This is a genomic window from Pseudomonas sp. P116 (assembly GCF_020149425.1).
Taxonomy (GTDB): Bacteria; Pseudomonadota; Gammaproteobacteria; order Pseudomonadales; family Pseudomonadaceae; genus Aquipseudomonas; species Aquipseudomonas anatoliensis.
This window is the reverse complement of sequence record NZ_JACVHB010000001.1, coordinates 861,699-973,953: the sequence shown is the minus strand read 5'-3', so window position 1 is coordinate 973,953 and position 112,255 is coordinate 861,699. Positions and strand designations below refer to the sequence as shown.

General features: G+C 58.9%; 105 protein-coding genes, 1 tRNA gene and 1 pseudogene (2 of these 107 only partly in view). 59 read left to right on the top strand and 48 right to left on the bottom strand.

All coding sequences use genetic code 11. The annotated features are described in order from the left end of the window. The 3 genes from ICA15_RS04755 to ICA15_RS04745 form a co-directional block, all read right to left on the bottom strand. Window positions 1-34 carry the 5' portion of a tripartite tricarboxylate transporter TctB family protein gene (locus ICA15_RS04755; protein ID WP_210553766.1) on the bottom strand. Its footprint begins 425 nt before the window's first position, so only the first 34 of its 459 coding nucleotides appear in the window; the start codon lies at window positions 32-34; the stop codon falls past the left edge of the window. 58 nt (window positions 35-92) lie between these two features. Then, entirely contained in the window at window positions 93-1,070 is a 978-nt protein-coding gene (locus ICA15_RS04750; RefSeq protein ID WP_150594383.1) for a Bug family tripartite tricarboxylate transporter substrate binding protein, read from the bottom strand. A 100-nt stretch (window positions 1,071-1,170) separates the two neighbouring features. Then, a complete protein-coding gene (locus tag ICA15_RS04745; RefSeq protein ID WP_210553765.1) occupies window positions 1,171-2,463 on the bottom strand; it encodes an OprD family porin in 1,293 nt (430 codons plus the stop codon). A 236-nt stretch (window positions 2,464-2,699) separates the two neighbouring features. On the opposite strand from ICA15_RS04745, the gene ICA15_RS04740 reads away from it, so the two are divergent. Together ICA15_RS04740 and ICA15_RS04735 are read left to right on the top strand one after the other, a co-directional pair. After that, window positions 2,700-3,371 (top strand): response regulator, encoded by a 672-nt coding sequence (locus tag ICA15_RS04740; RefSeq protein ID WP_042558060.1) that lies wholly within the window; start codon window positions 2,700-2,702, stop codon window positions 3,369-3,371. Beyond that, window positions 3,364-4,749, top strand: coding sequence for a sensor histidine kinase (locus ICA15_RS04735; RefSeq protein ID WP_210553764.1), 1,386 nt, complete (start codon window positions 3,364-3,366; stop codon window positions 4,747-4,749). Before ICA15_RS04740 ends, ICA15_RS04735 begins: the two co-directional genes overlap by 8 nt. 118 nt (window positions 4,750-4,867) lie before the next feature. On the opposite strand, the gene ICA15_RS04730 is transcribed toward ICA15_RS04735, so the two are convergent. Both ICA15_RS04730 and ICA15_RS04725 read right to left on the bottom strand, forming a co-directional pair. After that, on the bottom strand, window positions 4,868-5,689 hold the full coding sequence (locus tag ICA15_RS04730; protein ID WP_210553763.1) for an HDOD domain-containing protein: 822 nt from the start codon (window positions 5,687-5,689) through the stop codon (window positions 4,868-4,870). A gap of 35 nt (window positions 5,690-5,724) precedes the next feature. After that, the gene (locus ICA15_RS04725) at window positions 5,725-6,666 is read right to left on the bottom strand and encodes a YgfZ/GcvT domain-containing protein (RefSeq protein WP_210553762.1); all 942 of its coding nucleotides are present in this window, start codon (window positions 6,664-6,666) and stop codon (window positions 5,725-5,727) included. Window positions 6,667-6,816: 150 nt separating this feature from the next. On the opposite strand from ICA15_RS04725, the gene ICA15_RS04720 reads away from it, so the two are divergent. Together ICA15_RS04720 and ICA15_RS04715 are read left to right on the top strand one after the other, a co-directional pair. Continuing rightward, window positions 6,817-7,071, top strand: a complete 255-nt coding sequence (locus ICA15_RS04720) for a succinate dehydrogenase assembly factor 2 (protein WP_042558064.1) — start codon at window positions 6,817-6,819, stop codon at window positions 7,069-7,071. Then, window positions 7,055-7,507 (top strand): protein YgfX, encoded by a 453-nt coding sequence (locus tag ICA15_RS04715; protein ID WP_210553761.1) that lies wholly within the window; start codon window positions 7,055-7,057, stop codon window positions 7,505-7,507. The genes ICA15_RS04720 and ICA15_RS04715 overlap by 17 nt, the downstream gene beginning before the upstream one ends. On the opposite strand, the pseudogene ICA15_RS04710 reads toward ICA15_RS04715, so the two are convergent. Further along, a pseudogene (locus ICA15_RS04710) lies at window positions 7,476-7,667 on the bottom strand (L-aspartate oxidase); the annotation flags it as partial. The gene ICA15_RS04715 and the pseudogene ICA15_RS04710 overlap by 32 nt on opposite strands. Before the next feature lie 43 nt (window positions 7,668-7,710). Between ICA15_RS04710 and ICA15_RS04705 the strand changes: the two are divergent. The 6 genes from ICA15_RS04705 to ICA15_RS04680 all read left to right on the top strand — a co-directional run bounded on the left by ICA15_RS04705 (window position 7,711) and on the right by ICA15_RS04680 (window position 13,394). Continuing rightward, a complete protein-coding gene (locus ICA15_RS04705) occupies window positions 7,711-9,195 on the top strand; it encodes a tyrosine-type recombinase/integrase (protein WP_210553760.1) in 1,485 nt (494 codons plus the stop codon). A 328-nt stretch (window positions 9,196-9,523) separates the two neighbouring features. Next, complete coding sequence (locus tag ICA15_RS04700) at window positions 9,524-10,138, top strand: Bro-N domain-containing protein (protein ID WP_126360729.1); 615 nt, start codon at window positions 9,524-9,526, stop codon at window positions 10,136-10,138. A 587-nt stretch (window positions 10,139-10,725) separates the two neighbouring features. Continuing rightward, entirely contained in the window at window positions 10,726-11,007 is a 282-nt protein-coding gene (locus tag ICA15_RS04695; protein ID WP_060519988.1) for a hypothetical protein, read from the top strand. A gap of 176 nt (window positions 11,008-11,183) precedes the next feature. After that, a complete protein-coding gene (locus ICA15_RS04690; protein WP_060520003.1) occupies window positions 11,184-11,570 on the top strand; it encodes a hypothetical protein in 387 nt (128 codons plus the stop codon). A 41-nt stretch (window positions 11,571-11,611) separates the two neighbouring features. Next, window positions 11,612-12,622 carry a hypothetical protein gene (locus tag ICA15_RS04685; protein ID WP_060519990.1) on the top strand — a complete coding sequence of 337 codons (1,011 nt, stop codon included), beginning with the start codon at window positions 11,612-11,614 and terminating at the stop codon, window positions 12,620-12,622. A gap of 226 nt (window positions 12,623-12,848) precedes the next feature. Further along, window positions 12,849-13,394, top strand: a complete 546-nt coding sequence (locus ICA15_RS04680) for a hypothetical protein (protein ID WP_082422076.1) — start codon at window positions 12,849-12,851, stop codon at window positions 13,392-13,394. Between the two features lie 580 nt (window positions 13,395-13,974). On the opposite strand, the gene nadB is transcribed toward ICA15_RS04680, so the two are convergent. Beyond that, window positions 13,975-15,582, bottom strand: a complete 1,608-nt coding sequence (gene nadB, locus ICA15_RS04675) for an L-aspartate oxidase (RefSeq protein ID WP_210553759.1) — start codon at window positions 15,580-15,582, stop codon at window positions 13,975-13,977. A 559-nt stretch (window positions 15,583-16,141) separates the two neighbouring features. Between nadB and rpoE the strand changes: the two genes are divergently transcribed. From rpoE to ICA15_RS04655, 4 genes are all read left to right on the top strand, one after another. Next, window positions 16,142-16,723 (top strand): RNA polymerase sigma factor RpoE, encoded by a 582-nt coding sequence (gene rpoE, locus ICA15_RS04670; protein WP_003172477.1) that lies wholly within the window; start codon window positions 16,142-16,144, stop codon window positions 16,721-16,723. 30 nt (window positions 16,724-16,753) lie between these two features. Continuing rightward, window positions 16,754-17,341 carry a sigma-E factor negative regulatory protein gene (locus tag ICA15_RS04665; RefSeq protein ID WP_210553758.1) on the top strand — a complete coding sequence of 196 codons (588 nt, stop codon included), beginning with the start codon at window positions 16,754-16,756 and terminating at the stop codon, window positions 17,339-17,341. A gap of 8 nt (window positions 17,342-17,349) precedes the next feature. After that, the gene (locus ICA15_RS04660; protein WP_210553757.1) at window positions 17,350-18,315 is read left to right on the top strand and encodes a MucB/RseB C-terminal domain-containing protein; all 966 of its coding nucleotides are present in this window, start codon (window positions 17,350-17,352) and stop codon (window positions 18,313-18,315) included. 207 nt (window positions 18,316-18,522) lie between these two features. Beyond that, window positions 18,523-19,953 (top strand): DegQ family serine endoprotease, encoded by a 1,431-nt coding sequence (locus ICA15_RS04655; RefSeq protein WP_042558069.1) that lies wholly within the window; start codon window positions 18,523-18,525, stop codon window positions 19,951-19,953. 80 nt (window positions 19,954-20,033) lie between these two features. Here the strand turns inward: ICA15_RS04655 and ICA15_RS04650 are convergent, their stop codons facing one another. After that, window positions 20,034-21,467 carry a M48 family metalloprotease gene (locus ICA15_RS04650; RefSeq protein WP_210553756.1) on the bottom strand — a complete coding sequence of 478 codons (1,434 nt, stop codon included), beginning with the start codon at window positions 21,465-21,467 and terminating at the stop codon, window positions 20,034-20,036. Window positions 21,468-21,566: 99 nt separating this feature from the next. Here ICA15_RS04650 and ICA15_RS04645 point away from each other — a divergent pair, with 99 nt between their 5' ends. Further along, window positions 21,567-21,806 (top strand): sulfurtransferase TusA family protein, encoded by a 240-nt coding sequence (locus tag ICA15_RS04645; protein ID WP_150603040.1) that lies wholly within the window; start codon window positions 21,567-21,569, stop codon window positions 21,804-21,806. Window positions 21,807-21,963: 157 nt separating this feature from the next. Here the strand turns inward: ICA15_RS04645 and ICA15_RS04640 are convergent, their stop codons facing one another. Continuing rightward, complete coding sequence (locus tag ICA15_RS04640) at window positions 21,964-22,437, bottom strand: peroxiredoxin (protein ID WP_210553755.1); 474 nt, start codon at window positions 22,435-22,437, stop codon at window positions 21,964-21,966. A 10-nt stretch (window positions 22,438-22,447) separates the two neighbouring features. Continuing rightward, a complete protein-coding gene (locus tag ICA15_RS04635) occupies window positions 22,448-23,008 on the bottom strand; it encodes a glycine cleavage system protein R (protein WP_150603039.1) in 561 nt (186 codons plus the stop codon). Window positions 23,009-23,345: 337 nt separating this feature from the next. On the opposite strand from ICA15_RS04635, the gene dapA reads away from it, so the two are divergent. The 5 genes from dapA (at window position 23,346) to ICA15_RS04610 (ending at window position 27,038) form a co-directional block, all read left to right on the top strand. After that, window positions 23,346-24,224 (top strand): 4-hydroxy-tetrahydrodipicolinate synthase, encoded by an 879-nt coding sequence (gene dapA / locus ICA15_RS04630; RefSeq protein WP_042558075.1) that lies wholly within the window; start codon window positions 23,346-23,348, stop codon window positions 24,222-24,224. Between the two features lie 17 nt (window positions 24,225-24,241). Beyond that, complete coding sequence (gene bamC, locus ICA15_RS04625) at window positions 24,242-25,357, top strand: outer membrane protein assembly factor BamC (RefSeq protein ID WP_047300077.1); 1,116 nt, start codon at window positions 24,242-24,244, stop codon at window positions 25,355-25,357. 4 nt (window positions 25,358-25,361) lie between these two features. Further along, window positions 25,362-26,123 carry an MBL fold metallo-hydrolase gene (locus ICA15_RS04620; protein WP_042558077.1) on the top strand — a complete coding sequence of 254 codons (762 nt, stop codon included), beginning with the start codon at window positions 25,362-25,364 and terminating at the stop codon, window positions 26,121-26,123. Window positions 26,124-26,151: 28 nt separating this feature from the next. Further along, window positions 26,152-26,865 carry a phosphoribosylaminoimidazolesuccinocarboxamide synthase gene (gene purC / locus ICA15_RS04615; RefSeq protein WP_210553754.1) on the top strand — a complete coding sequence of 238 codons (714 nt, stop codon included), beginning with the start codon at window positions 26,152-26,154 and terminating at the stop codon, window positions 26,863-26,865. 83 nt (window positions 26,866-26,948) lie between these two features. Beyond that, a tRNA-Ser gene (locus ICA15_RS04610) sits at window positions 26,949-27,038 on the top strand. Between the two features lie 181 nt (window positions 27,039-27,219). On the opposite strand, the gene ICA15_RS04605 is transcribed toward ICA15_RS04610, so the two are convergent. Together ICA15_RS04605 and ICA15_RS04600 are read right to left on the bottom strand one after the other, a co-directional pair. Beyond that, on the bottom strand, window positions 27,220-27,426 hold the full coding sequence (locus ICA15_RS04605; protein WP_150617662.1) for a hypothetical protein: 207 nt from the start codon (window positions 27,424-27,426) through the stop codon (window positions 27,220-27,222). A 151-nt stretch (window positions 27,427-27,577) separates the two neighbouring features. Then, a complete protein-coding gene (locus ICA15_RS04600; protein WP_150617663.1) occupies window positions 27,578-27,769 on the bottom strand; it encodes a YegP family protein in 192 nt (63 codons plus the stop codon). Between the two features lie 350 nt (window positions 27,770-28,119). Here ICA15_RS04600 and ICA15_RS04595 point away from each other — a divergent pair, with 350 nt between their 5' ends. Both ICA15_RS04595 and ICA15_RS04590 read left to right on the top strand, forming a co-directional pair. Further along, complete coding sequence (locus ICA15_RS04595; protein ID WP_150603036.1) at window positions 28,120-29,040, top strand: LysR substrate-binding domain-containing protein; 921 nt, start codon at window positions 28,120-28,122, stop codon at window positions 29,038-29,040. A gap of 199 nt (window positions 29,041-29,239) precedes the next feature. Further along, window positions 29,240-29,605, top strand: coding sequence for a 5-carboxymethyl-2-hydroxymuconate Delta-isomerase (locus tag ICA15_RS04590; protein ID WP_150603035.1), 366 nt, complete (start codon window positions 29,240-29,242; stop codon window positions 29,603-29,605). Here the strand turns inward: ICA15_RS04590 and ICA15_RS04585 are convergent, their stop codons facing one another. Next, entirely contained in the window at window positions 29,606-30,541 is a 936-nt protein-coding gene (locus ICA15_RS04585; RefSeq protein ID WP_210553753.1) for a LysR family transcriptional regulator, read from the bottom strand. A gap of 184 nt (window positions 30,542-30,725) precedes the next feature. Beyond that, complete coding sequence (locus ICA15_RS04580; RefSeq protein WP_210553752.1) at window positions 30,726-31,910, bottom strand: cyanate transporter; 1,185 nt, start codon at window positions 31,908-31,910, stop codon at window positions 30,726-30,728. 393 nt (window positions 31,911-32,303) lie between these two features. Here ICA15_RS04580 and ICA15_RS04575 point away from each other — a divergent pair, with 393 nt between their 5' ends. The 4 genes from ICA15_RS04575 to ICA15_RS04560 all read left to right on the top strand — a co-directional run bounded on the left by ICA15_RS04575 (window position 32,304) and on the right by ICA15_RS04560 (window position 36,543). Beyond that, entirely contained in the window at window positions 32,304-33,953 is a 1,650-nt protein-coding gene (locus ICA15_RS04575) for a phosphoethanolamine transferase (protein ID WP_210553751.1), read from the top strand. 129 nt (window positions 33,954-34,082) lie between these two features. Next, window positions 34,083-35,216: a ribonuclease D gene (rnd, locus tag ICA15_RS04570; protein WP_150603031.1), complete on the top strand. Its 1,134-nt coding sequence runs from the start codon at window positions 34,083-34,085 to the stop codon at window positions 35,214-35,216. Continuing rightward, window positions 35,213-35,506 (top strand): YcgL domain-containing protein, encoded by a 294-nt coding sequence (locus ICA15_RS04565; protein ID WP_042558092.1) that lies wholly within the window; start codon window positions 35,213-35,215, stop codon window positions 35,504-35,506. The genes rnd and ICA15_RS04565 overlap by 4 nt, the downstream gene beginning before the upstream one ends. Before the next feature lie 104 nt (window positions 35,507-35,610). Beyond that, window positions 35,611-36,543, top strand: coding sequence for a D-2-hydroxyacid dehydrogenase (locus ICA15_RS04560; RefSeq protein ID WP_150603030.1), 933 nt, complete (start codon window positions 35,611-35,613; stop codon window positions 36,541-36,543). Window positions 36,544-36,631: 88 nt separating this feature from the next. Here ICA15_RS04560 and ICA15_RS04555 read toward each other — a convergent pair whose 3' ends face one another. Continuing rightward, a complete protein-coding gene (locus ICA15_RS04555; RefSeq protein WP_210553750.1) occupies window positions 36,632-37,225 on the bottom strand; it encodes a nitroreductase family protein in 594 nt (197 codons plus the stop codon). A gap of 278 nt (window positions 37,226-37,503) precedes the next feature. Here ICA15_RS04555 and ICA15_RS04550 point away from each other — a divergent pair, with 278 nt between their 5' ends. After that, entirely contained in the window at window positions 37,504-37,953 is a 450-nt protein-coding gene (locus tag ICA15_RS04550; protein ID WP_150617670.1) for a YcgN family cysteine cluster protein, read from the top strand. Window positions 37,954-38,070: 117 nt separating this feature from the next. Here the strand turns inward: ICA15_RS04550 and ICA15_RS04545 are convergent, their stop codons facing one another. From ICA15_RS04545 to ICA15_RS04530, 4 genes are all read right to left on the bottom strand, one after another. Continuing rightward, window positions 38,071-38,448: a DUF2892 domain-containing protein gene (locus ICA15_RS04545; protein WP_150617671.1), complete on the bottom strand. Its 378-nt coding sequence runs from the start codon at window positions 38,446-38,448 to the stop codon at window positions 38,071-38,073. An 81-nt stretch (window positions 38,449-38,529) separates the two neighbouring features. Then, window positions 38,530-39,000 carry an RNA methyltransferase gene (locus tag ICA15_RS04540; protein ID WP_007911337.1) on the bottom strand — a complete coding sequence of 157 codons (471 nt, stop codon included), beginning with the start codon at window positions 38,998-39,000 and terminating at the stop codon, window positions 38,530-38,532. Window positions 39,001-39,130: 130 nt separating this feature from the next. Then, window positions 39,131-39,502, bottom strand: a complete 372-nt coding sequence (locus ICA15_RS04535) for a YajD family HNH nuclease (protein ID WP_007911336.1) — start codon at window positions 39,500-39,502, stop codon at window positions 39,131-39,133. 48 nt (window positions 39,503-39,550) lie between these two features. Beyond that, on the bottom strand, window positions 39,551-40,237 hold the full coding sequence (locus ICA15_RS04530; RefSeq protein WP_042558095.1) for a spermidine synthase: 687 nt from the start codon (window positions 40,235-40,237) through the stop codon (window positions 39,551-39,553). A 79-nt stretch (window positions 40,238-40,316) separates the two neighbouring features. Between ICA15_RS04530 and ICA15_RS04525 the strand changes: the two genes are divergently transcribed. After that, on the top strand, window positions 40,317-40,601 hold the full coding sequence (locus ICA15_RS04525) for a hypothetical protein (RefSeq protein ID WP_210553749.1): 285 nt from the start codon (window positions 40,317-40,319) through the stop codon (window positions 40,599-40,601). On the opposite strand, the gene ICA15_RS04520 is transcribed toward ICA15_RS04525, so the two are convergent. Continuing rightward, entirely contained in the window at window positions 40,598-41,071 is a 474-nt protein-coding gene (locus ICA15_RS04520; RefSeq protein WP_150603026.1) for a cyclic nucleotide-binding domain-containing protein, read from the bottom strand. The genes ICA15_RS04525 and ICA15_RS04520 overlap by 4 nt on opposite strands. 199 nt (window positions 41,072-41,270) lie before the next feature. Continuing rightward, the gene (locus tag ICA15_RS04515) at window positions 41,271-43,325 is read right to left on the bottom strand and encodes a S9 family peptidase (RefSeq protein WP_210553748.1); all 2,055 of its coding nucleotides are present in this window, start codon (window positions 43,323-43,325) and stop codon (window positions 41,271-41,273) included. Window positions 43,326-43,562: 237 nt separating this feature from the next. Between ICA15_RS04515 and ICA15_RS04510 the strand changes: the two genes are divergently transcribed. From ICA15_RS04510 to ICA15_RS04500, 3 genes are read left to right on the top strand one after another with little or no spacing between them, the layout of a single operon-like run. After that, window positions 43,563-44,060 carry an MFS transporter gene (locus ICA15_RS04510; RefSeq protein WP_210553747.1) on the top strand — a complete coding sequence of 166 codons (498 nt, stop codon included), beginning with the start codon at window positions 43,563-43,565 and terminating at the stop codon, window positions 44,058-44,060. A gap of 16 nt (window positions 44,061-44,076) precedes the next feature. Further along, window positions 44,077-44,853: a class II glutamine amidotransferase gene (locus ICA15_RS04505; protein ID WP_042558101.1), complete on the top strand. Its 777-nt coding sequence runs from the start codon at window positions 44,077-44,079 to the stop codon at window positions 44,851-44,853. 13 nt (window positions 44,854-44,866) lie between these two features. Next, window positions 44,867-45,409 carry a DUF2937 family protein gene (locus ICA15_RS04500; RefSeq protein WP_115147718.1) on the top strand — a complete coding sequence of 181 codons (543 nt, stop codon included), beginning with the start codon at window positions 44,867-44,869 and terminating at the stop codon, window positions 45,407-45,409. A gap of 93 nt (window positions 45,410-45,502) precedes the next feature. Here ICA15_RS04500 and ICA15_RS04495 read toward each other — a convergent pair whose 3' ends face one another. Then, window positions 45,503-46,417 carry a LysR family transcriptional regulator gene (locus ICA15_RS04495; RefSeq protein ID WP_210553746.1) on the bottom strand — a complete coding sequence of 305 codons (915 nt, stop codon included), beginning with the start codon at window positions 46,415-46,417 and terminating at the stop codon, window positions 45,503-45,505. A 159-nt stretch (window positions 46,418-46,576) separates the two neighbouring features. On the opposite strand from ICA15_RS04495, the gene ICA15_RS04490 reads away from it, so the two are divergent. The 4 genes from ICA15_RS04490 (at window position 46,577) to ICA15_RS04475 (ending at window position 50,306) form a co-directional block, all read left to right on the top strand. Next, the gene (locus ICA15_RS04490) at window positions 46,577-47,863 is read left to right on the top strand and encodes an MFS transporter (protein WP_150617676.1); all 1,287 of its coding nucleotides are present in this window, start codon (window positions 46,577-46,579) and stop codon (window positions 47,861-47,863) included. A 75-nt stretch (window positions 47,864-47,938) separates the two neighbouring features. Next, window positions 47,939-48,691 (top strand): 5-oxoprolinase subunit PxpA, encoded by a 753-nt coding sequence (locus ICA15_RS04485; protein ID WP_210553745.1) that lies wholly within the window; start codon window positions 47,939-47,941, stop codon window positions 48,689-48,691. Further along, complete coding sequence (gene pxpB / locus ICA15_RS04480) at window positions 48,688-49,392, top strand: 5-oxoprolinase subunit PxpB (RefSeq protein WP_150603019.1); 705 nt, start codon at window positions 48,688-48,690, stop codon at window positions 49,390-49,392. Before ICA15_RS04485 ends, pxpB begins: the two co-directional genes overlap by 4 nt. Beyond that, a complete protein-coding gene (locus tag ICA15_RS04475; protein ID WP_210553744.1) occupies window positions 49,389-50,306 on the top strand; it encodes a biotin-dependent carboxyltransferase family protein in 918 nt (305 codons plus the stop codon). Before pxpB ends, ICA15_RS04475 begins: the two co-directional genes overlap by 4 nt. 88 nt (window positions 50,307-50,394) lie before the next feature. On the opposite strand, the gene ICA15_RS04470 is transcribed toward ICA15_RS04475, so the two are convergent. Beyond that, window positions 50,395-51,573: a vWA domain-containing protein gene (locus tag ICA15_RS04470; protein WP_042558108.1), complete on the bottom strand. Its 1,179-nt coding sequence runs from the start codon at window positions 51,571-51,573 to the stop codon at window positions 50,395-50,397. 12 nt (window positions 51,574-51,585) lie between these two features. Next, window positions 51,586-52,431: an AAA family ATPase gene (locus tag ICA15_RS04465; protein WP_042558109.1), complete on the bottom strand. Its 846-nt coding sequence runs from the start codon at window positions 52,429-52,431 to the stop codon at window positions 51,586-51,588. A gap of 242 nt (window positions 52,432-52,673) precedes the next feature. Here ICA15_RS04465 and ICA15_RS04460 point away from each other — a divergent pair, with 242 nt between their 5' ends. Further along, the gene (locus ICA15_RS04460) at window positions 52,674-53,171 is read left to right on the top strand and encodes a helix-turn-helix domain-containing protein (protein ID WP_150617679.1); all 498 of its coding nucleotides are present in this window, start codon (window positions 52,674-52,676) and stop codon (window positions 53,169-53,171) included. Here the strand turns inward: ICA15_RS04460 and ICA15_RS04455 are convergent. After that, window positions 53,168-54,244, bottom strand: a complete 1,077-nt coding sequence (locus ICA15_RS04455; RefSeq protein ID WP_150617680.1) for a DUF748 domain-containing protein — start codon at window positions 54,242-54,244, stop codon at window positions 53,168-53,170. The genes ICA15_RS04460 and ICA15_RS04455 overlap by 4 nt on opposite strands. A gap of 128 nt (window positions 54,245-54,372) precedes the next feature. Between ICA15_RS04455 and cysK the strand changes: the two genes are divergently transcribed. After that, the gene (gene cysK / locus ICA15_RS04450; protein ID WP_042558111.1) at window positions 54,373-55,347 is read left to right on the top strand and encodes a cysteine synthase A; all 975 of its coding nucleotides are present in this window, start codon (window positions 54,373-54,375) and stop codon (window positions 55,345-55,347) included. 249 nt (window positions 55,348-55,596) lie between these two features. After that, window positions 55,597-56,535, top strand: coding sequence for an aspartyl/asparaginyl beta-hydroxylase domain-containing protein (locus tag ICA15_RS04445; protein WP_150617681.1), 939 nt, complete (start codon window positions 55,597-55,599; stop codon window positions 56,533-56,535). A gap of 62 nt (window positions 56,536-56,597) precedes the next feature. Here the strand turns inward: ICA15_RS04445 and ICA15_RS04440 are convergent, their stop codons facing one another. Beyond that, the gene (locus ICA15_RS04440; RefSeq protein WP_224450849.1) at window positions 56,598-56,762 is read right to left on the bottom strand and encodes a hypothetical protein; all 165 of its coding nucleotides are present in this window, start codon (window positions 56,760-56,762) and stop codon (window positions 56,598-56,600) included. 157 nt (window positions 56,763-56,919) lie between these two features. Here ICA15_RS04440 and ICA15_RS04435 point away from each other — a divergent pair, with 157 nt between their 5' ends. After that, entirely contained in the window at window positions 56,920-57,087 is a 168-nt protein-coding gene (locus tag ICA15_RS04435; protein ID WP_210553743.1) for a hypothetical protein, read from the top strand. A 96-nt stretch (window positions 57,088-57,183) separates the two neighbouring features. After that, the gene (locus ICA15_RS04430; RefSeq protein WP_210553742.1) at window positions 57,184-58,047 is read left to right on the top strand and encodes a DMT family transporter; all 864 of its coding nucleotides are present in this window, start codon (window positions 57,184-57,186) and stop codon (window positions 58,045-58,047) included. Window positions 58,048-58,130: 83 nt separating this feature from the next. On the opposite strand, the gene ICA15_RS04425 is transcribed toward ICA15_RS04430, so the two are convergent. Then, window positions 58,131-59,024, bottom strand: coding sequence for a DMT family transporter (locus ICA15_RS04425; protein WP_150594348.1), 894 nt, complete (start codon window positions 59,022-59,024; stop codon window positions 58,131-58,133). A gap of 214 nt (window positions 59,025-59,238) precedes the next feature. Here ICA15_RS04425 and aceK point away from each other — a divergent pair, with 214 nt between their 5' ends. The 5 genes from aceK (at window position 59,239) to ICA15_RS04400 (ending at window position 67,452) form a co-directional block, all read left to right on the top strand. Continuing rightward, complete coding sequence (gene aceK / locus ICA15_RS04420; protein ID WP_150617683.1) at window positions 59,239-60,960, top strand: bifunctional isocitrate dehydrogenase kinase/phosphatase; 1,722 nt, start codon at window positions 59,239-59,241, stop codon at window positions 60,958-60,960. Between the two features lie 172 nt (window positions 60,961-61,132). Then, window positions 61,133-65,044, top strand: a complete 3,912-nt coding sequence (gene hrpA, locus ICA15_RS04415; RefSeq protein WP_150603011.1) for an ATP-dependent RNA helicase HrpA — start codon at window positions 61,133-61,135, stop codon at window positions 65,042-65,044. Window positions 65,045-65,362: 318 nt separating this feature from the next. After that, window positions 65,363-66,484 (top strand): beta-ketoacyl-ACP synthase III, encoded by a 1,122-nt coding sequence (locus ICA15_RS04410; RefSeq protein ID WP_042558117.1) that lies wholly within the window; start codon window positions 65,363-65,365, stop codon window positions 66,482-66,484. Window positions 66,485-66,604: 120 nt separating this feature from the next. Continuing rightward, a complete protein-coding gene (locus ICA15_RS04405) occupies window positions 66,605-67,219 on the top strand; it encodes an RNA polymerase sigma factor (RefSeq protein WP_150603010.1) in 615 nt (204 codons plus the stop codon). After that, window positions 67,213-67,452, top strand: coding sequence for an anti-sigma factor family protein (locus ICA15_RS04400; protein ID WP_150617685.1), 240 nt, complete (start codon window positions 67,213-67,215; stop codon window positions 67,450-67,452). Before ICA15_RS04405 ends, ICA15_RS04400 begins: the two co-directional genes overlap by 7 nt. 166 nt (window positions 67,453-67,618) lie before the next feature. Here the strand turns inward: ICA15_RS04400 and ICA15_RS04395 are convergent, their stop codons facing one another. Further along, window positions 67,619-68,941: a putative porin gene (locus tag ICA15_RS04395; protein ID WP_150603008.1), complete on the bottom strand. Its 1,323-nt coding sequence runs from the start codon at window positions 68,939-68,941 to the stop codon at window positions 67,619-67,621. Between the two features lie 281 nt (window positions 68,942-69,222). Here ICA15_RS04395 and ICA15_RS04390 point away from each other — a divergent pair, with 281 nt between their 5' ends. Then, window positions 69,223-70,347, top strand: coding sequence for a GNAT family N-acetyltransferase (locus tag ICA15_RS04390; RefSeq protein ID WP_210553741.1), 1,125 nt, complete (start codon window positions 69,223-69,225; stop codon window positions 70,345-70,347). Between the two features lie 117 nt (window positions 70,348-70,464). On the opposite strand, the gene ICA15_RS04385 is transcribed toward ICA15_RS04390, so the two are convergent. The 4 genes from ICA15_RS04385 to ICA15_RS04370 all read right to left on the bottom strand — a co-directional run bounded on the left by ICA15_RS04385 (window position 70,465) and on the right by ICA15_RS04370 (window position 74,693). Further along, window positions 70,465-72,297: an ABC transporter ATP-binding protein gene (locus ICA15_RS04385; RefSeq protein ID WP_150603006.1), complete on the bottom strand. Its 1,833-nt coding sequence runs from the start codon at window positions 72,295-72,297 to the stop codon at window positions 70,465-70,467. A gap of 87 nt (window positions 72,298-72,384) precedes the next feature. After that, entirely contained in the window at window positions 72,385-72,948 is a 564-nt protein-coding gene (locus ICA15_RS04380) for a peptidylprolyl isomerase (protein ID WP_042558122.1), read from the bottom strand. Window positions 72,949-72,951: 3 nt separating this feature from the next. Continuing rightward, window positions 72,952-73,755: an alpha/beta fold hydrolase gene (locus tag ICA15_RS04375; protein ID WP_210553740.1), complete on the bottom strand. Its 804-nt coding sequence runs from the start codon at window positions 73,753-73,755 to the stop codon at window positions 72,952-72,954. 14 nt (window positions 73,756-73,769) lie between these two features. Further along, window positions 73,770-74,693, bottom strand: a complete 924-nt coding sequence (locus tag ICA15_RS04370; RefSeq protein ID WP_150594336.1) for a LysR family transcriptional regulator — start codon at window positions 74,691-74,693, stop codon at window positions 73,770-73,772. Between the two features lie 49 nt (window positions 74,694-74,742). Here ICA15_RS04370 and ICA15_RS04365 point away from each other — a divergent pair, with 49 nt between their 5' ends. The 3 genes from ICA15_RS04365 to ICA15_RS04355 all read left to right on the top strand — a co-directional run bounded on the left by ICA15_RS04365 (window position 74,743) and on the right by ICA15_RS04355 (window position 77,059). Then, window positions 74,743-75,057 carry a 3-phosphoglycerate kinase gene (locus ICA15_RS04365; RefSeq protein WP_210553739.1) on the top strand — a complete coding sequence of 105 codons (315 nt, stop codon included), beginning with the start codon at window positions 74,743-74,745 and terminating at the stop codon, window positions 75,055-75,057. A 229-nt stretch (window positions 75,058-75,286) separates the two neighbouring features. Then, window positions 75,287-75,886 carry an FMN-dependent NADH-azoreductase gene (locus tag ICA15_RS04360; protein WP_210553738.1) on the top strand — a complete coding sequence of 200 codons (600 nt, stop codon included), beginning with the start codon at window positions 75,287-75,289 and terminating at the stop codon, window positions 75,884-75,886. A 315-nt stretch (window positions 75,887-76,201) separates the two neighbouring features. Continuing rightward, the gene (locus ICA15_RS04355; protein WP_042561980.1) at window positions 76,202-77,059 is read left to right on the top strand and encodes a carboxylate/amino acid/amine transporter; all 858 of its coding nucleotides are present in this window, start codon (window positions 76,202-76,204) and stop codon (window positions 77,057-77,059) included. Between the two features lie 114 nt (window positions 77,060-77,173). Here the strand turns inward: ICA15_RS04355 and ICA15_RS04350 are convergent, their stop codons facing one another. Further along, window positions 77,174-78,472: a mechanosensitive ion channel family protein gene (locus ICA15_RS04350; protein ID WP_210553737.1), complete on the bottom strand. Its 1,299-nt coding sequence runs from the start codon at window positions 78,470-78,472 to the stop codon at window positions 77,174-77,176. Window positions 78,473-78,663: 191 nt separating this feature from the next. Here ICA15_RS04350 and ICA15_RS04345 point away from each other — a divergent pair, with 191 nt between their 5' ends. Beyond that, entirely contained in the window at window positions 78,664-80,004 is a 1,341-nt protein-coding gene (locus ICA15_RS04345) for a DEAD/DEAH box helicase (RefSeq protein WP_150603001.1), read from the top strand. 60 nt (window positions 80,005-80,064) lie between these two features. Here ICA15_RS04345 and ICA15_RS04340 read toward each other — a convergent pair whose 3' ends face one another. The 4 genes from ICA15_RS04340 to ICA15_RS04325 form a co-directional block, all read right to left on the bottom strand. Next, entirely contained in the window at window positions 80,065-80,664 is a 600-nt protein-coding gene (locus tag ICA15_RS04340) for a hypothetical protein (RefSeq protein WP_210553736.1), read from the bottom strand. A gap of 12 nt (window positions 80,665-80,676) precedes the next feature. Then, complete coding sequence (locus ICA15_RS04335; protein ID WP_210553735.1) at window positions 80,677-81,261, bottom strand: papain-like cysteine protease family protein; 585 nt, start codon at window positions 81,259-81,261, stop codon at window positions 80,677-80,679. Window positions 81,262-81,527: 266 nt separating this feature from the next. Next, window positions 81,528-81,803 carry a hypothetical protein gene (locus ICA15_RS04330; RefSeq protein WP_150602999.1) on the bottom strand — a complete coding sequence of 92 codons (276 nt, stop codon included), beginning with the start codon at window positions 81,801-81,803 and terminating at the stop codon, window positions 81,528-81,530. A 140-nt stretch (window positions 81,804-81,943) separates the two neighbouring features. Next, on the bottom strand, window positions 81,944-82,678 hold the full coding sequence (locus ICA15_RS04325; RefSeq protein ID WP_210553734.1) for a DUF899 domain-containing protein: 735 nt from the start codon (window positions 82,676-82,678) through the stop codon (window positions 81,944-81,946). Between the two features lie 175 nt (window positions 82,679-82,853). On the opposite strand from ICA15_RS04325, the gene ICA15_RS04320 reads away from it, so the two are divergent. Further along, window positions 82,854-83,246 (top strand): transcriptional regulator, encoded by a 393-nt coding sequence (locus ICA15_RS04320; protein ID WP_150602997.1) that lies wholly within the window; start codon window positions 82,854-82,856, stop codon window positions 83,244-83,246. A 75-nt stretch (window positions 83,247-83,321) separates the two neighbouring features. Here the strand turns inward: ICA15_RS04320 and ICA15_RS04315 are convergent, their stop codons facing one another. From ICA15_RS04315 to ICA15_RS04305, 3 genes are all read right to left on the bottom strand, one after another. Then, the gene (locus ICA15_RS04315; protein ID WP_210553733.1) at window positions 83,322-84,191 is read right to left on the bottom strand and encodes a DUF6279 family lipoprotein; all 870 of its coding nucleotides are present in this window, start codon (window positions 84,189-84,191) and stop codon (window positions 83,322-83,324) included. 76 nt (window positions 84,192-84,267) lie between these two features. Beyond that, window positions 84,268-84,984, bottom strand: coding sequence for a TorF family putative porin (locus ICA15_RS04310; RefSeq protein WP_150617696.1), 717 nt, complete (start codon window positions 84,982-84,984; stop codon window positions 84,268-84,270). Between the two features lie 217 nt (window positions 84,985-85,201). Then, window positions 85,202-85,390, bottom strand: coding sequence for a hypothetical protein (locus tag ICA15_RS04305; protein ID WP_181818528.1), 189 nt, complete (start codon window positions 85,388-85,390; stop codon window positions 85,202-85,204). A 340-nt stretch (window positions 85,391-85,730) separates the two neighbouring features. Here ICA15_RS04305 and ICA15_RS04300 point away from each other — a divergent pair, with 340 nt between their 5' ends. The 3 genes from ICA15_RS04300 to ICA15_RS04290 all read left to right on the top strand — a co-directional run bounded on the left by ICA15_RS04300 (window position 85,731) and on the right by ICA15_RS04290 (window position 88,300). Continuing rightward, window positions 85,731-86,567: a S1 RNA-binding domain-containing protein gene (locus tag ICA15_RS04300; protein WP_150602994.1), complete on the top strand. Its 837-nt coding sequence runs from the start codon at window positions 85,731-85,733 to the stop codon at window positions 86,565-86,567. A gap of 103 nt (window positions 86,568-86,670) precedes the next feature. Next, window positions 86,671-87,075 (top strand): DUF2177 family protein, encoded by a 405-nt coding sequence (locus ICA15_RS04295; protein ID WP_210553732.1) that lies wholly within the window; start codon window positions 86,671-86,673, stop codon window positions 87,073-87,075. A gap of 256 nt (window positions 87,076-87,331) precedes the next feature. Beyond that, the gene (locus ICA15_RS04290; RefSeq protein WP_215729181.1) at window positions 87,332-88,300 is read left to right on the top strand and encodes a DMT family transporter; all 969 of its coding nucleotides are present in this window, start codon (window positions 87,332-87,334) and stop codon (window positions 88,298-88,300) included. Here the strand turns inward: ICA15_RS04290 and ICA15_RS04285 are convergent. Beyond that, window positions 88,248-89,429, bottom strand: coding sequence for an MFS transporter (locus ICA15_RS04285; protein ID WP_210553731.1), 1,182 nt, complete (start codon window positions 89,427-89,429; stop codon window positions 88,248-88,250). The genes ICA15_RS04290 and ICA15_RS04285 overlap by 53 nt on opposite strands. Before the next feature lie 105 nt (window positions 89,430-89,534). On the opposite strand from ICA15_RS04285, the gene ptrR reads away from it, so the two are divergent. Together ptrR and ICA15_RS28495 are read left to right on the top strand one after the other, a co-directional pair. Beyond that, entirely contained in the window at window positions 89,535-90,428 is an 894-nt protein-coding gene (ptrR, locus tag ICA15_RS04280) for a putrescine utilization regulator PtrR (RefSeq protein WP_210553730.1), read from the top strand. A gap of 142 nt (window positions 90,429-90,570) precedes the next feature. Continuing rightward, window positions 90,571-90,699: a PA1414 family protein gene (locus tag ICA15_RS28495; protein WP_003184145.1), complete on the top strand. Its 129-nt coding sequence runs from the start codon at window positions 90,571-90,573 to the stop codon at window positions 90,697-90,699. A gap of 239 nt (window positions 90,700-90,938) precedes the next feature. Here ICA15_RS28495 and ICA15_RS04275 read toward each other — a convergent pair whose 3' ends face one another. From ICA15_RS04275 to speB, 4 genes are all read right to left on the bottom strand, one after another. Further along, on the bottom strand, window positions 90,939-92,318 hold the full coding sequence (locus tag ICA15_RS04275) for a sodium:solute symporter (RefSeq protein WP_210553729.1): 1,380 nt from the start codon (window positions 92,316-92,318) through the stop codon (window positions 90,939-90,941). A gap of 152 nt (window positions 92,319-92,470) precedes the next feature. Then, window positions 92,471-93,973, bottom strand: coding sequence for a purine-cytosine permease family protein (locus ICA15_RS04270; protein WP_210553728.1), 1,503 nt, complete (start codon window positions 93,971-93,973; stop codon window positions 92,471-92,473). A 55-nt stretch (window positions 93,974-94,028) separates the two neighbouring features. Then, a complete protein-coding gene (locus ICA15_RS04265) occupies window positions 94,029-94,451 on the bottom strand; it encodes a YybH family protein (RefSeq protein WP_150617702.1) in 423 nt (140 codons plus the stop codon). Between the two features lie 10 nt (window positions 94,452-94,461). Further along, window positions 94,462-95,412: an agmatinase gene (speB, locus tag ICA15_RS04260; RefSeq protein WP_047300226.1), complete on the bottom strand. Its 951-nt coding sequence runs from the start codon at window positions 95,410-95,412 to the stop codon at window positions 94,462-94,464. 325 nt (window positions 95,413-95,737) lie between these two features. Between speB and ICA15_RS04255 the strand changes: the two genes are divergently transcribed. After that, window positions 95,738-96,631: a LysR family transcriptional regulator gene (locus tag ICA15_RS04255; protein ID WP_007914510.1), complete on the top strand. Its 894-nt coding sequence runs from the start codon at window positions 95,738-95,740 to the stop codon at window positions 96,629-96,631. A 5-nt stretch (window positions 96,632-96,636) separates the two neighbouring features. Next, window positions 96,637-97,233 (top strand): tRNA-uridine aminocarboxypropyltransferase, encoded by a 597-nt coding sequence (locus ICA15_RS04250; protein ID WP_150617703.1) that lies wholly within the window; start codon window positions 96,637-96,639, stop codon window positions 97,231-97,233. 232 nt (window positions 97,234-97,465) lie between these two features. On the opposite strand, the gene ICA15_RS04245 is transcribed toward ICA15_RS04250, so the two are convergent. The 3 genes from ICA15_RS04245 to ICA15_RS04235 form a co-directional block, all read right to left on the bottom strand. After that, window positions 97,466-98,827, bottom strand: coding sequence for an HlyD family type I secretion periplasmic adaptor subunit (locus ICA15_RS04245; protein ID WP_150617704.1), 1,362 nt, complete (start codon window positions 98,825-98,827; stop codon window positions 97,466-97,468). 10 nt (window positions 98,828-98,837) lie between these two features. After that, the gene (locus ICA15_RS04240) at window positions 98,838-101,000 is read right to left on the bottom strand and encodes a type I secretion system permease/ATPase (protein WP_210553727.1); all 2,163 of its coding nucleotides are present in this window, start codon (window positions 100,998-101,000) and stop codon (window positions 98,838-98,840) included. Between the two features lie 120 nt (window positions 101,001-101,120). Beyond that, the gene (locus tag ICA15_RS04235) at window positions 101,121-102,479 is read right to left on the bottom strand and encodes a TolC family outer membrane protein (RefSeq protein ID WP_150602983.1); all 1,359 of its coding nucleotides are present in this window, start codon (window positions 102,477-102,479) and stop codon (window positions 101,121-101,123) included. 533 nt (window positions 102,480-103,012) lie between these two features. On the opposite strand from ICA15_RS04235, the gene ICA15_RS04230 reads away from it, so the two are divergent. Then, a protein-coding gene (locus ICA15_RS04230; protein ID WP_210553726.1) for a retention module-containing protein crosses the window boundary here: on the top strand, window positions 103,013-112,255 show its 5' portion. 114 nt of this gene lie beyond the right edge of the window; 9,243 of the gene's 9,357 nt are visible here — the first part of the coding sequence; its start codon is at window positions 103,013-103,015; its stop codon lies off the right edge, out of view.

The window sequence follows — 112,255 nt, the reverse complement described above, 5'->3', positions numbered from 1 at the left end:
ATAGCACCGAAGCGAAAATGCGTTGTAAGAGCATGGGAAACTCCTGTGCCGCCGCCCCGCGAACGGGGGCCGCAGCCGCTAGACAGAGACGATCACTGAATCAGGCCGAACTCTTTGGCCAGCACTTTGTAGTCCGCAACCTGCTTCTTCACGTAGGTGTCCAGTTCCGGGCCGGTCATGGCAAATGGGAACAATTCACGCTGATCGCGCAGCTTGGCGAACTCATCGGAGGCCAGCAGTTTGTCGAACGAATCCTTCCACCAGGCGTAGTCTTCATCGCTGACTTTTGGCCCCAGGTAGAAGCCGCGAACCACCGGCCAGACGATGTCGTAGCCCTGCTCGCGAGCGGTCGGGATGTCTTTCATTTCCGGTTCGTCGAGACGCTTGTCGGAGAAGACTGCGAGCAGGCGCATGTCCCCGCTCTGGATGTGCGGCATGGAGTCGGAAATATCGGTGCTGCCGACCTGAATGTGGCCGCCGAGCAGCGCGGTGGCGATTTCGCCGCCACCTTCGAGGGCGACGTAACGCAGTTCGCGCGGGTTGATCCCGGCAGCCTTGGCGATCAGTGCGGTTTGCATCCAGTCCTGGCTGCCGACGGTGCCGCCGGAACCGATGACCACGGAGCCGGGATCTTTCTTCAAGGCCTGAACGAGATCGTCGAGGGTCTTGTAGGGCGAATCGCTTTTCACTGCGATGGCACCGTAGCTGGTGCCGACTGCCGCGAGCCAGCGCACGTTGGTCTCATCGAAGCGTCCGAACTTGCCTTGCGCCAGGTTCAGCAGCGAACCGCTCGACCACGCCACCAGCGTGCCGGCATCGGCTGGCCGCTGCGCAACCACTGCGTTGTAAGCCACCGCGCCAACACCGCCGGGCATGTAGGTCACGCGCATCGGTTTGGACAGCAGTTTTTCGTTGACCAGCGCGCTCTGCACCAGTTTGCAGGTCAGGTCGAAACCACCGCCGGGCGACGCCGGAGCGATACATTCCGGACGCTTCGGTTCGGCCATGAGTTGGCCAGCGAACAGCACGCAACTGGCGGCGAGTGCAACTTTACGCAGTGACAGGTTCATTCGATTCTCCACGGTTTCTTGTTGTAAGGCTTTATGTAGGAGCTGCCGCAGGCTGCGATCTTTTGATCTTCCGATCACAGCACCCCGGCGTTTCAATCAATTACCAAAGGGCAACGCTATAGCTCACCAGCAGACGCACTTCATCGGCATCGCGAGCGGAGTAGTTGGAGCGGTAGGTGGCATTGCGCAGGCGCACAGCGACGTCCTTCAAGGCGCCGCTTTGTACTACATATTTGATCTCGGTGTTGCGCTCCCACTCTTTGCCTTCTTCGCCGCTTTTGAGCTTGATGTTGTCACCGCTCAAGTAACGGCTCATGAAGCTCAGGCCGGGAATGCCAAGTTTGCTGAAGTCAAAGTCGTAGCGCGCTTGCCACGAGCGTTCTTCGGCGCCGGCGAAGTCGTTGATCTGCACGAAGTTGACCAGATACGGGTCGCTGCCATCGACATAGGGGAAAGCGCTGTCGCCGGACATGTGCTGATAACCGGCGCTGAACTTGTGGCCGCTCAGGGCATAGCTGACCAGGCCGTTGAGCGAGCGGTTGTCGATCTCGCCGCCACGGGCCGCACCTTGATCGTCACTGACGGCAAAACGCAGGTCGGTGGCAAACGTGCCGGGACCCATCGGGCGCGAGGCAACCAGGCCGAAGAAGTGCTGGTTGTAAACTTCGTCGAGTTGCGCGAAGTGGTAACTGCCGGTGATCTTGTCGGTGAACTTGTAATCAACGCCGCCAAAATCGAAGTGCTTGCCGGCAGCGGTGCCAGCAAAGCGGCTGTTCTTGTTGTTGAGCGCAATGTCCTCGAAATCGGTGCTGTCGCGATCCTTGGCTTTCTCCAGACGCCCGCCCGTGAACGTCAGATTCTTGATCTCTTTGGAGGTCAGCAAGCCGCCTTCAAAGGTCTGCGGCAGGATGCGTCCGTCGTTGGGCTTGAGGATCGGCAGTTCGGGAATCAGGCTGCCGATTTTCAGTTCCGTGGCAGAGATTTTCACTTTGCCGGTCAGGCCGAGTTTCGAGTATTCGTCCGCCGCGCGCCCGTCGTCGTGGGTCGGCAACAGGCCGGTGCCGGTGCGGTCCGGACTCGAATCAAGTTTCACACCGAGCATGCCCAACGCATCGACACCGAACCCCACGGTGCCGTCGGTGTAGCCCGATTGCAGATTGAGCATGAAGCCCTGAGCCCATTCATCGCGTTTGGATTGCTGGGCGCTGGTGCCATCGCGAAAGTCTCGGTTGAAATACATGTTGCGGGTTTCGAAGGTGGCGCTGCTGTCTTCAATGAAGTCGGCAAAACTCAACGGCGAAAAACCCGCGAGGGCGGTTGCACTGGCGAGGGCGGTGTGGCGGAGACGGGAAGGGCGAACAGGCACAAGGACCTGGGACTGCATGGACGGCATGCGGGTGTACTCCGATTATTGTTCTTATTGGTCGAAAACGCTTCGTGGCGTTTTTCGTAGCGCTGTGTGGCAGCAGCGACGGCAGTCGAAACTGTCCGTAGGCCGACTCTAACGGCCTAACCTTTCGCTAACCTTTCAGCTGACTTTCAATGTTTTCGGGCTTCACAGTGGCGGTTGCGGCTGTAAACTCCGCGGCAAAGAGTGGCGTCGGCCATCCCTGAACGAGGTAAAAATCCATGCGTGTTCTGCTCGTCGAAGACCATCTGCAACTGGCCGAAAGCGTCGCCCAGGCGCTCAAGAGCACCGGTCTGACCGTGGATGTGTTGCACGATGGCGTGGCTGCCGATCTGGCGCTGGGCAGTGAGGAATACGCCGTGGCGATCCTCGATGTCGGCCTGCCGCGCATGGACGGCTTTGAAGTGTTGGCGCGGTTGCGGGCTCGCGGAAAAAATCTGCCGGTGCTGATGCTGACGGCGCGCAGCGATGTGAAAGATCGGGTGCATGGCCTCAATCTTGGCGCCGACGACTACCTCGCCAAGCCGTTCGAACTGACCGAACTGGAAGCCCGGGTCAAAGCGCTGTTGCGACGCAGTGTGTTGGGCGGTGAACGCCAGCAGCGCTGCGGGGTGCTGGCCTATGATCTCGACACCCGACGTTTCTCCCTCGGTGAGGAACTGCTCACGCTGACGTCCCGCGAGCAAGCCGTGCTTGAAGCGCTGATCGCCCGGCCGGGGCGAGTCATGAGCAAAGAGCAACTGGCCGCGCAAGTGTTCGGTCTGGACGAAGAGGCCAGCCCCGATGCCATCGAAATCTACGTGCATCGCTTGCGCAAGAAACTCGACGGTCAACCGGTAGCGATCGTGACCTTCCGCGGCCTCGGCTATCTGCTGGAAAGCCGCGATGCATAAGCCCAGCAGCCTGCGCTGGCGATTGCTGTGGAACCTTGCGTCGTTGCTGGTGGTGTTGATGCTCGCCAGCGGCTTGAGTGCTTACTGGAATGGTCGCGAGGCGGCCGACACCGCGTATGACCGCACATTGCTGGCTTCGGCGCGAACCATTGCCGCCGGCCTTTCGCAACGTGATGGCAGCCTGAGTGCCGACGTGCCTTACGTGGCCCTCGATACCTTCGCTTACGATAGCGCCGGACGCATTTACTACCAGGTCAACGACATCCATCAAAAGCTGATTTCCGGCTACGAAAATCTCCCCGGGCCACCACCCGGTACGCCAAGAACTGACAGCTATCCGGCGCTGGCGCGTTTTTACAATGCCACCTACAAGGGGCAGAACGTGCGCGTGGTCAGCCTGCTCAAGGCAGTGAGCGAGCCGAACATGAACGGCATGGCGGAAATCCGCGTGGCCGAAACCGACGAAGCCCGGGTCAGCATGGCGCGCAGTCTGGCGGCCGATACGTTGTTGCGATTGGGCATGTTGGCGATTGGCGCCTTGCTGTTGGTCTGGTTTGCCGTCAGCGCCGCACTGCGTCCGCTGGAGCGCCTGCGCACGGCAGTCGAGGAACGCCAACCCGATGACTTGCGGCCATTGCCACTGGTGGAAGTGCAGCATGAGCTCTGGCCGCTGGTGCGCGGGCTCAACCATTTCACCGAGCGCCTGCGTGGCCAGTTCGAGCGCCAGGCGCAGTTCATCGCCGACGCGGCGCATGAGTTGCGCACACCACTGGCGGCGTTGAAGGCGCGGCTGGAATTGGGGCTGCGTTCAAATGACCCGCAGCTCTGGCGGACGACGCTGGAATCTTCGGCGCAAGGCACCGATCGCCTGACCCATCTGGCCAATCAATTGCTGTCGCTGGCGCGCGTCGAAAATGGCGCCCGAGCGATTGCCGAGGGCGGTGCGCAGTTGCTCGATCTGAGTCAGTTGGCCCGCGAGTTGGGCATGGCCATGGCGCCACTGGCGCACAAACGCGGGGTGGCGCTGGCGCTGGAGGCCGATGAACCGGTGTGGCTGCGCGGCGAGCCGACGCTGCTGAATGAGTTGTTGAGCAATCTGGTGGATAACGCCTTGGCGCACACGCCGCCGGGCGGCAATGTGATCTTGCGCGTGCTGACCCCGGCAGTGCTTGAGGTTGAGGACGACGGGCCGGGGATTCCGCTGCAAGAGCGCGATCGCGTGTTCGAGCGCTTCTACCGACGTAATCAGCAGGTGGCGGGATCGGGATTGGGTCTGGCGATTGTCGGCGAGATCTGCCGGGCGCATCTGGCGCAGATCACGCTGCATGATGGTGAGCAGGCGGGGCTGAAGGTGCGGGTGAGTTTTATTGCCGGGTGAATTGTGTTGATTGCGTTGGCCTCATCGCCAGCAGGCTGGCTCCCACAGCGGATTTGTCTCAATCACAGATCCAGTGTGGGAGCTAGCCTGCTAGCGATGGCAGCACCAAGGTCTTGGATCAGTAAAACATCGAGCGCGATTCTTCCAGATCCGCACAAAGCGCCTTGTTATCCGGATCAATCCCAAGCTTCCTGAACGCCGGAACACTCAGCGGATCAATCCGCGCAAACGGATGGTCAGTGCCCTTGTGGCAATACAGGCTCGCCACCTGCACCAGATCGACGTAATCGATCTGCGCCGAGTCGCGTTTGAGATCCTGATACAGCCCCGGCAGCTCCACCAGTCGTTCCGGAAAGTCCCAGACGCGTAGCAGCTTGTCGCCCAGCAACGGATGAAGCTGGTCGATTACATGGTTGAGGCTGACCGGGTCCGACAGCAGTTCATAGTGGTCTTCGGCGTAGGTCAGAATCGGCAGCACGCCGATCTGATGCACCAGCCCGCCCAGCGCCGCCTGATCCGGCTTGAGCTGGGTGTAACGACGACACAACGCATAACTGACCCCGGCGATTTCCAGGCTCTTGCGCCAGACTTCGCGCATTTTCTGTTCCACCACCTCGGAACTGGCGTGGAAAATCTGCTCCATCACCAGACCGATCGCCAGGTTACTGCTGTAGTTGATGCCCAGGCGGGTGATGGCGGTGTGCAGGTCGGTGACTTCCTGCGCCGCGCGCAGCAGAGGGCTGTTGACCACTTTGATCAGGCGCGCGGACAGCGCCGTGTCACGGCCAATAACTTTGCTCAGCTCGCTGACGCTGATTTCCGGATCTTCCGCAGCCTTGCGAATTTGCAAGGCTACTTCCGGCAGTGTTGGCAGAACCAGGTCATCTTTATCGATGGCCTCAACCAAATCCTGTTGGATCTTATCCGCCAGTTCGTTCATTTAGGCTCTCTAGGGTGTTGCAACAAATGCTGCGATCAGCGCTGGATTTCGCGGTCGCGATCCAGTTCGTAGGGCAAATCGAGCAGATGCAGCGCAGGCCCTTCGAGGGTGCCCAGATGCAGATCACCCGCTTCTGCAGCTTCGGCCTGCAACACTGCCAGTAGTTCAATGTTTTGCCCGGCGTTGGCAGCCAGTACGACTTCGCCGATCGAGCTGTTGTGGCTCGGCGCGAACAATGGCGTGCCGGGTTCCGGCAATTGTGCGGCGTCGAGGCTCAAGCGATACAGGCGGCGCTTGAGTTTGCCCAGGTACTGCATGCGCGCGACGATTTCCTGGCCGGTGTAGCAACCCTTCTTGAAACTCACGCCGCCGACGGCTTGCAGGTTGAGCATCTGCGGGATGAACAGCTCGCGGGTGGTCGGCATGACCTGACCGATACCGGCGCGGATCTGGCCGAGCAACCACTGGTTCAGTTCACCTTCAGGCAGGGTGATCGACAACTTGCGGCGGATGGTTTCAGCTTGATCGGCGGGTACCCACAGTTCGGCACGATCCGGCGAGACGCGAATTGCAATCAGGCCGTCGTTGCGTACCACGCTGTCGGTCTCAATCGGCAGATCCAGGCCGAGACTGCTCAGCGCTGCATCGCCCGACCTCAGTCCGAAACGCACCCAGGCGGCGCTTTCGTCGGTCAGTTTCGACTTGGAGAACACCGCGTACTTTTTCAGGTCCGCCAGTTGCGGCTCGAGCAATTCGCTGGCCATCGCCAGCAGCACACCGTCACCTTCGAGCAGAATGCGGAAACTCGACTGCATCCGGCCTTTTTGCGTGCAGCGAGCACCCAGGCTGGACGCTGTTTCGCTCAGGTAATTGATATTGCAGGTCAACTGGCCTTGCAGGAATTTTCCGGCATCCGCGCCGCGGACCGCGAGAACGCCTTCATGAGACAGGGTGCAGAAAAAAGCAGAATCGGCCATGGGTCTTCGCAGGGTAAATAGACTGGGGCACATCATAAGGGCGCGTTGTTGAAATGGGTAGTTGATAAAGGATCGGTGGTGCCCGACCAAAGCCGACTGTGCGAGCGGCATCGGGGCTGTATACTTGCCGCCAAATTTGAGGAGGGCCCCATGGTCGAACAAGTTGAACTGAATCGCCTCTTTTGGCACAGCCGTCGCGGCATGCTTGAGCTTGACGTGTTGCTGGTGCCATTTGTGCAGGAGGTTTACGCAAACCTGAATCAAGTTGATCGCGATCTGTATGTCCGTCTGTTGACTTGCGAAGATCAGGACATGTTCGGCTGGTTCATGGAGCGCAACGAGTCCGAAGATCCGGAGCTGCAACGCATGGTTCGCATGATCCTGGATCGTGTTCAGCCCAAGTAATACGTTCGAATGCCGCTGGCATGCCTCACGGCAGTTGCTGGCGGCGTATCTGTTGGCCCAGGCATTCGCTCTGGGTGCCTTGTTTGTGCTTTCAATTCCCTTGTGGGCGAGCTTGCTCGGGGCTTTCGGTTGCCTGCTTCACGGGTTTTGGGTGTTGCCGCGGCAGATTCTGCTCAGTCATCCCAAGGCAATGCGCGGATTGCGTCGAGACGGCGACGGCTGGCAATTGTGGAATCAGGCGGATGGCTGGCAAGCGGTGCAGTTGCGGCCGGACAGCCTTGCACTGCCGCTGATCGTGGTGCTGCGTTTTCGTTTGCGCGGTGAGTGGCGCGTCAGATCGATCTGCGTGCCACGGGACTCGCAGGCGACGGATTTGCATCGACGCCTGCGAGTGCGGCTCAAGTTCAGCCGACGTAGGTGGGCGGCACCAGAATAGTGTCGAGCGCTTCGGGCAGCAGGTCCGGGTAGTCGAGGGTGTAATGCAGGCCGCGACTTTCCTTGCGTTCCATGGCGGAGCTGATCATCAGTTCCGCCACTTGCGCGAGATTTCGCAGCTCGATCAAATCGCGACTGACTTTATAGTTGCTGTAGAACTCGACCCAATGAGGCTAAACCCAATGGATACAGGGGTTTCAGCCGATGAGCGTCCTCAAGAGTCCCCAAAATGGGACAAACCTGTTACAAACCGCCCTTGCCAAGCCGTACCACTATCGTCGGTCTGGCCGCTATTACCTTCGCCTTCGCCCGCAAGGCGCCACTCAAGGCTTCTTTACGTTATCGCTTAGGACCACCGATAAGGCCACCGCAATGCAAATCTCGAAGGACATCCTCAAGACCCTCTCTCTTTTCCACTTGGATAACCCAAAGGCCTCCTGGAGGGAGCTTAAAGAGCGCCTGATTACCATCGCTGAGGAGTGCCTTACGATGGCCCACGGAGACGACTCCTTGGTGGCCTATGAGATGATCTATGACGAGCTTCGGTTGTCCTTACGTGAGGCCTCGGCTAAAGAACCGTTGACCGTTGACCAACAAAGGGCTGCCGGTAAGTACGTGGAGGTCCTTGAGGCTGCTCAGGAGCGTTTGAAGGGCAGACCTCAGAAGCTGGTAGAGATCATAAGAGAGCTGAAGGGTGAGTCTTGTGGCACGTCAATGGCCCCATATCTGCCCCTATCTGTATTGCCGTCCACACCAGTGGCGCTCAGCACACCGATGACCTTCAAGACCCTCTCGGGGCTCTACATGGACGAGCGCAAAGACAGCATTCAGGCCAGCACCATGAGGGACGTGAAGTCCTCGTGTGAGGCTATCGGTTCGATCCTTGGGGACCTGAACTTGAGGACCCACACAAGGGAGGACATGAGGAATCTGAGGGATAAACTCTTGGAGGACCGCAAAGCTTCGACGGTGAAGAAGCTGCTCACCAGATTCTCGACTGTAATGGACTGGGCTGTGAACAATGGCTATCTCGAAAAGAGCCTTGATAAGGGCTTGAAGCCAACTAAGGGAGCCGATAGCTCTCGTGAGCCGTTCTCTCGGGATCAGGTGAAAGCCCTGATGGATCACGCGAAGACCCTTCCAGTAGACGCATGGCAGCGCTGGGCGTTGTCCCTTGGGGTCATCACTGGGGCTCGCATCGAGGAAATCAGGCAGTTGACCAAGGCGGACATCAAGGAGGTCCCAGGTGTCAGTGGTGCGAACCGCACTTGGGTCATCGACATAAGCAGGAACGATGGGAAGTCAGTTAAGACCAATAGCTCAGTGAGGGTCATTCCGTTGACCGATGGGGCCTATGGGTTTGATCTTCAAGCGTTCCTTGAGTTTGTCGCAAAGGCCGACTCTCGGTTGTTCACGTTGGGCGCTGGGCAGTTCTCCGGGGTGCTCAATGGGACCCTTAGGGAAGTCCTGGGCCTCAAGACTGATAGAACACAAACCTTCCACTCACTGCGTCACTCTCTCGCGGGAGCCTTGAAGGCCGCTGAGGTCCCTGTGGGCACCGCCGAGTCGATCTTGGGGCATTCCTCGGGGTCGATCAGTTACGACCTTTATGGGGCCGGGAGTGCCGTAGAGGTGGGGCGGATGGCTGAGGCATTGAGGGCAGCCTTCAAGATGGAGGCCGCACAATGAGCAAAGTGACCATCACTAACAATCCACTGGTCGCGCTTCGCTTGGGTCTACCTTTCCGGCTATGCCGTCTGCCTGACAAAGGGCCTCAATTCGGCCACGGTGTTTATATACCGCCAGGGCACCTACAGCGATTCATGACAATGCACGCTATGTCTCTAATTGAGGACTTGGAGGCCTTGGCGATACGCGATGAGATGATGCAAGAAGAAGTTGATAGGCTTCGGCTCAGTATCGACACTCGACGGGCTACTTGTGGACTTTCTCCAAGGGCACTGGTGGGGCATACCGAGCAATCGGACATAGTGGGGCGCGTGGAGGTCGCACTGTAATGACGATGAAATTCGTTAAGCAGAACTTTATGGGCATCGAACTGGATGTCCTAATTGGGCATCCTGAACATAGACTTCTGTTTATCGCTACGCAGGTCGCTAAGGCTGCTGGGTTGAAGAACCCGGCTGTAGCTATCAACGTGGCACGCCGCAACCACGGTTCTGGCGGGGCTTTGGAGACACTAATACTGCCAGATAGTATTAGTCTCCCGGTGGACTCTAAGGGCGCAGTGAATAAGGCTCGGCGCTATCGGGGTGCGGGGATGCAGCTTCTTGAGGCACTGGTGGCGGAAAACGCCACTTGTGAACTACCACTCGACCAGGGAGGGAAGAAGTACCGCATCACCACCACGCTTTTCACTGAGGCTGAGACCTATCAGATGCTCCTTCGGGGTCACGCCCCAGCCTCTGAACCATTCCGCAAGTGGGTCACTGAGGAGGTTCTCCCTTCGATCCGCAAGACTGGCACCTACAACATCCACGAAAGCGAAACTAAGGAAGCCCAGCAGTTCGCGGGGGAGTTCGCACAGCTCCACTCGGCAATCTCTGAGCTGACCAGTGAGGTCCTCAGTCTCAAGGAGATCATCGCGGGCTTCCAAAAACCCTCACTATAAGGGGAACCCAAGGATGGGACCCCGAGTGTGTGCGTGTGAGGTGAGGCCTGAATTAAAAACCCTCACTATAAGGGGGACAGGAGGATAAGCCCGCTTGGTTAAACCAAGTGGCACCTTCTGCCCACCTACTGCCAGTCCTTTGGGCTGGTCACTGCTGACCCATTGCCTGTGTCTCTGGGTCGCCTTCTTGTCTATCGCCAGTCGCTGCCCCTCGGGGTCATGCCAAGGTGGGCAACGGGAGGACAATCGGGAGCTATGAGCCCGAGCCTAAGGCAGACAGGCGTATCGTGGTGTTCGCTCAATGTGACCTGGTGTTCACTTTGGGCCTTTTCGAGAACTGGGGGCGCTCGAACTGACCACGAGAACAGGGGGGGCTTAAAGAACTTAAAGATTAACTAAGAGGTTCTCTTGGAGATCATTAATTATCTTGTGTAAACAAGTAATTAAATCTTTAGGTTTATCTTTGGGTCTTAGTGATTAACTTTAAGTTTCTCTCTTGGTGTCTTAAGGTTAGGACGGGTCTTGTCAGACCACGAACCTGGGAACTTCGAGGTAGCTCAAAGAGCAAACAAAAGGAGCCTGTATACATGACCAAAAAGATAGTCCCGAGACCTGATGCCTCAGAGGAGCACTTGGCGATTATAGGGTCTCTCCGTGAGGCCATCGACGTGCCCGCTAAGTTGCACCTGCTAATTGACCTGAGGTCTTCCTATAAGCCCCACCGTGAGTGGAGCCGGGAGGAGCAGTACCTCATTGACCACCATAGGTCGCCACTGCTGCCCAAGCTGATAGCGTCCCTTGGAGCTGCTGGTGTCTCACTTCGGGACGCCCTGAGCGTGCCACTGTTATTCAAGATGAACGCGAAGTAATTACACCGGTTGTCCTCACAGCGTTAGCCGCACTAACCAAGGGCACTTAATAGAAATCAAGAATCCATAGAGCAACTTTCAGGGTAGGCGTATCGTCCGTCTTCTCCGTGTCTTGTCGTGCGCTCTACGTGCGGACTGAAAGTTGCTCTATGGGTAGGTCGGAGAAATATACCCAAATGAACATCAACATCACCGCTGTAACTCCCTCTAAGGCCACCGTGAACGGTCAGCCAATGGCCCGAGAGTATGTCGAGACTTTGTTGTTGCCCCTATTGGTGGCAGCACACGGCAAGAACTACTCGGGAATCCTTCAGGTTGCTCAAGTATTTGCCGCTGCTGGTCTGTCCCTGAGTGCATCCCCTGAGGCCGCTCGTAGTTATCGAGAGCATATGGCCGAGAAGGCAGCACTTGAAGCTCGTCAGATTGCTGAGGCTAAGGCCAACGCTGAGCGGTGCCGTGTGCCGACCCCACAGGAAATCGCAGAGAAGAAGGCCGAGCGTGCGCGTCAGGCTCAAGCCATCCGTGAGCGCGGTGAGCGTCTCCGTGCCCAGCTTGGCCGCTGATAGCAACCACACCCATTCATAACCTTTAGGAGTTACAAGCAATGAAGCCTTTTCAATACAAGACCCCTGAGCGGGTCTACACCCAATCCGTGAAGTCCCTCGGGCTTACCCAAGCGACATTCCACAGTTCGGACATTCGGGCCGAAGAGGTGGCTGCAAGCGACCCAGCAGTCTACGCCTTGGCAATGCAGGAAGCCGCCGATGAGCACCTGAATGGCGAAGAGTGGCGGGAGGACATGAACAATGCTTTCCCGTCCGAAGTGCGCCCTTATGGTTCAATCCCAACGTGCCCCCAAGTTGCCCTGATGGCTGATCGGTCAGTGACCTTCGATCCCCGGCAGACCTACGATGGTCGCACAGTGACCAAGGGTGTAGCTCTGGCAGGCTCGCTTGTGTCCATGGAGGCCCCTGAGGTCGGCGTGTTGGTGTCGGCTCGAATCTCTATCCTCGACCACACCGTCCAGTTTGGTTTCACTGAGCGGAGCATGGAGCAGACCGCCAATAAGGTCCTAAATGACCTTGAGCTGACCATGGCTGGTAAGATCGCTGAGAGCCTGGAGAGCCAACCCTCGGTCTCTAAGGTCTACGTTGGGCCACTCACTGGCACACCGGCTGCCCAGGCTGAGGACTTCCTTGACCTCATCGCCACCCACCTGGACACCTACTGGGGCCGTGACATCTCAGAGTTTGGCGTTCTGATTCCCGTGAGTCTTCGCCCTGTTCTTAATCGTGCCGCCCAAAGGGCAGGCTTGGAGGACATCGACGAATTGGTGGGCACTCGTGTGCAGGTCTACAGCGGACCAGATCGAGGCATCTTCTTGGCACCCAAAGCGTTCGCTCTGTTGTCCTTTCGTGAGAACCGTGAAGGCGACGTGTGGCGCATTGAGCTGAGCCGCAATAGTGCCTCGCTGAGCTGGGAGCTGGAGGTCAGCGCAGTGGTAGACGTAATGGCTACCGCTATGGTCGAGGTGAAGGTAAACGGTTCTGACTGGGAGACCACCCCAGTGGCCTTGCCTCTCATCAAGCAGATCGTCCTTTCGGATGCGCCTTGAGGGACCCGCAAGTAGGGCCTAAAGGGTCCCCTCAAGTCTGAGGGGGCCTCGCTGGATTCCATCAATCAACGAGTCCAAATCTGGACCGGTTAACGCCCGTCGCTGGGCATTCATCAAACACAGTCTTTCTGTTTGCTCTCTGTGCCATCGATCAGAGCCCGTCATGGGGCCTGTGTGCTGGTCTGTGGGAGCGAACTCAGAGAGCAAACAAAAGGAAAACATGAACATGATCGATATCAAACACAAGCACGCGGCCCACGTAATCATCATTGAGGGTAAACCTTTCAAGGCTAATGACTCGGGTATGTGGGACCTGACTGACATCTGGCGGACCCTGAAGCTACCCAAAGGCAAACAACCGGGTAAGTGGGTAGACACCAAGAAGGCCAAGACCTTGGAACAAACCGGAAATATCGGTTCGTTAAACAAGGGGCGAGCAGGCTCCGTGACTCAGGCCACCAAGCGGGCCACTCTGGCATATGCCGGATGGGTCTCAGATGAGTTCGAGGCAATGGTCTATGACGCCTTCGAGGCGATCCTTGAGATGCCTGAGGTCGCCTTACTGGTGGCCGACAAGATGCGCAACATGGGCAATGACCATAGTGCTGCAATCCTTGAGCGGTCCGCCTTCAATGATCGCTGTGACTGGAGGGCTCTCAAAGCTCCCCACAAGAACACCCAAAAGGGGCTGAGGGCTGCTGTAGCCAAGGGCAACCTGTCCCTTGAGCGAGCCATTGGTTTAGGCCTCAATAGGTCCCCGCTTAGAGCGTGAAGTTGCTATGCTCAGCCGCTAAACACTCCAACGTAAGGTCAGCCATGAGCTTCACGCTGTGTTTCACTTACAACAATAAACGAGTGGTCACGAAGGTGTCAGTCGATCATCTGACCCCATATGCGGCTGTTTGTTTTGCCCTGCTTCAGTCGGGAGCCACCAACGACTCAAGCCGTGGAGGCTGGCCTGACTCCTATGAGGGCATCCTTGAGGTTGCCAAGCATTACGGCCTTACAAACTTCAGCTTCCACCACTCCCTGAAATCATAGGTGACCTCATGGACCGCTTGCAGGCCCTTTACTGGGTCTGTGTGGCTGTGCATATGGCCTTATGGTGCGTCAACGCGTGCCGTTGGCTATACGGACACCTCAAAGACCCTTGATGAAAAACTGACAGAAAAATCTGAGACCCCATTCCACACAATGTCTTCCCAGGCTTTCCCCCGTATGCCCCTCCCTGGAGACCCCGGACGAATGAGCCGAGGACTGGGACAAAGGTGGAACAAAGGTGGGACAAAGGTGGGACAAACCTGTTGCAAAACGGGGTCTCTCCTCGCTAACCTGAAGGCTCCTAACGTGCCTCAAAAGGTCGGTGTGAGGATCGTATCCTTCGCCTCTGGCAGCATCTCCGGGTAGTCCAAAGTGTAGTGCAGGCCCCGAGATTCCTTGCGTTCCATGGCAGACCGGATCATCAGTTCCGCTACCTGAGCAAGGTTCCTCAATTCGATCAGGTCTCTGCTTACTCGGTAATTGCTGTAGAACTCGTCGATCTCGTCCAGCAGCAGATGCACCCGATGTTGAGCCCGTTGCAGGCGCTTGTTGGTCCGCACGATGCCAACGTAGTCCCACATGAATCGCCGCAGTTCATCCCAGTTGTGCGCGATGATTACGTCTTCATCAGAGTCGGTCACCTGGCTGGCATCCCAGACGGGTAGGGTGCTTGGCGCTGTGACGTCATCCAGTTGCGCCAGAATATCTGCCGCCGCCGACCGGGCGTAGACGAAACATTCCAGCAACGAGTTGCTGGCCATGCGGTTGGCACCGTGCAGGCCGGTGAAGCTGGTTTCGCCGATGGCGTACAAACACGGCACATCGGTGCGGCCATGCTGATCGACCATTACGCCGCCGCAGGTGTAGTGCGCCGCGGGTACGACTGGAATCGGTTGTTTGGTGATGTCGATGCCAAAACCCAGGCAGCGCTCATAAACAGTCGGGAAGTGAGTCTTGATGAACGCTTCGGGTTTGTGGCTGATGTCGAGATAGACGCAGTCGACGCCCAGACGCTTCATTTCATGGTCGATGGCCCGGGCGACGATGTCACGCGGTGCCAGTTCGGCGCGCTTGTCGAAGCGATACATGAAGCGTTCGCCGTTCGGCAGCTTCAAATGCGCGCCTTCACCACGCAGGGCTTCAGTGATCAGGAAACTCTTGGCCTGCGGGTGATACAGGCAGGTAGGGTGAAACTGATTGAATTCCAGGTTCGCCACCCGGCAGCCCGAGCGCCAGGCCATAGCGATGCCATCACCGCAGGCGCCGTCGGGATTGCTGGTATAGAGGTAAACCTTGGCCGCGCCACCTGAGGCCAGAATCACGAAGCGCGCACCGTAGGTGTCGACTTCACCGGTCGCGCGGTTGAGCACATAGGCGCCGAGGCAGCGATCGCCGTCCATGCCCAAACGTCGTTCGGTAATCAGATCGACCGCTACCCGCTGCTCCAGCAGTTCGATGTTCGAGCGCTCTTTGGCTTGGGCCAGCAAGGTTTTGAAGATCGCAGCGCCGGTAGCATCGGCTGCATGGATGATGCGCCGGTGACTGTGGCCGCCCTCGCGGGTCAGATGGAATTCGAAACCGCCGTCCTCAGTGCCGGACTGTTCGTCGCGGGTGAACGGCACGCCTTGGTCGATCAGCCACTGGATGGCTTCGCGGCTGTGCTCGACGGTGAAACGTACGGCGTCCTCATGACACAGGCCGCCGCCAGCATTCAGGGTGTCGTCGACGTGGGATTCGACAGTATCGGTGTCGTCCAGCACGGCAGCGACTCCGCCCTGGGCCCAGAAAGTCGAGCCGTTGGCGAGATCGCCCTTGCTCAATACGGCAATGCGCAAATGACCTGGCAGGGTCAGCGCAAGACTCAAACCGGCAGCACCGCTGCCAATGACCAGAACATCGTGTTGGAACTGTTGGCTCATTTCAGCATTCCGCTCAAAGCGACCCGGATCGGGGGTGGCGCATGACACCTGGATCGGCGAGTCAAGTCAGCCACACAGCCCACTAGTATATAGAGGGGTGGGGCGGCACAATAGCCGGGCTCAGATGGCATTGTGAAACTACTGTGACGGAAAAATCCGGGTGCTTCGTCGGAAGTTTTTTCCTGCGGTTTTGGGAAAAGACGACTGTATCGGCGTTGAAACAGTCTTTTTCCATCCAGAGTCGCCCAATGTCGGGTGGGTGCGGCTATAAATAATTGGAACTTTTGCCAAAAGTCCAAGATCAATAGACGGTGCCAGAAATAGGGACAGTGTCGGTTTCAGTGAGGAATCTGCGATCCGGGGTTCCTGCCGGCGAAACCGATGACAAGATTATTCGCGCAGCCGGTTTATCCCGCGCTGCGTTTTTCGTGCGTGCCAAATCAGAGCCCGCAGGAAACTTGCTTGGAGGGGGAGAACTTTTGCGAAAAGCCCGAGTCTATGTTTGCAAGTCTGGTCGTTTAGTTATGCAAGTCTCCTTCGGGCCTATCGAGGAGTGTTCATGCTAACCCAGGAAGAGGATCAGCAGCTGGTCGAGCGCGTTCAACGTGGCGACAAGCGAGCTTTCGATCTGCTGGTGCTGAAATATCAGCACAAAATTCTCGGGTTGATCGTGCGTTTTGTGCACGACACCCATGAAGCCCAGGACGTAGCTCAGGAAGCCTTTATCAAGGCGTATCGAGCACTTGGAAACTTTCGCGGTGACAGTGCGTTTTATACGTGGCTGTATCGTATTGCCATCAACACGGCAAAGAATTACCTCGTTTCCCGTGGCCGCCGGCCGCCGGATAGCGATGTAAGTTCTGAGGATGCGGAGTTCTACGACGGCGATCATGGCCTCAAGGATCTCGAGTCACCAGAACGAGCACTGTTGCGGGATGAGATCGAAGGCACCGTCCATCGAACCATTCAGCAACTTCCAGAGGATTTGCGTACGGCTTTAACTTTACGTGAATTCGATGGTCTGAGTTACGAGGACATTGCGAGCGTCATGCAGTGTCCGGTGGGTACCGTGCGCTCCCGGATTTTCCGCGCTCGGGAAGCCATCGATAAAGCCCTGCAGCCGTTGTTGCAGGAAAACTGAGACAGCGGCGACAGCCAAGAGAGGAACGCCATGAGTCGTGAAGCCCTGCAGGAATCGCTGTCCGCAGTGATGGATAACGAAGCGGACGAACTGGAATTGCGTCGAGTGATCAATGCACTGGACGACGTCGAAACCCGTGAAACCTGGGCTCGTTACCAGATCGCTCGGGCAGCCATGCACAAGGATCTGCTGCTGCCACGTCTGGATATCGCTGCGGCAGTGTCTGCTGCGCTGGAAGACGAAACGGCTCCGGCCAAAGTATCTCGCAGCCCATGGCGCAACCTTGGCCGTCTGGCCGTTGCAGCCTCGGTGACTGTTGCCGTTCTGGCCGGTGTTCGCCTGTACAACCAGGACGAAATCGCCGGTGTTGAACTGGCTCAGCAATCCAATCAGCCAACCCTGGCCACTCCACAGGTCAAAGGCCCGGCTGTGCTGGCAGGCTACAGTGAGAGTTCCGAAGCCACTGGTCCTATGGCCAACGGCGTTTTGCAAGGTCAACCGGGCTGGCATGATCAGCGTTTGCCAGGCTACCTGCGCCAGCATGCTCAAGAAGCTGCGCTCAAAGGTACTGAAAGCGCGTTGCCTTATGCACGTGCAGCAAGCCTGGAAAACCAATAAGGAGGATCATGCGCGCCATACCTCTACTTTCGCTTCTGCTCAGTGGCTGGTTTGTTGTTCCAGCCCACGCTGACGAGGCCCAGGACTGGTTGACCCGTCTGGGCCAGGCCGAGCAGCAGCAAAGCTTTCACGGTACTTTCGTTTACGAGCGTAACGGTAGTTTTTCTACCCATAACATCTGGCATCGTGTCCAGAATGGTCAGGTCCGCGAGCGTTTGCTTCAGCTCGACGGTTCGGCACAGGAAGTCGTGCGCATTGATGGACATACTCAATGCGTCAGCGGCACCCTGATTGCAGGGCTGGGAGATACTCCGAACACTGCCGCTCGTCCTCTCGATCCCAAAAAGCTGAAAAGCTGGTATGAGCTTGCCGTCGTTGGCAAGTCGCGCGTGGCTGGTCGAGACGCAGTGATCGTATCGCTGACGCCTCGTGACCAGCATCGTTACGGTTTTGAGTTGCACCTGGACAAGCAGACCGGTTTGCCGCTGAAGTCGTTGCTGTTGAACGACAAGGGGCAACTGCTCGAACGTTTCCAGTTCACCAGCCTTGATACTGACGATGTTCCGACGGATAAAGACTTGCTGGCAGATACCGACTGCAAGGTTGTTACCCTCGACAGTGATAAGGCCTCTGCCGCCAAGACCGCTCAGATGTGGCATTCGGACTGGCTGCCGCCGGGTTTCGAACTGACCAGCAGCACGTCCCACAAAGATCCGCAGACCAAGGCTCAGGTTAACAGCCTGATGTACGACGATGGTCTGGCGCGTTTTTCGGTTTTTCTCGAGCCTTTGAACGGCGCGACTGTTACCGACACCCGGACCCAGTTAGGTCCGACTGTAGCGGTTTCCCGACGCCTGACTACACCCGAAGGCGAGATAATGGTGACGGTTGTCGGAGAGATTCCGATGGGCACTGCCGAACGAATCGCGCTGTCGATGCGTAATCAAGATGTCTCTGCAACCAGCAAGCAGTGAGCTGATTTCATTCATTTCCACTTCGTCGTCGAGACCTGGAAATGTTTGCTGAGCATTTTCATTTGCAAATACCCCAAAAGTTTTTTATAGGTCAGAGCCTCACGGCTCTGGCCTTGTTTGTTGTTCCCGGAACAAAAATGCCGGACTGTGGTTTCCGGTGTTCCTTGCTCCATATCGCTTAACCCTGCTCGTCGTAACGGGAGCTGTATGTCGATACCTAGCTTGAAGTCTTATCTGTCCATTTTCGCCACCGTGCTGTTGCTCGGTCAGGCGATCCCTGCTGCGCAAGCGGCCGATCTGCCTGATTTCACCCAACTGGTCGAACAGGCTTCGCCGGCCGTGGTGAACATCAGTACCACGCAGAAACTGCCGGATCGCAAAGTTAACCAGCAGATGCCTGATCTTGAAGGCTTGCCGCCAATGCTGCGCGAGTTCTTCGAACGCGGCATGCCACCTCAGCAGCGTTCGCCGCGTGGCGATCGTCAGCGTGAAGCGCAGTCGCTGGGTTCGGGATTCATCATTTCTCCGGATGGCTACATCCTGACCAATAACCACGTGATTGCCGATGCCGATGAAATTCTCGTCCGTCTGGCTGATCGCAGCGAAATGAAAGCCAAACTGGTCGGCACCGATCCGCGTTCCGACGTGGCCCTGCTGAAAATCGAAGGGAAGGATCTGCCGGTACTCAAACTCGGCAAGTCTCAGGATTTGAAAGCTGGCCAGTGGGTGGTGGCAATCGGTTCGCCATTCGGCTTTGACCACACCGTTACTCAAGGCATCGTCAGCGCCGTTGGCCGCAGCCTGCCGAACGAAAACTACGTGCCGTTCATTCAGACCGACGTGCCGATCAACCCGGGCAACTCCGGTGGCCCGCTGTTCAACCTGAACGGTGAAGTGGTCGGGATCAACTCGCAGATCTACACCCGTTCCGGCGGCTTCATGGGTGTGTCGTTCGCGATCCCTATCGATGTGGCGATGGACGTTTCCAATCAACTGAAGAGCGGTGGCAAGGTCAGCCGCGGCTGGCTGGGTGTGGTCATCCAGGAAGTGAACAAGGATCTGGCCGAATCGTTCGGTCTGGATAAACCGGCCGGTGCGCTGGTTGCACAGATTCAGGATGACGGTCCGGCTGCCAAGGGCGGTCTGCAAGTGGGCGACGTGATCCTGAGCATGAACGGTCAACCGATCGTCATGTCTGCCGATTTGCCGCATCTGGTTGGCGCACTGAAGTCTGGCGCCAAAGCCAATCTGGAAGTGATTCGTGAAGGCAAGCGCAAAAACGTCGAGCTGACGGTAGGCGCGATCCCGGATGAAGAAAAAGAGCTGGATGCGCTGCCGAAGTCTGGTGCTGAAACCAGCAGCAACCGTCTCGGCGTTGCCGTGGCCGAGCTGACTGCTGAACAGAAGAAAACCTACGACCTCAAAGGTGGTGTGGTGATCAAGGAAGTTCAGGACGGTCCTGCTGCCCTGATCGGTCTGCAACCAGGTGATGTCATCACTCACCTGAACAACCAGGCCATCGGCTCCAGCAAGGAGTTCGCCGAGATCGCCAAGGCGCTGCCGAAGAACCGTTCGGTGTCGATGCGCGTTCTGCGTCAAGGCCGTGCGAGCTTCATCACCTTCAAGCTGGCTGAATAATCCGGATTGAGCGGTAAATAAAAACCGCCTCGAAAGAGGCGGTTTTTTTATGCCTGAAACATTTCAATCGCGAAGAAGCGTCAGCCCATCATGTCCTTGACCATGCGCTCCTGCTCCATCAGTTCGCGCTGGCGGGCATCGATCCGCGAGGACAGCGGGAAGTTGCTGCCAGCCTTGCGCTTGGCGAAATCCAGTTGCTGGATCGCCTGACGGTAATCGCCGACCAAGGCAAAGTATTCGGCGCGCGCCTGGTGCAGGCCAATGATGTTGCCAGACAAGCCACGGGTTTCGGCAACCTGATACCAGACATCCGGATCATCCGGGCGAGTCTTGAGCAATCCCTCCAGCGCTTTTTCGGCATCGGCCGCGCGGTTCTGCTTGAGCAGAAGATCGACGCGAACCTGATTCAGTGGGTAGTTGCCGGGGTATTGCGTGAGCATTCGGTCGACACGCGACTGGGCATCGGGCAGGCGATTGTTGGTGATGTCCAGATCGACCTGAGCGAGGTTGTAGATGATCTCGTTCGGCGCTTTGGTCAGCAACTGTTTGAGGTTCTCCCGCGCCTCGTTCAACTGACCGCCCTTGATCTGCGCGATGGCCAGACCATAGCGGGCCACGTCGTTTTGAGGGTTCTCGTCCAGTTGCGCACGGAAACGCTTGGCGCCCAGTCCTGGTGTCTCTTCGTAGATCAACTGCACGCGGGCGCGGATCAACTGATAACGCTTGGTATCTTCGATGCCGCCGGGCCTGGCCTGTTCGGCGCGGTTGCGGGTGTCGGCGATACGCGATTCGGTCACCGGGTGAGTCAGCAGGAATTCCGGTGGTTTGGCATCGAAGCGATATTGACGCATCAAGCGCTCGAACATGGTTGGCATCGAACGTGGGTCGTATCCGGCCTTTTCCAGGTTGAGGATGCCGATACGGTCGGCCTCCTGCTCGTTCTGGCGGGAGAACCGCCGCTGCTCCTGAAGCGCCGCTGCCTGAGTACCGGCAATGGTCGCGATCCCGGCGTCACCGCCACCGGCCGCTGCAATCACAATACCGGCCAGCAGCGCCGCCATCATCGGCACCTGCATGCGTTGCGAAGCTTCGACGCCGCGCGCAAAGTGGCGCTGCGACAAGTGAGCCAATTCGTGAGCCAGCACCGAAGCGTATTCGCCCTCGGTCTGTGCGTTGAGGAACAAGCCACCGTTGATCCCGACCACGCCACCCGGTGCCGCGAAGGCGTTGAGCTGCGGGCTGTTGATCAGGATGAACTCCAGGCGTCGGTCGCTGACCTGGCTGGTCTCCACCAGCTTGTAAACGCTGGATTCGACGTAGTCTTTGAGTTGCGGATCATTGAGCTGTGAAACCTGGCTGCGCAACATGGCCAACCAGGCGCGACCGAGCTGGTATTCCTGTTGTGGCGAGACAATGGCAGAACTGGCGTCGCCGAGTGACGGCAGATCGTCGGCAAAGCCTGGTGAGGCGAGCAGGCAAGCGAGCGTCAGCAGGGTAGGGCGCAGAAAAGTCATGCACAAAGCCTTAGAAGACAAAGACCTTACTGTAGCCGGACACCGGGCTTGCGACCAGATATTCTAGGCTGCTCGACTGACCTGATCCGGAGTGACGCAATGACTGACGCTGTAGCCCATGACGCAGAGCTGGACGCCAGCGGCCTGAATTGTCCGTTGCCGTTGCTCAAGGCAAAAATGGAACTCAACAAGCTTGCAAGCGGCGCGGTGCTGAAGGTGATCGCCACCGATGCGGGCTCCCAGCGCGACTTTCGCACCTTTGCCAAGTTGGCCGGGCATACGCTGCTGCGCGAAGAAGACGAAGCAGGCGTCTACCGTTACTGGTTGAAAAAAGCCTGAAGGCAATAGCGTCGCGCAAGGAGCGGGTGGTGGCGCCGGTGCTTTAAAGCAAAAGATCGCAGCCTGCGGCAGCTCCTACAGTTCTCGGTGTCGCCGCAAAATATGCGATCTAACATCGAAAATGTAGGAGCTGCCGCAGGCTGCGATCTTTTGATCTTCAGGCCTTACTCAGCGCTTGAGCAGCAGCCAAAACAGCATCAACATGCCCCGGCACTTTCACGCCCCGCCATTCCTGGCGCAGCACGCCGTCCTTATCAATCAGGAAAGTGCTGCGATCAACGCCCAGGTATTCCTTGCCGTACAGCTTCTTGAGCTTGATCACGTCGAACAACTGACAGACAGCCTCGTCCTTGTCGCTGATCAGCTCGAACGGGAACTCCTGCTTGCCCTTGAAGTTCTCGTGGGACTTCAGGCTATCGCGGGAGATGCCGAAGATTTCCGTGTTGGCAGCCTTGAACGCCGCGTACTGGTCACGAAAGCCCTGGCCTTCGGTGGTGCAGCCCGGGGTGCTGTCCTTCGGATAGAAGTAGATCACCACTTGCTTGCCCTTCAGGGCAGACAGGCTGACGGTTTGCCCACTGGTGGCAGGTGCTTCGAAATCTGCAACCGGTTGGTCGATGACAACAGCCATGAAAACTTCCTTACATTGGGTTCTGTGGACGCCAAGGTTCGATCAGCGCATCCAGGTTCATCGCATCGGAGAAATCCAGGAACTGATCACGCAGCCAACTGATCTGGGTGCCGGCCGGCAGGGTCACGGTGAAGGTGGCGTTGAGCATGGTGCCGCCGGTCTGTGGTGCCTGATACGTGTCGCACGTCAGGTTTTCCAGTTCGACGTTGTGATCCATGAAGAACTGGCACAGCTCATTGATGATGTCCGGACGATACGCCGAGCTGACGTAAGCCACGTATGGCAGCGCCTGCGGACGGTTCTCCAGTGGTGCGCTGCGCACCACGTTGACGGTAAAGGCGTGCTTCTTGGCAAGACCTGACAGGCTGCCTTCCAGGCGCGCGAGGGCGTCCCAGCTGCCAGAGACTTCGAGAATCAGTGCGCTGCACTCGCCATGGCGGGTCAAACGGGATGTAACCACGGCGCAGCGATTTTCATGGCTGGCGCGGCACAGGACGTTAGTCAGCTCCATGGGGTTGGCGCCGAGGGCACTGATGACAAGGAATTGTTCGCGAACTGTGGGGGTGGACATGCAGCATTCCTAAAGCGATGAGCGGTCGGTAGGTTTACGGGCGTTGATCGCCGCAGAGTGCCCGTGTGCCCATTAAGGCTGTCCGTTCAGAAAGCCCCGGCAAGCGCTCGCGGCTCGCTCCACTCAACGGGAGCGCGTCGATGCGACGCTGGAACGGGGCCTGGGAGGCCGAAAAGGGAGGCTGAAACCCGGCGTACAAGCTGATCAGTACCGATCAAAGTCTGAAGGGTAGCGAAAAGCGACGCCAAGGGGAATGGCGGCAGCGCAGTACTTTGCTTGTGCAAGCATCTTGGCGCCAGTACCATTACCGCTCTCTTTTTCCGGCAGGAGCGGTTTCATGATTGCGGGCAGTATGGTGGCACTGGTCACTCCCATGGATGCACAAGGGCGTCTTGACTGGGACAGCCTCAGCAAACTCGTGGACTTCCACCTCAAGAACGGCACCCATGCCATTGTCGCGGTCGGTACTACCGGCGAGTCGGCAACCCTTGATGTAGAAGAACACATCGCCGTCATCAAAGCCGTGGTCAAACAGGTTGCAGGCCGTATTCCGGTCATCGCCGGCACTGGCGCCAACTCGACTCGCGAAGCCGTCGAGCTGACCCGCAACGCCAAAGAAGCCGGTGCCGATGCCTGCCTGCTGGTCGTTCCGTACTACAACAAGCCGACTCAGGAAGGCTTGTATCAGCATTTCAAACACATCGCCGAATCGGTCGACATCCCACAGATTCTCTACAACGTTCCTGGCCGCACGTCTTGCGACATGCAGGCCGAGACCGTGATTCGCCTGTCCACCGTGCCGAACATCATCGGCATCAAGGAAGCCACCGGCGACCTGGTTCGTGCCAAAGCGATCATCGATGGCGTGAGCAAGGACTTCATCGTGCTGTCCGGCGATGACCCGACCGCCGTCGAACTGATCCTGCTGGGCGGCAAGGGCAATATCTCGGTTACTGCCAACGTCGCTCCGCGCGAAATGGCTGATCTGTGCGAGGCCGCGCTCAAGGGCGACGCCGAGACCGCACGGGCCATCAACGAAAAACTGATGCCGCTGCACAAAGACCTGTTCATCGAAGCCAACCCGATTCCGGTGAAATGGGCTTTGGTTGAAATGGGCCTGATGCACGAAGGCATCCGCCTGCCACTCACCTGGCTGAGCACTCCTTGTCATGAAACGCTTCGCTCGGCCCTGCGCCAGTGCAGCGTCCTGGTTTAATTGAGGAAGTACAACGCATGAAGCGAATGGCCGGACTTTCCGCACTTGCCTTGATTATCTCCAGCACCAGCGGCTGCGGATGGGTCTGGGGGCCGGAAGGTTATTTCCGCGACCGTGGTAGCGATTACCTGCAAGCGCAACAGACTGCACCGATGCAACTGCCAGCGGATGTCAGCACATCCAAGCGTCTGGATCCGCTGTTGCCGATCCCGCGCAACGTCGCTGACGACACCGCCAAGGGCGAGTACGTGGTTCCGCGTCCTCAGCCGTTGTCGGCCGTTGCCGATGCCAGCGACTACTCGCTGCAGAAGAGTGGCGATACCCGTTGGGTCGTGGCCCAGCATCCACCGGCCGAAGTCTGGCCAGTGGCTGTGCAGTTCTTCCAGGACAACGGTTTCCGTCTGGATGAACAGCGTCCGCAAACCGGCGAATTCACCACCACCTGGCAGCATTCCGACGAGCTGTCGGCAGCAATGGCCAAGCGCCTGAGCGCAGCGGGCGTCAGCACCGACAGCGAAACCCGCGTTCGTGTGCGGATCGAGCCAGGCGTGCAGCGCAATACCAGTGAAATCTACGTGGTCAGCGCCGAGCGTCCTGCCGGCAGCAGCGCCGATGTGGCCTTCACCAACCGTTCGGTCAACACGGGGCTGGACGCCGCTCTGGTCGACGACATGCTCGCGAGCATGAGCCGTATCTCCGAGAAGGGCGGTTCGGTGTCGATGTTGGCGTCCCGTGATTTCGATACCCCGAGCCGCGTCAGTCTCAACGAAGACGGCAGCGGTAACCCGGTGTTGAACGTCGGTACCGACCTTGACCGTGCCTGGTCGAGCGTTGGTCGCGCACTGGAACAAGGCGAATGGCGCGTTGAAGACATCAACCGCAGCCTGGGCCTGTACTACATCAACCTGGCCGAAAAAGCCGAGAAGAAAGACGACAAGCCTGGTTTCTTCAGCAGCCTGTTCGGCAGCGCGCCGAGCAAGGAAGAAGTTGAAGCCCGTGCCGAGCGTTATCAGGTTCGCCTGAGCAAGGTTGGCGAGAACATTCAGGTCACCGTCGAGAAAAACATCAACACCGTTGCGCCTGCCGATGTGGCGCGCAAAGTGTTGAGCGTCATTCAGGACAACCTGGGCTGATCACATGCGTTTTGCCGTTCTCGGCAGCGGTAGCCAAGGGAACGGCACGCTGATCGCCAGTGCTGATACGTATGTGCTGGTGGATTGTGGTTTTTCCCTGCGGGAAACCGAAAAACGCCTGTTGCGCCTGGGTGTAAACCCGGCGCAACTGAGCGCGATACTCGTAACCCACGAACATGCCGACCACGTGCATGGCGTGGGTTTACTGTCTCGGCGTTACAATCTGCCGGTCTACCTCAGTCGCGGCACACTGCGCGGGATGCGCAAACCGATTGAACCCGCAGGCTTTCTGGCCGGCGGCGAGCAACTGCAGATCGGTGCACTGAACATCGGGGTCATTGCCGTGGCCCATGATGCGCAGGAACCGACCCAGTATGTATTCAGTGACATCGAGCAGCGGCGCTTCGGCCTGCTGACCGACCTGGGTTCCTACTGCGAGCGGGTGCTGGAGGGTTATCGGGATCTCGATGCGTTGATGATCGAATCCAACCATTGCCGTGACATGCTGGCCCGTGGTCATTACCCGTACTTTCTCAAGCAGCGGGTGGGCGGCGAGCTGGGACATTTGAACAACCATCAGGCGGCATTCCTGGTGTCCGAGCTGGGCTGGCAGGGGCTGCAACATCTGGTCCTGGCTCATCTGAGCAGCAAGAACAACTTGCCGCAGCTGGCCCGACAATGTTTTGTCGACACCCTTGGGTGCGACCCGGACTGGCTGCAACTGGCCGATCAAGATTCAGGGCTCGACTGGCGCCACATCGCCTAGCCCACCTACTTAGCAAGCGGAGCCCATCATGGAAAAACGTGAAGAACTCTACCGCGGCAAAGCCAAATCGGTTTACAAGACCGACGACGCTGACCGCTTGATCCTGCTGTTTCGCAACGACACTTCGGCGTTCGACGGCAAGCGTATCGAACAGCTCGACCGCAAAGGCATGGTGAACAACAAGTTCAACGCCTTCATCATGCAGAAGCTCGAAGCGGCCGGCATTCCGACCCAATTCGACAAACTGCTGGGCGCCAACGAGTGCCTGGTGAAGAAGCTGGACATGATCCCGGTCGAATGCGTCGTGCGTAACTACGCTGCGGGCAGCCTGGTCAAGCGCTTGGGTGTGGAGGAGGGCATCAAGCTCAATCCGTACACCTTCGAACTGTTCCTGAAGGACGACGCCAAGGGCGACCCGTTCATCAACGAATCCCACGTCGTGGCATTCGGCTGGGGCACCGCCGAGCAACTGGTTCGCATGAAAGAACTGTCGCTCAAGGTCAACGAAGTCCTGAGCAAACTGTTCGACGACGCCGGCCTGCTGCTGGTCGACTTCAAGCTTGAATTCGGCGTATTCAGCGACGGCTCCATCGTCCTAGGCGACGAGTTCAGCCCGGACGGCTGCCGTCTGTGGGACAAGGACACCAAGAAGAAGATGGACAAAGACCGCTTCCGCCAGGGCCTCGGTGACGTTATCGAAGCCTACGAAGAAGTCGCCAATCGTCTGGGCGTACCGCTTTAATCGACGCAAGCATCTGATAGCACGCAGATTTTTTCGAAAGAGGGTTTGCTTTCGGTAAAAGTGTTGTTATGATGCGCGCCGTTGGAGAGATGCCAGAGTGGCCGAATGGGACGGATTCGAAATCCGTTGTACCTTCACCGGTACCTAGGGTTCGAATCCCTATCTCTCCGCCATACATAGAAAAAGCCCCGTAGATGAAAATCTACGGGGCTTTTTCGTTTTTGGTACAGGCCATCAAGACCTGCTCCTGCATCTGCCGACGCCGTTTTATCAAACGCAGAAAAAGCCCCTCAGGACGAACCTGTGGGGCTTTGCATTTCAGCAGGGTCTACATCAGACCCTTCGGCGGTCCAATCACGGCTGCGAGTGCCCCAGCTTCAATTCGATCAGCTCATAAACTTCCTTATGCGTCGAGTTATGCAGCGACTTGTCCTTACACGCCGAGGCGAGGAGGTTTCTGACTTCCTCCTGGGCGTGTGGGTACAGGCCGGCGACGTAGTCGGTTTCATGTGGTTGGGTGCAGTTGAAGTGCTTGTCGTCTTTTGCTTTATCTCTAGCCATTGTGTAGCTCCTTTTGAGTTTGAATGATCAGGTGAAACAGGACCAAATTGCCCCATCCGCCGCAGAGCGTAGGAGAGGAAAGGAGGCCCGCCAGTCGTTCAAGCAAAAAAGGAAAGGGCTGTAGGACGGTGTCGCGCGGTGACTCTCGCGGTTAAATTTCCTTGACCGGTGTATCCCCCTGCGCACCCTTGATCAACTCGATCACGTGTAAACAATCCGCCTTGTTCACATACGACTCGCCGCTGGCGATGGTCTCGTGATTGCCTGCGCGCAGCCTCCAGCGCCATTGGCCTTTGCCTGTAGTGGGGGTGCCTCTGGATTGCCTGTAAATCTCGAAATACATTCAGTTCGCTCCATGCGATTAATACGTGCGACAGCCTGTGTGGCGCATCGACGCAAGCCTAGCGCAGGCGGTTTTTTTGGCCATCGGACATTTGTTTCCAATCGTTCACGGATGTTTCTGAAGGGCTTGAGCCAGAGCGTCTGGTGTGTTCGGTTGATCGGCTGTATGGCGTCGTTTTTCCACAGACTTTTCCGCGCACCCATGAGGTTTTTTCGTCAGTTGCTCGATCTTGAGTTGGTCATCTGGCCGGGTTTGAATCGCCTGCCGGTGGACCGACGCATCATGGCGATGGACGCCGCCCCCCAGGCCTTTCTACACTGCCTGCCAGTTTGGGGAGCAGGGGGCAATGGATGAACCGCAATGAACTACGCAAGGCCGACATCAACCTGATGGTGGTGTTCGAAACCTTGATGCTCGAACGCAACGTGACCCGCGCGGCGGAAAAGCTGTTTCTCGGCCAGCCGACCATCAGCTCGGCGCTCAATCGCTTGCGCACGATGCTCAACGATCCGTTGTTTATTCGCGTCGGCCACCGTATGGAGCCGACGGCCCGCGCCGAAGACATCTTTCGCCACCTCAAGCCTGCGCTGGATTCGCTGTCAGTGGCGCTGAGCCTGACCCGCGATTTCGATCCGGCGGTGAGCACCATGACCTTCCGCATCGGCCTGTCTGATGACGTCGAGTTCGGTCTGCTGCCGCCGCTGTTGCGCGCGCTGCGTCAGGAAGCGCCGAACGTGGTGTTCGTTGTGCAGCACGTCGATTACTGGCGGATTCCCGATTTGCTCGCTGCCGGCGACATCACCGTTGGCATCAGCCAGACCCGTGGCCTGCCGGCCAATGCCAAACGCAAACTGCTGCGGCACATTCAGCCGAGCATCCTGCGTGCCGACGCCTCCGATACACCGCTGACCCTCGATGAGTACTGCGCGCGCCCGCATGTGCTGGTGTCCCACACGGCCAACGTCAGCGGCTTCGCCGATGAGTGGCTGGCAGAACTTGGCCGTACCCGTCAGGTGGTGCTGTCGGTGCCGCAATACAGCGCGTTGCCGGCGCTGTTGGCCGGTACTGACCTGATCGCCAGCCTGCCGGATTACACCGCCGCAGCCATGGCGACCTCCGGGTTGCTGTTCAAGGAACCGTTCCCGTTCAAGACGCCGACACTGGACCTGTCGATGGTCTGGCTCAGCCACGTCGACAGCGACCCGGCCGAGCGCTGGTTGCGCTCGCGGCTTGAAGCGTTCATGAGTGAGCGCCCCCTGACCCCGGCGTGACAAAAAATCTCTGCCCTTCGTTATCGCGCGGTCACTGCGCGGTACCCCTGTAGGAGCTGCGGCACGCTGCGATCTTTTGATCTTGATATTTGAAAAGCAGAATCAAAAGATCGCAGCGTGCCGCAGCTCCTACAAGGATTTGCATTAAGCCGTCTGTGTTATATGTACGAACTTTCACCCCACTGACTGGAGCATCCCCATGCCACACCTGCACATGGAATACACCGCCAACCTGCCGCAGTTGAACGCCGACCTCGCGTTGATCCGGCTAAACAACACGTTGGTGGGTTCCGGTCAGTTCGCCGCGGAGTTCGATATCAAGAGCCGTGCGGTAAAGGTTGAAACCTTCAAGGTCGGCACGGCCATGGGCGAGCGGGCGTTTGTGCATGTGAAGCTGGCGCTGCTCAGCGGTCGTTCGGCCGAGACCAAGAAGCAGCTGTCGCAAAGTCTGCTGGCGGTGTTGCAGGAACTTTGCGAATGGCCGGCCGGCGTCGAGGTGCAGTTGTGTGTGGAGCTGTTGGATATCGACCGCGAGTCCTACAGTAAAACCGCCATCGGTGTTTAGTTAGCCTGCTTCCAGCTCGCTGCACACCTTGATCACTTGCTCGCGTAGCCACACGTTGGCGCTGTCCTGATCGGCGTTTTGGCTCCATTGCATATCGAGGGTGAATCCCGGCAGGCCATTGGGCGCCTCACAGTGATTAAACACCGCGTCGTTGGTGAGTAAACGCTGGATGCGCCGGGGCAGGGTGAGGATGAAGTCGGTGCCGGTGATCATCTTCAATGCGGCGCTGTAACTGTTGGAACGCGCGACGATCTGGCGTTTTTGTGCCTGCCGCGCCAGCCAGCCGTCGACCATATTGGTGGTGGACATCCAGGGTGTCGGGAACACATGCCGCCGCTCGGTGAACGCTTGCAGGCTCAGGCGCGGCTCCAGTGGCGTGGCGCGTTTGTCGAAGACGCAGACCAGGTCATCCTCCAGCAGCATTCGCGATTTCAGGTCAGTGTGGTGGCGGTGAAAGTTGGGGCCGAAACTGATCACCAGATCGAGGCTGCCGTCGCGCAATTCGTCGGCCGGGACGTCAGTTTCGAACTTGTGCATGTTGACCATTACCGGCAAGTCATCGAAGTCGAAACGTTTCAACAGGCGCGGCAGAATCAATTGCTCGAAGTATTCCGGGGCGCAGATGTTGAACGTGACCGCTTGCTGGGTCGGGTTGAACACCGGGGCGCCGGCGTGGCACAGGTTGATACTTTCAAGAATCTTCTGCACATGGCCGTACATGCTGCAGGCCTTGTAGGTGGGGCGCATGCCCGTGCGAGTGTTGATGAATAGCTCGTCTTCGAAACTGGTGCGCAGTTTTTTCAGGCAATAACTGACGGTGGACTGACTGACAAACAGCGTTTCCGAAACATTGGTGACGCTGCTCTGCTCGTACACGGCGACAAACACCATGAGATCCTGCATGTCGAGTTTTCGAAGCAAGTTACTGTTCAGCATCCGTACTGTCTCGCTGTGCTCCTTGCGCTGAATACGCGCAAACGTGTGCGAACGATCCTAACGGAACGATGGTGCCAGGACAAAGCCTTGTAGGACATTTCACGGACAGTTGTGGGACAGAAAGTTTTAGCAACACGACGTCATCAATCAAACCGCTGAAACATGGCCAGAAGCCTCTAGCCGATCAATGAAACTGTCGTGCGTAATGCCGGGGATCGAAACGCCGCACCATGACAAGCATGACCACCATCACTGCGGTCAGTGACCACCACGCCCATTCGAAGCTGCCCAGATGATCGCGGATCATCCCGGCCAGCAGTGGCGAGAGCCCGGCAATCAGATAGCCGATTCCCTGGACGAAGGCGGTCAGACCTCCGGCACGCTGCGGGTTGTCGAGATGGTCGAGCGAGACGATCAGACTCATCGGAAACAAACCGCCAATCCCCAGCCCCAGCAGGCACGGCCACAACAGGCTGAGGTATTGCGGGCTGAGGATCAGTCCATAGAAGCCGCCGATGATCAGCCCGAGAAGCGCCATCAGCACCACACGACGATCACGGCTGCGATTGGCGATGGCGGGCACTACCAGACCGGAAATCACCTCCATGGCGGTCAGAAAACCTAACAACAGCCCGGCGTTTTGTTCGCTCCAGCCTTTTTCGACGTAGTACGGCGCGAGCCAGGCGAGAACGCACGTGTAGGACGCTGTCCCCAGGCCGAAGAAGATCGCGAGTAACCAGGCGCGGGAATGTGTGACGAAGGATTGTTTTCTTACAAATGGCGCCGGGGCCCGAGGCGTATTCGCGCGCTGTGCCCACCAGAACAACAATGCCAGCAATGCCAGCCCTGCCCATATCGCCAGACCGACGCGCCAACTGCCCGTGCGTGACATGACCAGTGGTGCAAACGAGGCGGCGATGGCCGCGCCGCCCATGATCGAGGTCACATACAGGCCCATGCACAGCGCTACGTTGTTGGGAAAACGCGATTTGATGAACGCTGGCATCAAGGCCTGAATCAGTGCGATTCCGAACCCGGCGAGCACGGCACTGACAATCAGCTCGGCGGCCGAATCAACAAACAGGCGTGCCACGGTCGCCAGGCCAATGATGACCAGCGACATCAGTACCGTGCGTTGCTCGCCGAGGCGCTGGCTGATGCCCATTGCGAAAAACATCGCCAATCCCATGGCCATGACAGGGAGCATCGTCAGCAGCGAGGCGACGCTGAAACTCAACGCAATATCGCCACGTATCGCCGATAACAACGGACCGACTGCCGCCATCGATGGGCGCAGGTTAAGGCCGACCAAGACGATGCCGAGCATCAGCCAGGTTGCGGGGCGCGCGGTGATGCGGACGTTTTCCATTTTCAGACCTTAAAACCGAAGGCTGATGATTAGGCGCGCACTCACCTGACTGGGGCAAACCAGAAAATCCACGGCCCCACCTAAAAATCCAATAACCCCGCAATCCCCTGTAGGAGCTGCCGAAGGCTGCGATCTTTTGATCTTGATCTTGCAAAAAAAGATCAAAAGATCGCAGCCTTCGGCAGCCCCTACAGGAAGATCCTGCGATTCGCTGAACCAGACCTGAATCATTCCCAAATACTTCGCAAGTTTTGGCGTATAGCCATCAACCAACTATTCGTTGGCTTCTTTTTCACAAAAAATTGATGGTTGCCTGCTTAAAGTTTGTGCTGTCTGAGTCAATGAACTTTTCACAATTGGCGATGGCACTTCTCTTCAGGAATATCCCTAACCATGTTGAAGTTAAAAGCCGTGCGCCCGGAATGGGTGACGTTGTGTGCCAGTGCGTTTTTTTTAGCTGGATTCAACTTTGTGCTTTGGCAGCACCTGTTCGCGATTACCTCGGCGGATGGCAAGGGCATTGCCATGCGCGTTGCTTTCGGGGTGATGATCTTCGCGGCCTTCAACATTGTGCTGACCTTCCTGGCGTTTCGCCGAGTATTGAAACCCGTACTGACGTTGATGTTCCTGATCAGCGCAGGCGTGGCTTATTTCATGAGCCAATACGGTGTATTGATCGATGCAGGAATGTTACGTAACTTCGCTGAAACCAATGTCACCGAAGTTCGCGACCTGCTCTCTTTAAAGTTGCTCGCTTACATAGTCTTTTTGGGTGTGCTGCCGTCCTGGTTGTTGTGGAAAGTTCCGGTCGACTACCGCCGTTGGCACCGCGAGTTGTTCAGCAAGGTTATTGTGAGTTTCGCCTCAGTGGCGGTCATCGGTGGGGTGGCGCTGGCCAACTACCAGGGTTTGTCATCCTTGTTTCGCAATCACCACGAATTGCGCCTGATGCTGGTGCCGAGCAACTACATCGGCGCGGCGGCCGGCTATCTGCGTGAACAAGTCGCTTCTGCGCAGCAGCCATTCGTCAAGATCGGCGAGGACGCCCAGCGTGATGTTGCCTTGCAGAATCATCCGCGCAAATCCTTGACCGTATTGGTAGTGGGTGAAAGTGCGCGGGCGGAGAACTTTGGCATTCTGGGGTACGACCGCGACACCACGCCAACACTCGACAAGGAAGCAGGGCTGATTGCATTTACCGATGTGCATTCCTGCGGCACGGAAACGGCAGTCTCCGTGCCGTGCATGTTCTCCAACATGGGCCGCAAGAACTACGACGCCAGTAAGGCGAAGAATGAAGAAGGTTTGCTGGATGTACTCAAGCGCGCCGGGATCGACGTGATCTGGCGCGATAATCAGTCGGGCTGCAAAGACACCTGTAATCGCGTCACTGTGCAAGACGTCAGCAACTTGAAAGACCCGACGCTGTGCGCCAACAGCGAGTGCCGCGACGAGATTCTCCTGCAAGGCCTGCAAGGTTTTATCGATCATCTGGACAAGGACACCGTGCTGGTATTGCACCAGATGGGCAGCCACGGCCCGGAGTACTTCAAGCGTTACCCGAAGGAGTACGAGCACTTCACCCCGGTCTGTGAAAGTAATGCGCTGAACAATTGCAGTCGCGAAAGTATCGTCAACGGTTACGACAACACGCTGGTGTACACCGACCATGTGCTGTCGAGTCTGATAGATGTGTTGCGCAGCAATCAGGACAAGGTCGATACCGCCATGCTGTATCTGTCTGATCACGGTGAGTCGCTGGGCGAGTACAACCTGTTCCTTCACGGCACGCCTTACATGCTGGCGCCGGAGCAGCAGAAACATGTCGCCATGCTGGCGTGGTTCTCCGACAGCTATCAGAAGTCCTACTCGGTCGATACGCATTGCCTGCAAATGAGTCGCGACAAGCCATTGAGCCAGGACAATCTGTTTCATTCGATGCTGGGCCTGCTGGAAGTGCACAGCTCGGTGTATCAGCAGGATCTGGACATGTTCGCGGGCTGCCGTGGCGCGGTGATCGACGGGGTGTTGGCCAAAGAGTGAGCCAGCAGACTCACCCTGTAAGACTATTCTTCCTTCAGGCGGGAGATTTCATCAAGCTCTTGTCCAGTTGAGGCGCGGAAAACGCCAGTGGCGATATATACTGCGCGCCATTCTTCAAGGGAGAGCCGTGTGGCCATCGATATTCACTGGATTCGCGACAACGAAAGCCTCGCGCAATTTTGCGCCGAGTGGCAGCAGCTGCCTTTCGTGGCCATCGACACCGAATTCATGCGGGTCGACACCTTCTACCCGATTGCCGGCCTGTTACAGGTTGGCGACGGCAAACGCGCCTACCTGATTGACCCGCTGAGCATCAATGCCTGGCAACCACTGGCCGCACTGCTGGAAAACCCGGCGGTGCTCAAAGTCCTGCACGCCTGCAGTGAAGACCTCGAAGTCCTGTTACGCCTGACAGGCAGCCTGCCAGCGCCGATGTTCGACACGCAATTGGCCGCCGCTTATCTGAATCTCGGGTTCTCGATGGGTTATTCGCGGCTCGTGCAGTCAGTGCTCGGTATCGAACTGCCGAAGGGCGAGACTCGCTCCGACTGGTTGCAGCGTCCGTTGTCCGACACGCAAATCAGCTACGCCGCCGAAGATGCCGTGCATCTGGCGGAGGTTTTCGTACAGTTGCGCCCGAAACTGTCTGACGACAAGTTCGCCTGGGTACTGGAGGACGGCGCCGAACTGGTCGCCAACCTGCGTCGCGAAACCGATCCGTACGAGGTTTACCGTGACGCCAAACTGGCGTGGAAACTGTCCCGTGCGCAGTTGGCCGTGCTGCGCGAACTGTGCGCCTGGCGCGAACGCGAGGCCCGTGCCCGCGACCTGCCGCGCAACCGTATCGTGCGTGAGCATTCGCTATGGCCGCTGGCCCGCACGCAACCGGATTCCCTTGGTGCGCTGGGCAAGATCGAAGACATGCACCCGCGTACCGTGCGTCAGGACGGCGAATTTCTGCTTGATCTGATCAAGCGCTCTGGCAGTGTGGGCCCTGATCAGTGGCCTCCCGCTGTTCCGGAGCCGTTGCCGATCGAAGCGGCTGCGCTGATCAAGCAACTGCGCGCCCTCGGTCAGGCCGAGGCTGAGCGCCTGGATATCGCCCCGGAACTGATGCTGCGCAAGAAAACCCTCGAAGCCCTGGTCAAAAGCGGCTACCCCGAGGGTCCTTACCAATTGCCTGAGTCGCTGCGTGGCTGGCGCCGCGAACTCATGGGCCAGAAGCTGCTCGACAGCCTGGCCACCGCCGGAGAACAGCCTTGAAACGTATTTGCTCCATTTACCAAAGCTCGAAACGCAGCGGCATGTACCTTTATGTGCTCAAGAGCGATGAGCTTGAGCGTGTGCCGGAAGCCCTGATGCTGGCGTTCGGCAAGCCGAAACACTCGTTCAATCTGGTGCTGTCGCCCGAGCGCAAACTGGCCAGCGAAGACATCGTCGTGGTGCTGGAAAACCTCGACAAGCAGGGCTATCACCTGCAAATGCCACCCGCCGAGGACGAGTACATCGAGCACTTGCCCGAAGAGTTGTTGCGCCGCAACGACCCAATGTGATCGGCGAGGCCCTGTCCTGGGCCTCGTTAACCCTGGAACTGTTTTTAACGCGATGGCCGCGATGAATGTGGTGGCCGTCTGCACGATTTGCGAAAGGTTTGAAGATGCGCGTTCTGATTGCTGAACACGACCACGCGATATACGCCCGGCTGCTGCAACAGGCAGCGCCGGAGCTCGAAGTGCTGACCAGTGGCGACTCCGCTGAACTGGCTCAACTGGCTGCCGACTGCCCGGTGTGGCTGGGACAGCCGGATTTGCTCGCGACCTTGTTGCGCCAAGGGCATCAACCGCAATGGCTGCAATCGACCTGGGCCGGCATCACACCGCTGCTCGCCGACGGCCTCTGCCGGGATTATCGCTTGACCCGCGCGGTGGGGATTTTTGGCCAGGTGATGGCTGAATACGTGCTGACCTACATGCTCGGCCACGAACGCGAAGTGCTGGCACGGCTGGTCAGCCAGGTCGAGCGTAAGTGGGACAACCGCACCGGTCAGAGTCTGGTCGGGCGCAAGGTGCTGATCGTCGGTACCGGCGACATCGGCCAGAGCGTGGCGCAGTTTCTGCTGCCGTTCGGCGTTGAGCTGTACGGCATCGCCAGCAGTGCCCGCGAGCAGGCGCCGTTTGTCGAGGTCGGCTCAATGGCGGATCTGCCGCGACTGGTGGGCGAAGTGGATTACGTGGTCAACCTGCTGCCCAATACTGAACACACCCACGATATCTACGACGCGGCGCTGTTCAAGCAATTCAAGCCGACCGGGTTGTTCATCAACGTCGGACGTGGCGTGGCAGTGGTCGATGCGGATCTGGTGGAAGCCCTGAAGGAAGGTCATCTGGCGGGCGCGGTGATCGACGTCTGCCGTCAGGAGCCACTGCCGCAACGTCACCCGTTCTGGACAGCGTGGGGCTTGCTGCTCACCGGCCACAGCTCGGCACCGACTTCGCCGGCGTTGATGGTGCAGTTGTTCGTCGACAATTTGAAGGCGTATCAGGCAGGTGAAGCGTTGCGTGGTGAAGTGGATTTCACCCGCGGCTACTGAGTTGACATCAAAAGATCGCAGCCTGCGGCAGCTCCTACAGGGGAATATGTACACCGTAGGAGCTGCCGCAGGCTGCGATCTTTTGCTTTTAGAGGGTGAAATCGCCTTCAGCCGCCAATTCACTCAGCGGGCGACGCGGGCTCGGCTCTTCGCGCGCTTGCAGGTAATCCGCGAGGGTTGCCTTGTCACCCAGTTTGCCAACGGCAACCGCCGCGTGCAGCGCGTAACCTTCAGGAATGTTCAGCTCCTTGCGGGTCAGCTCCTGATCGAAGCCAGCCATGCCGTGGGTGTGCCAGCCGCTGATGCTCGCTTGCAGCGCCAGATGGCCCCACGCCGAACCCGTGTCGAAGGTGTGCCACAGCGCCGGAGTTTCTTCAGTGGCGCCCGGAGCGGTGAAGGTGGTCTTCGAAATCACGATCACCAGTGCCGAGGCGTGCTGCGCCCAGCTACGGTTGAACTCATTCAGCAGGCCCAGATAACGTTCCCAGTTCGGCGTGTCGCGGCGCGCATAGAGAAAGCGCCACGGCTGCGAGTTGTAAGCCGAAGGCGCCCAGCGCGCGGCTTCGAAGAAACTCAGCAGGGTTTCTTTCGGGATCGCTTCGCCGGTGAAGGCGCGAGGCGACCAGCGATCGGTGAACTGTGGGTGAATGGCGTAATCGGCAACGCGAGTGTTGGCACTCATCAAGAGATTCCTTGCGACGTTTGAGTAAGAAATTCGAATGAAAACCCGGCGGGATCAGTTGCGCTGAACGATGGGGTTTCCCGAGCCATGGCAGTTCACCGGGATGCAACGCGGTCGAGCATTAATGGCTCCCGGGCAAGGTTCCTGCGACTGGCAAAGCTACGCGCTGCCACAAAAACTGACAAGTGCAGTGCAACCGGCAGTCGCCAGCGCTTGGCCCGCAGGGCCTTGGGCACTAGACTGGCGCCTTTTCACCACCTGATGTTGATGCTTGAGCCATGGCCGCCAAAGTCGAACCGTTCTGGATACGCAAAACCCTCGATCAACTGGATCCGGAGGAGTGGGAATCGCTGTGCGACGGCTGTGGTCTGTGCTGCCTGCAAAAACTCGAGGATGAGGAAGACAACAGCGTTTATTACACGCGCATTGCCTGCAAACTGCTGGACCTGAAAACCTGTCAGTGCAGCGATTATCCGAACCGCATCAAGTTTGTCCCGGACTGTATCCAGCTAACTCCCGGCCAGGCTGAAGAGTTCAAATGGCTGCCGCCGACCTGCGGTTATCGACTGGTCAGCGAAGGCAAGGATCTGCCGTTATGGCATCACCTGGTGTGCGGCGACCGAGATGCGGTGCACCACGAAAGGATTTCCCAGTCCGGGCGCATGCTCGCCGAAGGCAGCGTGGCGGAGGATGACTGGGAAGATCATCTGATTTTCCGCGCGGGTTGAGTTTTCACATTTCGAGACCGCTATCGCGAGCAGGCTCACTCCTACATGGGAACGCATTCCAATTGTAGGAGTGAGCCTGCTCGCGATAGGGCCATTTGCCTCACCGAAAATCCCGGATCAAACCCCGGCTTTCGGCGATTTTACCGAATCATTACCAGTAACAGTTGCAGTGCTGGTCGCGGCCTCGGCATTGGCCTTCAGCTTGCTCAGCTCTTCACCGGCGCGCTCGATCTTGGCCCGCACGTTGTTCATGTCCTGACGGCTTTTCTCGAACAGACTTTTCACTGAACTGTGCCCGGTAATGCCGCGGGCCATGGCCACACCGCCAATCGCCACCTGAATCAACCCGAACACACCGCCACGGCGCAAGCCCTTGCCGACCATCACTACGCCGCCGGCCAGTGAGCCAATGCGCTCCCAGCCCTGAACATTCTGGTCGGACGAGGACTGAAACGGTGTGGATTCGATACGCTCGACGCGTTTGAGCTCGGTCATGATCTTTCTCCAGGCAATGAATAATGGTTAAACAAGCTGACTGCCGGAGCGGTCAGCTTGTTCCATCGGATGTGCGACGCTTCAGCGGAATTTTGGCCCGGAGCGGGTGTTCAGGCCCTTGGCCATGCGGTCGTAGAGCACAACGTTGACTGTTGCGGCGAGGTTCATACAGCCGGTGGTCGGGATGTACACGACGTCTTCGCACCAGTCGCGAATCTCTTTGTCCAGCGAGCCGTCTTCCGGGCCGAAGATGTACAGCGCGCGGTCCGGGTGAGTGTATTCCGGCAGCGGGCGGGCGCCTTCGACCAGTTCAACGGCAACCGGCACGCAGTTGAGCGGGAGGATCTTTTTCAGATCGTCGATGCCGATCAGCGGGATGTCGTAATGCACGCGTTTGGTGTCGGTGACGAAATCGGCGGCGCGTTCATAACGCTTGCCGGTATAGAACACCGACGCCACGCCGTAACAGCCTGCGGCGCGCATCACCGAACCGACGTTCTCAGGTGATTTGGGGTTGTACAAACCAATGCAGCTGTAACGTTTGTCTGCCACGAGCGGGGAGCCTTCGGGAAAAAGAGGGCGATTATACGGGGATAAGATCTAAAGATCGCAGCCTTCGGCAGCTCCTACAGTTGGATGGCGTACACCCTGTAGGAGCTGCCGAAGGCTGCGATCTTTTGCTTTAATCTTCTTTCTTCATCAACCCGGCCAGCGCGGCAAACGGGTTATGCGTCGCCTTGGCGATTTTCGGCGTGCTCAGCGAGCCCTCGCTGAAGTATTGCTGGTCGGTATAACGCGAGTGCTCGTTGTCGTGGCAATACAAGCACAGCAACTCCCAGTTCGAGCCGTCCTGCGGGTTGTTGTCGTGGTTGTGGTCGCGGTGGTGCACGGTCAGTTCGCTCAGGCGCTTGCCGGAAAACTCACGGGTGCAGCGGCCACACACGTGCGGGTACATCTTCAGGGCCTTGTCGCGGTAGCCCATTTCCTTGTCGCGCTGGTTGTCGGCGAGGATGCGATCGAGCTTCGACGTGTTGGTGGGGGTGGACGAACTCATGGGTTCACCTTTGTAGAAGACTAAAGACGGTTATGTTCGCAGTTTAGCTCAGCCCTTGAGCTTCTCGGCAATCCAGATGGTGTGGCGCGTGCCTTTGTTGCCGTGGGCGAAGACCTGCACTTCTTCGGCCTTGAAACCGGCCTTCTTCAACTTGTCGGAAAACTGCCGATCGGCGCTGGCCGACCATACGGCAAGTACGCCTTTGGGGCGCAAGGCCTTCGCGCAGGCGTTCAACCCAGCGGCGGAGTACAACCAACTGTTGGCCTTCTGGGTCAGGCCTTCAGGGCCGTTGTCGACGTCGAGCATGATCGCGTCGAAACCGTTCGGCTCGCTTTGCAGCACATTGGCAACGTCTTCCTGGCGGATCACCGTGCGCGGATCGAGCAGCGGGCGGCCGGACTTTTCACCGAGCGGGCCACGGTTCCACTCGACCACGCCCGGGACCAGTTCAGCGACCACGACTTCGGCGGTTTTGCCCAGATGCTTGAGCGCAGAGGCGAGGGTGAAACCCATGCCCAGGCCACCGATCAGCACCCGCGAATCCGGACGCCCGGCGACCTTGCGGCAAGGGATCTCGGCCAAGGCATCTTCAGAGCCGTGCATGCGCGTGTTCATCAATTGCCCGCCGTCGCCGCCCTGGATCTTGATGACAAAATCCTCGCCATACTCGAACAGGCACAGGGCACCGCCGCTTTCAGGGATCGGGGTGGTGTCGAGCAGAACAAAACGTTTCATGGAAATCTCTACAAGGGGGAAGGCAAGCAGGCCCGTTGGGAGTAGCCTGAGCGCAGACTAAGGCCAAACGGAGCCCTTGATGAAGCGCACCATTCTAACGGTCATTGCCCTGGCCGCGCTCGCGATTACTGCGGCGCAGGCGCAGCAGGCCATTCCGATCAGCCCGGCGCCGCAACCCGGCTCGCCCGGCACCGCAACGCCAACGCCATACCCGCAGATCACACCGATCAACATTCCCAAATCGGGAGCCGGCAGTGGCAGCCCACCGCTGGTGCCGATTGAAATGCCCAGCCCGCCGATCAAGGATCAACCGGTGCCAGGCATCGAGCCGACCGGCACCAAAGCGAAAACCCCGGGCGGTTAAATCTGCTGCGCCGCCAGTTGGCCATCGGCCATGCGCAGGCGTTTGGACAGCGAGACGGCGAGGGCGCGGATGATCTTGGCGGCGATCTTCGGTGCGTCGTTGAGCATTTTTTCCAGCGAATCCTTGCCCAGGTTGAGCAACTGACAATTGCTCGCCGCGATGCACGTCGCCGAGCGTCGCTCGCCATCGAGCACGGCCATTTCACCGAATGCCCGGCCGCTGCGTAGCGTGGCCATGGTAATGACCTGGCCGTCGGGCCCGGTTTTTTGCACGGCGACCTGGCCGGTGTGAAGAATGCACATGAAGCTGCCGGCATCGCCTTCGCGGAAAATCGCCTCGCCCTCAGCCACGGTACTGATGCTGAAGTAGCCGGATGCTGCGGCAAAGTCCGCCAGCGCCAATTGATCGAACAGGCCGCAGTCCATCAGCCAGTCGCGGATTTCGTTGTTCAGTAAGGTTGGTTCTGACATGTCATTACTGTCTTTATTGTTTTCTCGGTTTCAGGCGCTATATAAACCCTGTAGGAGCTGCCGCAGGCTGCGATCTTTTGATCTTGCCTGTTAAAAAACAAGATCGAGAGATCGCAGCCTTCGGCAGCTCCTACATTGGATTTGTGGTGTATCGGCCCTTTGGGTCTTGAGTTAAGACCCAAGTGACCGATGGAGTTCCTCAGGCAAGCCCCAGAACCTTGAAAACAAATGCATATTCGAGGGCTACGTCACGTAATCCCTGATATCGCCCGCTCATCCCGCCATGCCCAGCGCCCAATTCGGTCTTGAGCAGGAGAACGTTGTCGTCGGTTTTTGTCGCCCGCAGCCTGGCCACCCACTTGGCCGCTTCCCAGTACTGCACGCGGCTGTCGTTGTAGCCGGCGATGACCAGCGTTGCGGGATAATCCTGCGCGCTGACGTTTTCGTACGGCGCATAGGCCTTGATCCGCTCATAGACGTCCGGGTCTTCGGGATTGCCCCACTCGTCGTATTCAGTGACGGTCAGCGGCAGCTCCGGGTCGAGCATTGTGTTGAGTACGTCGACGAAAGGCACTTCGGCAATCGCCACACCAAACAGATCCGGCCGCTGGTTAAGCACCGCGCCAATCAGCAAACCGCCGGCGCTGCCACCGCTGATCGCCAGCTGCGGCGCAGTGGTGATGCCGTTGAGGATCAAGAACTCGGCGCAGGCGATGAAGTCGCTGAAGGTGTTGTGTTTGTGTTCCTGCTTGCCGGCGCGATACCAGGCTTCGCCCAGCTCACCGCCGCCGCGCACGTGGGCGATGGCGAAGGCCATGCCGCGATCGAGCAGGCTCAAACGGGCATGGGAGAACCACGGGTCGAGGCTCGAACCGTAAGCGCCGTACCCGTAGAGGTACAGCGGCACCGGTTTGCCGACCATTTCACGCTTCATCACCAGACTGATCGGCACTTGCGTGCCGTCCGGCGCGGTCGCCCAAAGGCGTTGGCTGACATAGGCGTCGGCGTCGAACGGGCCGAGCACCGGGGTTTCCTTGAGGACGGTTTGCTCGCCCGTCGCCAGAGTCAGTTGGCGTACCTGAGCGGGGCGATTCAAGGCCTCGTAGCGCAGACGAATGCGATCGCTTTCAAATTCCAGACTGTTTTGCACGTAGAGGCTGTAGGCCGCGTCCGGCAATTGCACGCGATAAGGCGTCAGGCCATGTGGGTGAACTTCAATGATCGGCAAGCCACCTTCGCGCAGGCTCAGGGTCATGGCTTCGGTGTTGAGGGTCACGCCGTCGAGCATCACCGTGTCGCTGTGCGCGATCAGGTTCTGCCAGTCGGCCTCGCTCGGCGCAACACCCGTATCCGGCGCTTGATAGAGGGCGAAGTTGATGCCGTCGCGGTTTGTGCGGATGAACCACGTCCATGCGCCATCGAGCATGCCGTGATCGACATCGTATTCATGGTCTTCGACCCGCGGCGCCAGGCAAGTGAACGGCAGGTGCGGCTGATTGGCGTCCAGCGCCCAGACTTCGCTGGTGGTCTTGCTGCCCAGCGACAGCAGCAATTGCTGCTCGGAGCTTGAGCGGTAGCAGTGCAGGAAAAAGCGTCCGTCCGGTTCGTGGAACACTTCTTCGGCCGCGGTGCCGTCGAGGCGATAGCGGAACAGTTTGTACGGGCGATGAGTGTCGTCGAGGGCGCCGAAAAACAGCGTCAGGCTGTCGTTGGCCCACGTCATGCTGCCATCGCAGTCTTCGAATTCCAGTTCGCTGACCTTGTCGTTGGACAGTTCCTTGACGAACAGGGTGTAAATTTCATCGCCAGAGGCATCGACGCTGTAGGCCAGACGCTGGTGATCGGGGCTGATGCTGAACGCCCCCAGCGAAAAGAAACCGCCATTGGCCAGTGCGTTCGGGTCGAGCAGCAGCTGTTCGCGGCTTTCGTCGAGCGTCAGGCTGTCGTCCGCCGGGCGCGGGCAACGGTAATGCCGAGCGTATTCATCGCCCGCCGTGGTGCGCGTGTAATAAAGGTACGGCCCCCACGGCGAGGGCAGGGACAAATCGGTTTCCAGGATGCGGCCCTTGATCTCTTCGAACAGGGTTTCGCGCAGCTCGGCCTGATCGGCGGTTTGCGCTTCCTGATAGGCGTTTTCAGCCTTGAGGTAATCAAGCACCGCGTCGGTGTCGCGTTCCTGCAGCCAGGCATACGGGTCGGCACCGGCCGCCTTGCGGGCAATCGGGGCACTGATGACGTTGGCGGATTGGGGCATGGAAGGCTCTCGGACAATGTACGGAATTAGGGTTTTCGCCACTCTGGATCGCGCCGCTGACCTTGTGGGAGCCAGCCTGCTGGCGATGCCGGACTGCCAGACAACATCAATGTTGAATGTACCAGCCTCATCGCCAGCAGGCTGGCTCCCATAGGGGCTGCGGCTGGCCGTCTGGCATTGTGACAAGCCTGGCGGGCGAAAAGTCGTTACTATAAGCGCCTCTTTGCCTGCCTTGCCATGGACACCATGACCGAGAACGACTATCTGATCGCCTGGGGCCTCTACGGCTTTGCCGCTGTAGGCTGCCTGTTGGTATGGATGCGCCTGACCCGCTGGATGTGGCGCTGGTTGCGCGAGCCACTTCGTGTACTGATGGCAGTGTTGCTGTTCAGCCCTACTGTCGTTGATCCGGTGAAGGAAATGGTCGCCCCGGCCATCGCCATCACTGCGCTGGATCTGGCGTTCAAGGTGGGCAACAACGCCTGGCGGGCGGTCTCCGATCTGTTCATGTACGGCTTGATCGCCTTCGGCATCTACCTGATTTACGTGCTGATCCGCTTGCCGATCGAGCGCGCGTCCAGAGCTCGCCGCGAACAGGCTGAAGCTGCCAAAGCCGCAGCCCGCGCCGATGATCGTGACGATGATCAACCCTTCGGCGCCGCCGGAGACGACCGCTACGGCCGCCCGCCGGTACCGAACAATCCGCAGCGCATGCGGGTCGAGCCGCGTCTGTAATCCCGAGAGTCCGCACATGTGTGAATTACTGGGCATGAGTGCCAACGTGCCGACCGATATCGTCTTCAGCTTCACCGGGCTGATGCAGCGCGGCGGGCGCACCGGCCCGCACCGCGACGGTTGGGGCATTGCGTTCTATGAAGGCCGTGGCCTGCGGCTGTTCCAGGACCCGGCGGCGAGTTGCGAGTCGGAAGTTGCCAATCTGGTCCAGCGCTATCCGATCAAGAGCGAAGTGGTCATTGGCCACATCCGTCAGGCCAATGTCGGCAAGGTCTGCCTGTCCAACACTCACCCGTTCGTCCGCGAACTGTGGGGACGCAACTGGTGCTTCGCGCACAACGGCCAACTCGCCGACTTCACCCCGATCAAAAGTTTCTACCGCCCGGTTGGCGATACCGACAGCGAAGCGGCGTTCTGCGATTTGCTCAACCGCGTGCGTGCAGCATTTCCGGAACCGGTCGATATAGAAGTGCTGTTGCCGGATCTGGTCGCTGCGTGTGCTGAATACCGCAGCAAAGGCGTATTCAACTGCATGCTCAGCGACGGCGACTGGCTGTTCTGCTATTGCACGACCAAACTGGCACAGATCACCCGGCGTGCACCGTTCGGTCCGGCGCGGCTCAAGGATGTCGACGTGATCGTCGATTTTCAGGCCGAAACCACACCCAACGATGTGGTGACGGTCATTGCGACTGAACCGTTGACCGAAAACGAAACCTGGACCCGCTACGAACCGGGCCAATGGAGCCTGTGGCGACGCGGCGAATGCGTCAGCCAAGGCAAGACCGAATAAGGATTTGCACCCCATGTTGCTCAGTTATCTACGGCTGGTGTTGTTTGCGGCGGGCCTGTTGATCGGTGTCCAGGTGCCGGGATTCATCAACGATTACGCGAAACGCGTCGAGGCGCATCTGATCGAGGCGCAGACCGGTCTGCGCGGCTTTCAGGGCACTGCCGAGCAGTTTTTCAAAGGAGACATTCAGGCGCTGGTCGCGCATTACCGCGCCAGTGAAGACCCTGTGTTTCGCAGCGATGCCGACAGCCTGAGCACCATGCTCAACCGTCAGATTGCACTGGATAAGCAATTTCAGGCGATGCAGGGCCCTTGGTACATCCGCTTCCTGCAAGTGGTGCTGGCCGCCGATCCGGATATTCGCAAGGAAACCTGGAATGGCTACAGCTACCAGATTCTGCTGACGCCGGAAGCCATGATCTGGGGCATGAGCGGGGCGTTGCTGCTGTCGTTCGGCATCGAATGCCTGTTCCGTCTGATCGACTGGGTAGTGCTGGGCGGCAGACGCTTGCGCCAGAGCCGGCCGATCGAAGACCGCGACGTGCGCGGCCTCTAAGGCCCACGATCAAAAGATCGCAGCCTGCGACAGCTCCTACAGGGAAATGCATACCCTCATGTAGGAGCTGCCGAAGGCTGCGATCTTTTGCTTCTAAATATTCAGCTTGATGTAACCCGTGCCCACCTTGCGCGCATACCCCGCCAACACCTGCTGACACAACGTCACGATCTCCTCGACCCACTCAACCCCCACCCGCCACGACACCACCACCTGCAACGCCGGCGGCGTCTTGTCGATGCCGAGCAAAATCAATTCCCCGCGCGCCAGCTCCTCGGCCACCAACACCGGTGGCAGCGCACCAATGCCAAACCCGTCACGCAGCAACCGGGTAATCGCCGACACCGAATTCACGCAGTTCAAGCGCGGCGCCAACACGCCGCTGGCCTGCATCAGCGCCAGAATGTCTTGATGCGGTCGCGAGTTTTTCGAGTAGGTGATGATCCGCTCCTGCGCCAGTTCGGCGAGGTCGGCGTAGTCGCGGTTGTAGATCGAATTGCTGGCGACGATCCAGCCCAGCGGATGGCTGGCCAGTTCCAGACTGCGCACGCTTTCATGGCGTACCAGATCGGTTTGCAGGATCAGATCGAGAAAGCCTTTTTGCAGCTGATCGCAGAGATTGAGCGACGTATCCGCCACCAGCTCGATTTCAACTCGCGGATACAGCTCGGTCATCTGCGCCACCAACGGGCTCAGCCACGTGTGAATCACCGTGTCCATGACACCGATACGCACACGGCCAACTTTGCTCGAACGGGTCTCGATCGATTGCTTCAGTGCTTGCATGGTGTCGAGCATCTCCTCGGCATAGTCCAGCACTTTCAAGCCTTCGGGCGTCAGGCTCACGCCACGCGAATCACGCAAAAACAGCTTCACACCGAGTTCGCCTTCAAGCACTGCGATGCGGCTGGAAATCGACGCCTGGGTGGTGAACAGCTTGTCGGCGGTCAGACGAAAACTCTTCAGCCGGGCGACCCAGACAAAGGTCTCGAGAAACTTCAGGTTCATGGGCAAGGCTCGGGTGACAAATTTTTCTTATGCCTAAGGCGGGTTTTTATTCGTTGGACGCAGCAGGGCTACGGGACGAAAAATCGACGCATCCGGTTCCCACGATAGGCGTCGTCGGGGCTGCGAACAAGACCAATAAAAAACCTGCGGAGATTTGCCATGAGTGCTCCCGACACTATCGATCTACCCAAGCCATCGGCGCGTCCGGGGCCGTTCGACTGGTATCGCAACATCAACCAACAGGAGCGCCGCACGTTCTGGAGCTGCAAGATCGGCTACGGTCTGGACGGCATGGACACGCAGATGCTCAGTTTCGTCGTGCCGACCCTGATCGCGATGTGGGGCATCACGACCGGTGAAGCCGGGCTGATTCATACCAGCACCTTGATCGCCTCGGCCATTGGCGGTTGGGTCGCCGGCATTCTCTCCGACCGCATCGGTCGCGTGCGTACGCTGCAACTGACCGTGTTGTGGTTTGCCTTCTTCACCTTCCTCTGCGGCTTCGCGCAAAACTACGAACAACTGCTGATCGCCCGCACCTTGATGGGCTTCGGTTTCGGCGGTGAATGGACCGCAGGCGCGGTGCTGATCGGCGAGGTGATCCGCGCCAAGGATCGCGGTAAAGCCGTCGGCATGGTGCAATCCGGTTGGGCGCTGGGCTGGGGGCTGACAGCGATTCTGTATGCGCTGCTGTTTTCGGTATTGCCACCGGAAGATGCCTGGCGGGCGCTGTTCATCCTCGGCATAGTCCCGGCGATTTTCGTGATTTTCGTGCGGCGTCTGGTGAAAGATCCGGAGATCTATCGCGAGGCCAAAGCTGCGCAAACGCCGGAAAATCAGGCGAAGTTCTACGAGATATTCGCCCCCGGCATGCTCTTCACCACAATCCGTGCGTCGTTGCTGACCACCGGTGCGTTGGGCGGCTACTACGCGATCACATCCTGGCTGCCGACCTTCCTGAAGAACGAGCGTGGCTTGAGTGTGCTCGGCACGGGCGGTTATCTGGCGATGGTCATCGTCGGCTCTTATGTGGGCTATGTGATCAGCGCCTATCTGACTGACTTATTGGGCCGCAAAAAGAACTTCATCCTCTTCGCCGTCGGTTCGTTCACCATTGTTCTGCTGTACACGCAATTGCCGGTAAGCAACGGCGTGATGCTGTGGCTGGGCTTCCCGCTGGGGTTCTTTGCTTCGGGGATCTTCAGCGGCATGGGCGCGTTTCTCACTGAGCTGTTCCCCACGCGAATTCGTGGTTCAGGCCAAGGTTTCTGCTACAACATCGGCCGGGCGCTGGCGGCACTGTTTCCGCTGTTTATCGGTCTGCTCAGCCAGAAAGTGCCATTGAGCGTGGGCATTGGTGCCTTTGCCGCAGTGTCTTACGGCGTGGTGATTATTGCGGCGTTGAGCCTGCCGGAAACTCGCGGCAAGCAACTGGATGCGCAGTAACTGATAACCTGCGGGGCATTGCCCAACGGCTTTGTCCTACGGATAGAAAGACAAGAAGCTACAGGAGTGTTTACCGTGAGCCGCCTGTTATTGAACTGCGACATTGGCGAGAGCTTCGGCAGCTGGACCATGGGTCTGGATGACGAAGTCATGCCCTTCATCGATTGCGCCAACGTGGCCTGCGGTTTCCATGCCGGCGATCCGGGCATCATGCGTAAAACAGTCAGCCGTGCGCTCAGCCACGGCGTGCAGATTGGCGCGCACCCTGCGTATCAGGATCTGGTCGGATTCGGTCGCCGCTCCATGGCCTATTCCGCGCAAGAGTTGCAAGACATCCTGCATTACCAGATTGGCGCCCTCGACGGCATCTGCCGAGCCCAGGGCGCGCGGGTCAGTTACGTCAAACCCCATGGCGCGATGTACAACGACATGATGGCCAACCCGGCGCAGTTGCGTGCAGTGATTCAGGCCGTTGCCGCCTACGACCGCGCGTTGCCGCTGATGTTGATGGCGACCCGCGACAATACGGCAGCGCAGCAACTCGGTGACGAGTACGGCGTGACCCTGTGGTTTGAAGCCTTCGCCGACCGCGCCTACGACAGCGCCGGCCGACTGGTTTCACGGCACCAGCCGGGCGCTGTGCATCACGACCCGCAAAAAATCATCGAGCAAGCCTTGATCATCGCTCGTGGTGACGCGCTCACTGCCAGCGATGGCAGTGCATTGCATTTGCAGGCCAACACCCTGTGCGTGCACGGCGATAACGCCAGTTCGGTGGCTGCCGTGCAGCGCATCCGTGAGGCCTTGAATCAGCAGAGCGCGCCATGAATCCAAGGATTGAAGTGGTGGCGCTGGATTGCCTGATGCTGCGCCTGTTTGATGAAATCGCTGAAGCCAACATGCCGTGGATGCTCGCGGCCAGCGTGCGGTTGCGTGAGGTGTTCGGCGCGCAGTTGATTGACCTGGTACCGTCCTACACCACACTGATGGTGCATTACGATTTGACGTCGTTGAGTCCGAAGCAAGCGCGGGAATTGATCGCTGAGGCGTTGATCGATCTGTCGCCAGATGCGCGAACCGTCGGCCAGTGCCATGTGTTGCCGGTCTGGTACGACCTGAGTGTCGGGCCCGAGCTGAGCCTACTCGCCGAGCGCAGCGGGCTGGCGGTGGAGGAGGTGATTCGTCGCCACAGTGCCAGGGAATACCAAGTGTTCGCCCTCGGTTTTGCGCCGGGTTTTGCTTTCATGGGATTGGTCGAAGACGTTCTGGCAGCGCCGCGTCTGAATACCCCGCGCAAGAAAGTCGCCGCTGGCAGCGTTGGTATTGCCGAGCGGCAAACTGCGGCTTATCCCGTCGTATCGCCCGGTGGCTGGAACCTGATCGGTCGCACTCCGACGAAGCTCTTTGATCGCAATCGTGACGGCTACAGCCTGATGCAGCCCGGTGATACGGTGCGGTTCGAAGCGGTGAGCCATGCCGAGTTCATCAACCTGGGCGGTGATGACACGCCACTGGAGGCCTTGGCATGAGCCGACTGACGATTGAATCCAGCACACCGCTGTGCCTGTTGCAGGACGCCGGGCGCTTTGGGGTGCGACATCTGGGCGTGACTCAGGGCGGCGCGGCGGATTGGTGTTCGATGGGTTGGGCCAACTGGTTGCTGGGTAATGGACTGGATGTGCCGGTGATCGAAATCACCCTGGGCGGTTTTGCGATGGTGGCCGAAGAGGACTGCTTGCTGGCGCTGGCCGGGGCTGATCTTGGGGCGCTGATCGATGGCCAGGCGTTGGCGCCTTGGCGCAGTTTCAAATTGAGCAAAGGGCAGACATTGCAGTTCACCCAGCCATTGCTCGGCGCCCGGGCTTATCTGGCGGCGCCCGGTGGTTTCGACGCGCCAAAGGTTTTGGGCAGCAGTGCAACGGTGGTGCGCGAAGAACTTGGCGGGCTCGATGGCATGGGCTTGCCCTTGGCCAAGGGCTCTACGCTGAGCTATCACGGCAAAGCCGCTCAACTGCGCGAAATAACGCATCAGCAGCAACCGGACCTGCGCTCGAATGAGCCGCTGGATCTGGTACTCGGTGCGCAAATCGGTCAGTTCAGCGGGCAGAGTCTGTTTGACGTGTTCAACAGCGCCTGGACGCTCGACAGTCGCGCCGATCGCATGGGTATTCGCCTGTTAGGCAAGGCGTTGCAATATCAAGGGTTGCCGATGATTTCCGAAGGCATTCCGCTGGGCGCGGTGCAGGTGCCGCCGGACGGGCAGCCGATTGTATTGCTCAATGATCGGCAGACCATTGGCGGCTATCCGCGGCTGGGGGCGTTGACGCCATTGGCGTTGGCGAGATTGGCGCAGCGCCTGCCGGGAGCGCAGGTGCGGTTGCGGCCGGTGGTGCAGGAAGTTGCGCATCGCGAACATGTCGAGTATTTGCAGCGTCTTGGTTGAAGATCAAAAGATCGCAGCCTTCGGCAGCTCCTACAGGGGAAACGCGGATTCCTCTGTAGGAGCTGCCGAAGGCTGCGATCTTTTGCTTTTACTTGGACAAAAACCGCATCCCTTCTTCCAACCCACGAAGGGTCAGCGGATACATCTGGTCCTCGATCAAATCCCTGACGATATTGGTCGACGAGGTATATCCCCACGTATCTTTCGGATACGGGTTGATCCAGATGAGCTTCTTGTACTTCGCCATGAACCGCTGCATCCACACGTATCCCGGCTCTTCGTTCCAGTGCTCGACGCTGCCGCCGGCCTGGGTGATTTCATAAGGCGCCATGGCGGCATCGCCGATGAAGATCACTTTGTAGTCGGCGCCGTACTTGTGCAGCAGGTCCTGGGTTGAAGTGCGCTCGGAAGTACGGCGCATGTTGTTTTTCCACACCGACTCGTACACGAAGTTGTGGAAATAGAAATACTCCAGATGCTTGAACTCGGTCTTGCAGGCCGAGAACAGTTCCTCGCAGATCTTCACATGCGCATCCATCGAGCCGCCGATGTCGAACAGCAGCAACAGCTTCACCGTGTTGCGGCGTTCCGGACGCATCTGAATGTTCAGCAGACCGGCATCCTTGGCGGTGTGGTCGATGGTGCCGTCGATATCCAGCTCTTCTGCGGCGCCTTGGCGGGCGAATTTACGCAGGCGACGCAGGGCAACCTTGATGTTGCGCGTGCCCAGTTCCACCGAGTCGTCGAGGTTTTTGTATTCGCGCTGATCCCAGACTTTTACCGCTTTGCCCTGGCGCTTGCCGGCATCGCCGACCCGAATGCCTTCCGGGTTGAACCCGCCGGACCCAAACGGGCTGGTGCCGCCAGTGCCGATCCATTTGTTGCCGCCGGCGTGGCGTTCCTTCTGTTCTTCCAGACGCTTTTTGAATTCTTCAATCAACTTGTCCAGACCACCCAGGGACTGGATTTGCGCACGTTCCTCATCGCTCAGCGAACGCTCGAACTCCTTGCGCAGCCAGTCTTCGGGAATCAGCGCCTGCAGATGATCGTCGAGTTTTTCCAGGCCATTGAAGTAAGCGCCGAACGCACGGTCGAACTTGTCGAAATGCCGTTCGTCCTTCACCAGAATCGCCCGTGACAAGTAATAGAACTCGTCCATGTCGGCGAAGGTGACGCGCTGTTTCAGCGCGTTGATCAGGTCGAGCAGTTCGCGCACCGACACCGGCACCTTGGCTGCACGCATTTCATTGAACAGGTTGAGCAACATGGCATCAGCCTCTTAGCGGGTGCCGCGACGGCTCATGAACGCCAGGCGCTCAAGCAGTTGCACGTCCTGTTCGTTCTTGACCAAGGCCCCTGCCAACGGCGGGATCGCCTTGGTCGGATCGCGTTCACGCAGCACTGCTTCGCCGATGTTGTCGGCCATCAGCAGCTTCAGCCAGTCGACCAGTTCCGAAGTCGATGGCTTCTTCTTGAGGCCCGGCACCTTGCGCACGTCGAAGAACACGTCCAGCGCTTCGCTGACCAGATCCTTCTTGATGTCCGGGTAATGCACATCGACGATTTTCTGCAGGGTGGTGCGGTCGGGGAAGGCGATGTAGTGGAAGAAGCAGCGACGCAGAAACGCGTCCGGCAACTCTTTCTCGTTGTTGGAGGTAATGATGATGATCGGGCGCTTTTTGGCTTTGATCGTCTCATCGATCTCGTAAACGTAGAACTCCATCTTGTCGAGTTCTTGCAACAGGTCGTTCGGGAACTCGATGTCGGCCTTGTCGATCTCGTCGATCAGCAGAATCACCCGCTCTTCAGACTCGAAAGCCTCCCAGAGCTTGCCTTTTTTCAGGTAGTTGCGCACATCGTGGACTTTTTCCGTGCCCAGCTGCGAGTCGCGCAGACGGCTGACCGCGTCGTACTCGTACAGGCCCTGATGCGCCTTGGTGGTGGACTTGATGTGCCAGGTGATCAACTTGGCGTTGAACGATTCGGCCAGTTGCTCGGCGAGCATGGTTTTGCCGGTGCCCGGCTCGCCCTTGACCAGCAGCGGCCGCTCCAAGGTGATGGCTGCGTTGACTGCCAGCTTCAGGTCATCGGTGGCGACGTAGGCCTGGGTGCCTTCGAACTTCATCTGCTAATCCTCGAACGGTAACGCCGACCTGAACGGGCAGGGCGGGGGCGAAATAATCGGATGCCCCGACTATAACGCGCAGCCCGGTCGACTGTGAACGCAGACGGCTTATTCAGTCTCTGAATGGGGCGTCACATGTTGACTCAGTCTCGGCCGAAGGCCAGTATTCAGGTATCGCCGATTTGGCGATAGGCTTTGCGGCATCCGACTGATCAGGTGCAATTGCTGGAGGACTGGAAGCGATGTTACCCATGAAGCGGCCGCGACTGTCAGCGGTTCAGGCACTGCCCGCTTACCACTTGGCGCTGACCTTTATAGATGGTCAACATCTGATGCTTGATCTAAGCAGTGATTTGCATACTTTTCCGGGCCTGCAGCCCTTGCTCGCTGCAGAAGTGTTTTCGACCGCCATGCTGGCAGATGAGGGTTGGTGCGTTGAGTGGCTGGAGCCGGATATCCAGATTGGCGCAGATACGTTGTATCTGGACGCCCTGGCGCAAAATGCAGCTGACGAAAACACCCGTATTTTCATCAGTTGGCGTGCGCGTACCGGATTATCGTTGAATCAGGCTGCCGAGGCGCTGGGTGTCAGCGCCCGCAGCATCAGTCGCTACAGCAATGGACGGGAAGCCGTGCCGCGCTCTTTGGCGCTTGCCTGTCTCGGTTGGGATTCATTGCAGCGAGGGTCAACGCTGGCGGCGGAGGAGTCCGGCCGATATGTCGTTAACCGTAAGTCCTAACCCTCATCCGGCTTCGGCCGCTCATACCGGGCATTGAACGCCTGAACAAAGCCATTGCGCAAAATCTGCAAAAACGCTTCGAATGCGTTGATGTTCTGCTGGTGCACATTACCGCTGAGTTGTACGCGGGTAGCGAACTGGTTTTTGACCTGATTCTTCAACACGGTTTCGGTACCGCCGACCAGTGCTTCCCAAACCGAGCGGAACAGTCCTTTGTTCTTGTTCTCGACGTCTTGTTGCCAGTCGAACACATCGACATCGCGCAGCAGCGGTTTGATGTAACCGGTGACTTTGGCTTTTTCGGCTTTTGCTTCAATCACCACGTCGCCATGCCCGGCGTTGAAATCGAACTTGCCATAGGCAGAAGCGAAATCATTCATGCGCTTGAGTTCGATGTCTTTTGCCCGAAGTCGAAACTCGAAGTCTTCGAAGTTGCTCAGCGGATCGAAGGTCGCCGTGGTTTCCAGAGGGGCATGGCCGAGCAACAAGGCTTTGCCCTCGAAACGCGCATCACGTTTGCCTTCGGTGTCGACCACGTTGGTCAGGTTATAAATGCTGGCGTCGACATTGGTCGCATTCATGTTCACCGGCGGTTTGGAGTTGAAGTTGCGGAAAGTGATTTTCCCGTCGCTGATGCGTACTTCGTTGAGCGTAATCGGCAGGAGTTTGCCCAACTGCTCACGCCAGTCAGTGCCTTGACCGGTTTGGGAGTTCTGTTTGTTGGCGCCGCCGTCGACAAAGTTGATTTCAGGATTGAAGAACTGCACTTCGCCCACCACCGCATGGTCGTACCACAACGAGTGCCAGCTCACCGCCAGATCAATCACCGGTGCATTGACGAACGGCACCGGCACCTTGCCGTCGACTTTGACGATTTTCAGGCCGTTGATCTTGTAGGCGCCGCGCCACAGCGCCAGGTCGACGTCGGTCACCTGGCCACGGTAATCACCCATGTCCGCCAGTTTGTCATTCAGATAGTCGCGCACCAGGTAGGGCAGGGCGATGTGCAAGGCCACCAGTAACACAATGACGGTGACGAAGGCCCACAACGGCCAGCTGTAACGACGCTTCATGGTGGCGATTCCCGAACGATATAAAGCGATTGACTGCGCACGTCGACAGACGTTCGACCCGACTGGACTGTGATGGGCAACAGGCATACCTTGGAGCGCTAAATTCAATGCTGCATAAGGACCCAGCCATGAGCCGTATCTTTGCTGACAATGCCCATTCCATCGGCAATACGCCGTTGGTGCAGATCAACCGTATCGCGCCACGCGGTGTGACCATCCTGGCCAAGATCGAGGGGCGCAACCCCGGTTATTCGGTCAAGTGCCGGATCGGCGCAAACATGATCTGGGACGCCGAAAGCAGCGGCAAACTCAAGCCGGGCATGACCATCGTCGAGCCGACGTCGGGCAACACCGGCATTGGCCTGGCCTTCGTGGCTGCAGCCCGTGGTTACAAGTTGATGCTGACCATGCCGGCGTCGATGAGTATCGAGCGCCGCAAGGTTCTGAAAGCGCTGGGCGCCGAACTGGTGTTGACCGAACCTGCCAAAGGCATGAAAGGCGCGATCGAGAAGGCGTCGGAGATTGTTGCCAGCGATGCCGACAAATACTTCATGCCGGCGCAGTTCGATAACCCGGCCAACCCGGCCATCCATGAAAAAACCACCGGCCCGGAAATCTGGAACGACACCGATGGCGCCGTTGACGTGCTGGTGGCTGGCGTAGGTACCGGCGGAACCATTACCGGCGTTTCGCGGTATATCAAGAATACCCAGGGCAAACCGATTACTTCGGTGGCGGTGGAACCTGTGGCCTCGCCGGTAATTACCCAGGCGCTGGCCGGTGAAGAGATCAAGCCGAGCCCGCACAAGATTCAGGGCATCGGTGCCGGTTTTGTGCCGAAGAATCTGGATTTGTCGATGGTCGACCGCGTCGAGCTGGTCACCGACGAAGAGTCGAAGGCCATGGCGCTGCGTTTGATGCAGGAAGAAGGGATCTTGTGCGGCATCTCTTGCGGCGCGGCGATGGCGGTGGCGGTTCGTTTGGCGGAGACGCCGGAAATGCAGGGCAAGACTATCGTGGTGATCCTGCCGGACTCGGGTGAGCGTTATCTGTCGAGCATGTTGTTCAGCGATCTGTTCACCGAACAGGAGAATCAGCAGTAACAAGGCAAGTAAAAGATCGCCCGGTTACGAGCGATCTTTTGATCCTGTCTATGATCCTGATCGCGCAAGTCTGATTTGGATCAGCCAACGTTCAGGATCCTTATGTTAATAAATGCTTTGTTACGCAATCCTTAACACTGAATTTTAGGTTGAACGGGTTTTGCCTCAGGCCGGTAGTGTTTATCATGGCCGGCTGCCATGCCGGGTAAAGGGCATTGTGCAGCGTTGTTTTTATTCAAGGAGTTGTTGATGACCTTTTCGTTAGCCGCCAAGGTGTCGGTGCTGCTGCTGTTTATCGGCAGCATCCTCTATGTGCATCTGCGCGGTAAAGCGCGCCTGCCGGTGCTGCGCCAGTTCGTCAACCACTCGGCACTGTTCGCCCCGTACAACGCCCTGATGTACCTGTTCTCCAGCGTGCCATCCAAGCCGTATCTGGATCGCAGCAAGTTTCCGGAGCTGGACGTACTGCGCGACAACTGGGAAACCATCCGCGACGAAGCCATGCATCTGTTCGACGAGGGTTATATCCGCGCGGCCGAAAAGAACAACGATGCCGGGTTCGGCTCGTTCTTCAAGAAGGGCTGGAAGCGTTTCTACCTCAAGTGGTACGACAAACCACTGCCATCGGCCGAGACCTTGTGCCCGAAAACCGTGGCTTTGGTCAGTGCCATTCCAAACGTCAAAGGCGCGATGTTTGCGCTGCTGCCCGGCGGCAGTCACCTCAATCCGCACCGCGATCCGTTTGCCGGTTCCCTGCGTTATCACTTGGGCTTGTCGACGCCCAATTCCGATGATTGCCGGATCTTCGTCGACGGTCAGGTCTATGCGTGGCGCGATGGTGAGGATGTGATGTTCGATGAGACCTATGTGCACTGGGTCAAGAACGAAACCAAGCAGACCCGAGTCATTCTGTTCTGCGACATCGAACGTCCGCTGAGCAATCGCCTGATGACTCGCATCAACCGCTTCATCAGCGGCTGGCTCGGCCGCGCGACCGCACCGCAAAACCTCGACGACGAACGCGTCGGCGGGATCAACCAGGCCTATGCATGGAGCAAGCGCTTCAGCGACAAATTCAGCGGCGTGGTCAAACAGTGGAAGCGCCGTCATCCGAAGGCTTACCGGGTGATGCGCCCGGTACTGGCGGTGGTGGTGCTGACGTTGCTCGGGTACTGGTTGTTTGGTTGAGGGTGGACTGCAGAAATAAAAAAACCGCTCTTTGTGAGCGGTTTTTTATGCCTGTGAAAAGTTCACAGGCGGCCAGCGGCCAGTAAGGTTGGCTCTTCGGTTTCAGTGCCTGCTACAAGTAATTGCAGGAGACGCTGTTGGCTGGCGGTCAGCGCTACCTCACCGGATTTTCTGCCGTTGAAGCGAGCGATCTTTTCGGGTGAAGGCTTCTTCGTCGATTTGCTCATTTTGCTTCCTGCATTGATCGTTAATTGAACACAGCTTGTTCCCGCCTGTCTCTGCTGACCCTTTGTCCAAATCATTGCAATCGATGTGCCGCGCTGGTTATAGTCGGCGCTCGTGAGCCACACGACTCACCACCCCATCCCAAGAAGATCAGCCAAAATGCCTGCATCCCACATCAACGCGGTAGTCGATTCAGCGGTCAACGCTGGCGTCGTGCCGTGCGGGAATCAGCAGCCAAAGCAGATCAGTCATTACCCCCCACCTGTCGGTAGCACGCCGGTGCGCGCAGTTGCGCCGCCACCGCCGGGCGTTGGCGTTTCGGGCTGATCGGCATTTTTTGCTGACCCCCGTGCCCGCCTGCAAAAACCTACTGAATTTCAGCTTCGGCTGAGTTGGCTATTTGCCTGACTACAGGTGGTATTCATGTTTGTCCTTTCGAAAAAATCCGCGCTCGCGGCGGCGTCCACGAGCCTGTTCGTTCTGCTGTGGAGCAGCGGGGCGATCTTCTCCAAATGGGGCCTGGCCCACGCGTCACCCTTTGCCTTCCTGTTTATTCGCTTTGCCATCGCCCTGTGCGGGCTGGTGCTGCTGATTCCATTGCTGAAACTGAAACTGCCCAAGGGCGGCAGGCCGATGCTGTTTGCGATCGCGACGGGCGTGGTGTTGTTGGGGGCTTATCAGATTTTCTATCTGCTGGCCCTGAACACCAAAGTCACCCCGGGTGTGATGGCGACCATCATGGGCGTGCAGCCGATTCTGACGGTGGTATTGATGGAGCGGCAGCGCTCGGCGAGCCGGCTGTTCGGGCTGGCGCTTGGCTTGGCGGGTCTGGTCATGGTGGTTTACCAGGGCATCGGTCTGGCCGGCATGTCATGGGCCGGGATGCTCTTTGGTTTGTTGGCGCTGGCGAGCATGACGCTGGGGTCGATCATGCAGAAACGCATCACCGACAATCCCCTCGGCACGCTACCGGTGCAGTACCTGGCCGGGCTGTTGTTATGCGGGATCTTTGTGCCGTTCCAGCCGTTTCATTTCGAACACAGCGCGGGTTTCATCGTGCCGGTGTTGTGGATGGGGCTGGTGGTGTCGGTGCTGGCGACGCTGCTGCTGTACCGCCTGATCGCGCGGGGCAATCTGGTGAATGTCACCAGTCTGTTCTATCTGGTGCCAGCGGTGACAGCGGTGATGGATTACCTGATTTTCGGTAATCGCCTGGCGGCATTGAGCGTGCTGGGGATGCTGTTGATCATTGTCGGGTTGGCATTCGTGTTCCGCAAAAACCAATGACGCGACCCCTGTAGGAGTTGCCGCAGGCTGCGATCTTTTGATCCTGATGTTTAAAGTCAAAAGATCGCAGCCAGCGACGGCACCTACAGTTTTTTCACCACCGCCGGCTTCAACACCAGCCACAACGCCAACGCAATCAACACCCCGCCGTACACGTGAGCCATCGACAACGGCTCATCCAGCAACAACGCGCCCCACAACACTCCGAACGGCGGAATCATGAAGGTCACGGTCATCGATTTGACCGGGCCGATGGAGCTGAGCAGGCGGAAGTAGATAATGTAGGCAAACGCCGTGCAGCCCAGGCCCAAACCGAGCAGCGACAGCCAGACATTCCAGCCACCCCAACTCGCCGGCGGTTGAGTCACCACGCTGTAACCGAACAGCGGCAACAGGAACAGTGTCGCGCCGAGCATGCTGCCCACGGCTGACAGACGACTGTCCAACCCGCCGGCCTGATCCAGCCAGCGCCGCGCGAGGAATCCGGCAAAACCATAACAAGTGGTCGCGAGCAGGCAGGCGAGGGCGCCCAGCAGCAATTGCATATCGAAGGCCACGGGACCGGCGCGCGTCAGCACGCCGACACCGAACAATCCGAGAAACACGCCCGCCAGTTTGGCCGCAGTGAGTTTCTCGCTGAAGAACAACCCGCCGATCAATACGCCCATCAAGGGCGTGGTGGCGTTGAAGATCGCCGAATAACCGGCTGGCAGCACTTGAGCTGCAACCGAATACAGCGTCGCCGGTATCCCCGAGTTGATCACGCCGAGCAGCATCACGGTTTTCAGCTTGCCCTTGAAGTCCCAGCTGATGCGCATCAGCCCGAGGATCACCAGCAGACCGACGGCAGCGATCGATACCCGAAAAAACGCCGTCGGAATGGTGCCGATCACTGGCGCAATAATGCGCATGAACAGAAAACTCGCGCCCCAGATGGCAGCCAGCGACAACATACGGAAAATATCGACAGGGCTCACGGCGGGCTCCTTGCTTGATCGGGACGAGAGTGTTGCCGAGCCTCCTGACGATGGCAACCGCTAATCGGGCATTTAAATTTCCCCGGCAGGAATGCCTGACAAAAAATGCCACGCCGTACGTCTGCGCTTCGGTTTTGGCCGAAATTGCACTTCTCCTCATGCCGGTTCCGTGGCTAAGCTCAAGCCTTCACGAATGCACGCAGAGGTTTCATCTATGCCGCAGCAATGGCCCGCCACCGACATCGCCCGCATGATCCTCGATGGCTTTGATGATTACCGCGAGCATTTCCGCCGCATCACCGACGGTGCCCGGGAGCGTTTCGAGCAGGCGCGCTGGCAGGAGACGCAGACTGCGTCAGCGGCGCGAATCAACCTCTATGAGGAAAAAGTCGGCGAAACCATCGCCCGACTGCGCGAATACTTCGACGACGAAACACTGATGAATGTCAGCTGCTGGCCGCTGGTGAAAAGCGCCTACATCAGCGTCATCGACCTGCGCTTCGACGATGAACTGTCCGAGACCTGGTACAACTCGATTTTCTGCGGGCTGTTCAGCCATGACCTGATCAGCGACGGCTGCATGTTCATCCACACCACTCGCCCGAGCCTGCGCCGTGCGCGGGCTGCGCAAACCCGCACGTACAAGCCGCAAGGGCAGTTGTCGGGAATGCTGGCGAGCATTTTTGCCGACTACCGTTTCAGCGAGGATTACGCCGATTTGCCCGGTGACCTGCGCCGCCTCGAAGCGCAATTGCGTGAAAATCTCCCGGACTGGGTGTGCAAAGACCCGGAACTGAGCGTCGAGCTGTTTTCCTCGGTGCTGTACCGCAACAAGGGCGCGTACCTGGTCGGGCGCATTTACACCCGCGACGAGCAATGGCCGCTGGTGATTCCGCTGCTGCACCGCGAAGGGCGCGGGATTCAGATTGATGCGCTGATTACCGACGAAGCCGATGTGTCGATCATCTTCTCTTTCACCCGCTCGTATTTCATGGTCGATGTGCCGGTGCCGGCCGAGTTCATCGGTTTTCTGCGGCGGATTTTGCCGGGCAAACACATCGCCGAGTTGTATACCTCGATTGGCTTTTACAAGCACGGCAAGTCCGAGTTCTATCGGGCGCTGATCAATCATCTGGCCAACACCGATGACCAGTTCATCATGGCGCCGGGCGTGCGTGGCATGGTCATGAGCGTGTTTACCCTGCCGGGCTTCAACACCGTGTTCAAGATCATCAAGGACCGGTTTTCACCGTCGAAAAACGTCGACCGTGCCACGGTGATCGAGAAGTATCGACTGGTGAAAAGCGTCGACCGGGTAGGGCGCATGGCCGATACCCAGGAATTCGCCGATTTCCGTTTTCCGCTGAGCAAATTCGAGCCGGCGTGCCTCGAGGAATTACTGGAGGTTGCGCCGTCCACGGTGTCGGTGGAAGGCGACACTGTGCTGATCCGCCACTGCTGGACGGAACGGCGGATGACCCCGCTCAACCTTTATCTGGAAAATGCCAACGATGCGCAGGTGCATGAAGCGCTGGAAGATTACGGGCTCGCGATCAAGCAACTGGCGGCGGCGAACATCTTTCCCGGCGACATGTTGTTGAAGAACTTCGGCGTCACCCGTCACGGGCGGGTGGTGTTTTATGACTACGACGAAATCTGTTTCCTGACCGAAGCCAACTTCCGCCACATCCCGCAACCGCGTACGCCCGAGGATGAAATGGCCTCGGAGCCGTGGTATTCGATCGGGCCGCTGGATGTGTTTCCCGAGGAGTTTCCGCCGTTTCTGTTTGCTGATTCGGGGCAACGCAAGTTGTTCGACCAGTTGCATGGCGAGTTGTATAACGCCGATTACTGGAAGAGCCTCCAGGAAGCGATTCGCGCCGGCAAAGTGATTGATGTTTTCCCGTACCGCCGCAAAGGCCTCGATAACGAATAACTCATCCCCCCTGTAGGAGCTGCCGCAGGCTGCGATCTTTTGATCTTGCCTTTATAAAACAAAGTCAAAAGATCGCAGCCTGCGGCAGCTCCTACAGGGGAAGCAGGTCAATCGAGGGTAAATCTGCGACAATCGCGTCCTTGCGCCACTACATGACCGAATTGCGTACCCGATGACCGACGAATCGCCCTCCATCGACAAACTGTTGAAAAACCTCGATCACGCCATGCTCGCCGACCGCCACCGGCTGCGGCGGCAGTTGCTTGAGCTGCGCAAGAATCCCGATGAGGCCAAGCTGGCTCAATGGGTGACGCGCATGCAGGCGTCTTGTGATCAGGTGCTGGCGCGCAAGGCCAGCCTGCCGGTCATTCGTTACGACGACAGCCTGCCGATTGCGGCCAAGCGTGACGAGATCAAAAAGGCGCTGGAGCAGCATCAGGTGCTGATCATCGCGGGTGAAACCGGGTCGGGCAAGACCACCCAGTTGCCGAAAATCTGCCTGGAGATCGGTCGTGGTCAGCACGGTCTGATCGGCCACACCCAGCCGCGCCGGATTGCAGCGCGCAGCGTCGCCAGCCGCGTCGCCGAAGAACTCGGCACGCCGCTCGGTTCGCTGGTCGGCTATCAGGTGCGTTTCGAAGATCAGAGCGACTCCAACACCCTGATCAAACTGATGACCGACGGCATCCTGCTGGCGGAAACCCAGAACGACCGCTACCTCGAGCGCTACGACACGATCATCGTCGACGAAGCCCACGAACGCAGCCTCAACATCGACTTTCTGCTCGGTTACCTGAAAACCCTGCTGCCGCGTCGCCCGGATCTGAAAGTCATCATCACTTCGGCAACCATCGATCTGGAACGTTTCTCCAAGCACTTCGACGATGCGCCGATTGTTGAAGTCTCCGGCCGCACCTTCCCGGTGGACACCTGGTATCGCCCGCTGACCCTGGAGCAGGACGAAGAGGGCAACCGTGTCGAAGATGACCTGACCGTGGATCAGGCGATCCTCGCCACCCTCGACGAAATCGCCGCTTACGAGCGCAGCGAACGCCGCAGCCCCGGTGATGTTTTGGTGTTCCTGCCCGGCGAACGGGAGATTCGCGACGCCGCCGATATGCTGCGCAAGGCGCAGATCAAGCACACCGAAATTCTGCCGCTGTACGCGCGCCTTTCACCGGCCGAGCAGCAGCGGATTTTCCAGTCGCACCCGGGGCGTCGTGTGGTGCTGGCGACCAACGTCGCCGAAACCTCGCTGACCGTGCCAGGCATCCGTTACGTGATCGACAGCGGCACCGCGCGCATCAGCCGCTACAGCTATCGCGCCAAGGTCCAGCGCTTGCCGATCGAAGCGATTTCCCAGGCCAGTGCCAACCAGCGTAAAGGTCGCTGTGGCCGGGTCGAGCCGGGTATTTGCATCCGCCTCTACAGCGAAGAAGATTTCATCGGCCGCCCGGAATTTACCGATCCGGAAATTCTGCGCACCAACCTCGCCGCGGTGATTTTGCAGATGCTCCATCTGCGCCTCGGCGAAATCACCGCGTTCCCGTTCATCGAGCCGCCGGATGGCAAAGCGATCAGCGACGGTTTCAATCTGCTGCAAGAACTCTCGGCGGTCGATCGCAACAGCCAGTTGACCCCGCTCGGCCGCCAATTGGCGCGCCTGCCGGTGGACCCGCGCATGGGTCGCATGCTGCTCGAAGCGGCCAAACTCGGCAGTCTGCAGGAAGTGCTGATCGTCGCCAGTGCCATGTCGATTCAGGACCCGCGCGAGCGTCCGCCGGAGCGTCAGCAAGCCGCCGATCAGGCCCACGCGCAATGGAAGGACATCGACTCGGACTTCGCCGGGCTGGTCAATCTGTGGCGTGGTTTTGAAGAGCAGCGCCAGGCGCTGACGGCCAGCCCGCTGCGTAACTGGTGTCGGAAGAATTTCCTTAACTATCTGCGTTTGCGCGAGTGGCGCGACTCCCATCGCCAGTTGAGCCTGATCTGCCGCGACATGCAGTTGAGCCTGAACAAAGAGCCGGCGGATTATCAGAAACTGCACAAAGCCGTGCTGGTCGGTTTGCTCAGCCAGATCGGCCAGAAAACCGAGGACGGCGATTACCTCGGCGCCCGTCAGCGACGCTTCTGGATTCATCCGTCGTCAGGCATCGGCAAGAAGCGCCCGCAATGGCTGATGACCGCCGAACTGGTGGAAACCACCAAGCTTTACGCGCGGATGGTGGCGAAGATCGACGCCGACTGGATCGAGCCGCTGGCCGGGCATCTGATCAAGAAAAACCACTTCGAGCCGCATTGGGAGAAGAAGCGCGGCCAGGTCGTGGCGTTCGAACAGATCACCCTGTTCGGCCTGATCGTGGTCGGCCGCCGGCCGGTGCATTACGGCCCGGTCGATCCGGTGGTCTCGCGTGAATTGTTTATCCGTGAAGGTCTGGTGCGCGGCGAGATTCAATCCAGAGCCAAGTGTCTGTCTGCCAACCAGAAGCTGCTGGAACAGCTCGACGAACTCGAAGCCAAGGCCCGTCGTCGCGACATTCTCGCCGACGAAGAAACCCTGTACGCGTTCTACGATGCACGCTTGCCGGCGGAAATCCACCAGACGGCGACCTTCGATAGCTGGTATCGCATCAACAGCCAGAAAGATCCGCAGCTGTTGATCATGCGTGAAGAAGACGTGCTGGCTCGCGAGGCCAGTGAAGTCACCGCACGGGATTACCCGGACACCCTGCACATCGGCGATCTGGAACTGGCCCTGACCTATCACTTCGAACCCAATCACCCGCGTGACGGCGTGACCTTGCGTGTGCCGGCGCCGCTGTTGCCGATGTTGCCGCCGGAGCGTCTGGAATGGCTGGTGCCCGGGTTGATCGAGGCCAAGTGCATCGCCCTTGTGCGTAACCTGCCGAAAGCGCTGCGCAAGAACTTCGTGCCGGTGCCGGACTTCATCAAGGCTGCGTTGCAACGCATGACCTTCGCCGAAGGTTCGCTGCCGCAAGCTCTGGGCCGTGAGCTGTTGCGCATGACCGGCGCACGGGTCAGCGATGAGGCGTGGGCAGAGGCTGAGCAAGGGGTCGAAGGGCATCTGCGGATGAACCTGGAAATCGTCGACGGCCAAGGCAAGTTCCTTGGCGAAGGACGCGATCTGGCCGAGCTGACCGCGCGTTTTGCCGAAGCCAGTCAGGCCGCCCTGGCCGTGCCGCAGAGCGCTAAAAGTCAGCAGCCGGTGGAGGCGAAAGTCTTTGCCCCGGTGGCGGAAAAGACTCAGCAGAAGATCGCCGGGTTGTCGATGACGGTGTATCCGGCGCTGGTGGAAGAGGGCGGTACGGTCAAGGAAGGACGATTCTCGACGCCGGCCGAAGCCGAGTTCCAGCATCGTCGTGCGTTGCAGCGTCTGTTGATGCAGCAATTGGCCGAGCCGGCCAAGTTCCTGCGTGGCAAGTTGCCGGGGCAGACCGAACTGGGTCTGCTCTACCGCGATCTGGGGCGGGTCGATGCCTTGGTCGAAGACATTTTGCTGGCCAGCCTCGACAGCTGCATTCTGGAGGGCGAAGACCCGTTGCCGCGTGACGGCGCAGGGCTGGCGGCATTGGCCGAGCGCAAACGAGGCGGCTGGAATGAACACGCCGAGCGTGTGGCGCGGCTGACGCTGGAGATCCTGAAGATCTGGCACGGTCTGCAAAAGCGCTTCAAGGGCAAGATCGACCTCGCCCAAGCCGTGGCGCTCAATGACATCAAGCAGCAGATCAGTCATCTGGTTTATCCGGGTTTTGTCCGGGAAACGCCGATGCAGTGGCTCAAGGAATTGCCGCGTTACCTGAAAGCGGTCGAGCAGCGTTTCGAGAAACTCGGCGCGCAGGTGCAGAAGGATCGGGTCTGGAGCGGCGAACTCGCTGGCCTCTGGGCGCAATACCAGACTCGCGCCGCCAAACACGCCCAGGAAGGCAAACGCGATCCGCAGCTTGAGTTGTACCGCTGGTGGCTGGAGGAATACCGGGTTTCGCTGTTCGCCCAGCAATTGGGGACGAAAGTGCCGATCTCCGACAAGCGCCTCAATAAGCAGTGGACTCAGGTAGAACCCTGATGTGCGCCCGGCAATAATCCTGTAGGAGCTGCCGAAGGCTGCGATCTCTTGATTATGTTTTTCCAGATCAAGATCAAAAGATCGCAGCCTGCGGCAGCTCCTACAAGGAATGCGTTTAGCGTGAAAAGGGGCCAAAACCTTGGGTTTATGGCAAACTTCGCGACCATAAACGCCGCGTTCGCGACTCAGAGCCTTCGGCCGTGTCCCGGAGCGGAATAAAGCGATGCCAGGTTTGCGTCCCCCGGATGGGAATAGACCCTTTGTGTGTTGGTACGACGGTTCCAGCACTTTCTGCCTGAACAGATTAGAGAAACGACCATGCATAACGTCGTCATCAGCGGCACCGGCCTGTATACCCCGGCCAACAGCATCTCCAACGAAGAGCTGGTGCAGTCTTTCAATACCTACGTCGCACAGTTCAACGCGGACAACGCCGAGGCCATCGCCAGCGGCGAAGTCCAGGCACTGACCGAATCCAGCGCCCCGTTCATCGAGAAAGCCTCGGGCATCAAGAGCCGTTTTGTCATGGACAAGGACGGCATTCTTGATCCGCAGCGCATGGCCCCGCGCCTGCCGGAGCGGTCCAATGACGAATGGTCAGTGCTCTGCCAGATGGCCATTGGTGCTGCCGAGCAAGCCTTGCAACGCGCCGGCAAAACCGCTGCCGACATCGACGGTGTCATCGTTGCCTGCTCCAACCTGCAACGCGCCTACCCGGCCATCGCCATCGAAGTCCAGGAAGCGCTGGGCATCCAAGGTTTCGGTTTCGACATGAACGTGGCCTGTTCCTCGGCGACCTTCGGCATTCAGGCAGCGACCAACAGCGTGCAACTGGGCCAGGCTCGGGCGATCCTGATGGTCAACCCAGAAGTCTGCACCGGTCACCTGAACTTCCGTGATCGCGACAGCCACTTCATCTTCGGCGACGCGGCCACTGCCGTGATCATCGAACGCGCCGATCTGGCCACCTCCAAGCACCAGTTCGACGTGGTCAGCACCAAACTGCTGACCAAGTTCTCCAACAACATCCGCAACAACTTCGGTTTCCTCAACCGCGCGGCGGAAGAGGGCGTCGGTGCTCGCGACAAACTGTTCGTGCAGGAAGGCCGCAAGGTGTTCAAGGACGTTTGCCCGATGGTTGCCGAGCTGATCGGCGAGCATCTGCAAGAGAACCAGCTCAACGTCGGCGACGTTAAGCGCTTCTGGCTGCACCAGGCCAACCTGAGCATGAACCACCTGATCGTGCGCAAGCTGCTGGGCCGCGAAGCCACCGAAGAAGAAGCGCCGGTGATCCTCGACACCTACGCCAACACCAGCTCGGCGGGTTCGGTCATTGCCTTCCACAAATATCAGGATGACCTGGCCGCCGGTTCGCTGGCAGTGCTGAGTTCGTTCGGTGCCGGTTACTCGATCGGTAGCGTGATTCTGCGCAAGCGTTGAGTTTGCCTTGAAAAGATCGCAGCCTGCGACAGCTCCTACACTGACGGTTTCAAACCCGTTGTTGTAAGTGCTGCCGGGGGCTGCGATCTTTTGCGTCCTATCAACTGAAACGAGGCGTCAATGGCCGTTACGGACGACACCCAATTGCTTGAGCGCTTGTTGGCGGGTGAACAAAAGGCTTTCAAGGAGCTGGTCACGACTTATCAGAGCGCCATGCGTGCCGTTGCGTATGCGATCGTCGGCCAGCGTCATGTCGAGGAAGTGGTGCAGGATGCCTGGCTGTCGGTGGTGCGTCATATCGGCAGCTTCGAAGGGCGCTCCAGTCTCAAGACCTGGTTGCTGACCATCACTGCCAACTCGGCCAAGAGTCGCTACAAGCAAAATCGCCGCGAGGTGCTGCTCGATGACTTGCCGTCGCCCCACGGCACTATCGACGACGACCGTTTTTCGTCCAGCGACGGTCATTGGCTGGTGGCGCCTTTCGCCTGGCACCAGGACACCCCCGAGGCGTTGTTGACCGAAGGCGAACTGCGCGAATGCCTGGAGCACACACTGTTGAGCCTTTCGGAACTGCAAAGCAGCGTTTTGCTGTTGCGTGAGCGTCAGGGCGTGGAGCTGGAAGAGATCTGTAATCTTCTGGACATCTCGCTCTCCAATGTCCGCGTGCTGCTGCATCGGGCACGGTTAAAGGTCTTCGCGACCGTGGAACATTTTGAGGAGACAGGAGAATGTTGACCTGCAAGGAGCAAGTGGCACGATCCAGTGATTATCTCGATGGCCAGCTGAGTTTTGGCGAGAAGCTGATGGTGCGGCATCACCTGATGTTTTGCCGCAATTGCCGGCGTTTCATTCGCCAGATGCGGTTGATGCAGGCGACGCTGAAGGCCATGCCGGAAAAACCTGAAGAGGGTGTCGATGCTCTGGCCGAACGCTTGGCTGAACAGCGCCGCAAAGACGGCCCCCTGTAGGACCTGCCGAAGGCTGCGATCTTTTGATCTTAAAAACAAGATCAAAAGATCGCAGCCTTCGGCAGCTCCTACAGGGGGTGTGCGCATTCTGAAATAGCCCCGCGTGGGTGAAACGAACGGATGATGGGGATCGTCCCGCCCACGTCAGGCTATTGATTGCTGCTATTTAGAACTTGGCTTCCGCATCCAGCTGCAGGGTGTTGGCATCTGCATCACGCTGGGTACGGCTGGCGAAGTCTGCCTTGGTCAGGAAGTACGTCGCGCCGACAGCGAAGTTCTTGTCGATGTCGTAACCGACCTTGAACTTGTGACCACGGGAACCTGTGGTGCCGTTGGCAAAGTCGGAGTCGGTGAAGGCGCCGACCACGGCGTTGCGCTGCACGTCACGATAGTTGTAGTCGAGGTTGAAACCGAAGACCTTCGACTTGGCGCCGAGCAACCAGGCAGTATCCTGATCGGTCACGGCGTCGTTGTTCTTCACGTACTGACCGTAGAACGACAGAGGCATTGGCAGACCGCCGATGTCGACCTGGCTGAAACCTTCGTACAGGCGGAACTCGTTGTTTGCCGAGTTGCCGTTGACCGCCAGGGCGCACGGCGTCGAAGTGCCGGTGCAGCGGCTGTCGTCGTCATTCTGATAAGCGTAGACACTGCCGCCCAAGGTCAGCTTCAGGTTGTCGGTGATATTGAAGCGGCTACCCAACTGGCCGGCGGTCAGGCGCAGGTCGTGACGGAACTGCACGCCGTCGCCATCGACGTTGTCCTTTAGGTTGTAGTTACCCAGGCTGCCGAACAGTTCGGCGCTGCTGCCCAATGGGTATTTGTAAGTAACGGCCAGACCTTCAGGGTTGATGTCGCTATCCCAGATCACGTCGCCCATGCTCACCCACGGTTGCAGCATCTTGCCGCCGATCACGTGCAGGTTCTTGATTTGATCGGGGTGGTAATCGATGTAGCCCAGATCCAGCCAGATCTGCTTCTTGTCGAAGTAGTTGTCCTGATCCTGGTTGGTCGAACGCGCATCGTCGCCGCCGCCGGTGGCGATACGGATGCCGGTGTCCACTTGCGGATTGATCTCGGTGTAGGCACCCAGACGGGCACGGATGCGCTGACGATCCTTGTCGCGACCGCCGTTGTTCGGTTCGCCATCGATTTTGATGGTTTCCTGACGGATACGCACGTCACCCTTGAACTGAGTTTTTGCTGCCCAGGCCAGTTTCTGGTCGAAAGCGCTTTGTTCGTTGGTCTTCTTCGCGACAGCCGCGACTTGTTCGTTGGTCTCTTGCTGCGCCTGCTGCGCGATTTGCTGAGCCTTCTGATCCTTGGCCAGTTCAGTTTGCAGTTCAATGTACTGCGCCTGGGAAATCGAACCGTTAGCCTTGAGCATGTCGAGCAGTTTGGCGTCGACTGCAGCACTGGCCGGAACGCTCATGGCCAGCAACAAGCCACCGCACAGGGCCGCCGCAGTTTTCGTGGAAGCAAGACGCATAGCAATCTCCGAAGATGAGAGGGATGGCTTAACCATCCTGGGCACAACCGACAATTGAGGTCGGAAAACAGTGTCCGGGTTAGAACCCGGCGCTCTAAAAACAGGCGCCAGTATCGCGATGGTTTATGACAGAGCGGTGGCACAGTGATGGCAGGTTGATGACGATGTGCGTTCGTCGCGAACTATTGAGCTAGAGCGCTGTCGGCCGATTGCGAGTGTGTAATGCAACGCAATCGGCGATACTCGCCGGGCGCTGGAGTCCTGTTGTGGAGAGCTTGTTGATGCCGTTGCAACGCCTGCAAAACCTGTCAGAAATTGCCCCGCATGCCTGGGACGCACTGGTGCCGGACAATCAGCCGTTTCTGCGCCATGCGTTTCTCAGTGCATTGGAAGACAGCGGCAGCGTCGGCCCCCACTCCGGTTGGCAGCCGGAGCATTTGCTGCACATCGAAGACGATCGACTGGTCGCGGCGCTGCCCGGTTATCGCAAGTGGCATTCCTACGGCGAGTACGTGTTCGATCATGGCTGGGCCGATGCCTGTGCCCGCGCCGGGATCGATTACTACCCCAAGCTGTTGACGGCGGTGCCGTTCAGTCCGGTCAGTGGGCCGAGGCTGCTGGCCGCCAGAGTCGAGGACGGTTTCGAGCTGCTCAAGAGCCTGCCCGGTTACCTGGAGATAGAAGAGCTTTCCAGCGCTCACATCAATTTCACCGATGCGTTCACCGACGCCGCCATGGCCGAACAGCCGGGCTGGTTGCAGCGCATTGGCTGTCAATATCACTGGCAGAATCGCGGCTATCGCGACTTTCAGGACTTTCTCGACGTACTCGCTTCGCGCAAGCGCAAACAGATGCGCAAGGAACGCGAGCAAGTGGCCGGGCAGGGCTTCGAATTTGAATGGCTGGAAGGACGAGAGCTGGATGAGGCGCAGTGGGATTTCGTCTACGCCTGCTACGCCAATACCTACGCCGTGCGTCGGCAAACGCCGTATCTGACCCGGGAGTTTTTCAGTTTGTTGGCCGAGCGCATGCCCGAAGCGATTCGCGTGGTGCTGGCCAAACAGGGCTCACGGCCGGTGGCCATGGCGTTCAGTCTGGTGGGGGGCGACAGTTTTTACGGACGTTACTGGGGCTGTCTGGCCGAGTTTGATCGGCTGCACTTCGAAACCTGTTTTTATCAGGGCATGGATTACGCGATTGCCCAGGGTTATCAGCGTTTCGATGCCGGTGCTCAGGGCGAGCACAAACTGATTCGTGGCTTCGAACCGGTGATCACGCATTCATGGCATTACCTGCGCCATCCGGGACTTAAGGCGGCGGTCAAAGATTTCCTGCAGCAGGAACGCGCCGGCATTCTGGCCTATGCCGAAGAAGCGCGAGCCGCTTTGCCCTACCGCCAAACCTGAATCCCTTGTAGGAGTGAGCCTGCTCGCGATAGCGGTGTGTCAGTCCCGTCAATGGTGGCTGATATTCCGCTATCGCGAGCAGGCTCACTCCTACAGGTTTTGTGCTGATCGGGTATATCAATCGATCCCGACAAACCCTCCGGTCTGATGCGCCCACAAGCGGGCATACAACCCACGGTGAGCCAGCAGTTCAGCATGGGTGCCGCTCTCGGCGATCTTGCCGTTTTCCAGCACCACCAAGCGATCCATCCGGGCGATGGTCGAGAGGCGGTGGGCAATCGCGATCACGGTTTTGCCCTGCATCAGGGTTTCCAGGCTTTCCTGAATCGCCGCTTCAACTTCCGAGTCGAGTGCCGAGGTCGCTTCGTCCATGATCAGGATCGGCGCGTCCTTGAGCAGCACTCGGGCAATCGCGATGCGCTGACGCTGGCCACCCGATAGCTTCACACCGCGCTCGCCGACATGGGCGTCGAAACCGGTACGGCCTTCTGCGTCGGATAACAACGGAATGAACTCGTCGGCGCGGGCCTTGTGCACCGCATCCCAGAGGTCGGCGTCGGTTGCATCAGGTTTGCCGTACAACAAGTTGTCGCGGATCGAACGGTGCAGCAGCGAGGTGTCCTGGGTAATCATGCCGATACGTGCGCGCAGACTTTCCTGGCCGACTTCGGCGATGTTCTGCCCGTCAATCAGGATGCGCCCACCCTCGACGTCGTACAGGCGCAGCAGCAGGTTGACCAAGGTCGATTTGCCGGCGCCGGACGGGCCGATCAGGCCGATTTTTTCACCCGGTTTGATGGTCAGGTTGAGGTCGCCGATGATCCCGCGCTTCTTGCCGTAGTGAAAATCCACATGCTCGAAACGCACTTCGCCATTGGCCACGGCCAGTGGTTTGGCCTGCTCCTGATCGGTCACGCTGACCGGTTGCGAGATGGTGCGCAAACCGTCCTGAACCATGCCGATGTTTTCGAAGATGCCAGTGACCACCCACATGATCCAGCCGGACATGTTGACGATGCGGATCACAAGCCCCGTCGCAAGGGCAATGGCACCGACGGTGATCAACGATTGCGTCCACAACCACAGCGCCAGAGCGGTGGTGCCAACGATCAGCAAGCCGTTCATGGTGGTAATCGCCACGTCCATGCTGGTGACTACGCGGCCGGCCATTTGCGCCTTGACGGTTTGTTCTTCGATGGCTTCCTTGGCGTAATGCTGCTCGAAGTTGGTGTGGGCAAACAGCTTCAGTGTGGCGATGTTGGTGTAGCCGTCGACGATCCGTCCCATCAGTTTCGAGCGCGCGTCGGAGGCTTCCACCGAGCGCTCTTTCACCCGGGGCACGAAGTAGTAGAGCGCGCCGATGTAGCCGACGATCCACACCAGCAGCGGGATCATCAGGCGCCAGTCGGCCTCGGCGAACAGCACCAGTGCGCTGATCGCATAGATCACCACATGCCACAACGCATCGACGGCTTGCACCGCTGAATCACGCAGCGAGTTGCCGGTCTGCATGATGCGCTGGGCGATGCGCCCGGCGAAGTCGTTCTGAAAGAAGTTGAGGCTCTGCTTGAGCACATAACTGTGGTTCTGCCAGCGGATCATACTGGTCATGCCGGGGCTCAGGGTCTGGTGCACCAGCAGGTCGTGCAGACCAAAGAAAATCGGCCGCAGGACCAGCGCAACCACCACCATCCACGTCAGTTCGAGGGCGTGGTCGCTGAAGAAATTCGGGTTGGGTGTGCCCTGGGCCAGGTCGATGATGCGGCTCAGGTAACTGAACAGCGCCACTTCGATCAGCGCGGCAAACAGGCCAACGACCAGCAGGGCCGCGAAACTCGGCCAGACCTGCTTCAGGTAATAGGTATAGAAGGGCCAGACACGATCTGGAGGGGCCGCCGTCGGGGCGTCGCGGAATATGTCGATCAGTTGTTCGAAACGGCGATAGAGCATCAGATAACCGCCCGGATACGGGCTCTCCTTTTATCAGTGTGAGCGGCGTGGCCCGAGGCCGCCGCCGCTCGAAATGCCCCGCGAAACTTAGTCGATGCGCTTGGCCGACTTGATGATCACAGGGTCGACAGGCACGTTCTGCATGCCGCCTTTGGTGGTGGTTTGCGAATTGACGATGATGTCGACCACGTCCATGCCCTTGACCACTTTGGCGAATACCGCGTAACCGGCATCACGGCCCGGGTCGAGGAAAGCGTTGTCAGCCACGTTGATGAAGAACTGGCTGGTGGCCGAATCCGGGTTGGAGGTGCGGGCCATCGACAAGGTGCCACGAACGTTGTGCAGGCCGTTGCTGGCTTCGTTCTTGATCGGTGCCTTGGTGTCTTTCTGCTGCATTTGCTGGGTGAAACCGCCGCCCTGAGCCATGAAGCCCGGGATCACACGGTGAAAAATCGTGTTGGTGTAGAAGCCGCTGTCGACGTACTCAAGGAAATTCTTGGTACTGATCGGCGCCTTGACCGGGTCCAGTTCGATTTCGATCTGGCCGTTGGTGGTGTCCAGCAGCACGTGCGGCGCTTTGGCCGGGGTGGCAGCCATCAGGTTGGCGGCAAACAGCACGGTACCGGCGGCGAGGGCGATTTTTTTCAGCATGGGTCAGTGATCCTGAGGATGAATATCGGCTGCGGCGAGAAACTCCAGCAGCGTTTGATTGAAGCGTTCGGGTTGATCGAGCGGGGTGGCGTGGCGCGAATCGGCGATCACCACCAGCCGCGCATCGGGCAGCAGTTTTACATAGGTTTCTTTCAGCGTAACGGGTGTGTAGTCACGGTCGGCGCTGACGATGAGCGTTGGACAGGTCACCCGGGAAAGTCGTTCCTGAACGCCCCAGCCAACAATTGCATCGAAGCTGGCGAGATAAGCACGTTTGTCGTTTTTTGCCCAGCGTTCGGCCATTTTCTGCCGCAGATCGGCCTGTTCCGGCTTGGGGAAAAGTTTGCTGCCCAATGCCTTGCCGATGGTTGCCAGGCTGAGCACACGCATCAGGCTCCAGCGTTTGAACCACTGCCAGTAGTCGTCGCGCGAACGCAGTTTGACCTCGGGCGCGCTGTTGACGATGGTCAGGCTCTTGAGCAGTTGCGGCTGATCGACACCCAGCTGGAAACCGATCATGCCGCCCATGGACAGGCCAATGTAGTGCACCGGGCCCAGGTTCAAGTGCTCGATCAGTGCGACCAGATCGGCGCTGAATCCGGCGATGCTGTAGCGCTCGCGGGGTTTGTCCGAGCGCCCGTGGCCGCGGATGTCCGGGACGATCACCCGGTAGTGCGTGGCCAGTGCGGGAATCTGCATTTCCCAGTCCAGCGTGCTCGAACCGAGCCCGTGGACCAGCAGCAACGGCGTGCCGTGGCCATATTCCTCGTAGTGCAGGTTGCAACCGTCGTGTTCGAAATACGCCATCGGTGAACTCCGTGTCAGGCTTGTTCAGGGGCGGCGAACGGTGCATCCAGCGGCAACGTGTCGAAGGTGCGCAGCAGTTCGATGAGGATTTGCGTCGCCGGGCCCAGCGGTTTGTCCTTGTTCGAGTACAGATAGAAACTCGGGTTGCGACTGCCACCCTGATCCAACGGTAGCAGCTTGAGCGAGCCTTCTTTCAATTCCCGTTCGATCATGTGCCGTGGCAACCAGGCAAATCCCAGACCGCTGCTGACGAAGGTCGCGGCGGTGGCGAGACTGCCGACGGTCCAGCGCTGTTCCGCGCCGAGCCAGCCGACATCCCGTGGTTGTTGGCGGCCGGAGTCGCGGATAACCACTTGCATCTGGGTTTCCAGGTCCTGGAAGCTCAGTTCGCGGTTCAAACGATGCAAAGGATGTTCCGGATGGGCGACGGCAACGAACTCGACATCGCTCAATTCTGCGCCGAGGTAACCGGGAATGCTGAACCCGGTGATGGCCAGGTCAGCCACACCTTCAAGCAAGACTTCCTCCACGCCCGACAGCACTTCTTCGCGCAGGCGTACCCGGCAGCCACGGCTTTGCGGCATGAACGCGGTCAGTGCGCGGACGAGGCGAGCGCTGGGGTAAGCCGCATCGACGACCAAACGTACTTCGGCTTCCCAACCTTGCTCCATATGGTGGGCGAGGTCTTCCAGTTGGCTGGCCTGTTTCACCAGTTGTCGCGAGCGGCGCAGCAGTACGCCGCCGGCCTCGGTGAGCACTGCTTTACGCCCGTCGATGCGCAGCAACGGCACACCGAGTTGGTCCTGCATGCGGGCGACGGTGTAGCTCACCGACGATTGCGAACGGTGCAGGGCCTCGGCGGCCTGGGCGAATCCGCCGTGGTCGACCACGGCCTGCAATGTTCGCCATTGATCAAGGGTCACGCGGGGCGCTTTCATCAATAGCTCCTCTTGTCCTAAGCTGGCTGTCCCTCATGGAGACTGCCGAATGAAAAAATTCTGTTGTGTGCTGCTGGCGCTGCTGCCGCTGACGGCGTTTGCGTATCCGATCGACGTGCAGAAAGACCTCAACGACATGAAGATCGACTACGAGACCTTCGACACCGATAACGACATCGGCTCGATCCGGGTGACCAACTACGGCGATGTCGATGCGACCTGCAAAGCGGTGTTCAATAATGGTCCGGAAGCGCCACGCACCCGTACCATCGATGTGCCCGCCGGCAAACACAAGAACGCCACGGCCAAGTTCACCCGCGAGATCATCAAACTGCGCATCAAGCTGACCTGCACGCCGAAGTAAAAATTTTCCCCTGTAGGAGTGAGCCTGCTCGCGATTGCGGTGTTCCATAAAATGGATGCTGTCCGACACACCGCCATCGCGAGCAGGCTCACTCCTACAAAGGCATGCGTGAGCTTATAAACGAATTATTCGATGCTTTGCAGCAATTATTTGCGCTTTTTCATCGATACGATACTGATTAACCTTCACTCCATCGACCTACAACATTCTCGGATGGAGGCTACACAACATGTCCCGCGTTCTGATCATCGAAAGCAGCGCCCGCCAGCAAGACTCGGTTTCCCGTCAACTGACCCAGACCTTTATCAGTCAGTGGAAAGCGGCGCACCCAGACGATCAGATCACCGTCCGTGACGTCGCCGTAAACCCGGTTCCGCACCTCGATATCAACCTGTTGGGCGGCTGGATGAAGCCTGCCGAGCAGCGCAATGACAGCGAACAAGCATCGCTGGACCGCTCCAATGAATTGACCGACGAACTGCTCGCCGCTGATGTGTTGGTGATGGCGGCGCCGATGTACAACTTCGCGATCCCCAGCACCCTCAAGGCCTGGCTCGACCATGTGCTGCGTGCCGGCGTGACGTTCAAGTACACCGAAACCGGCCCGCAAGGCTTGCTCAGCGGCAAGCGTGCCTACGTGCTGACGGCTCGCGGCGGCATCTACGCTGGCGGCCCGGCCGACCACCAGGAACCTTACCTGCGTCAGGTAATGGGTTTCATCGGCATCCACGACGTGACCTTCATCCACGCTGAAGGCATGAACCTGGGCGGCGACTTCCAGGAGAAGGGCCTGAACCAGGCCAACGCCAGGCTTTCTCAGGTCGCTTGATATGTTAATCGCCAGATAATCACTGGATGTTCTAGTGCTCTGGCGCAACCCCTTCAAGGCTTTACGCGCATCGAACCTCCCTTTGCACTTGTTGCTCCTGAGTGCTGTAGCCCGATTGAACGCATTAGCGAGATCGGGCTTTTTTTTGCCCGGGATTTGAACCCCCCCTGTATGAGCTGCCGCAGGCTGCGATCTTTTGATCTTGTTTTTTTACAATCAAAAGATCGCAGCCTGCGGCAGCTCCTACAGGGGATTTGTGTTGGTTCCAGAAAGTAAAACCCGCTATCGTCGCCGCCATTCAAAACAGGGGCGACCATGGGCTATCTACTTTTTGTCACGCTGATCCAGGCGTTTTCCTTCAGTCTGATCGGCGAATACCTGGCCGGGCATGTCGACAGTTACTTCGCGGTGCTGGTGCGTGTGGTGCTGGCCGGGCTGGTGTTCATCCCGCTGACTCGCTGGCGTTCGGTGGAGCCGGCGTTCATGCGCGGCATGCTGCTGATCGGCGCGTTGCAGTTCGGCGTGACTTACGTCTGTCTGTATCTGAGTTTCCGTGTGCTGACGGTGCCGGAAGTGCTGCTGTTCACCATCCTCACGCCGTTGCACGTGACCCTGATCGAAGACGCGCTGAACCGGCGCTTCAACCCATGGGCGCTGATCGCAGCACTGGTGGCGGTGGGCGGCGCAGCGGTGATTCGCTTCGACCGGATCAATCCGGACTTTTTCATGGGCTTCCTGCTGCTGCAACTGGCCAACTTCACTTACGCCGCCGGGCAAGTGCTGTACAAACATCTGGTGGCCAAACACCCGAGCGATCTGCCGCACTACCGGCGCTTCGGCTTCTTCTACCTCGGCGCGTTGGCGGTGGTGTTGCCGGCATTTTTGTTATTCGGCAAATCGAACTTCTTGCCGGAAGCGCCGCTGCAATGGGGTGTGCTGGTGTTCCTCGGTCTGGTCTCGACCGCGCTGGGGCTGTACTGGTGGAACAAGGGCGCGTGCATGGTCAATGGCGGCACATTGGCGGTGATGAACAACCTGCATGTGCCGGTGGGCTTGCTGCTGAATCTGCTGATCTGGAATCAGGATGAGGAATTGGGAAGGTTGTTCCTTGGCGGGAGTGTCATCCTTGCCGCTGTATGGATCAGCCGACTGGGTATCAGACGCACCGCATAACCCCTTGTAGGAGCTGCCGAAGGCTCGGGCCGCGATCGGACGATCTTTTGATCTTGCTCTTAAAGCAAAATAAAAAGATCGCAGCCTTCGGCAGCTCCTACACGGGATCGGGGGTTACATGACGTGTTTTTCAGGCTCGGGGATGTGGCTCGCGCCCAACACCGCCGGCAACAACCCCGAGCGCAAATCCCCGCCACTCGGCTGCTGATACAGGCTCAGCCCAAACTCCGGCAGCACTGCCAGCAGGTAATCGAAAATATCCCCCTGAATCCGCTCGTAGTCCGCCCACACCGTGGTGCGGGTGAAGCAGTAGATTTCCAGCGGAATGCCCTGCGCCGTGGTCTGCATCTGGCGAACCATGCAGGTCATGTTCGGCTGAATTTCCGGGTGGCTCTTCAGATACGCCAGCGCATAAGCGCGAAAGGTTCCGATGTTGGTCATGCGCCGGCGATTCGCCGACATCGCCGCGACATTGCCCTGTGCCTCGTTCCACGCCTTGAGCTCGGCTTTCTTGCGGCCCATGTAGTCGGTCAGCAGATGCACCTGGGACAGCTTTGCTTCCTCATCATCGCGGATGAAGCGCACCCCGCTGGCGTCAATGAACAGACTGCGCTTGATCCGCCGGCCACCGGATTGCTGCATGCCGCGCCAGTTCTTGAACGACTCGGACATCAGACGCCAGGTCGGGATCGAGACGATGGTCTTGTCGAAGTTTTGCACCTTGACCGTGTGCAGGGTGATGTCGACCACGTCACCGTCGGCGCCGACTTGCGGCATTTCGATCCAGTCGCCGACCCGCAGCATGTCGTTGCTGGTCAGCTGCACGCTGGCGACAAACGACAGCAGCGTGTCCTTGTAGACCAACAGGATCACCGCCGACATTGCACCCAGACCCGACAGCAGCAAGAGCGGCGAACGATCGATCAGCGTGGCAACGATGATGATCGCGCCAAACACGTACAAGACCATTTTCGCCAGTTGCACGTAGCCTTTGATCGAGCGCGTGCGGGCATGTTCGGTGCGTGCGTAGATGTCGAGCAAGGCATTGAGCAGGGCGCTGATCGACAGCAGCAGGAAGAGGATGGTGAACGACAACGCGACGTTGCCGAGAAAGGTCATCGCGGTTTTGCTCAGCTCGGGCACCAGATGCAGGCCGAACTGGATCACCAGCGATGGCGTCATCTGCGCCAGTCGCTGAAACACCTTGTTGTGGCGAAAGTCGTTGATCCAGTGCAGGGCGGGTTGGCGACCGAGCATGCGGCTGGCGTGCAGGATCAGATAACGAGCCACTCGTCCGAGCACCAGCGCAATCACCAGTAAAACCGTCAAGGCCAGACCGGCCTGCAAAAGTGGATGCTGTTCGAGGGTGCCCCAGAGGTCCTGGGCGTTGAGCCAGAGCTGTTTGAAATCCATGAGAGAAACGATTCTTCTGTAAGGCGCGATGGGCGATTAGAGCATTTAAGCCGCTGTGTATTACCGTAAGAGACAAATCGAGCAACAAAAAAGCCACTGATTCACGCCGTTTGTATAAAGAAACTCGGCCTGAGCGCTCGAAACCGGTAACCTATGCAGCTGTTTTTTTGCATATCTTCGAGGTAGCACCCGTGTTTTCCCAATTCGCCCTGCACGAACGCCTGCTAAAAGCTGTGGCCGAGCTGAAATTTGTCGAGCCAACGCCTGTGCAAGCCGCGGCCATTCCGCTGGCGCTCCAAGGGCGTGATTTGCGGGTGACTGCACAAACCGGTAGCGGCAAGACCGCCGCTTTTGTCCTGCCGATCCTCAATCGCCTGATCGGCCCGGCCAAGGTTCGCGTCAGCATCAAGACCCTGATCCTGCTGCCGACCCGCGAGCTGGCGCAGCAGACCTTGAAGGAAGTTGAGCGCTTTGCGCAGTTCACTTTCATCAAGTCCGGCCTGATCACCGGCGGTGAAGACTTCAAGGTCCAGGCCGCCATGCTGCGCAAGGTGCCGGACATCCTGATCGGCACCCCGGGCCGGATGATCGAGCAACTGAACGCCGGCAACCTCGACCTCAAGGAAGTCGAAGTGCTGGTGCTCGACGAAGCCGACCGCATGCTCGACATGGGTTTCTCCGAAGACGTGCAACGTCTGGTCGACGAATGCCCGAACCGTCAGCAGACCATGCTGTTCTCCGCCACCACCGGTGGTTCGGGCCTGCGCGAGATGATCGCCAAGGTGCTGAACAACCCTGAGCACTTGCAGCTCAACGCGGTCAGCCAACTGAATTCGACCACCCGTCAGCAGGTGATCACCGCTGACCACAACCAGCACAAAGAACAGATTGTGAACTGGCTGCTGGCCAACGAGACCTACCAGAAAGCCATCGTCTTCACCAACACTCGCGCCATGGCCGACCGCATCTACGGCCGTCTCGTGGCTCAGGAATACAAAGCGTTCGTGCTGCACGGCGAGAAAGACCAGAAGGATCGCAAACTGGCGATCGACCGTCTGAAGCAGGGCGGCGTGAAGATTCTGGTGGCGACCGACGTTGCGGCCCGTGGTCTGGACGTTGATGGTCTGGACATGGTGATCAACTTCGACATGCCACGCAGCGGCGACGAATACGTGCACCGTATCGGTCGTACTGGCCGTGCCGGTAACGACGGTCTGGCGATCTCGCTGATCTGCCACGGCGACTGGAACCTGATGTCGAGCATCGAGCGCTATCTGAAGCAGAGCTTCGAGCGCCGCACCATCAAGGAAGTCAAAGGCACCTACGGCGGACCGAAAAAGGTCAAGGCCTCGGGCAAAGCCGTTGGCGTGAAGAAGAAAAAAACCGACGGCAAGGGCGACAAGAAGAAAACTGCCGCCAAGACGCCGACCAAGCGCAAGAGCGTCAACCGTCCCAAGCCAGATTCTCTGGTGAGCAGCGACGGCATGGCCCCGCTCAAGCGCCGCAAGCCAGCAGAGCCAGCGGCTGAGTAAGTCGTTTCAGGCGCATAAAAAACCCGGACAGTGTCCGGGTTTTTTTATGGCCGGGATTTGTCAGCTCCCGAGCAGACCGCTGGTGTCGGCATCAAAGCGTTGCTTTGCCTTGTCAGCGGCCGGTTTCAGCAACGCGAGCAGCGCGGCCTCGCTGTACAACCGGGTGACCGCCAGTTCCTTCGGCGTCGGCTCAATTGGAATCAACACATCTTCACCGTCCGCGTGCAGCCAGATCGCCACAACGTGCAGTGCCGAGACAAACAACAGTCGCGGTTCCACGGTTTTGCCCTGCAATTGCGGCGACTGCTCCGCCAGTTTCAACGCGCCGACGGCAGCGGCGGCGAGCGTCCCGTGGTTCAACGAGGCGAACTCGACGTGGCCGCGAACTTCGGCCAGTTGCGCATCGGCAATCGTCACGCCGTCGGCGAACACCAGGTAATGCCAGTCGCCCATCCGCGCGTCTTGCAGACCTTTGCCGTTGCTCAAATCCTCCAGTCTCAGCGAGTAACCGCGCCAGGCTTCACTGAGGCTGATCTTCGCGGGCAAGGCGTTGGCGAATTGGCGGTTGGCGCCAAAGCCTTGGGTTTGCAGGGCCGTTTGCAGCGCCGGACGCAAGGTCTGTACGCCGTTGGAAGGCGCCTTTGGATAAGTCAGTTGCATGATCTCGCCCTCTTAGTTTTTTACGGTGAAGTAAGTATTGGTCCAGTTGCCGCCGCCGTTGTAAGAACCGGGGAATGCGTTTAGCGCGCGGGTCGAATAGCCGTAGATCGAGTCCGCGACCAGCACGTAGTTGCCGTTGGTGCCATAGATCGTCAGGAAGTGCGCGCCGCCGCCGTACCAGGCACAGCGCAGGCCGACCGGGCGGCCCATGTTGATCTGGTTCTGAATGGCCGACATCTGCAGCGAACCCTGATTCATGCCGTTATAACTGCGCGTGGTGCGCAGGGCGGTGTCCAGGTAGCCATAGACGTTGCACGGCCCCGGCTGATTGCAGCAGTTGCGGTTCAGCTCCGAACTGGCCACACCGCACTGGGTCCACGACCCGGTGCCGTAGTAGTTGCCGACCGAAGCGGAAACGGCCGCCCAGCACCAGTTGGTCTGGGTTTGCTTTTGCATCGTGAAGTTGAGGCTGCCAGCGGCGAGTGCGCGGTTCTGCTCCGCTGCTTCGACTTCGACCAATTGCGGGTCGACCAGATGGCCGATAAGACACCTTGGCAGGGTCTCGCCGGTAAAACGGGTTGCTTCATTGGTTAACATTTTTCAATCCTCCATGAGTGAAAACAAGCGTCCAGCTTGTGAGTGTGCTGCGGTGTTGCTGAGCGATCGGTGTGTAAGGGTTGCCATGTTGGATGGCGCGTTCCGATCTCCTTGCTCGAGGTAACCTTAGTCTGGATATGCATTTGTGCAATAAAATAAATGCATTGATGCATTTTTAAGGTCAAAAGATCGCAGCCTTCGGCAGCTCCTACAGGTGAACCATCAATCCCATGTAGGAGCTGCCGAAGGCTGCGATCTTTTGGCTTTTAGCTTTCTGCTTTCTTCTCAGCCGAATTCAGCTCTTTCAAGCGCTGATCAATCAACTGGCACTTGTCCGGCAAATCCGCACTGGCCGTGCCCAGGTCCATCTTCTGCAATTCCGCGTTGATCTCCTTGGCCTTGGCTGGATTCTGTTCGGTGAGCCGGGTGACTTCCTTGGCCAGTTGTTCGCGTTTAGCGGTGGCTTCTTCCGGCGTGCAGGCCCAGACGGGCAGGGCGCAGGCGAGAGTGGCAGCGAGTGTGAGCTTGATCAGGGTTTTCATGGGAGCAGGCCTCAGTTCCGGTTAAGGCGGGTTAAACGGTTGAGGGCTTTGGCCGGTTAAAAGTTCAGTCTCGCTCCCATCAATCCTCCGCAGACTTTATGGGAGCGACACTTCCAATGGCGATGACACGGCATCAAAGACTAACTTGCGTGGCAGCTACTGGATTGGTTTCCACCTTCATAGCGATCATGATGCCGCACCCATTCCATGATCTCGTCCTCATTCCTGCCCTTGGGCGTAAGGTCGAGGTAGTTGTAGGCGCCGACCAACATGTCCAGTCCTCGGGCATACGTTGAGTAGGTGTGGAAAATCTCACCTTTATCATTACGATAAAACACACTCAGCCCCGGCATTTCCTCTTCGGCACTGTCGGTTTTTTCGTAGTTGTAAGTAGCCTTGCCAGCCGCAACATCTTCAGCGCGCGCGCAAACGCCGAAGTCATAGTTGAAGTCGCAACCTTCTGACGACACCCAGTCGAACTTCCAGCCCATCCGCCGTTTAAAGTCCTGAAATTCGTTGAACGGTGCATGGGAAACAGCCACCACGGCGAGGTCGTGATGGGCCAGATGCTGATTGGCGCCATCGATGTGGTCGCTCAAAAACGAGCAACCCTGACAACCTTCCTCCCAGTCTTTGGCGAACATGAAGTGGTACACCACTAATTGGCTGTTTTTGCCGAAAAGGTCGGCGAGTTTCATTTCGCCGCTGGGGCCCTGGAAGTGGTAATCCTTGTCGATTTTCATCCAAGGCAATGCTCGGCGTTCAGCGCTGAGGCGGTCGCGTTCCTTGGTGAACGCTTTTTCATGAGCCAGGTGCTGCTTACGAGCGGCAAGCCATTCTTCGTGCGATACCACTGGATGATTCTCAACGTTCATGATGATTTCTCCTGCGGGGTTGAAACCGTCTGTTTCAGACTAGTCGTTTAACCCGCCGGGAATTCGACAGACCGCCGGTCGGTCGCCGCGCAAAATGAGGCTGAACGGCTGCAGCGCGCCTGGGTCACAACTTATGAACGCGCCCAAAATCACGCGCACCGGAGGTTGAATCAGGATGACGACTTATAACTGGGATTTGATTGAGCGATTGCTGCATGAAGTGCAGAACAGCGCTGGCGAAAGCTTCGCCCCTCGAAAATACGCCGAGGATTACGCGGCGGCGAAGGCCAGTGCCGGCGAGCCGATCGAGAATCTGGATCACTTGAAAACGCTGGCTTGCGAGTATGAAGGTTTGTTGCTTGATCGTGGATACATCGAACCGCGTTCCGATGATGAGGGCAGCACAGGCAACAATTTCAAGCTGACCCCGCGTGGGGCGAGCCTGTTGAGCCTGATCGACAGCAGCATTCCGGGCAATGATCATCCGCGCGAAGTACTGGACGATCAGGAAGATGCGCTGGATGAAGTGACATTTGATGAAGTGGCGTCCAAAGCACAGATCGCCTAAAGCAAAAGATCGCAGCCTTCGGCAGCTCCTACACGATCTATGTAGGAGCTGCCGAAGGCTGCGATCTTTTGATCTTCACCCCTGTTTAGCAGCCTTCAAACACTTCAGATCATTGAAGTCTTTACGCACTCCCTCGATCTTCTTCAGCAATCGCTCCCGCTGCTGCGGCGTACTCTCAGCCATCAGATCGACCGCCAGCGCTCGTCCTTGTGTCTCGGTGTTGGCGTAGGCCTTGCGGTAATCCGCGGTCCATAAACTCTCGCGATTGATCAGAAGGGTCTCGATGCGTTGTGGGAATTCGGGACTTTTACGCTGCGCAACCGCCGCGCTGAACTGCTTCTGCCAGTGCTCACGATTGGCAATCCATTGGGTGTTCTGATCGCCCAGGTCGTTGGACCAAGTCGCCACTCTCTGTTTTTGCGTCGGGCTTAGCGGGCCGAGCCAGTCGTTCAGGCGTTTCTCCATGCGCTCGCCACGTTCCTTGATCTGCTCGGCCAGTGGCGGTTTGACGTAATCCTGCTGGCGTTTGCGCAGGTCCTTGGCGAACGCGTCGTTCATCTCCGCTACCTGCTTATCGTCCAGGCCTTGCAGAAGTTCGATGGCTGACGGGGTGATCTCCCGCGCAGTTTCGGCAATGGCTTTCTTGGCTTCCACGGTGCGCGCCTGAAGCGCTTCGTCAGTGACCTGATTGGTTTCGACCATCGTTTGCAAACGATCCAGCCAGTCGAGATAGCCCGGCAATTGCGTGGTGCAGTGCCAGCTCAGGTGTTCCTGGAGGCGCTCGTTGAACCAGCCTTTTTGCTCGCCGTTCATGTCCAGGTAGTCGCCGAGCGTCCACGGGATGATCACGTCGAGATTGCGATACGCCAGGCCGACGCGGCTGCAGGCGCCAAGGGCGAGGGTGCAAATCAGCAGGGCAGCGATGTGTTTGAACCAGCGAGACATGGGCGAATCCTTGCGATGGCTAGCCGTAGGGTCTGATTCTCATGTGAACGCAGAATGAACCCGGCAGTTCAGCCAATCAATAGAACGCGCGTGCAGCCTTGAGTGTGACGAGGCCATCGCACTCGCTGTTGTGCCCGGAATAGGCCGAGCAATCGCTGCCGCTGAGGCTGGAGTTGCTGTAGATCAGGTCGAGGTCGACGCCCATGAAGGGCCGGGACAATTTCACCGACCAGTCAGTAAAACTGCTGACGTAACCACCGTCCACCGAGACCGGCGAATTCAACTGGTGGGTGGTGTATTTCATGCTGACACCAATGCCGAACGGCTGATTACCGCTGAGGTCGGCGAACAGCGTGTTGTTTTGTTTGTCCGGATCGTTGCTCAAGGCAATGCCGAATCGGCTGCCGAGCAGGGTCAGACCACCGAACAATTCCTGGCTGTCGAGGGTGTCCACTTTGGGATAGCTGTAGTGGATCATCCCCACTTCGTAGCCGAGGGTTTCGTCGAAAGGTTGTTTAAAGCCGACGTAGGAATCGATTTCGAGGTTCTTGCCCGGCGTGATGCCCATGCTCGGTGCGTACTGACCGATATAGAGGCCACTGTCGTGACTGAGGTCGAGGCCGCCATGAAACGAGCCGGTGGACGCCGGTTTGACTAGTCCTTGCGCCATGCTGCGTGAGGGAGTGGTGCCCAGCTTGAGATCGAAGTCGCCGAGCTCGCGCTGGAAAATCTGCGCGTGCACAGGCGGGCAAGCCAACAGGCCTACAAGCAATAAACGGGAAATTTTACGCATGCGTCACTCCATGAACAGCGAGCGCAGGGCTGCGGACCTGCTGAAACGCTTGATCTAGACGTGTGCAAGGATACCGACGAATGATCGGCATTGATGGCCGTTCGTCGATTGTCAAAAATTAGATGGGTTTTTGTTTAAAGCGAAGGGGGGGATTGCGCGGTGCCAGTCCAGACGCTTCGAAGCTCAAAGCGCCTAGGGACGGGTGTATTACCGGGGATTACTTCTTGCCCAGGCTGATCTGCTTGGACGGACCGAACGTCTGGCCGCTGACGCCTTTGGCAATTTGCTGGATCTCGCCGCCGGACTTGAGGAACAAAGCGATCTGATCGTTGATCGATTCGCTTGTTTCAACGGCTGGGGCTGGCTTTGCTTTGCTGGTGGATGCTTTTACACGCATGGCGGCCATTAACCTGTAGAAGAGTAACTCGGCCAGGCATCGTACAGTAATTGCTTGACAATAGCTCGGTAAATATCCCCCGGAATAACCAACCGCCAAGGTGGATTATTCTCGGTTAAATATTCGAAATAATTCGCTAACCTGCTGTTTTAGTTAAAAACATCTATGCATTGCGGCGCTGTGGCGGCCTTGCGCTGGGCACCGAATCAGTCTGACGAGTGGCACCGCGCGCGTGCCCGACCAAGGAGAATCAAGGCGTTGCGCAGATTTTCCCGGCCTCGCCGTTTTGCCGGCGAACGTTCCCGGTAAAACCGGGTAGAATGCCGCCCACGCAATGAGGGTTTTGGAAATGGCTTTAGTCGGGCGCTACAACAGTTTGCAAGTGGTTAAACACACTAACTTCGGTTTATATCTGGACGGCGGTGCCGACGGCGAAATTCTTTTGCCTAACCGTTATATCCCTAAAGATATTCCCAGCGAAGATGAAGACTGGCTCAACGTATTTGTTTATCTGGATAGCGAGGACAAACTTCTCGCTACCACTGAAAAACCGAAAGTTCAGGTCGGTGAATTCGCCAGTTTGAAAGTTGTTGAAGTCAACAGCATCGGCGTGTTCCTCGATTGGGGCTTGCCGAAGGATCTGTTGCTGCCGTATTCCGAAGAGAAGCGTCAGATGACTGCCGGCGAATATTGCGTGGTGCATGTCTACCTCGACAAACACACCCGTCGCATCACCGCCACTGCGCGACTGGATCGCTACCTCGACAAAACCCCGGCCAGCTACAGCCCGGGTCAGGAAGTTGATCTGCTGGTTGCCGAAGCTACCGATATGGGCTTCAAGGCAATCATCAACAACAAACACTGGGGTTTGATTCACAAGAACGAAATCTTCAAGTTCATGCGCGCCGGCATGAGCGAAAAAGGCTTCATCAAGGAAGTGCGCGCCGACGGCAAGATCAGCCTGAGCCTGCAACCGGTTGGCCAGGAAGCGGCGAGCAGCCTGAACTCGAAGATTCTGGCCAAGTTGCGCGAAAATGACGGCACCTTGCCGGTCAGCGACAAGAGCGATCCGGCATTGATCAGCAGCCTGTTCGGTGTCAGCAAGGGTAACTTCAAGAAGGCCATCGGTTCGCTGTACAAGGAAGGCAAGATCGTCATTCATGCGGATCGTATTGAACTAAGCTGACCGCGCACCAGCCCCATGTAGGAGCTGCCGAAGGCTGCGATCTGTTGGTCTTCAACGGCAGAAGATCGCAGCCTGCGGCAACTCCTACATTGAGGGTGGTGTGATGAAGAAAGCGCTGATTGCTTATGTTGCAACGCTGGTGACATTTCTGTTGCTCGACGGGATATGGCTCGGCCTGTTGATGGCGCCGACCTATCGCGAACTGCTCGGACCGTTGATGCTCGAAAAACCGCTGCTGGTTCCCGCAGCGGTTTTTTATTGCCTGTATGTTTTCGGTTGCGTGGTGTTTGTGGTGTTGCCTGCGCTGAACTGGCAGAGGGCAGCGAAGATGGGCGCACTGTTGGGACTGGTAGCGTATGGCACGTATGACCTGACCAATTGGGCGACATTGCGCGGATGGTCGGTGCAGGTGTCGTTGATGGATTGGTCGTGGGGGACGTTCGCCACTGCTGTGGCTTGTACTGTTGGTTTTCTAGTGGCGAAACGGCTGGTGAAGTCATACTCCTGAACAGCGTTGATTGAGCTGGCCTCATCGCTGGCAAGCCAGCTCCCACAGGATTCTGTGACAAACCAGGAGTTGTAGGCAACGCGGACGTTGTGGGAGCTGGCTTGCCAGCGATTGGCGGCGCAGCCGACAGCCATTCACCACTGACGCAGCAGACAAACTAAATGTCTTTTCCAGACGGCTTTTTCTGTCGCACTGGTTAATAATCGACGCCACGACCCTTCGCCCCGGACATTGATCCGGGGTTTTGTTTTGACCAATGGATGGCTGCCATGTTGTGTGTGTTCGAGGTGTTGCGGTGATTGTCGAGCGGCGCAATGCCGACCGTTTTGCTTTGCAGGTGATGATCGGTCTGTGCCTGATTTGGGGTGTGCAGCAGGTGATGATCAAGTGGGCTGCACCTGACATCGCGCCGGTGATGCAAGCGGCGGGGCGCTCGGGGATTTCTGCGCTGCTGGTCGGATTGCTGATCTGCTGGAAGGGCGGTTGGGATCAGGTAGGCAGCACCTGGCGCGGCGGCTTGCTGGCCGGTGCGTTGTTCGGGCTGGAGTTCTTCTTTATCTCCGAAGGCTTGCAACTGACCACGGCAGCGCACATGTCGGTGTTCCTCTACACCGCGCCGATTTTTACCGCGCTGGGCGTGCATTTTCTCCTTGCCAGTGAGCGTTTGCGACCGTTGCAGTGGCTGGGGATTTTGCTCGCCTTCATCGGTATCGCGATTGCGTTTGCCGGTGGTGTGTCGTGGGACAACCTTGATCGGCGCATGTTATTGGGCGATGCCTTTGGTGTACTGGCCGGTGCCTGTTGGGGCGCGACCACTGTGGTGGTGCGCGCCTCGCGCCTGTCGGAAGCCCCGGTGACGTTGACCCTGTTCTATCAGTTGATCGTCGGCTTCGTCGGCCTGCTGTTGATTGCGCTTTTCAGCGGCCAGATCGGCCATGTCAACCTGACCGCTGTGGCGGTGGCCAGCGTGCTGTTTCAGGGGCTGGTGGTGTCGTTCTTCAGTTACCTGGTGTGGTTCTGGTTGTTGCGGCGTTATCTGGCGGCCAACCTGGCGGTGTTCTCGTTCATGACGCCACTGTTCGGCGTCACCTTCGGCGTGTTGCTGCTCGGTGAACAACTGAGCCTGAACTTCGTCATCGGCGCGGTACTGGTGTTGCTCGGCATCACGTTTGTCAGTGCCGAGCAGTGGCTGCGTCGGCGTTTGCGCAAAGCGTTGGGCCAGTAACCGTCGATTGCATCGCCAGACCGCCGGCAATCAGCAAACCACTGCCGGCGATCACCAACGCCGGCTGCAAGCCACCGCTGAAATGGCTGCTCAGCGCGGCCAGTAACGGGCCGCTGAGCTGACCAACGGCGAAGCAGGCGGTGAGCATGCCGGCATTACGCTGGGTGGCGTGCGGCGCCAGTTCCCGTGAGCGTTGCATGACCAGTTGCATGCAGGCCAGGAATGGCGTCCCGCAGAAGATGACGCCCAGCGCCAATCCCCAGCCGCTGCCCAGCAAGCAGGCGAACACCCCGGCGGCTTGCAGCCATAACGTCGCCATCAACCAGTGACGCGTGGTGTGCGGATCGTGACGACGCAGGCTCACCAGCAAGACGCCGATGGCGGCGCCGAGGCCGAAGCACGGCCAGAACAGATCGGCCTGCCATTGCCCGTGAAATTGCGCGTTGGCCATTTGCGACAGGAACGTGGCCGGAATGATGTAACCGACGCCGTACAGCGCGTAAATCAATGCCAGACGGCCAATGCCACGACTCGCCGGGCTGACGGCCGCTGCATCAGTTGCCTTCGCGGCGACCGGTTGTGGCAGGAGTCGCCAGACCCCCAACATCATCACCAACGCGGCCGCGGCATAAATCAGCCACAACGTCGCGGACGTCTGGTTCAACAGATGTGAGACCAGTGCCAGCAACCCTGTCAGAAAAATCCCCAACCCCGGCCCGGCAAATACCAGCGCTCCCAGTCGTGGGCGACCCGCTGCCACCGCCAGTGGCTGACTCAGCGCAGTAATCATCACCAGCACCCAGGCACTCGCCACACCGGTTCCGAAGCGCAGCAGCAGATGTGCCCAGAAGCCATTCGCCCAGAACGACGCCAGCGTCAACAGCACACACAGCCACAAGCCGCCGTGCAGGCGCCGCTGAACCTGTTGCGGACGATGGGCAAACATCGCATCCACCGCACCGAGCAGGTAACCGAGGTAATTGGCCGCGGCAATCAGACCGGCGGCAGTCAGGTCAAACTGCCCCTCGCTGAGCAGGTGCGGCATTTGCGGGGTGAGGGCGAAGCGCCCGATGCCCATGGCCATCATCAGGGCGACGAAGCAGGCGGATAAGCGAATCAGCGGCGACATGGTCTGGATTCCGTTGGCAAGATCAATGACCGTCAGGCTAGGACTGATTGACTTTCTTTAAAATTGAATAATAGTGAGTAACTTGTTCTGTTCTGGAGAAAGGTTGTGGAGTTCAGCCAACTGCGGATTTTTCAGGCGGTCGCCGAGGAAGGTTCGATCACCCGCGCCGCCGAACGCTTGCACCGCGTGCCGTCGAACCTGTCGACCCGGCTCAAGCAGCTTGAAGAGCAAATGGGCGTGGAATTGTTCGTCCGCGAGCGTCAGCGCTTGCAGCTATCGCCTGCGGGAAAAGTCTTGCTGGACTACACCGGCAAACTGTTTGCCCTGCGCGATCAGGCCAGCGCGGCGGTGATGGGCGGGCAACCGGCGGGGGATTTTGTGCTGGGCACGATGTACAGCACCGCCGCTATCCATCTGCCGGCATTGCTGGCGCGCTATCACAAGCAGTATCCGGCGGTGAACCTGCAAGTACAGTCGGCGCCGAGCGGTGAGTTGCTGGAAGGTTTGCTCACCGGACGCCTCGATGCGGCTTTGGTAGACGGGCCGCTGCAACTGGCCGGGCTCGACGGTGTGGCGTTGTGCGAGGAAAGGCTGGTGCTGATCACCGAGATCGATCATCCGCCCGTGCACAGCGCCAGTGATGTCGAAGGGCGGTCGGTGTTCACCTTTCGTCGTGGCTGTTCCTATCGCATGCGTCTGGAGGCATGGTTTGCCCATGCCCACGCGGCAATGGGCCGGGCCATGGAGATCGAGTCCTATCAAGGCATGCTCGCCTGCGTGATTGCCGGCAGCGGGGTGGCGCTGATGTCGGAGTCGATGCTGGCCAGCCTGCCGGGGCGCGAGAGCGTAGCGGTGCACCCGTTGGCCGAACCGTTCGCGGGTGCGACAACGTGGCTCATGTGGCGCCGGGGCATGGTCGGCGCCAATCTCAATGCGTGGATTGAGGTGCAGCAAGCCGTCTATCCCGCACCTTTGGTTGAATCACTGGAAATGGCTTGAACCAATGGCAGCGCACTCTGTTCAATTCAGTAACAGATCATTGCGGATTTGGCCGAGCATTGCGTAGGACTTCGGACTATTATCAGTGCGAAGCGGCCTCAGAATTCCGGCCGCTCAGCACCACCCTGAAGGGGGCATGACGATGAAAGAGAAAATTCAAAACTGGCTGCATGATTTGGGTGTTGCCCTCGGCTTGATCGAACCGCCTCTGCAACCGGTACCGATCCGCACGGACGACGAACAGCGTCGGCGCCAGCCTCGTCGGCGGTAATGTCCCTGATGTGAAGGGTCAAGAGACTCACGATCAAGAGATCGCAGCCTTCGGCAGCTCCTACAGAGAAGTGTAGGAGCTGCCGGAGGCTGCGATCTTTTGCTTTCAGTGCCCCAGATCATCGGTAAAAACCGGCTCAAGTCATTCGCGGTCTTCACGCTTTCCTCCAGGCGAAAAAAAACGGGTGTGGCAACCGACGCCACACCCGTCGAAGAAAGCAATCGTTCGTTACATCAAGCTCAGATCGCGCTGGCCATCGTAGCGGGGCGCGGCGACATCAGGCTGACCACCACAAAACTCACCAGACCCACAGCCAGGCTGTAGTAGATCGGTGTGTTGGCGTCCAGACCGTCCTTGAACATGAACAGCAGCGCCGTGGCAAAGCCCAGGCCCATGCTGGCGATAGCGCCGGCGGTGGTCGCGCGTTTCCAGAAGATCGCACCGATCAGTGGCACCAGCATGCCGCCCACCAACAGGTTGTAGGCCAGGGTCAGAGCGCTGATCACGTCGTTTACCACCAGCGCGATGCCGAGCACGACGATGCCGGTCAGCAGGGTGAACAGACGGTTGATACGCAGGCTCGATGGCTTGCCGCCGCGCAGTTTCGGCAGCAGGTCTTCGGTCAGCGTGGTGGCGGCGGCGAGCAGGCCGGCGCTGGCAGTGGACATCATGGCGGCCAGTGCGGCAGCGATCACCAGACCCCGGATACCGTCCGGCAGCGACAGTTTGACGATCGCGGCGAAGGCGTTGTTGACGTTGTCCAGATCCGGGATCAGTACGTGCGCGGCCATGCCGATCAGGGCGCAAGCGAGGCCATAGATGATGCAATAGATGCCCGCGATGCTGCCGGCGTATTGCGCGACTTTGGCGGTCTTGACGGTGAACACCCGTTGCCAGATGTCCTGACCGATCAGAATGCCGAAGAAGTAGATCATGAAGTAGGTGATGATCGTGTCCCAACCGATGGTGGTGAAGCTGAATGCGGTCGCAGGCAGTTTCAGCACCAGTTCATCCCAACCGCCGACGCGGTACAGGCAGATCGGCAACAGGATGAACATCAGGCCAACGGTCTTGATGATGAACTGGACGATGTCGGTGAGGGTCAGCGACCACATGCCGCCAATCGCCGAATAGATCACCACCACGCCACCACCGACGAGTACCGAGACCCAGAATGGCAGGTCAAACAGCACTTGCAGGACGGTGCCGATCGCCAGAATCGAGGTCACGCCGATCATCAGCGCGTAGGCCAGCATGATGACCGCGCTCGCCGAGCGGGCCATCGGGTTGTAGCGTTTTTCCAGAACCTGGGTCACGGTGTAGATCTTCAGCTTCAGCAGCGGTTTGGCCAAAAACAGGTTCAGCGCAACGATGCCGCAACCCAGTGCCGCGCACAGCCAGAAACCGGAAATGCCATGCACGTAGCCCAGGCGCACGGTGCCGACAGTGGACGCACCACCAAGCACCGTCGCGGCCATGGTGCCCATGTACAGGCTCGGGCCGAGGTTACGACCGGCAACGAGGAAGTCCTCGTTGGTCTTGGCCTTGCGCATGCCGAAATAGCCGAGCAAAAGCATGCCGGCGGCGTAGATGAGGACGACGAATAAATCCAAAGCCATGATGGCGTGTCTCCGATTGTCTTTTTTATGTTGAGGCTGAATTCAGTTCCCTTGTAGGAGTGAGCCTGCTCGCGATAGCGGTCTGTGAGTCACATCTGTGTGGGATGTGCTGCAGTCATCGCGAGCAGGCTCACTCCTACAGGGGATTTGCGTCAGGCGGCCTGACGCAGTTCGGTTTTCTCAGCGGCTTCGCGGCGGACATCCTTGGGCCCAAACACTTCGCGCGGTTCCGGAAACAGGCGCAGCAGCGTCAGGTACACCACCGAGGCCAGCCCCAGAGTCACCGGCAAACTGATGTCGATGCCCCCCGCCAACTCACCCAGTGGGCCGACGAACTGCCCCGGCAGGTTGACGAAGAACAGACCAACGGCCGCGCTCGGGATCCACGCGCCCAGGCCCCGCCAGTTCCAGCCGTGGGTGAACCAGTAGCGTCCGCCTTGTTCGCCGCGCGTGAACACTTGCAGGTCATCCGGGCAGTAAAAGCCGCGACGCACCACCAGGCCGATGATCATGATCACCATCCATGGCGTGGTGCAGGTGATGATCAGCACGGCGAAGGTCGACACGCTCTGCACCAGGTTCGCCGCAAAGCGTCCGATGAAGATGAAGGCAATCGACATGACGCCGATCAGCAGGGTCGCCTTGACCCGAGACAACACCCGCGGAAACACGCTCGACATGTCCAGCCCGGTGCCATACAGCGACGTGGTGCCGGTGGACATGCCGCCGATCACCGCAATCAGGCACACCGGCAGGAAGAACCAGCTCGGCGACACCGCCAGCAGCCCGCCGACATAGTTGTTGGCCGCAATGTAGTCCGGCGCCTTGATCGCCACGATGGTCGCGGTGGCCAGGCCGAACAGGAACGGAATCAGTGTCGCCAGTTGCGCGGCGACCACTGCGAACATGATGCGGCCCTTCGGCGTTTCGCGGGGAATGTAGCGAGACCAGTCGCCGAGGAATGCACCGAAGGAAATCGGGTTGCTCATGGCCACCAGCGCGGCACCGATGAACGCCGCCCAGAACCCGGCCTGACCCATGGCCACACTGCCGGCGTATTGGCTGTCGAAGGCGGGGGCAAAGGCGAAGATGCCGAGCAGGAACAACAGGCTCGCGGCCCACACCGCAATGCGGTTGACCCACAACATGAAGCGAAAGCCGTAGATGCAAACCGTCAGCACCAGCAGCGCGAACAGCCCGTAGGCCAGGCCGAGCGTGAGGTCGGTTTCCGGCAGGTCGAGCAGGCGTTTGGCGCCGCCAACCAATGCATCACCCGAACTCCACACCGAGAGCGAGAAGAATGCGATAGCGGTCAGCAACGACAGGAAGGAACCAACGATCCGCCCATGCACGCCGAAGTGCGCACCGGAAGACACGGCGTTATTGGTGCCGTTGAGCGGGCCGAACAGCCCCATCGGCGCCAGAATCAGCGCACCGACCAGCACACCCAGCACAATCGCCCAGACGCCAGCCTGAAAAGACAGACCGAACAGCACCGGGAAGCTGCCGAGTACAGCGGTGGCAAAGGTATTGGCGCCGCCGAAGATCAAGCGAAACAGGTCGCTGGGCCGGGCGTCACGCTCATGATCCGGGATCTGTTCGACCCCGTTTGTTTCAATGCTGCGAAGGCTTTTTTCGTTGTTGTTGTTATTCATGATCTGCTCCGATCATAAAGGCGCGCTCATCGTGCGTGAGCGTCACCTGTTTTGGCTAAGGGGGTGGCAGCCCTTCCGGCATTGCGGACAAATGTTCGTGGCAGGCCAGCCAATGGCCTTGTTGTTCTAGGCTCGACGTTTGTTTCTTGAAAACAATCGTCTCGCGCTCCTGGCTGAAGTGTTGCTCCCCTTGCATGCGCAGCTCGGTGGCCACGTCATGGATGAAAATCGCCACGTCACCTTGCAGGCTGACGAAGGCGTTGCTCGAGGTGCAGGAAAGCACCTCGAAGCCATCCTCGGCGCGCCAGCCGTCCCACAACGCCTGATAGGCATCGCGCGACAGCAGCGGCTGTTCGAGGGTGTAGAACACGAAGCTGGCGTCGGCGCTGAATGCGCCGAAGTAGGCTTCGCGATCATTGCGTGCGAAGGCTGAAACCAGTTCGGCCGCCGCATGCAAAACCTGATCATGTTCGTTCATGAACCGATCCTCAGCGATGGACTACGCCAGGCAGTACGCAGAGCATTTCGTACAGCAGGTTGGCGGCCAGCAGCGAGGTGTTGCCGGTGGTGTCGTAAGCGGGCGAGACTTCTACCAGATCGCAACCGATCAGGTCGAGGCCTTGGCAGCCGCGAATGATCTCAATCGCCTGAATGGTCGTCAGGCCACCGATTTCCGGGGTGCCAGTGCCAGGCGCCCAGGCCGGATCGATGCCATCGATGTCGAAGCTCAGGTACACCGGACCGCCGCCGACTTTCTCGCGGACTTCGGCCATCAGCGGCGCCAGCGACTTGTGCCAGCACTCTTCGGCCTGCACCACGCGGAAACCCTGATTACGGCTCCAGTTGAAGTCATCAGCGGTGTAACCCTGGGCGCGCAAACCAATTTGCACCACGCGATCGCAGTCCAGCAGACCTTCTTCGACAGCACGACGGAAGGTCGTACCGTGGGCGATTTTCTCGCCGAACATGTGGTCGTTGACGTCAGCGTGAGCGTCGATGTGTACCAGACCCACCTTGCCGTGCTTTTTGTGAATCGCACGCAGGATCGGCAGGGTGATGGTGTGGTCGCCACCCAGGGTCATCGGAATCACGTTGTGTTCGAGGATGTTGTCGTAGGCTTCTTCAATGATGCGCACGGCGTCGAGCAGGTTGAAGGTGTTGATCGCGACGTCACCGATGTCGGCAACCGACAGCGAATCGAACGGCGCAGCGCCGGTGGCCATGTTGTACGGGCGGATCATCACCGATTCGGCGCGGATGTCGCGCGGTCCGAAGCGGGTGCCGGGGCGCAGCGAAGTACCGATGTCCAGCGGCACGCCTACAAAGGCAGCGTCCAGGCCGGCAGCGGTTGGCAAGTGGGGAAGTCGGAGCATGGTGGCGATGCCGCCGAAGCGCGGCATTTCGTTGCCGCCCAGTGGTTGGTGAAGAATCTTGTCCACGGGTAGGGCCTCATCGTCTTTGTTTTATTTATGTCGGCGCGCCGTTCAGCAAAGGTTCGGACGCCGCTGTGGGGCCGATTCTGCGAAATGTAGTGAAGGGGAAGAATCGCTACGGGCAAATACTTAGTTCAGATTTTTCTAAACTAATGGCAAGGCCCACGCTAGACTTCTCCCACTGCTGATTGCCTCTGCAGGAGCTGCCGAAGGCTGCGATCCTTTGATCTTCAGCGGCCCCAAGGCTGGCAAAAATCAAGATCAAAAGATCGCAGCCTGTGGCAGCTCCTACAGGGTTGTGGTTTAAATCTGGATGATGTGTGGAGTAAACATGGCCAACGCTTTACCCGACCTGAAACTGTTACGCATCTTCGTCAGCGTCGTGCGCCATCAGGGTTTCGCCAACGCCCAGCAGGAACTCAACCTCTCGACCTCGGCGATCAGCACCTACATGAGCCAGCTCGAAGCCGCGCTCGGCCTGGTGTTGTGCCATCGCGGCCGCGGTGGTTTCAGCCTCACCAGCAAAGGGGAACTGTTTCATCAGGAAACCCTGCGCCTGCTCGCCGAGCTCGAAGGTTTCGAACAGTACGCCGCCGCGCTCAAGGGCGAGTTGCGTGGCACGCTCAATCTAGGAGTCATTGACTCCACCGTCAGCGACAAGGCTTTACCGTTCGCCGAAGCCATCGGCGCCTACAGTCAGGAACACCCGGCCGTGCATTTGCACCTGTCGGTAATGAGCCCCTACGAACTGCAACTCGGCGTGCAGGACAACCGCCTCGATCTGGCCATTGGTGCGTTCTCCACGCGCATGAGCGGTCTGATTTACATGCCGCTGTACCGTGAGCAGCACTGGCTGTATTGCAGCAGTCGTCACCCGTTGTTTAACGAGCGACGGATTCCCGAGCAAGTCATCACCCAGCAACGCATGGTCGGTCGTGGCTATTGGAGCCAGGCAGAGCTGGCTCGCCACGGTTTCAAACACAGCGCGGCGACGGTAGAAAGTATGGAGGCGCAGTTGATTCTGGTGCTGTCCGGCGCCTACATCGGTTATCTGCCGGAGCACTACGCCCAGGCCTGGGCCGACAAGGGCGATTTGCGCGTGTTGCTGCCAGCGACCTTCGGCTACCAGGCGCCATTTTCGATGATCATGCGCCGTGGCCGCAGCCGGGAACCGCTGATTCAGACTTTCCGCGATTTGCTCAAAGCACAGCTCAACCAGGCGTAAAAATGATGTCCAGAGTCCAATGCCCGCGCTGCCTGCGCCCACAAACCCATTGCCTTTGCCCATTGATCCCGAGCCTCGACAGCCGCACCCGGGTGTTGCTGTTGCAGCATCCGAGCGAAGTCAATCATGCGTTGAATACTGCGCGTCTGGCTGCGCTGGGGCTGACCAATGCCGAGCTGATTGTCGGTGAGGTATTTGAGGATTTGCCGACACTGCTGGACCAGCCGGGCTATCAGGCGCGGCTGCTGTTTCCCGCGGACGATGCGCAGCCGATGCAGGCTTATGGCGCGTCTGATGAACCGCTGTTGCTGGTCGTGCCGGACGGCACCTGGCGCAAGGCGCGCAAGATGCTGCACCTAAATCCACTGTTGGCGGCGTTGCCACGGGTGACGTTGGCGCAGGGCGGGGTGTCGCGGTATCGGTTGCGCAAGGCACCGGGGCCCGGGGCGTTGTCGACCATCGAGGCGATTGTGCAGGCGTTGCAAACGCTGGAAGCGCCGACGTCTTTCGAACCGTTGCTCAAACCATTTGAAGCGTTGATCGAGGGGCAGATTGCAGCGATGGGGGAGGAGACTTTTCAGCGTAATCATGCTGAAAAATGATCGGTGTTTTTGCTGGCCTAATCGCTGGCAAGCCAGCTCCCACATTGTCCCGTGTCGAATACAAAATCTGTGAACATCACAAAAACCTGTGGGAGCTGGCTTGCCAGCGTTAGCGCCAGATCATTCACCACAAAATCCAGATCAAAAGATCGCAGCCTGCGGCAGCTCCTACATGGGTTATGCGCACGCCACAGCTTTTGTAGGAGCTGCCGAAGGCTGCGATCTTTTGATCTTATCTTTCACGCATCGCCTCGGTCCGCGCCTTCAGCACCGGTTTCAACAGATAATCCAGCACACTTTTCTCCCCGGTAATGATGTCCACCGTCGCCACCATCCCCGGAATGATCAGCAGCGGCTTCACATCTCCACCAAGGTGATTTTTGTCGGTACGCACCTGAATCAGGTAGAAGCTGTTGCCCTTGTCATCAGTAATCGTGTCGGCACCAATCAGCTCAAGCTTGGCGCTCAGGCCACCGTAAATCGTGTAGTCGTAAGCACTGAACTTGACCATGGCTTTCTGGCCCGGATGCAGGAACGCGACGTCTTGCGGGCGCACTTTGGCTTCGATCAGCAGGTTGTCTTCCAGCGGCACGATTTCCACCATGTCGCTGCCTGGCTGGACGACGCCGCCGATGGTGTTGACCTTCATCTGCTTGATCACCCCACGCACCGGCGAGGTCACCGTGGTGCGCGTCACACGATCGTCGATGGCGATGCTCGAGGCGGTGATTTTTGACAGGTCGGTGCGTTTCTCATTCAGCTCTTTGGCGGCTTCCGAGCGGAAGGTTTGCTCCGATTCGTCGATCTTGCTGCGGATTTCGGCAATCGCCGATTCGGCCCGTGGGATCGCCAGGGTTGTCGCACTCAGCGAGCCGCGAATCTCCACCGCACTGCGCTTGAGCCGCAGGATTTCCACCGGTGATACCGCACCGCTTTTGACCAGCGGCTCGGACATGTTCATCTCTTGTTGCAGCAAGCCGAGGCTAGAACTGAACTGGCCTTGCTTGGAGCGAAATTCCGCCAGTTCCTGAGTCTTCTGCCGCAGTTGTTCGCTGAGGGTACGTTGCTCACTGGCCAGTCGGCGCAGGCGTTGTTCGTGCAGCGAGCGTTCGTCTTCAGCGACTTGCGGGGCCTTGGCGATCACCTCGGCGGAGAGTTTGAACGGCCGCCCCTCGGCCTCTGCCGACAGCCGTTCGACCTGTGCGGTCAAGGCATATCGATCAGCCTCGCTTTCACCCTTGTTCGACAAAAAACGCGTGTCATCCAGACGCAGCAGGGTGTCGCCCTTGTTGACCATTTGCCCTTCACGGACGAAAAGCTCGGTGACGATCCCGCCCTCAAGGTTCTGGATCACCTGAACCTTGCTCGACGGAATCGCCTTGCCTTCGCCCATGGTCACTTCTTCGAGCACGGCGAACTTGGCCCAGACCACAGCGCTGATCAACAGGGCTGCCGCGAGCCACACGGTGATCCGCGACCAGCGCGGCGAATCCTGCAATGAAGCTCCGGCAGTTTCCGGCATGAACTCGACCTCGGCGCTTTTGCCGAAACTGTCGAAGTAGCCGCGTGACTTGCTATCGGTGGAAGCAGACATGGCGCAACTCCTAGACCGCCGCCGAGCCGACGCGGCCCTTGCGCAGTGCTTCGATGACCGCTTCTTTCGGGCCGTCAGCGACGACCCGGCCGTTATCCAGCACCAGCAACCGATCCACCAGGCTCAGCATCGAGGTGCGGTGGGTGACCAGCAGCAGCGTTTTGCCTTGTACCCATTCGTGCAGCTTCTGGCGCAGTTGGTCTTCGCTGCTGTTGTCCATGGCGCTGGTGGGTTCGTCGAGCAACATGATCGGCGGGTCGAGCAGCAATGCCCGGGCCAGCAATACGGCTTGGCGTTGGCCGCCGGAGAGTAATTGCCCGCGCTCGCCCACCGGCCGGTCGAAGCCTTGCGGGTGCTGGCGCGCGAGTTCGGTGACGCCGGTCAGCTCGGCGACTTCGAGCATGCGTGAATCGCTGATGTAGCGCGCACCAAGGGTCAGGTTGTCGCGCAGGCTGCCGGCCAGCAGCGGCAGATCATGGGCGACATAACCGATCTGCTGGCGCAGGTCAGCGACATCCAGTTGCCGCAGGTCGAGACCGTCGAGCAGCAATTGGCCTTCTTCGGGTTCGTAAAAGCCCATCACCAGCCGTGCCAGGGTACTTTTGCCGGAACCACTACGGCCGATGATGCCGACCCGTTCACCGGGTTTGAGGCTGAAACTGACGTTGCTCAGCGCCGGGGCATTCTGGCCGTTGTAGTGGAAGGTCACGCCGTTGACGTCCAGTGCGCCTTGCAGTTGTGTGCGTTCCAGTGGCCGCTGTTTGCCGTCGCGTTCTTGCGGTAACGACATCAGCGCATCGGTGCTTTTCATGGTCAGTTGCGCTTGCTGATAGCGGGTAATCAGGCCAGCAATCTGCCCCAGTGGTGCGAGCACGCGGCTGCCCAGCATGTACGTCGCCACCAGTGCGCCGACGCTCAGGTTGCCGGCGATGATGCTGTAGACCCCAGCGACAATCGTCGCCATCCCCGCGAACTGTTGGATGAACAACGTGCCGTTGGTGGCGAGTGCCGAGAGGTTGCGCGCATGGCTGTCGAGGCGGGTGAGGGCGCCGTGGGTGCTTTCCCATTTGTGCTGGCGCTCGCTTTCGGCGCTGCAGGCCTTGAGTGTTTCCAGGCCACCGAGGGTCTCGATCAGCAAGGCCTGGCGTTCGGCTCCGAGGCTCAAACTCTTCTGCACGGTGTCACGCAGACGCACCTGAATGATCATCGCGAAGATGATCGTCAGCGGAAACGCCAGCAGCGGAATTACCACCAGCCAGCCACCGAGCAGGCCGATCACCACCAGCATCAGCACCACGAAGGGCAGGTCGATCAGGCTGGTCAGGGTCACTGCGGTGAGAAATTCGCGCAGCCCCTGAAAATCGTGAATGCTCTGGGCAAAACCGCCGATGGTAGCCGGCCGAGCCTTCATCGACATACCGGTGATGCGTTCAAACAACGTCGCGGAAAGGATCACATCGGTTTTCTTGCCTGCGCTGTCCAGCAGGTGTGCACGCACCACTCGCAGCACCAGTTCGAAACCGGTGCCGATCAACAGGCCGATCGATAATACCCACAGGGTTGAAGTGGCCTGATTGGGCACCACGCGGTCGTAGGTCTGCATGACAAACAGCGGCACCATCAGGCCCAGCAGGTTGATCAGGAAACTGGCAAGAATCGCATCGCTGTACAGCCATTTCGACAGCTTCAGGGTGTCACGAAACCACGCATGCACCCGCGGCACCAGCGGCGAGCGCAGGTCTTCGAGTTCATGCCGTGGCCGCGCGAACAAGGCCTGGCCGCTGTAGTGCTCGCCGAGTTCTGCGCGGCTGACCCACTGCTCGCCGCCATCGGCTTCGCTGGGCAGGATCAGCGCCTTGCCGTCATCGCCAAAGCGCCGCAGCACGGCGGTGCGACCGTCGTTGAGCAGTAGCAGAATCGGCAGATTCAGCGGGGAGATGTCTTTCAGCTCACGGCGTAACAGCCGCGCCTGCAACCCGGCCCGGGCCGCTGCGCGAGGCAGCAGATCCAGGCTCAGGCGTTGTTTGTTCAGGGGCAGTCCGGCACTCAGGCTGGCGCGACTGACAGTCGCGCCATGGAGTTTGCAGAGGATCAACAGACCGTCGAGTAACGGATCATCGAAGCTCAGCCGCGGATCGACCCCGGCGTTGCCGCCTCCGGCCATGCTAGTCATATTGATCGCCCCTGGTTGTGTGCACATCGCCCTGTGTAGGAGCTGCCGCAGGCTGCGATCTTTTGATCTTGGAAAACCAACATCAAAAGATCGCAGCCTGCGGCAGCTCCTACAGAAGGGTTATTTCAGCTCTGGCAGGCGTGCTTCGTTTTTGACTTCGGCAGAAGCAATCGCATCCGCCGGCAGGACCACTCGTTGCTTGCTCAGCAACTGGCCCATGTTGGCCAGCACACGGTACATCGAATATTCCTCGGTGTAGCGAATTTCGGTGTAGCGACGGTTGGCGTTGTAGAGCTCGTTTTCACTGTCGAGTAAATCGAGCAGGGTGCGTTGGCCGAGGCCGAACTGATCCTGGTACGCCATGCGTACACGCTTGGTGGTCTCAGCGTATTCACGGGCGGTCGGGGTTTGTTTCTTGGCATTTTCCATGGCGTTCCAGGCCAGACGAATGTTCTCGTTGAGCTGGCGCAGAGCGTTGTTGCGGATGTCCATCGCCTGATTGATGTCGTGCGCATTCGCCGCCAGTCGCGCCTTGTCGCTGCCGCCACGGAACAGGTTGTAGTTCATCACAATGCCCACGCGCCACTCGTTGTCGTGGCCTTCGTCACCCTGCACGTTGTTGTTCGCGCCAACTGCAGCCTCAGCATCGAAGCGTGGGTAGAACGGCGACTTGGCGACTTCGTACTGGCTCTCGGCCGACTGCACGTCAGCCTGCGCCGATTTCAGGTACGGGTTGTTGTCGACCATGCTCTGTTGGGCTTCGCGCAGTTGGGTGGGCAATTCACCGCGGGTCGAGGCCGGGGTTTCGAGTTCATCGGGCATGCGCCCGACCACGCTGTAGAAGTTGGATTCGGCGTCAGCCAGATCAACTTCGGCGGTGTCGAGGTTGTTTTGCGCCAGCGCCTTACGGGCGACCGATTGGTCGGAGTCGGCGCTGCTGCCGACGCCGCGCTCGGTACGCAGGCCAATCTGATCGTTGACGCGCAAGTGCGCCTGCAGGTTGTTCGTCGCCAGTGTCACCAGTTCACGGCGCTTGAGCACTTCGAGGTAGACCTCGATGGTGCGCAGGGCCAGGTCCTGAGCGGTGCCTTGCGCGTAGTAGGCGCGCGAGTTGGACACGCCTTTGGTGCGCTCGACTTCGTTGGCAGTGTTGAAGCCATCGAAGATCATTTGCCGCATGCGCAGCTCGGACTGGGTGTAGGTGAGGATTTCGGTGTTGTGATTGCCGAAGGCCCGGGTGTTGGTGTTGTCGCTGTAGCCGCGACCGTAGGCGGCGTTCAAATCGACGGATGGATAGAAGCCACCCTTGGCGACTTTGACTTGTTCATCAGCCGAAAGGCGTGCGTCCACGCGCGACGCAAGTTCCGGGTGGGTAGCAATAGTGCTTTGAATCGCCTCGGTGAGGTTCATGGCCTGGGCTTGAGAAGTGCAAGCCATGGCCAGCAAAACCGCGCTGCAGAGGGGGGTTAGAACGCGCATGGGTGCATCTCCCTGAGTCCTGATGGTGTGTTACTGTCGCCAAATATTTGACGATCTTTTGAGGTCTAAGCGTTTCACTCTTGTAACAACAGAGCTAAGAACATCCTGAAGCGTAGCTAAGAAAAAATTTTCATAAGGCTTATTCCGAAAAAAACTTATGCGGTTTGTAAAATGCAGCACATTGTTCATCTCGAAAGCCTTTGTTTTGTGCGCTTTAGGGAGCGCAAAAAGGCTTGAGGAAAGTTCCATTCACTTTGCGACATACGGCGAAGTACTGCTGAAGGGGAGGGACGCGTAGCGGTCGATGAGCGACAGATTTTTGTCACTCGAGTGCTTCAAAACCGTTACGTAGCGTTAGCAGGTTGGTTGTCTCGATCAGGGTTCGGAGGTGCTTGAAAGCACTGAAATTTCCTGCTCGGGTAAGACCTGCGAAACGAACTGTCGAGGGTGCGAGCGTCGCCACGACAACCCGATTGAGCCATGGGCTGCTTCGCGAACCAGTGCTGACGGTGGTCAGCAGCGGAGAATTTCACATGGCAACGCTCATCGGCACAGTTACCAAGGTTATTGGTCAGGTTTTCGCTCAAGGCATCGACGGCACTCGTCGCGCCCTGGTTGAGGGAGATCGCCTGTTTGCCGGCGATCAACTGATCACCGGGGCCGAGGGCGCGGTTGCCGTTCATCTGCAAAATGGCCAGGAATTGACCTTGGGTCGCGGCAGCAGCCTGACCATGACCGACCAATTGCTGGCCGGCCAGGCTGCGCACGTGAACGCCGCTGAGGCGCTGACCCCAAGCGACGCACAACTGACCGATGTCGAGCAGATCCAGAAAGCCATCGCTGCCGGTGACGACCCGAGCAAAACCGCTGAAGCCACCGCTGCAGGTCCGAATGCCCCAACAAGTGGGGTGCCGGGTGAAGCGGGTGGCGGCCACAGCTTTGTTTTGCTGGAGGAAGTCGGCGGGCGAGTTGACCCGATCATCGGCTTCCCCACTGCCGGTTTCAATGGCATTCCCGAGTTTCCTGAAGAACGCCGCAACGCAGTCATCGACAATGGTGACAACGGCGACGATATCGGCGCGCCTGTTGTCCCGCCGCCACCGGTGAACAATCCGGTCACGCTCGGCGGGCTTGCGGTCGCCGGCGGTGAGCTGAACGTAAACGAAGCCAATCTGCCCGACGGCTCTGCCGCCAATAGCGGAGCGTTGACGCAAAGTGGCAGCTTCACCGTATCGGCACCGGACGGTCTGACCAGCCTGAGCATCGGCGGCATCAACCTGATCAACGGTGGCGTGGCAGTCGGCTTCCCGCAATCGATCACCACGCAACTGGGCAATACGCTGACCATCACCGGGTACAACCCGGCGACCGGCGTTGTCAGCTACAGCTACACGCTCAATGGCAACGAAACCCATGCGGCCGGCGACGGCGCCAACAATCTCAGCGAACAGTTCACCGTGATCGCCGGCGACAGCAATGGCGATACCGCCACGGGAACGCTCGACGTCAACATCACCGATGACGTGCCGGTCGCGGTCGATGACGGCAATGGTATCGCTTCCGAAACCTTATTGACGCTGACCGGCAATGTGCTGACCAACGATGATCAAGGCGCCGATCGTGTGCCGGTCGGCCCGAATGCTGGCCCGATCACCCCGGGTACTTTCACCGGTACCTACGGCACACTGGTGCTCAACGCCAACGGCACTTACACCTACACGCTGAACACCAGCGATGCTGACTTCAAAGCCCTGACCGGCGGCGGCAACGGCACCGAAACCTTCGCCTACACCCTGACCGATGCCGACGGCGATACCAGCACCGCTAACCTCGTGTTGCAGATCCACAACAACGACGATCCGGTGATCATCAACGGTCTGGATGTGAACGGTGGCGAACTCACCGTTTACGAGCAAAATCTCGTTGACGGCAGCGCGCCTGACTCTGCGGCGTTGACCCAAAACGGCACTTTCACCATCACCGCACTGGACGGCGTTACCACGCTGACTATCGGAGGCATTGCCGTGGTCACCAATAGCGTTGCCGCTGGTTTCCCGCAATCGGTCACCACACCGTTGGGCAGCACGCTGACCATCACCGGGTTCAACGCGACGACGGGCGTGGTCAGTTACAGCTACACCCTGGTCGACAACGAAGCGCACGCAACCGCCAACGGCGCGAACAATCTGCCTGAGCAATTCGCCGTCACTGTGGTCGATGACAACGGCACCACTGCCAACGGCACCCTCGATGTGAACATCGTCGATGACCTGCCAAACGCCGTGAACGACAGCAACACATCGACCGCTTCAGAAACTTTGCTGACGCTGACCGGTAACGTCCTGACCAACGACGTGCAAGGCGCCGACCGCATAACCACTGGCCCGATCACCGCCGGTACGTTCACCGGTACCTACGGCACACTGGTGCTCAACGCCAACGGCACATACACCTACACGCTGAACACCAGCGATGCCGATTTCAAAGCCCTGACCGGCGGCGGTAACGGCACGGAAACCTTCGCCTACACCCTCACCGATGCTGATGGCGACACCAGCACCGCGAACCTCGTGTTGGAGATCCATAACAACGACGATCCGGTGATCATCAACGGCTTGAACGTCGAGGGTGGCGAGCTCACCGTCTTCGAGAAAAACCTCAGCGACGGCAGCGCGCCTGACTCTGCGGCGCTGACGCAAAACGGCACCTTCACCATCACCGCATTGGACGGCGTTACCACGCTGACGATCGGTGGTATTGCTGTGGTCACCAATGGCGTCGCCGCCGGTTTCCCGCAATCGGTCACCACACCGCTGGGCAGCACGCTGACTATCACCGGTTTCAACGCGACGACGGGCGTGGTCAGTTACAGCTACACGCTGGTCGATAACGAAGCGCACGCAACCGCCAACGGTGCGAACAATCTGCCTGAGCAATTCGCCGTCACCGTGGTCGATGACAACGGCACCACAGCCAACGGCACCCTCGATGTGAACATCGTCGATGACCTGCCAAACGCCGTGAACGACAGCAACACGTCAACCGCTTCGGAAACTTTGCTGACGCTGACCGGCAACGTCCTGACCAACGACGTGCAAGGCGCCGACCGCGTAACTACTGGCCCGATCACCGCCGGTACGTTCACCGGTACCTACGGCACGCTGGTGCTCAACGCCAACGGCACTTACACCTACACGCTGAACACCAGCGACGCTGACTTCAAAGCCCTGACCGGCGGCGGTAACGGCACGGAAACCTTCGCCTACACCCTCACCGATGCCGACGGCGATACCAGCACCGCGAACCTCGTGTTGCAGATCCACAACAACGACGATCCGGTGATCATCAACGGCCTCGATGTGAACGGTGGCGAACTCACCGTCTTCGAGAAAAACCTCAGCGACGGCAGCGCGCCTGACTCTGCGGCGTTGACCCAAAACGGCACCTTCACCATCACCGCACTGGACGGCGTCACCACGCTGACTATCGGTGGTATTGCCGTGGTCACCAACGGCATCGCCGCTGGTTTCCCGCAATCGGTCACCACACCGTTGGGCAGCACGCTGACCATCACCGGGTTCAACGCGACGACGGGCGTGGTCAGTTACAGCTACACCCTGGTCGACAACGAAGCGCACGCAACTGCCAACGGCGCGAACAATCTGCCAGAGCAATTCGCCGTCACCGTGGTCGATGACAACGGCACCACCGCCAACGGCACCCTTGATGTGAATATCGTCGATGACCTGCCAAACGCCGTGAACGACAGCAACACATCGACCGCATCGGAAACCCTGCTAACGCTGACCGGTAACGTCCTGACCAACGACGTGCAAGGCGCCGACCGCGTAACCACTGGCCCGATCACCGCCGGTACGTTCACCGGTACCTACGGCACGCTGGTGCTCAACGCCAACGGCACTTACACCTACACGCTGAACACCAGCGATGCCGATTTCAAAGCCTTGACCGGCGGCGGTAACGGCACGGAAACCTTCGCCTACACCCTGACCGATGCTGATGGCGATACCAGCACCGCGAACCTCGTGTTGCAGATCCATAACAACGACGATCCGGTGATCATCAACGGTCTGGATGTGAACGGTGGCGAACTCACCGTCTACGAGAAAAATCTCAGCGATGGCAGCGCACCGGATTCATCCGCGCTGACGCAAAACGGCACCTTCACCATCACCGCACTGGACGGCGTCACCACGCTGACTATCGGTGGCATTGCCGTGGTCACCAATGGCGTGGCCGCCGGTTTCCCGCAATCGGTCACCACACCGTTGGGCAGCACGCTGACCATCACCGGGTTCAACGCAACGACTGGCGTGGTCAGTTACAGCTACACCCTGGTCGACAACGAAGCGCACGCAACTGCCAACGGCGCGAACAATCTGCCAGAGCAATTCGCCGTCACCGTGGTCGATGACAACGGCACCACCGCCAACGGCACCCTCGATGTGAACATCGTCGACGACCTGCCAAACGCCGTGAACGACAGCAACACATCGACCGCATCGGAAACCCTGCTAACGCTGACCGGTAACGTCCTGACCAACGACGTGCAAGGCGCCGACCGCGTAACTACTGGCCCGATCACCGCCGGTACTTTCACCGGTACCTACGGCACCCTGGTGCTCAACGCCAACGGCACTTACACCTACACGCTGAACACCAGCGATGCCGATTTCAAAGCCCTGACCGGCGGCGGTAACGGCACGGAAACCTTCGCCTACACCTTGACCGATGCCGACGGCGATACCAGCACCGCGAACCTCGTGTTGCAGATCCATAACAACGACGATCCGGTGATCATCAACGGTCTGGATGTGAACGGTGGCGAACTCACCGTTTACGAGAAAAACCTCAGCGATGGCACCAGCCCGAACACCCCGGCGCTGACCCAGAGCGGCACGTTCACCGTGACGGCCATCGACGGTCTGCAAACCCTGACTGTCGGCGGCATTGCCGTAGTGACCAATGGCGTGGCCGCAGGCTTCCCGCAATCGACCGTCACACCGCTGGGCAGCACGCTGACCATCACCGGTTTCAACGCAACGACTGGCGTGGTCAGCTACAGCTACACCCTGGTGGATAACGAAACTCATCCGAACGCCAATGGCGCCAACAGCATCACCGAGAACTTCAATGTCGTCGCGACGGACACCGATGGCAGCACCGCCAACGGGCAGATCAACGTCAATATCGTCGATGACTTGCCGAGCGCGCATCCCGATGCGGCGTCGGTGGCGGAGGGCGCCACTGTCAGCGGCAATGTCCTGAACAACGATATTGGCGGTGCCGATGGCCCGGCCGTGACAGGCGCGGTGGTTGGCGTGCGCGTCGGTGCCGATACCTCAACTTCGGCCATCGGTGGCCTGAACTCGCAGATCAACGGCACCTACGGCTACCTGACCCTCGATGCCAACGGCAACGCGGTTTACCACAGCAATCCCAACACGGTGAATGGCCCAGGTGCAGTGGATGTGTTCACCTACACCGTGCGTGATGCCGACGGCGATGAAAGCACCACCACCATCACCATCGATGTCTCCAACAGCAAACTGTATGCGGTCAGCGACACCGACGTCACCGTCTACGAGAAAGCGCTGGACCTGACCAAGGACGGCGTGGATCTGGCGCCCGGCACCGTCACGGGCAGCGACCCGACCAGCACCAGCGAAACCGCGTCCGGCACGTTGGTCGGCTCGGTCAACGGTGCCGTCGGCGCGATCAGCTATGCGCTGGTTGGCAGCGCCACCGGCAACTACGGGCAGATCGTCCTCAACCCCAACGGCACCTACACCTACACCCTGACATCGCCAGCGACCACCACACCGAATGCCGATGACGGTGCCAACACCCTGACCGAAACCTTCACCTATCAGGCCACCGATTCGCTGGGCAACATCGTCACCAGCACCATCGTCGTCAGCATCGTCGATGACGTGCCGCAAGCGATGAACGACAGCAATGCCAACAACGCCTCGGAAACCCAACTCACCCTGAGCGGCAACGTGCTGACCAACGATGTGCAAGGCGCAGACGTGGTGGCGACCGGCCCGATTACCCCCGGCACTTTCACCGGCACTTACGGCACGCTGGTACTCAACGCCAACGGTACTTACACCTACACCCTCGACGCCACTGACGCCGACTTCAAAAACCTGCAAGGTGGCGGCAACGGCACCGAGACGTTTACCTACACCCTGACCGATGCCGACGGCGATACCAGCACCGCCAGCCTGGTGCTGAACGTCCACAACAATAACGACCCGGTGGTGCTCAACGGCCTCGACGTCAATGGCGGCGAACTCACCGTTTACGAGAAAAACCTCAGCGACGGCACCAGCCCCAACACCCCGGCGCTGACCCAGAGCGGCACCTTCACCGTGACCGCTCTTGATGGCCTGCAAACCCTCACCGTCGGTGGCATTGCCGTGGTCACCAATGGCGTGGCCGCAGGCTTCCCGCAATCAACCGTCTCGCCGCTGGGCAGCACTTTCACCATCACCGGTTATAACCCGGCCACTGGCGTGGTCAGCTACAGCTACACCCTGGTCGATAACGAAACCCACCCGAACGCCAACGGTGCCAACAGCATCACCGAAAACTTCAACGTGGTAGCAACCGACACCGATGGCAGTACCGCCAGCGGTCAGATCAACGTCAACATCGTCGATGATCTGCCGACCGCCAAACCCGACACCGGCTCGGTGGCGGAGGGTGGCACGGTCAACGTCAGCGTATTGGGCAACGACGTCAACGGTGCCGATGGCGCGGCCACGGTGATCGGCGTGCGCGCCGGCAGCAATACTGCAACCTCGGCTGTTGGCGGGCTCAACAGCAACATCAACGGCGCCTACGGTTACCTGACCCTCGATGCGGCGGGCAATGCCGTTTACCACAGCAACCCGAACTCGGTGAGCCCACCGGGCGCCACTGACACCTTCACCTATAGCATCCGCGACAGTGACGGCGACGAAAGCACCACGACCATCACCATCAATGTCGCCGACTGCAAACTCATTGCCTCGGTCGATCAGGACGTGACTGTCTTTGAAAAAGCCCTCGACCTGAGCAAGGATGGCCAGGATCTGGCGTCCGGCACGGTCACCGGCAGCGACCCGGGCAACACCGGCGAAACCGCCAGCGGCACGCTGGTCGGTGCGGTCACCGGCGGCAGCGGCGCGCTCACTTACACCCTGGTCGGCAGCGCCACCGGCACTTACGGGCAGATCCAGCTCAACGCCGACGGCACCTACACCTACACGCTGACTTCGGCCCCCAAAACCTCGCCGAACGCCAACGACGGGCCGAACACCCTGAGCGAAAGCTTCACCTACAAAGCCACCGATGCGCTGGGCAACACCACCACCAGCACCCTCGTCGTCAACATCGTTGATGACGTGCCAAAAGCCGTGGCCTCGGATCGCTCGGTGACAGCCGTGGAGATCGATTCCAACCTGCTGATCGTTCTTGATATCTCCGGCAGCATGGCCGATGCCTCGGGTGTGCCGGGCCTGTCGCGGCTGGCGCTGGCCAAGCAGGCGATCAGTGCCTTGCTCGACAAGTACGACGATCTGGGCGACGTCAAAGTCCAACTGGTGACCTTCAGCAGCAACGCCACCGACAGAACCGCCGTGTGGGTGGACGTCGCGACAGCGAAGACGATTCTCGCGGGGCTGACGGCCGGCGGCGGTACCAACTACGATGCTGCCGTGGCGGTGATGCAGACCGCGTTCAACACCTCGGGCAAACTCACCGGGGCGCAGAACGTCGGCTACTTCTTCTCCGACGGCAAACCCAACGAGGGCGACATCAACGCCGCCGATGAAGCCGCGCTGAAAAATTTCCTCGATGCCAACAACATCAAGAACTACGCAATCGGCCTCGGCAGCGGCGTGAGCAACGCCAACCTCGATCCGCTGGCTTATGACGGCATCAACCACACCAACACCAACGCGGTAGTGGTCACCGACCTCAACCAGCTCAACTCGGTGCTGTCGGGCACCGTGCAGGGCGCGCCGGTCACCGGTTCGTTGCTGGGCGAGGGCGGCACGTTCGGCGCCGATGGCGGTTTCATCAAATCCATCGTGATCGACGGCACCACCTACACCTATGACCCGAAAGCCCTCAGTGGCCAGGGGTCACTGATCGCGAGCGGCGGCGTCAATCACGGCACCTTCAACACCGCAAACAACACGTTGAGCATTGCCACCAACAACAGCGGCACGCTGCTGATCAACCTCGACACCGGCGAATACACCTACACCTCGCAGAAAACCACCGCTGTGGTGCTCACCGAAAATATCGGCTTCACCGTCAGCGATAACGATGGCGATCTGGCCAGCTCGACGCTCACCGTGAAAGTGATCCCCAATGCACCTCCGGTGGCGATGGACGACCACGTCATCACCAACGTGCTGTCGGGCAACATTGTGGTGCCGGGTGAGCTGTTGCTGGCCAACGACACCGACCCCAACGGCGATACCCTCAACGCGACACCAACCAGTTTCAACACCGGTTGGCTTTCGAAAGCGGCGGACTTCACCGGCACCGGCGCGATCAATTTCACGGGCACCAACGTCAATACGGCGGCCAACCAGAATCTGGCCAACGTCCGTAGTGCGTTCTCGGCGAACGCGGCAACCATGACCGCCGTGCTGGTGGTCAGCGGCTACCTGGGCGCCGTGACCAACAGCAATGCCAACGATGAAGACCGCATCACCGTCAACCTGCGTCAGGGTGAAACCCTCAACCTCGACCACAATCTGGCGGCCGGTAACGTCGGCATGGAGTACTCGATCAATGGCGGCAGCTGGATCGCGCTGGCGGACGGACAAACCCTCACTGCGACGTCGAACGCGGTCTACCAGATCCACATCACCAACCTTACCAACCCCTCTGGCGGCAACGTCAACGGGTCGGAAAACTACCAGTTGACCATGAAGCTCAACTACGCCGGGGCCCAGGACATCGCCCCGGACTATCACGGCACTTACACCGCCAACGATAACCACGGCGGCAGCGACACGGCCAACGTGAGCATCAGTTACCAGGACGGCCACACTCTCACCGGTACAGCAGGCGATGACGTGATGGTGGCGGGCACCGGCAACAACATCATCAATGCCGGCGACGGCAACGACGTACTGACCGCAGGCTCAGGCAACAACGAACTGCACGGCGGCGCTGGCAACGACTTGCTCTACAGCGGCGCCGGCAATGACCTGCTCGATGGCGGCAGTGGGACCGACACCGCGAGCTACGCCCATGCGACTACCGCCGTCACCGTCAACCTCGGCCTGCTCGGTGCGCAAAACACCCTCGGCGCCGGGACGGACACCCTGACCGGTATCGAAAACCTCGTCGGCTCCAACTTCAACGACAGCCTGACTGGCGACAACAATAACAACGTGATCAACGGAGGTCTGGGCAACGACACCCTCAATGGGGGCGGCGGCGATGATTTGCTGATCGGTGGTTTAGGCAACAACACCCTGACCGGTGGGGCAGGGGCCGACACCTTCCAGTGGCTCAAAGGCAACAGCGGCCACGACTTGATCACCGACTTCACCCCCGGCACCGACAAGCTCGACCTGTCGCAACTGCTGCAAGGTGAAAACGGCACCACGTCGTCCCTCGACGACTACCTGCACTTCAGCGTCAGCGGCAGTGGCGCCTCGGTCATGACCAGCATCGACGTGAGCGCCATGGCCGGCGCCACGCCGAACCAGACGATCGATCTGGCCGGCGTCAACCTCGCC

Excerpts from the sequence above, each read along its gene's own strand:
- ICA15_RS04375 (WP_210553740.1), bottom strand. The coding sequence starts at position 73,755 with ATGGCGTATTTCGAACACGACGGTTGCAACCTGCACTACGAGGAATAT.
- ICA15_RS04300 (WP_150602994.1), top strand. The coding sequence starts at position 85,731 with ATGGCTTTAGTCGGGCGCTACAACAGTTTGCAAGTGGTTAAACACACT.
- ICA15_RS04490 (WP_150617676.1), top strand. The coding sequence starts at position 46,577 with ATGAGTGCTCCCGACACTATCGATCTACCCAAGCCATCGGCGCGTCCG.
- ICA15_RS04455 (WP_150617680.1), bottom strand. The coding sequence starts at position 54,244 with ATGAAGCGTCGTTACAGCTGGCCGTTGTGGGCCTTCGTCACCGTCATT.
- nadB (WP_210553759.1), bottom strand. The coding sequence starts at position 15,582 with ATGAGCCAACAGTTCCAACACGATGTTCTGGTCATTGGCAGCGGTGCT.
- ICA15_RS04580 (WP_210553752.1), bottom strand. The coding sequence starts at position 31,910 with ATGGAAAACGTCCGCATCACCGCGCGCCCCGCAACCTGGCTGATGCTC.
- ICA15_RS04595 (WP_150603036.1), top strand. The coding sequence starts at position 28,120 with ATGAACCGCAATGAACTACGCAAGGCCGACATCAACCTGATGGTGGTG.
- ICA15_RS04700 (WP_126360729.1), top strand. The coding sequence starts at position 9,524 with ATGACGATGAAATTCGTTAAGCAGAACTTTATGGGCATCGAACTGGAT.
- ICA15_RS04655 (WP_042558069.1), top strand. The coding sequence starts at position 18,523 with ATGTCGATACCTAGCTTGAAGTCTTATCTGTCCATTTTCGCCACCGTG.
- ICA15_RS04745 (WP_210553765.1), bottom strand. The coding sequence starts at position 2,463 with ATGCCGTCCATGCAGTCCCAGGTCCTTGTGCCTGTTCGCCCTTCCCGT.
- ICA15_RS04725 (WP_210553762.1), bottom strand. The coding sequence starts at position 6,666 with ATGGCCGATTCTGCTTTTTTCTGCACCCTGTCTCATGAAGGCGTTCTC.
- ICA15_RS04575 (WP_210553751.1), top strand. The coding sequence starts at position 32,304 with ATGTTGAAGTTAAAAGCCGTGCGCCCGGAATGGGTGACGTTGTGTGCC.
- ICA15_RS04665 (WP_210553758.1), top strand. The coding sequence starts at position 16,754 with ATGAGTCGTGAAGCCCTGCAGGAATCGCTGTCCGCAGTGATGGATAAC.
- ICA15_RS04660 (WP_210553757.1), top strand. The coding sequence starts at position 17,350 with ATGCGCGCCATACCTCTACTTTCGCTTCTGCTCAGTGGCTGGTTTGTT.
- ICA15_RS04500 (WP_115147718.1), top strand. The coding sequence starts at position 44,867 with ATGTTGCTCAGTTATCTACGGCTGGTGTTGTTTGCGGCGGGCCTGTTG.
- ICA15_RS04680 (WP_082422076.1), top strand. The coding sequence starts at position 12,849 with ATGATCGATATCAAACACAAGCACGCGGCCCACGTAATCATCATTGAG.
- ICA15_RS04505 (WP_042558101.1), top strand. The coding sequence starts at position 44,077 with ATGTGTGAATTACTGGGCATGAGTGCCAACGTGCCGACCGATATCGTC.
- ICA15_RS04545 (WP_150617671.1), bottom strand. The coding sequence starts at position 38,448 with ATGACCGAGCTCAAACGCGTCGAGCGTATCGAATCCACACCGTTTCAG.
- ICA15_RS04275 (WP_210553729.1), bottom strand. The coding sequence starts at position 92,318 with ATGGCTTTGGATTTATTCGTCGTCCTCATCTACGCCGCCGGCATGCTT.
- ICA15_RS04730 (WP_210553763.1), bottom strand. The coding sequence starts at position 5,689 with ATGAACGAACTGGCGGATAAGATCCAACAGGATTTGGTTGAGGCCATC.
- ICA15_RS04320 (WP_150602997.1), top strand. The coding sequence starts at position 82,854 with ATGACGACTTATAACTGGGATTTGATTGAGCGATTGCTGCATGAAGTG.
- bamC (WP_047300077.1), top strand. The coding sequence starts at position 24,242 with ATGAAGCGAATGGCCGGACTTTCCGCACTTGCCTTGATTATCTCCAGC.
- purC (WP_210553754.1), top strand. The coding sequence starts at position 26,152 with ATGGAAAAACGTGAAGAACTCTACCGCGGCAAAGCCAAATCGGTTTAC.
- aceK (WP_150617683.1), top strand. The coding sequence starts at position 59,239 with ATGCCGCAGCAATGGCCCGCCACCGACATCGCCCGCATGATCCTCGAT.
- ICA15_RS04340 (WP_210553736.1), bottom strand. The coding sequence starts at position 80,664 with ATGCAACTGACTTATCCAAAGGCGCCTTCCAACGGCGTACAGACCTTG.
- ICA15_RS28495 (WP_003184145.1), top strand. The coding sequence starts at position 90,571 with ATGAAAGAGAAAATTCAAAACTGGCTGCATGATTTGGGTGTTGCCCTC.
- ICA15_RS04250 (WP_150617703.1), top strand. The coding sequence starts at position 96,637 with ATGTCCAGAGTCCAATGCCCGCGCTGCCTGCGCCCACAAACCCATTGC.
- ICA15_RS04305 (WP_181818528.1), bottom strand. The coding sequence starts at position 85,390 with ATGGCCGCCATGCGTGTAAAAGCATCCACCAGCAAAGCAAAGCCAGCC.
- ICA15_RS04600 (WP_150617663.1), bottom strand. The coding sequence starts at position 27,769 with ATGTATTTCGAGATTTACAGGCAATCCAGAGGCACCCCCACTACAGGC.
- ICA15_RS04560 (WP_150603030.1), top strand. The coding sequence starts at position 35,611 with ATGCGCGTTCTGATTGCTGAACACGACCACGCGATATACGCCCGGCTG.
- ICA15_RS04240 (WP_210553727.1), bottom strand. The coding sequence starts at position 101,000 with ATGACTAGCATGGCCGGAGGCGGCAACGCCGGGGTCGATCCGCGGCTG.
- ICA15_RS04290 (WP_215729181.1), top strand. The coding sequence starts at position 87,332 with ATGGATGGCTGCCATGTTGTGTGTGTTCGAGGTGTTGCGGTGATTGTC.
- ICA15_RS04355 (WP_042561980.1), top strand. The coding sequence starts at position 76,202 with ATGGGCTATCTACTTTTTGTCACGCTGATCCAGGCGTTTTCCTTCAGT.
- ICA15_RS04310 (WP_150617696.1), bottom strand. The coding sequence starts at position 84,984 with ATGCGTAAAATTTCCCGTTTATTGCTTGTAGGCCTGTTGGCTTGCCCG.
- ICA15_RS04645 (WP_150603040.1), top strand. The coding sequence starts at position 21,567 with ATGACTGACGCTGTAGCCCATGACGCAGAGCTGGACGCCAGCGGCCTG.
- ICA15_RS04270 (WP_210553728.1), bottom strand. The coding sequence starts at position 93,973 with ATGAATAACAACAACAACGAAAAAAGCCTTCGCAGCATTGAAACAAAC.
- ICA15_RS04315 (WP_210553733.1), bottom strand. The coding sequence starts at position 84,191 with ATGTCTCGCTGGTTCAAACACATCGCTGCCCTGCTGATTTGCACCCTC.
- ICA15_RS04285 (WP_210553731.1), bottom strand. The coding sequence starts at position 89,429 with ATGTCGCCGCTGATTCGCTTATCCGCCTGCTTCGTCGCCCTGATGATG.
- ICA15_RS04435 (WP_210553743.1), top strand. The coding sequence starts at position 56,920 with ATGCCTGCATCCCACATCAACGCGGTAGTCGATTCAGCGGTCAACGCT.
- ICA15_RS04405 (WP_150603010.1), top strand. The coding sequence starts at position 66,605 with ATGGCCGTTACGGACGACACCCAATTGCTTGAGCGCTTGTTGGCGGGT.
- ICA15_RS04555 (WP_210553750.1), bottom strand. The coding sequence starts at position 37,225 with ATGAGTGCCAACACTCGCGTTGCCGATTACGCCATTCACCCACAGTTC.
- ICA15_RS04685 (WP_060519990.1), top strand. The coding sequence starts at position 11,612 with ATGAAGCCTTTTCAATACAAGACCCCTGAGCGGGTCTACACCCAATCC.
- ICA15_RS04525 (WP_210553749.1), top strand. The coding sequence starts at position 40,317 with ATGAAGCGCACCATTCTAACGGTCATTGCCCTGGCCGCGCTCGCGATT.
- ICA15_RS04590 (WP_150603035.1), top strand. The coding sequence starts at position 29,240 with ATGCCACACCTGCACATGGAATACACCGCCAACCTGCCGCAGTTGAAC.
- ICA15_RS04445 (WP_150617681.1), top strand. The coding sequence starts at position 55,597 with ATGACCTTTTCGTTAGCCGCCAAGGTGTCGGTGCTGCTGCTGTTTATC.
- ICA15_RS04510 (WP_210553747.1), top strand. The coding sequence starts at position 43,563 with ATGGACACCATGACCGAGAACGACTATCTGATCGCCTGGGGCCTCTAC.
- ICA15_RS04695 (WP_060519988.1), top strand. The coding sequence starts at position 10,726 with ATGACCAAAAAGATAGTCCCGAGACCTGATGCCTCAGAGGAGCACTTG.
- ICA15_RS04325 (WP_210553734.1), bottom strand. The coding sequence starts at position 82,678 with ATGAACGTTGAGAATCATCCAGTGGTATCGCACGAAGAATGGCTTGCC.
- ICA15_RS04550 (WP_150617670.1), top strand. The coding sequence starts at position 37,504 with ATGGCCGCCAAAGTCGAACCGTTCTGGATACGCAAAACCCTCGATCAA.
- ICA15_RS04530 (WP_042558095.1), bottom strand. The coding sequence starts at position 40,237 with ATGAAACGTTTTGTTCTGCTCGACACCACCCCGATCCCTGAAAGCGGC.
- ICA15_RS04640 (WP_210553755.1), bottom strand. The coding sequence starts at position 22,437 with ATGGCTGTTGTCATCGACCAACCGGTTGCAGATTTCGAAGCACCTGCC.
- ICA15_RS04475 (WP_210553744.1), top strand. The coding sequence starts at position 49,389 with ATGAGCCGACTGACGATTGAATCCAGCACACCGCTGTGCCTGTTGCAG.
- ICA15_RS04395 (WP_150603008.1), bottom strand. The coding sequence starts at position 68,941 with ATGCGTCTTGCTTCCACGAAAACTGCGGCGGCCCTGTGCGGTGGCTTG.
- ICA15_RS04430 (WP_210553742.1), top strand. The coding sequence starts at position 57,184 with ATGTTTGTCCTTTCGAAAAAATCCGCGCTCGCGGCGGCGTCCACGAGC.
- ICA15_RS04650 (WP_210553756.1), bottom strand. The coding sequence starts at position 21,467 with ATGACTTTTCTGCGCCCTACCCTGCTGACGCTCGCTTGCCTGCTCGCC.
- ICA15_RS04370 (WP_150594336.1), bottom strand. The coding sequence starts at position 74,693 with ATGAAAGCGCCCCGCGTGACCCTTGATCAATGGCGAACATTGCAGGCC.
- ICA15_RS04440 (WP_224450849.1), bottom strand. The coding sequence starts at position 56,762 with ATGAGCAAATCGACGAAGAAGCCTTCACCCGAAAAGATCGCTCGCTTC.
- ICA15_RS04470 (WP_042558108.1), bottom strand. The coding sequence starts at position 51,573 with ATGTTGCTCAACCTGTTCAATGAAATGCGTGCAGCCAAGGTGCCGGTG.
- ICA15_RS04585 (WP_210553753.1), bottom strand. The coding sequence starts at position 30,541 with ATGCTGAACAGTAACTTGCTTCGAAAACTCGACATGCAGGATCTCATG.
- ICA15_RS04720 (WP_042558064.1), top strand. The coding sequence starts at position 6,817 with ATGGTCGAACAAGTTGAACTGAATCGCCTCTTTTGGCACAGCCGTCGC.
- ICA15_RS04750 (WP_150594383.1), bottom strand. The coding sequence starts at position 1,070 with ATGAACCTGTCACTGCGTAAAGTTGCACTCGCCGCCAGTTGCGTGCTG.
- ICA15_RS04515 (WP_210553748.1), bottom strand. The coding sequence starts at position 43,325 with ATGCCCCAATCCGCCAACGTCATCAGTGCCCCGATTGCCCGCAAGGCG.
- ICA15_RS04295 (WP_210553732.1), top strand. The coding sequence starts at position 86,671 with ATGAAGAAAGCGCTGATTGCTTATGTTGCAACGCTGGTGACATTTCTG.
- ICA15_RS04690 (WP_060520003.1), top strand. The coding sequence starts at position 11,184 with ATGAACATCAACATCACCGCTGTAACTCCCTCTAAGGCCACCGTGAAC.
- ICA15_RS04520 (WP_150603026.1), bottom strand. The coding sequence starts at position 41,071 with ATGTCAGAACCAACCTTACTGAACAACGAAATCCGCGACTGGCTGATG.
- cysK (WP_042558111.1), top strand. The coding sequence starts at position 54,373 with ATGAGCCGTATCTTTGCTGACAATGCCCATTCCATCGGCAATACGCCG.
- ICA15_RS04390 (WP_210553741.1), top strand. The coding sequence starts at position 69,223 with ATGCCGTTGCAACGCCTGCAAAACCTGTCAGAAATTGCCCCGCATGCC.
- ICA15_RS04705 (WP_210553760.1), top strand. The coding sequence starts at position 7,711 with ATGAGCGTCCTCAAGAGTCCCCAAAATGGGACAAACCTGTTACAAACC.
- ICA15_RS04360 (WP_210553738.1), top strand. The coding sequence starts at position 75,287 with ATGTCCCGCGTTCTGATCATCGAAAGCAGCGCCCGCCAGCAAGACTCG.
- ICA15_RS04335 (WP_210553735.1), bottom strand. The coding sequence starts at position 81,261 with ATGTTAACCAATGAAGCAACCCGTTTTACCGGCGAGACCCTGCCAAGG.
- ICA15_RS04380 (WP_042558122.1), bottom strand. The coding sequence starts at position 72,948 with ATGCTGAAAAAAATCGCCCTCGCCGCCGGTACCGTGCTGTTTGCCGCC.
- ICA15_RS04400 (WP_150617685.1), top strand. The coding sequence starts at position 67,213 with ATGTTGACCTGCAAGGAGCAAGTGGCACGATCCAGTGATTATCTCGAT.
- ICA15_RS04740 (WP_042558060.1), top strand. The coding sequence starts at position 2,700 with ATGCGTGTTCTGCTCGTCGAAGACCATCTGCAACTGGCCGAAAGCGTC.
- ICA15_RS04735 (WP_210553764.1), top strand. The coding sequence starts at position 3,364 with ATGCATAAGCCCAGCAGCCTGCGCTGGCGATTGCTGTGGAACCTTGCG.
- ICA15_RS04365 (WP_210553739.1), top strand. The coding sequence starts at position 74,743 with ATGAAAAAATTCTGTTGTGTGCTGCTGGCGCTGCTGCCGCTGACGGCG.
- ICA15_RS04265 (WP_150617702.1), bottom strand. The coding sequence starts at position 94,451 with ATGAACGAACATGATCAGGTTTTGCATGCGGCGGCCGAACTGGTTTCA.
- dapA (WP_042558075.1), top strand. The coding sequence starts at position 23,346 with ATGATTGCGGGCAGTATGGTGGCACTGGTCACTCCCATGGATGCACAA.
- ICA15_RS04385 (WP_150603006.1), bottom strand. The coding sequence starts at position 72,297 with ATGCTCTATCGCCGTTTCGAACAACTGATCGACATATTCCGCGACGCC.
- ICA15_RS04235 (WP_150602983.1), bottom strand. The coding sequence starts at position 102,479 with ATGCGCGTTCTAACCCCCCTCTGCAGCGCGGTTTTGCTGGCCATGGCT.
- ICA15_RS04255 (WP_007914510.1), top strand. The coding sequence starts at position 95,738 with ATGGCCAACGCTTTACCCGACCTGAAACTGTTACGCATCTTCGTCAGC.
- ICA15_RS04460 (WP_150617679.1), top strand. The coding sequence starts at position 52,674 with ATGTTACCCATGAAGCGGCCGCGACTGTCAGCGGTTCAGGCACTGCCC.
- ICA15_RS04620 (WP_042558077.1), top strand. The coding sequence starts at position 25,362 with ATGCGTTTTGCCGTTCTCGGCAGCGGTAGCCAAGGGAACGGCACGCTG.
- ICA15_RS04605 (WP_150617662.1), bottom strand. The coding sequence starts at position 27,426 with ATGGCTAGAGATAAAGCAAAAGACGACAAGCACTTCAACTGCACCCAA.
- ICA15_RS04330 (WP_150602999.1), bottom strand. The coding sequence starts at position 81,803 with ATGAAAACCCTGATCAAGCTCACACTCGCTGCCACTCTCGCCTGCGCC.
- hrpA (WP_150603011.1), top strand. The coding sequence starts at position 61,133 with ATGACCGACGAATCGCCCTCCATCGACAAACTGTTGAAAAACCTCGAT.
- rpoE (WP_003172477.1), top strand. The coding sequence starts at position 16,142 with ATGCTAACCCAGGAAGAGGATCAGCAGCTGGTCGAGCGCGTTCAACGT.
- ICA15_RS04350 (WP_210553737.1), bottom strand. The coding sequence starts at position 78,472 with ATGGATTTCAAACAGCTCTGGCTCAACGCCCAGGACCTCTGGGGCACC.
- ICA15_RS04495 (WP_210553746.1), bottom strand. The coding sequence starts at position 46,417 with ATGAACCTGAAGTTTCTCGAGACCTTTGTCTGGGTCGCCCGGCTGAAG.
- pxpB (WP_150603019.1), top strand. The coding sequence starts at position 48,688 with ATGAATCCAAGGATTGAAGTGGTGGCGCTGGATTGCCTGATGCTGCGC.
- ICA15_RS04410 (WP_042558117.1), top strand. The coding sequence starts at position 65,363 with ATGCATAACGTCGTCATCAGCGGCACCGGCCTGTATACCCCGGCCAAC.
- ICA15_RS04535 (WP_007911336.1), bottom strand. The coding sequence starts at position 39,502 with ATGAGTTCGTCCACCCCCACCAACACGTCGAAGCTCGATCGCATCCTC.
- ICA15_RS04465 (WP_042558109.1), bottom strand. The coding sequence starts at position 52,431 with ATGAAGTTCGAAGGCACCCAGGCCTACGTCGCCACCGATGACCTGAAG.
- ICA15_RS04245 (WP_150617704.1), bottom strand. The coding sequence starts at position 98,827 with ATGTCTGCTTCCACCGATAGCAAGTCACGCGGCTACTTCGACAGTTTC.
- ICA15_RS04635 (WP_150603039.1), bottom strand. The coding sequence starts at position 23,008 with ATGTCCACCCCCACAGTTCGCGAACAATTCCTTGTCATCAGTGCCCTC.